This is a genomic window from Qipengyuania sphaerica (genome assembly GCF_019711595.1).
Classification (GTDB): domain Bacteria; phylum Pseudomonadota; class Alphaproteobacteria; order Sphingomonadales; family Sphingomonadaceae; genus Qipengyuania; species Qipengyuania sphaerica.
The window spans coordinates 169,725-279,259 of record NZ_JAIGNR010000004.1 but is presented as its reverse complement, the minus strand read 5'-3'; the positions used below and the strand labels follow the sequence as shown (position 1 = coordinate 279,259).

Sequence of the window (109,535 nt, the reverse complement as noted above, 5' to 3'; positions counted from 1 at the left end):
ACCAAATCCCGGGGCCGGCCGTGTCCCAGGTCGGCCCCACGTCCCGAAGGAAGGGCCGGAGTAACCCTCCGGTCCTTCCGCTTTTTTTTTGGGGAAAGGCCCGATTACCGTTTGTCGAGAATGGTGCCGGTTAGAGGATTCGAACCCCTGGCCTGATGATTACAAATCAACTGCTCTACCAACTGAGCTAAACCGGCGCGCATCTTCGGTCCTGCCGCTTCGCTGCTTGCGAGCGAAGCGGAAGCAGGGCGCGCCTCTGGCGGAAAATCGCGCGCGCGTCCAGCCCGATTGCAGTGCAATGCACCTGCGCCTATCGCCTTCCTCATGGACCTGGGCGCAATCGTTTCCGAAACTTGGGAAGAATTGGCCGACGGGCGCGGCAGCGGCAATCCCGCGCGCTATATCCCGGCGCTGGCGCTGGTCGATCCGAACAAGTTCGGCATCGCGCTCGCTACCAGCGATGGCGAGGTATTCTGCGCCGGCGATGCGGACGAGGCCTTCTCGATCCAGTCGATCTCCAAGGTCTTCGCGCTGGCCCTTGCGCTGGAGCGTGAAGGAGCGGCCCTATGGGATGCTGTCGGGCGTGAACCTTCTGGCGATGCCTTCAATTCGATCGTCCAGCTGGAGCGCGAGAAGGGCATACCGCGCAACCCGTTCATCAATTCGGGTGCGATCGTCACGACCGACCGCTTCATCGGAGATCGTACCCCCGATGCTGCGGTAGACGACCTGATGCTGCGCCTGCGCCGGATGGCGCGAGACGAGACCGTCAGCTTCGACGAGGAAGTCGCCCGAAGCGAAAGCGAGACCGGGTCGCGCAACCGCAGCCTGGCCTATTTCCTCGAAGACTTCGGCAGGCTGCGCAATCCGGTCGAGGACGTGCTGTCGGTCTATTTCCGCCAATGTGCCCTCACATTGAGCTGCCGCCAGCTGGCCGAGGCATCGCTGTTCCTGGCTTTCGATGGAACCGACCCGGTCACCGGCCAGCAGATGTGCAGCGCCAGCCGGGCACGGCGGATCAACGCGCTGATGCTGATGTGCGGGCATTACGACAATTCGGGCCAGTTCGCCTTCGAGGTAGGTTTCTGCGGCAAGTCGGGCGTGGGCGGCGGCATCCTCGCCAGCGTGCCGGGCAGGGCGGCGATTGCGGTGTGGTCTCCGGGACTGGGCCGGTCCGGCACAAGCCTCCTGGGAGCCAAGGCACTGGCGCGTATCGGCTTACGCACAGGCTGGTCGGTCTTTAGCGGACAGCTGCCCGAAATCTAGAGCGCGCCGAAGGTCCAGCCCTCGGTCTGCGCGATTTCGGGCGTCAGGTCTTTGGGCGACCATCGCGCCGGGTCATCGGCCACCTTTCGCAGCCATGCCGCGGTCAGCAGCGCATCGCTCGAATGGTCGTCGATCTCGCCGCTTCCGGTGACGGGCGGCGAGCCCAGCACAGCCAGCGCCGCGTTGAGGGCATCGTAATCGCGCATCTTGGCCTGTCCGATACGGCGTCCGGCCTCCAGCGCGGCGAGGCTGGTGTAAATTTCCACGATGACCGAGCCGTTATCGGGCCGCGGGTCGATCGGCCAGACGGGCAGATGACCGCGCAGGTGATGCAGCATGCGCATGCCTGTCAGGCTCGACTTGCCCACTTGCGCCGCGCCGACGAGGTTGAAGTTCGAATAGGGTTTGCACCCCATCGCCGCCTGCGCCTTCTCCGTTACGCGGAAGCGGCCCTTGCCGTGCTCGGCCCCGTCACATCCGAAGTGCTTTCCCGTCTCGACACCGTCGCGAAAATAGGGGCGCAATCGGTCATGCGCGACGAAGCTGTTCGCGCCGAGATTGGGTTCTCCTCGAGCAATATCATCGATCATCTCCCAGAGCCGGGGCGCATCGGCCGGGGAGGCCTGAAATCCGGGAAAATAGCCGCCGCAATCGGCAAAGGGCAGCGCAATTCCGAGGTCCATCCCGACCAACGAATCCGCCGGGAGTTCATCTCTCAGGACCGCCAGCACGTCTTCGCGAGACCAGCGATGTTCGACAAGGACGGGCGGGCCACCTGCGGCATCTGCCAGTGCGAGCGCGATGCCCTTCTGCTTCGGCCCCTTCGCGCCCGACCAATCTATGGCGACAAAGTGCCGAAACCTAGGCATCCTCGTCTTGCGCTACCGCTTCGCTGCTTGAGCGCGGCGCACGTTCACGCCGCAGCTTGTCCCAATAGTCGAGCCGCTTCTTCACCTCGCGCTCGAAGCCGCGCTCGACGGGGGTGTAATAGCTCTGCGGCTCCATTTCATCGGGCCAGTAATTGTCACCCGAAAAGCCGTCTTCGGCGTCGTGGTCGTAGCTGTAGCCCGCGCCATAGCCGATGTCCTTCATCAGCTTGGTCGGGGCGTTGAGGATATTCTGCGGCGGCATCAGGCTGCCGGTTTCCCTGGCCGATTTGAACGAGGATTTCTGCGCCTTGTAGACCGCATTCGACTTGGGTGCGGTGGCGAGATAGGTGCAGGCCTGTACCAGCGCGAGTTCGCCTTCGGGGCTGCCGAGGAATTCATAGGCGTCCTTCGCCGCCATGCATTGCACCAGCGCCTGCGGGTCGGCCATGCCGATGTCCTCGACCGCCATCCGCACGAGGCGGCGGGCAAGGAAGCGCGGCTCTTCGCCTGCGGTGAGCATGCGGGCGAGGTAATAGAGGCTGGCCTGCACATCGCTGCCGCGCACTGCCTTGTGGAGCGCGGAGATGAGGTTGTAATGCCCCTCACGGTCCTTGTCATAGACCGCCACGCGGCGCTGGAGGAACTTGCCGAGACCCGCAGGATCGAGCGGGTCAGCGATTCTGGCATTGTAGAGCGTCTCGGCTTGGTTGAGCAGGAAGCGCCCGTCGCCATCCGAGCTCGCCACCAGCGCATCGCGAGCTTCGGGAGTAAGGGAGAGGGGGCCTTTTAGGTCTTCGGCCCGGTCCAGCAACTGGCCAAGGGCCTCGCGGTCGAGGCGCTGAAGGATGAGGACCTGCGCCCTGCTCAGAAGTGCTGCGTTGAGCGCAAAGCTTGGGTTCTCGGTGGTCGCGCCCACCAGAGTGACGGTGCCGCGCTCGACGAAGGGCAGGAAGCCGTCCTGCTGCGCGCGGTTGAAGCGGTGGATTTCGTCCACGAACAGGAGCGTGCGCTGGCCCGCTTCTGCGGCCTTGTCGGCGGCGGCGAAGGCCTTCTTGAGGTCGGCCACCCCGCTGAAGACGGCCGACACGCTTTCGAAGCGCATTCCCACGCTGTCGGCGAGCAGGCGGGCAATGGTGGTCTTGCCCGTGCCCGGAGGCCCCCACAGGATCATGCTCGAAAGCCGTCCTGCTGCGACCATCCGCCCGATCGCGCCTTCGGGGCCGGTCAGGTGGTCCTGTCCGATAACCTCATCGAGGTTCGCGGGGCGCAGGCGATCGGCCAGCGGTGCGTCCTCGCGGACTTCGTCGCGTTTGCCTTCGGGCGGGAGTTGGTCGGGAAACAGATCGGCCATTGGTCGGCTGACATAGGGCCTTCGTCGGGAAATTGCAGTGCCCTCTTGAAACGTCACTGTTAAGATATATCTTCGAGCTATCTAGGAACTACGAAAGACAATAGCGATGTACAAGGCACACAAGCTGAGGAAACTCCGCAAGCTGCGCAAGATGGGCATGTGGCCGCATGTCCATATCGCTGGCGGCTGGAACGACGCTTTCGGTCCGGATGGCCCCTTTGGTCCGGGTGGACCGTTCGGGCCGGGCGGTCCCTTCGGAAAGCACGGCGGCGGCAGGCGGCGGCGCATGTTCGGTTCGGGCGAATTGCGCCTGGTGCTGCTCAAGCTGCTGGAGGACGAGCCGCGCCACGGCTACGAACTCATCAAGGCGATCGAGGAACTGACCGGCGGCAGCTATGCGCCCAGTCCGGGCACGCTTTATCCCACCCTGTCTCTGCTCGAGGACGAAGGCGCAATCTCGCCCGCCAAGGGCGACGAGACGCGCAAGGCGTACGAAGTTACGGCTGCGGGCCGCGAGGAACTGGAAGAGCGCGCGGACGAGGTCGAGGCCTTGATGGAGCGGCTTGCCGGTCACGGCGAGCACCGCCGCGCCTATGCCACGCCGGAGATGTTCCGTGCCGTGGGCAACCTCGCCACTGTCCTGAAGAACCGCGCCCGTTCGGGTAATCTCGACGAGGTCACGGTGCGCGAGATTGTCGACCTTGTCGACGAACTGGCGAAGAAGATCGAACGGCTCTGATTTCCGCCCGCTTGCGTCCCTCTTACCGCCCGCTAGGATAAGGTCAGGGGACGCAAGAGGGAGGGATTTCGAATGGAAGCGACTGGAAAGACGCCCTGGCACCTGTGGGTGGTGGGGCTCGTATCGCTGCTGTGGAATTTGGTGGGAGCTGCCGACTACATCTTCTCGAGCCTGCGTAGCGACGCTTGGTTCGAAGTGATGCAGTATCCGCCCGAGGGCATCGCCTATCTGGACCAGTTTCCTGCATGGGCACATGCCGGTTGGGCGCTCGGGACCCTAGGTGCATTCGTGGGATCGATCCTGCTGCTGGCCCGAAACCGGCTTGCGGTTATCGCATTCGCGGTATCCCTTCTCGGGATCGCACTGACCAGCCTTTACGAGGCTGGCGCCGAGATGCCGCCCGAGCTTGCTGAAATCCAGCCCGCCTGGTTCCCTATCATATTGTGGGGAATCGCCGTTTTCCTGCTGGTTTACAGCTGGATGATGAAAAAACGCGGCGTGCTGCGCTGAGCTAGGCTGCGGCTGCGCGCTGGTCGTGCAGCCGCAGATAGGTGTCGACCACTGCCTGGTTGATCGCGTCCCAGCTATAGGCGCGCGCTGCCATCTCGCCCGCCTTGCCGTGGGCGAGACGTAGCGCGTCATCGGTGCAATAGGGCGCGAGCGCCTTGGCACATGCGGGGGCGAATACCTCGGGCTTGCCTGGCGGGACGAGGATGCCCGTTTTGCCATCCTTGACGAGGCTGGCCGCGCCCGTGGCACCCGCCGCGACGACCGGCAGGCCGCAGGCCATGGCTTCCAGCGTCACATTGCCGAAGGTCTCGGTGATCGAAGGGTTGAAGAAGATGTCCCCGCTCGCCAGCGCCTTGCCGAGGTCTGCGCCTGTGTGGAACCCTACGAAATTGCCGCCGGGAAGCGCCTTTTCGAACCACTCGCGCGCAGGGCCGTCGCCTATCACGAGGACCTTGTGCGGGACCTGCTGCTTGCGCAGTTCGACGATGGTGTCGGCAAAGACGTCGAGACCCTTTTCCATGACCAGTCGCCCGAGAAATACGATCGCCACATCGTCGTCTGCCAGGCCATTGGCACGGCGCCATTCCATGTCGCGCTTGGACGGATCGAAGATGTCGCGGCTCACGCCGCGCGACCAGATCGAAATGTCCTCATGCATGTTCTGCGCCTTGAGCTCGTCGATCTGGCTTTGAGACGGCGCCACAAGTGCATCGCAACGATGGTAGAATCGACGCAACAGCGCCTCGACCGCCGGTTCGAGGAAGCCGAGGCCGTAATAGCGCGGATAGGTCTCGAATCTCGTGTGGACACTGGCGAGAACGGGAACGTCATGATCGCGCGCCCACTTGACCGCTGCGTGGCCGGTAGGATCGGGTGCGGAGACATGGACGAGGTTCGGCTTGAAAGCCTCGAGGTCCTTGCGGACATCGCTGCCGAGGCCGAGCGTGAGGCGATATTCGCCGCGGTTCTTCACCGGCATGCGCATGTTGGGCACGTCGACGAGGTCGCCCGTCGGCGGGAAATCGGGGTTTTCCACCACCGGGGCATAGACGCGCAGCGCAGCGCCCTGCCGCAGGACATAGTCGGCCAGCTTGTTCAGCGCCTGATTGCAGCCGTCGCGGGTGTAGTTGTAGTTCCCGCTGAACAGCGCGATGCGGAGGTCTTTTGCTTCCATCGCGCGGGGACATAGGAAAAGCGGAAGGCTTTGGCGAGGGGATTGCGCTTGTTGCAGTGCATCGGCCCGGCGCCTCGTCCTGTCGCACCTGCGGAACGCGACTGCCCTGCGCGACTTGATTGGCTGAGCCCAACCTTTTCCCCAGCATACCTATTTCGCATTGACTCCCACACAAGCAACTTTATTGCCGCCGGCGGGCCACGCGGTCCCAACGCCGCGCGTGCTCTCTGCAAGGAGAGAATACATGACTGAACCGACGCTCAAGCCTGAGCGCCCCTTCTTTTCGTCGGGGCCGACCGCCAAACACAAGGGCTGGTCTGCCGCCAATCTGAAAACCGAATCGCTTGGCCGCTCGCATCGCAGCAGCCTCGGCAAGTCGCGGCTGAAATACGCCATCGACCTGTCGAAGGAGATGCTTGGCGTCCCCGAGGACTATCTCGTCGGCATCATGCCGGCCTCGGACACGGGCGCGCTCGAATGCGCGATGTGGACAATGCTGCGCCCCGATCGCCCGGCGACCGTGGCGGCATGGGAAAGCTTCGGTAACGTCTGGATCCAGGATGCGGTCAAACAGCTCAAGCTGCCGAACCTGACCACGCTCGATGCCGATTACGGCGAAATCCCCGATCTCGAGAGCATTCCCCAGGAAAGCGACGTCGTCTTCACCTGGAACGGCACGACGAGCGGCGCGAAAATTCCCAACACGGACTGGCTCGCCCCCGGTCGCGAGGGCGTGACCATCAACGACGCCACCAGCGCCGTCTTCGCGATGGAGATGGACTGGGCCAAGCTCGATGCCACGACCTACAGCTGGCAGAAGGTGATGGGCAGCGAAGCCCAGCACGGGATGCTTATCCTCAGCCCCAAGGCGGTGCAGCGCATCGAGGAATACGACCCCGAATGGCCGCTGCCCAAGCTCTTCCGCCTCAAGAAGGGCGGCAAGATCAACACCGGCATTTTCGAAGGCGCGACGATCAACACGCCATCGATGCTGGCGACCGAGGACTACATCGAGGCGCTCGAATGGGCGCAGGCGATGGGTGGCCGCAAGGCGATGTTCGAACGCGCCGACGCCAATGCCAAGATCGTCAAGGACTGGATCGAGGCGACGCCCTGGCTGCGCAATATGGTCTCCGACCCTGCCAAGCAGACCAACACCGGCGTCTGCTTCGTCTTCCAGGGCGACTGGTACGAAAGCCTGTCCGACGAGGACAAGGCTGGCGTTCCCAAGAAGATCGTCAAGCTGCTTGAAGAACGCGACGTCGGCTACGACTTCAACGGCTATCGCGACGCTCCGCCGAGCCTTCGCATCTGGTGCGGTGGCACGGTCGAACAGGAAGACCTGAAGCGTCTCCTGCCGTGGATCGAGTGGGCCTACGAGCAGGTCAAGAACGGCTGATCCGGTTGGCGGCCCGCATTTCGGGCCGCCGCCTTCCCCCTATTACCGCCCGACGACATGTCGGGAAAACGACAGGAATTTTCCGTCATGAGCAAACCCAAAGTCCTCATCAGCGACAAGATGGACCCGAACGCCGCCCGTATCTTCGAAGAGCGCGGTTGCGACGTCGATGTCATCACCGGCGAAACGCCCGAAGAACTCAAGGCCCGCATCGGGGAATACGATGGTCTCGCCATCCGTTCGGCGACCAAGGTGACGAAGGAAATCCTCGACGCGGCGACCAATCTCAAGGTCATCGGCCGCGCCGGGATCGGGGTCGACAATGTCGATATTCCCTATGCCAGCGGCAAGGGCGTGGTTGTGATGAACACTCCATTCGGTAATTCGATCACGACTGCCGAACACGCGATTGCGATGATCATGGCGCTCGCCCGCCAGATCCCCGCTGCCGACCGCCGCACGCAGGCGGGCGAATGGCCCAAGAACGATTTCATGGGTGTCGAAGTTACCGGCAAGACGCTGGGCCTGATCGGGGCGGGCAATATCGGCTCGATCGTTGCCGCCCGTGCGCAGGGCCTCAAGATGAAGGTCATCGCTTTCGACCCCTTCCTGACCGAGGACCGCGCGGTTGAAATCGGCGTGGAAAAGGTGGATCTCGAGACGCTGCTCTCGCGTGCCGACTTCATCACGCTGCACACCCCGCTGACCGACGAGACGCGCAATATCCTCAGCCGCGAAAACCTCGCCAAGACCAAGAAGGGCGTGCGCATCGTCAATTGCGCACGCGGCGGGCTGATCGACGAAGAGGCGCTGGCCGATGCGCTCGACAGCGGGCAGGTCGCGGGCGCGGCGCTGGACGTGTTCCAGACCGAACCGGCGAAGGATTCGCCGCTGTTCGGGAAGCCCAATTTCATCTGCACTCCGCATCTGGGCGCAAGCACGACCGAAGCGCAGGTCAATGTTGCGCTGCAGGTGGCCGAGCAGCTGGCGGACTACCTCGTCAACGGCGGCGTCACCAATGCGCTCAACATGCCTTCGCTGAGTGCGGAGGAAGCGCCCAAGCTCAAGCCTTACATGAAGCTTGCCGAAAACCTCGGCAGCCTCGTCGGGCAGCTGGCGCATGGCAACCTCACCAAGATTTCGATCGAGCGCGAAGGCGCGGCAGCCGAGCTTTCGGGCAAGCCCATCGAGGGCGCTGTCCTTGCCGGCCTGATGCGACAGTATTCGGACACGGTGAACATGGTCAACGCGCCCTATCTCGCCAAGGAGCGCGGGCTCGATATCCGCTCGATCCGTCACGAGAAGGAAGGCGCTTATAACACGCTCATCCGCGTGACCGTGGGCACCGAGCAGGGCGACCGCTCGGTGGCAGGCACGCTGTTCGGGGCCGACGCTCCGCGCCTGGTCGAAATGTTCGGCGTGCGGATCGAAGCCGAGCTCGACGGGCACATGCTCTACATCGTCAACGAAGACGCGCCGGGCTTCATCGGCCGCATCGGTTCGTTGCTGGGTGAAAACGGCATCAACATCGGCACCTTCAACCTCGGCCGCCGCGAGGCGGGCGGGGAAGCGGTGTTGCTGCTTAGCGTCGACCAGCCGATCCCGCAGGAGGTCGTCAAGAAGGCCTGCGCGCTCGAAGGCGTGAAGACGGTAATGCCGCTGGCATTCTGACCTTCGATAGGGCAGGGGACGCGCCGCTATGACCAAGCCAGACGATCTCCTGCCCATCGGCCTCGAAGACGCGCTGCCTCAGCGCGCCGCCACCATCACCCGCGCCATGCGCGATGTGCTCGAGGCGATGGACGCGCATGGCTATGACCGCGTGCGGCCGCCGCTGATCGAGTTCGAACAGTCGCTTGCCGGGCGCATGGAAGGTGTGGCGACGCGGCGAATGGTGCGTTTCACCGATCCCGAAAGCCTGCGCACACTGGCCCTGCGCGCCGACATGACGGTGCAGGTCGGGCGGATTGCCGCCACCGGCCTCGCCAATGCACCGCGCCCCTTGCGGCTCTGCTATGCGGGCGATGTCGCCTTGCTCAAGGCCGACCAGCTCGACCCCGCCCGCCAGCGTCTGCAGCTGGGCGCGGAGCTGATCGGTAGCGACAATGTGGCTGCCGCCATCGAGGCGGTGACCGTCGCGCTCGATGCTTTGCAAGCTGCGGGCGTGACCGGTTTGTCGGTCGATTTCACCTTGCCGGACCTCGTCGATACGCTGGCCGAAGAGGCGCTTCCGCTCGATGTCGACAAGCGCGATGCCGTACGCCGCGAGCTCGACATGAAGGATGCGGGCGCGCTTAAGGCGGTTGGCGGCGAGGCCTATCTTCCGCTGCTCTATGCGACCGGCCCCTTCGATGAGGCGGTCGAGAAACTGGCCGCCATCGATGCGGGCGGAGCGCTTGCCACGCGGATCGCTGCCTTGCGCGAGGTGGCCGGGGCGCTGGGCGACCGCGCAAGGCTGACACTCGACCCCAGCGAACGCCACGGCTTCGAATACCAGAGCTGGTTCGGCTTCACGCTCCACGCCAAGGGTGCGCGCGGCGCGCTCGGGCGCGGCGGAACCTATGCGATCAAGGGTAGCGACGAGGCCGCGACCGGCTTCTCGCTTTACATGGAGCCGCTGCTGGAGACGCTCGGCACAAATGGCGGCGAGGCGCGTAAGACGGTGTTCCTCCCGCTCGGTCATGATCGCGAGGTGGCAAAGCGCCTGCGCTCAGACGGCTGGCGGACGATTGCGGCCAATTCGGAAAATGACGATGCCGCGTCGCTCGGCTGCACCCACGTGCTGGACGGCGGGGAACCGAAGCCGCTTTAATCCGCGCTCCAGGGCTCGTGCTTTGCCATGATGCCCTCGAAAAGGCCCGAGCCGGTCAGGCCCTCCAGCCACGCCTCGACATGGGTCAGGCCCTGCGCGGCGAACCACGCCTTGTCGGCATTCACGAACTGGCGGACGAAGGGGAAGACGGCGATATCGGCAAAGCCGCGCGTATCGCCGCACAGGTAGGGCGAGGAAGCGAGACGGTCGTCGAGCACGCGCAAATGTTCGACGGCCTTCGCGCCGTGCTCTTCCGGGTCCACGTCATCGTAGCGCGTCGAGTATTTGTAGCGGTCGAGATGGTGCTTGAACGGGCCATCATTGGCCGCGAGCAGTGCCTCGTCCTGCCGCTCCAGCCAGCCTTCGGGATCGTTCTGGCCCAATGCCCAGCGCATGATGTCGAGGCTTTCCTCGAGCACCTCTCCGTTCTCCCTGACGAACACGGGAACGGTACCCTTCGGCGAGGCTTCGAGCATGGCCTCCGGCTTGTCTCGCAGCACCACTTCGCGGTGCTCGTATCTCGCGCCGCTCACGCTCAGCGCCATGCGGGCGCGCATCGCATAGGGACAGCGCCGGAAGCTGTAGAGAACCGGCTCAGCCATCCTCTTCGCGGCGCCCGATATGCTCGCCCCCGCGCGCCTCGGCGAGTTTGGCCTGCTTGTGCCGCTCGCGATAGCGCTGGCGCTGTTCGTCCGAGCGTTCGCCGAAGCACTGGTGGCAGGAGACGCCTTCCTCGTAATGCGCGTGTTGCAGATCAGCCTCGCTAAGGGGACGGCGGCAGGCGCGGCACAGGCTGTGCGTGCCGACATCGAGGCCGTGCTTCACGCTCACGCGCTCGTCGAAGACGAAGCATTCGCCTTCCCAGCGGCTTTCCGCCTCGGGCACTTCTTCGAGGTATTTGAGAATGCCACCCTTCAAGTGATAAACCTCGTCCAGCCCTTCGCCGCGCACGAAGGCGGTCGATTTCTCGCAGCGGATGCCGCCGGTACAGAACATGGCGATCTTCGGCTTGCGCCCCTCCGCCTCGAATTCGGCGCGACGCGCGCGGAACCATTGAGGAAACTCGCGAAAGCTTTTCGTCTGGGGATCGATAGCGCCAGTGAAGGTGCCGATGGCTACCTCGTAATCGTTGCGCGTGTCGATCAGGATGGTGTCGGGATCGGCGATCAGCGCATTCCAGTCCTGCGGATCGACATAGGTGCCGACACCCTCCACCGGATCGAGATCGGGTTGGCCCATGGTCACGATCTCGCGCTTGAGGCGGACCTTGGTGCGGTGGAACGGCATCTCCTCGGCACGCGATTCCTTCCAGTCGAGCGATGCGCAGCCTGGCAGGGAGCGAATATGCTCCAGCACCGCCTCGATTCCTGCGTCGCTTCCTGCGATGGTGCCATTGATGCCCTCGTGCGCGAGCAGCAATGTTCCGCGAACGCCGTTTTCCTCGGCGCAGGCAAGCAGCGGACCGCGCAGCGCAGCGGGGTCTTCGAAGCGCGTAAAGTGGTAAAGCGCGGCAATGCGGATGGGCAGCTGTGACATCGTGGCGCGCCCCTAGCACCAGCTTGGCCGGAAAACACCCTTTCTATCTCGCTCGCGCCTTGCCCCGCATCGTATAAGCGCCTAGGGCCGCGCGCGTTTGCGCATCCCCGAAATAGCAGGACTGAAGAATGGCCAACGTCACCGTGATCGGCGCCCAGTGGGGCGATGAGGGCAAGGGCAAGATCGTCGACTGGCTCGCCAGCCGCGCCGATGCCGTGGTCCGCTTCCAAGGCGGTCACAATGCCGGCCATACGCTGGTCATCGACGGGACGACCTACAAGCTTTCGCTGCTGCCCTCGGGCATCGTGTCGGGCACGCTGTCGATCATCGGCAATGGCGTGGTGCTCGACCCTTGGGCGCTCAAGGCCGAGGTCGAAAAGCTCGAAGGGCAAGGCGTCACCATCAACGCCGACAATCTCGCAGTCGCCGACAATTGCCCGCTGATCCTGCCCATCCACCGCGATCTCGATGGCCTTCGCGAAGCTGCTGCGGGTTCTGGCAAGATCGGCACAACCGGACGCGGTATCGGCCCTGCCTACGAGGACAAGGTCGGCCGCCGCGCCATCCGCGTGTGCGACCTTGCGCATCTCGACCATCTCGAACCGCAACTCGACCGCCTCTGCGCGCATCATGACGCACTGCGTGCCGGGTTCGACCAGCCGCCCGTGGACCGAGAAGCGCTGCTAGAGGAATTGCGCGGCATTGCGGACTTCGTGCTGCAATACTCGCAGCCGGTCTGGAAACGCCTCAAGAAAGTGCGCAAGGCGGGTGCCAAGATCCTGTTCGAAGGCGCGCAGGGCGTGCTGCTCGATATCGACCACGGCACCTATCCCTTCGTCACCAGCTCGAACACGGTGAGCGGCACGGCCGCCTCGGGTAGCGGGCTCGGCCCCAATGCGACCGGATATGTGCTCGGCATCGTGAAAGCCTACACCACCCGCGTGGGCAGCGGCCCGTTCCCGACCGAATTGGAAGACGAGGTCGGCCAGCGCCTCGGCGAGCGTGGCCATGAATTCGGCACGGTCACCGGTCGCCAGCGCCGCGTCGGCTGGTTCGATGCGGTCATTGTGCGCCAGAGCTGCTCGATCAGCGGCGTCACCGGTATCGCACTGACCAAGATCGACGTTCTCGACGGGCTCGACGAGGTAAAGATCTGCACCGGCTACCGCCTGCGCAACAATGTTTACGATTACTTCCCCAGCCACGCCGCCGACCAGGCTGCAGTCGAGCCGATCTACGAGACGATGGAAGGCTGGAAGGAATCGACCGCCGGCGCGCGCAGCTTCGCCGATCTGCCCGCCAATGCTGTGAAATACGTCCAGCGCATCCAGGAACTGATCGAAACGCCCGTCGCGCTGGTTTCCACCAGCCCCGAGCGCGACGACACGATCCTTATGCGCGATCCCTTCATGGACTGATCTTGCGAGGCGCAGTGCGCAGGACTAGGCACGCCGCATGACAGATACGACACAGCTGACCGGCCGCCCGGTCATCTCCTCGACCGGCCTCTTCACGCCTTCCGAAAGCATTTCGAACGAGGAGCTGGTCGCCAGCTTCAACGAATATGTGCGCCGCCACAACGAGGCGAATGCAGACGCGATCGCGGCTGGCGAAATGGAAGCGCTGACCGAAAGCTCGGTCGAATTCATCGAGAAGGCGAGCGGCATCAAGGCGCGCCATGTCATGGCGAAACAGCCGGTGCTCGATCCCGATGTCATGGCGCCGCGCTGGCCGCAGCGGCCGAACGACGAAATCTCGATCCTTGCCGAAATCGGGGTGAAGGCCGCGCGCGATGCGCTCGAGCGGGCAGGGCGCAAGCCCGAGGATGTCGACGCTGTGCTGTGCGCGGCCTCGAACATGGAACGCCCCTATCCGGCGATGGCGATCGAGATCCAGCAGGCTCTGGGGATTGAAGGCTTCGGCTTCGATATGAATGTCGCGTGCTCATCCGCGACTTTCGGCATCCAGACCGCCGCCGACTATATCCGCGCCGGCAATGCGAAGAGCGTGCTCGTCGTCAGCCCGGAAATAACCAGCGGCCATCTCAACTGGCGCGACCGCGACAGCCATTTCATTTTCGGCGATGTCGCCACCGCCGTTCTGGTCGAGGATGCTGCCGTCGCCCCGGCAAAGCATTGGGACATCCTCGGCACCAAGCTCAAGACCGTCTTCTCTAACAATATCCGCAACAATTTCGGCTTCCTCAACCGCGCCTATCCCGAAAACGCCGGAGGGCCGGACAAGCTGTTCGTCCAAGAAGGGCGCAAGGTGTTCAAGGAAGTCGTGCCGATGGTCGCCCAGATGATCGTGGACGAGGCCGAGCGGCTGGACATCGATCCGCAGAGCCTGCGGCGCCTCTGGCTACACCAGGCCAACACCGGGATGAATCGCCTGATTGCGCACCGTGTGCTGGGTCACGAGGCCAGTGAGGACGAGAGCCCCACTGTGCTGGATACCTACGGTAACACCTCGAGCGCGGGCTCGATCATCGCCTTCAACCTGCACAGCGACGATCTTCAGCCGGGCGACACCGGCCTGATCTGCAGCTTCGGCGCGGGTTATTCGGCCGGGACGGTGTTCGTTCGCAAGGTGGGCTGAGCGAAGGGCACGGGCAGCCTGTCCCACGCCCGGAAGACATACGGGACAGCCTTCCAGATCGCCCACATCGCGGCGAGAGAAACGACGCCGTCCAGCGCGTAGTGATATGCGGTGTGGACCGATCCGATCCAGATAACCACCATGAACCAGAAGAATGCGCGGCCCCAGGCCTTCGAGCTATCCCGTGCTGCGAGCCAGAAAAGCGCGCATACCGCAAGGTGCATCGACGGCATGGCGCTGATCCCGCGGCCGAGCCCGTTCTCCCGCGCGAAATAGCCTTCGAGCAGCCCCTCCTGGACAGGAACCGTCATCACCGGAACCTGCTCATTGGCCCAGCGCAGATAGTCCATCTGCGCGGCGAAATCGGTGATGCCGAGAATGGGTTCGACGAAAACGGGCCCAACCGAGGCGAAGATGGTGGCCATCAATCCGCCCACGATCGACCATGAAAGCGCGTAGCTGAGGAAAAAACGACGGCGGATATCGTCCGAAACCCCCGGCGATAGCGCGATCACGGCGACGCCGATGTAAAGCAGCAGGATCCAGATGTGATAGACCACTGCAATAGCTGCTGTGACTATCGGATAGCCGAACAGGGGCTGGAGGATTTGCCAGGCATCGTAACCGAACAGGAGGGTGCGCTCCCACGCGATGAATGTCGCATCCCACTCGAACTCATTGAACAGCGGGATCATCGCCTTGAGGCTCGAGAATACGGGTATGAGGATGGCGCACATCGCCAGTACCGGGACTGCTGCAATGGCCCTGAGGACTCCCGATATCGTGAAATACCTGTCCCTCGCCCACCGCAATGGCCGGGCCGGCCGGTCGCGAAACAGCCGCCATATGATATCCACGAAGAACCACATTACGGCGCCTGTGAAAATTATCCCGAGGCTCTCGAACGAACCGACGTTGTCATAGGGAATGGAGAACCGTGACCAGAGGTAGAACACCACTGCGGAGCAAACGAGAGCATAGAGATATACGGGAAATTCGCCCCACCAGCGTCGGGCAATGTCGGACCAGTGCTTCATAACGCGGCATTTACCATGAATGAGTGAAGGAATCTCTAAGCCGGTGAACTTCGGCCGTTGCAAGCTTGTGACACCGGCTTTCCCCGCGTAGTGCCTCGGAAATGGCAGGAGACCTCCAAGACAATCACGGCCGCGGCGACGTTCCCTCGAGCATCCCGCGGATTCATCCCGAAGGCCGCAAGTTCGGTCTTGCCGTGCTCGGTGTCTCGCTGCTGGCCGCATGGTTCGCATGGGAGACGATCGCCTGGCCGCTCGCCTTCCTTTCGCTGCTTGTATTCGCTTTCTTCCGCGATCCCGAGCGGGTCGTGCCGCAGGACGATCGCTTCATCGTTGCCCCTGCCGATGGCAAGGTGGTGCAGATCGCGGAGGTCGAGCCGCCGCGCGAAATGGTGGTGGACGACGGCAGCGGGATTGCCGGCCTTGCGCCGGTGCCGGTGACCCGCATCTCGATCTATCTTTCGCTGATGGATGTGCACATTAACCGTACGCCCATCGGCGGCATGGTTCGCCGCGTGGTCTACATCCCCGGCAAGTTCCTCAATTCCGATCTCGACAAGGCGAGCGAGGACAACGAGCGGCAGCACATCCTGATCGAACGCTCCGATGGGGTGAAGGTCGGGGTCACGCAGATCGCCGGCATCATTGCGCGGCGGATCGTGGCTTTTGCGAAACCGGGCGATACACTGGGCGTTGGGCAGAGACTGGGCATGATCCGTTTCGGAAGCCGGGTGGATGTCTACCTACCGGCCGGGACCGGATCCTATGTCATGATCGGCCAGAAGGTCGTCGCAGGGGAAACCGTGCTTGCCGCCGTCGGTAGCCAGCCCCTGCTCGAAGGAGTGTCGCAATGAGCCTGCTGAACGACCAGAAGCCCTTGCCGGAGCCCGAGGAACGCGCGCGTCTCGGCCCCAAGGCTGCCGAAGACGAGAAGCCCGTACTCGGCCGCTCTCGTGGGCTGAGCCTGCGCGCCATGGCGCCCAATGCGATTACCGCCGCGGCGCTGTGCTCGGGCCTTACCGGCATTCGTTTCGCGATCGGGGAGCAATGGGCGGAGGCTGCAGTCGCGGTGATCGTCGCGGGTATCCTCGACGGCATGGACGGCCGTATTGCGCGCCTGCTGAAGGCCCAGTCGCGCTTCGGCGCCGAACTGGACAGCCTCGCCGATTCGCTGAGCTTCGGGACGGCGCCGGCTATCATCATTTACCTCTGGTCGCTGTCGGCAGAGCCGCGCTGGGGCTGGTTCGCTGCGCTTGCGCTTGCCATCTGCTGCGCGCTGCGCCTCGCGCGCTTCAATGCGCAGATCGATACCCAGGACCAGCCGCACAAGTCACTGGGCTTCCTCACGGGCGTTCCCGCGCCGATGGGGGCGGGCCTCGCTTTCATGCCGTTCTATCTCTGGATGGCGACGGATGTGGAGCTGTTCCGCGATCCGGTCTTCGTCGCGCCCTGGATCCTTGCGACCGCGCTGCTGATGATTTCGAGCATGGCGACGCCGAGCTGGACCTCGCTGCGCCCGCGTCGCGGTATCAGGCTGTGGGTGCTGGTCTTCGTGGGGCTGCTGTTCGGCGCACTGATGCTCGAACCCTGGTGGACTCTGAGCGTGATCGGGATCGGCTATCTGGTGCTGCTGCCATTCACGCTGTTCAAATATGCGCGGCTCAAGCGGCGCGCTGCGACACCTGCCGAATGACCGGATAGGCGCGGGACTGGCGACCGAAACCGTTCGCGCTTCCCGTGACGATCGATGGACGCTGGCCGACACCTGCCGTCGCATAACCCTGTTTCATCCGCTGCCGCAGCAGGCCGAAAGCGGACCACCAGCGAAGGCCGCTATCGGCGAGCACGAGCACCGTCGCGACAGTGGCGAGGGTGAATGCGGCGATGAGAACAGTTGCGAACATATCCGTCGTCTCCTTCCCCGCCTGCCTGTGCACAAGGCTGTTGACAGCCGGGGTAAATTTACGGGAAAACCCCTAAATCGACCGGCAAGTTCCGGCGATGAGAACAATGTTCTCGTTTTGTTCCGCCGTGTCAAGCGTTTTTCGCGCCCGGATTCCCTTTTTTCGCGGTGAATTGAGTCTGGATTTATCCGGCAAAGCCCCCTATGTGCGCGCCGTTCGCCACAGATTCGGCCAATTCCGGCCCGTTTCCGCGACGATCAAATCCACATGGAAGGCACACATACCGGTGCCCGGCGCGGGATACTCCGCACCACGGGTTCCAGTCTTCCAGAGGCACAACCGGAAAGGAAATGACCATGGCGGCTCCTACCGTCACCATGCAGCAACTGATCGAGGCCGGCGCACACTTCGGCCACCAGACCCACCGTTGGAACCCGCGCATGAAGCCGTATATCTTCGGCGCGCGTAACGGCATCCACATCATCGACCTGTCGCAGAGCGTTCCGCTCTTCGCCCGTGCGCTCGACTTCGTGCAGCAGACCGCTCGTTCGGGCGGCAAGGTGCTGTTCGTCGGCACCAAGCGCCAGGCGCAGGACCCGATCCGCGAAGCAGCGCTCGCTTCGGGCCAGCACTTCGTCAACCACCGCTGGCTGGGCGGCATGCTCACCAACTGGAAGACGATCTCGCAGTCGATCAAGCGTCTCAAGACACTCGACGAGCAGCTCTCGGGCGAAATGTCGGGCCTGACCAAGAAGGAAATCCTCCAGCTGACGCGCGAGCGTGACAAGCTGGAACTTTCGCTTGGCGGCATCCGCAACATGGGCGGCATCCCGGACGTGATGTTCGTGATCGACGCCAACAAGGAAGACCTCGCCATCAAGGAAGCCAATGTTCTTGGCATCCCCGTGGTCGCCGTGCTCGACACCAATGTCGATCCGAACGGCATCGCCTTCCCGATCCCGGGCAACGACGACGCTGCCCGCGCCATCAAGCTCTATTGCGATGCGATTGCCGAAGCGGCGCGCAGCGGCAAGGGCGAAGGCGTCCAGGATTCGGGTGCTGACGTCGGCGCGATGGAAAATCCGCCCGAAGAAGCAGTGGCCTGAGGCCCATTCCCGTTCGGCGGGAGCGCCATGCTCCCGTCACATAAGCGAGATACGCGCCGGGCCGCTGACACCAGCAGGCCCGGTGCCATCGCATCAAGAAACCCAAGAAGGAAATTACCATGGCTGCATTCACTGCCGCTGACGTAAAGGCCCTGCGCGAGAAGACCGGCGCGGGCATGATGGACGCCAAGAAGGCGCTCGAAGCCGCTAACGGCGATATCGAAGCCGCTGTCGACGCACTGCGCGCCAAGGGCCTCGCCACCGCCCAGAAGAAGTCGAGCCGTACCGCGGCCGAAGGTCTCGTCGGCATTGCCGTCGAAGGCACCCGCGGCGTTGCCGTCGAAGTGAACTCGGAAACCGACTTCGTTGCGAAGAACGACAAGTTTCAGGACTTCGTCCGCAAGACCACGCAGGTCGCGCTGGGCACCGACGGCGACGACGTGGACACGCTCAAGGCTGCCGGTTATCCCGATGGCGGTTCGGTCGCCGAAAAGCTGACCGACAATGTCGCTACGATCGGTGAAAACCAGCAGATCCGCCGCATCAAGACCGTCTCGGTTACCAATGGCGTGATCGTGCCTTACATGCACAATGCGGTTGCTCCCGACCTCGGCAAGATCGGCGTTCTCGTCGCTCTCGAAAGCGAAGGCGACAAGGCCAAGCTGGAAGAGCTGGGCAAGAAGCTCGGCATGCACATCGCCGCAGCATTCCCGCAGGCGCTGACCGCAGACGGCCTCGACGCCGAAGTGATCGAGCGTGAGCGCGCGATCGCCAAGGAAAAGGCAGCCGAGAGCGGCAAGCCCGAAAACGTCCAGGAAAAGATGGTCGAAGGCGCGGTTGGCAAGTACGCCAAGGAAAACGCGCTGCTCAGCCAGATCTACGTGATCGACAACAAGACCCCGATCGCGCAGGTCGTCGAGCAGGCCGGCAAGGATGTCGGTGCCAAGGTCGAACTGGTGGACTACGTCCGCTTCCAGCTCGGCGAAGGCATCGAGAAGGAAGAAAGCGACTTCGCCGCAGAAGTGGCAGCTGCTGTCGCCGGCTAAGCGAAAGCTCGCTTGCTGAACGAATTGGGCCGCCGGAGTTCGCTCCGGCGGCCTTTTTCGTGTCGCGGTCCTCTTGGCAGCGGCGCACTCGCGCTCTAAGGCCGCGCAAACCCTCCAGATCAGAGACCTACCCGCATGACCCTCCCCAAGATGAACCGCGTCCTCCTGAAACTTTCGGGCGAGGTGCTGATGGGGAACAACCAGTTCGGCATCGATCCGGCCTTCGTGCTGGAGCTCGCCAAGGAAGTGAAGGCGGCCAAGGACACCGGGCTCGAGATTTGCCTCGTCATCGGCGGCGGCAATATCTTCCGCGGCATGGCGGGCGCGGCGCAGGGGATGGACCGCGCGCAGGCCGATTACATGGGAATGCTCGCCACGGTGATGAACGCGCTGGCGATGCAGAGCGCGCTCGAACAGATCGGTGTCGAGACCCGCGTGCAGAGCGCGGTTCAGATGGACCAGGTGTGCGAGCCGGTCATCCGCCGCCGCGCCGAACGCCATCTCGAAAAGGGCCGCATCGTGATCTTCGCCGCCGGTGTGGGCGCGCCTTACTTCACGACCGACAGCGGCGCCGCGCTTCGCGCTGCCGAAATGAAGTGCGACGCGCTGCTCAAGGGCACGAGCGTCGACGGAGTGTACGATAGCGACCCCAAGAAGAACCCCGATGCAACGCGTTACGAAACCGTGAGTTATTCCAAGGTGCTGGCGGACGACCTCAAGGTCATGGACGCGAGCGCGGTGGCGCTGTGCCGCGACAATGACATTCCGATCGTTGTCTTCTCGATCCGCGAGAAGGGCAATGTGGCGAAGGTGCTGTCGGGCAACGGCACCCAGACCGTCGTTACCGACCACACCGCTTGACGAATTTTTGACAGAACGAAGAGACGAGGAAGCCTGACATGGCCAAATACGACAAAGCCGATATCGAGCGCCGCATGAAGGGTGCGGTGGAAAGCCTGAAGAGCGATCTTGGCGGCCTGCGCACCGGCCGCGCGAACACCAGCCTGCTCGATCCGGTCGTGGTCGAAGTCTACGGCTCGATGATGCCGCTGAACCAGGTCGCCACCGTCTCGGCGCCCGAACCGCGCATGCTCAGCGTGCAGGTGTGGGACAAGGCCAATGTAACGGCAGTCGAAAAGGGGATCGCCAAGGCGAACCTCGGCCTCAACCCGATGATCGACGGCCAGAACGTGCGCCTGCCGATGCCCGACCTCACCGAGGAGCGCCGCAAGGATCTCGCAAAGGTGGCGGGCGAATATGGCGAGAAGGCCAAGATCGCCATCCGCAACGTGCGCCGCGACGGGATGGAAGCGCTGAAGGAAGACGAGAAGAAGAAGGAAATTTCCGAAGACGAGCAGAAGCGCTGCGAGGGTGACGTCCAGAAGCTGACCGACACGCATGTCGCGGAGGCCGACGAGGCCGTGGCGAAGAAGCAGAAGGAAATCATGAGCCAGTAAGCGGCTCGCGATCGGCTGCACCTCAATGACCAAGGAAACCCAGGAAGCCCGCCATGTGGCCATTATCATGGATGGCAACGGGCGCTGGGCGAAACGCAAGCACCTGCCGCGCGTCATGGGCCACCGCAAGGGCGTGGAGGCCGTGCGCGAACTGGTACGCAGCCTCAAGGACACCTCGATCGACTGCCTGACGCTCTATGCGTTCAGCAGCGAGAACTGGAAGCGGCCCGAGGACGAGGTCGACGATCTGATGAATTTGATGCGCAAGTTCATCAAATCGGACCTGCCCGAATTCATCGCCAATGACGTGCGCCTGCATATCCTTGGCGACTGGCAGGGCCTTGCGCCCGACATCGTCGAAATGCTCGAGGACGCGCTGGCCAAGACCGCGCATGGCTCGCGCACGCTGGCAGTGGCGCTGAATTACGGTGCCCATGCCGAGATCGCGCAGGCCGCGGCCAAGGCGGCTGCCAATGGCGAGGTGACCGAGCGCAGCATCGCAGCCAATCTCTACACCGCCGATTTGCCGCCGCTCGACCTGCTGATCCGCACCAGCGGCGAAGTGCGCCTGTCCAATTTCCTCTTGTGGCAGGCGGCCTATGCGGAAATGATCTTCACCGACGTATTATGGCCCGATTTCACGCCGGAGCATCTGCGCGATGCGCTGGACCAGTTTGCGGGCAGGGAGAGACGCTTTGGCGGACGCTGACACGGCGACGAAAAGCAAGAATGCGGACTTGCCCATCAGGGTACTGTCCGCTGCGGTGATGCTTGCAGTGGCGATTGCCGCGCTGGTGGCGGGCGATCCGTGGCTCGACTGGTTCATTGCGGCAGTGGTGCTGGCAACGCTGGTCGAATTCGTGCTGTTGGTGGTGAAGGCGACGCGCAATGTGCCCTTCCGCCTTGCCGCCATCCTGGCGGGCGCGGTCTATATCGGGCTGGCAGGCTTCGTCCTGTCGCAGCTGCCTGTGCCGTTGATCATCGGCGTCGTGGGCGCGGTTATCTGCGTGGACACCTTCGCCTATGCTTTCGGGCGCACGCTCGGCGGCCCGAAGATCGCGCCGCGCATCAGTCCTTCGAAGACCTGGGCAGGCCTCCTTGGCGGCATCGTCGGTGCGAGCGCGTGGCTGGCTGCCTTCGTCTATGTCGCCGCGCGGCAGGTCAGCGGCGCCAATACACTCGGCTTCGAAGCGGGCGAGATCGGCACACTGGTGGCGATGGGCGCTGCGGTTGCCGTGGCTGCACAGGCGGGCGATTTCCTCGAAAGCTGGCTCAAGCGCAAAGCGGGCGTGAAGGACAGCTCGCACCTCATTCCCGGCCATGGCGGCTTTTTCGACCGCACCGACGGGATGATCCCCGTGGCGCTGCTGGCGGGCGTATTCCTCAACCTCGTGCGATGACGCGTTCGATCACCATACTCGGAGCGACCGGCTCGGTTGGCGCATCGACGCTCGACCTCGTGCGGCGCAACCGCGCAGAATGGCGCATCGAGGCGCTGACCGCGCATTCCAATGTTGCTGAACTGGCGAAACTGGCGCGTGAATTCGGCGCTGGCGTGGCCGTGATTGCGGACGAGGCGCGTCTAGGTGAATTGAAGGAAGCGCTTGCCGGTTCGGGTGTGGAGGCAGCTGCGGGCCGCGCGGCGCTCTGCGAAGCGGCTTCGCGCCCTGCGGATATCGTCATGGCCGCCATTGTCGGCTGCGCGGGTCTCGCGCCGGTCATGGCGGCAATCGAGCAGGGCAGCACTGTCGCACTCGCCAATAAGGAGGCGCTGGTTTCGGCCGGCGAGGTGATGACTGCCGCCGTCGAGAAACACGGGGCAACGCTTCTACCGGTCGACAGCGAGCACAATGCCATCTTCCAGTGCCTGCAGGGCGGCAGGCTGGACGAGGTGCGCACCATCACGCTTACCGCCAGCGGCGGACCGCTGCGGCTGGTCGATGACCTCGACGCCGTCACCCCCGAACAGGCGATCGCGCATCCCAACTGGGACATGGGCGCCAAGATCAGCGTCGATAGCGCCACCATGTTCAACAAGGGCCTCGAACTGATCGAGGCGCATCACCTCTTTCCTGTCGGACTCGATAAGATCCGCATCGTGGTGCACCCGCAGAGCGTGATCCACTCGATGGTCGAATATCGCGATGGCTCCACGCTGGCGCAGCTTGGCCCATCCGACATGCGCGTACCGATCGCTTCCTGCCTCGCATACCCCGCGCGGATGGATACGCCGATGGCGCCGCTCGACCTGCCCGCGATCGGTGAACTCAGCTTCTTCCATCCCGACGAAGACCGCTTTCCCGCTACCCGGCTGGCACGGCAGGCGGCAGAAGCGGGCGGGGCGGCCCCGGCGACGCTCAATGCCGCCAACGAGGTCGCTGTGGCGGCATTCCTCGCCGGTAAGATAAAGTTCAGCCGCATTGCGCTATTGGTGGAAGCCGTATTGAATGCCGGAAACATGTCCGCAGCGCCGCGTAGTCTCGATGAAGTCCTCGAGATAGACGCTGGTGCGCGCCGGGCTGCCGAGGCGCTTATGGAGACTGCCTGAGTTGGACGCATCGATCCCCTTCTGGATGTATATCGTCGGCTTCCCGCTGCTGCTGGGGCCGCTGGTGACGCTGCACGAACTCGGCCATTATCTCGTCGCGCGCTGGTTCGGGGTGAAGGCGCTCGCCTTTTCGGTCGGCTTCGGCAAGGAAATCGCCGGTTACACCGACAAGCACGGGACCCGCTGGAAACTCAGCGCCCTGCCGCTCGGCGGCTATGTCCAGTTCAAGGGCGACATGGACCCGGCCAGCATCCCGCATCCCGACGAGATCGCAAATGCCACGCCCGAAGAGCGTGACGGCAGCTTCCACCACGCCTCGCTGTGGCAGCGCGCGCTGATCGTATTCGCGGGCCCGGCGATGAACATCCTCATCACGCTGGCTATTTTCGCCAGCTTCTTTGCGGTATTCGGCAAGCCTGCCCCCATCGATCCGGCGGAGACCAACGTCATCAAGAGTTTCGCCGAGGAATCGGCTGCACGCGATGCGGGCCTCATGGAAGGCGACCGGATCGTGGCGATTGACGGCGACGTTGTGGCCGAGTTCGAGGATATCCAGCAGCATGTCCTGCTCTATCCGGGCAAGACGCTGCAGGTCGAGATCGAACGTGATGACCGCAATATGACCCTGCCGGTCAAGCTCGCCGACGTGACCGAGACCGACCGGTTCGGCAATTCTTCGCGGGTCGGCAGGCTGGGCATCTATTCGACGGGTATGGAATTCCAGTCCGTCGGGATCGGCGAATCCGTCAAGCTGGCTTTCGTCCAGACCGGCGACCTCGTCGGGATGATGGCCACCGGCATCAAGCAGGTCATCGTCGGCGACCGCTCGGTGAAGGAGCTTGGCGGGCCTGTCACCATCGGCAAATATGCGGGCGAACAACTGAGCATGGGGCCGCTCGCCTTCATCAACTTCCTGGCGCTCATCTCGCTTAACTTGGCATTCATCAACCTCCTGCCAATCCCGGCGCTCGACGGCGGACACCTGGCTTTTTACGCGGCAGAGGCAATCCGCCGCAAACCGCTGGGACCGCGCAGTACGGAGGTGGCCTACAGGGCCGGTGTAGCGCTGGTGCTCGCACTGATGGTTTTCGTCACCTTCATCGATATCGCCAAGCTCCCGTTCATCGGGAATTAGGCGGGGACAGGCCGGTTCGTTTCCTCCTTTCGGGGTGCGACACGGCTTGATTGGAGAGGCTGCATCGGGCAGGGGGCCATCTGGCTTTCGGGACCCGGGGGCCGATGGATTATTTGAGGACGGAAATTCCCTTGTCGATGACCGGATTTGCGACTGCCGCTGGCGATACCAAGAAGCGGGCCGCGCGGCTCACTGCTACCCTGCTTGCAGGCACGATCATGGGCGGCATGCCCGGCGTTGTGCTGGCGCAGGAGGCCGAGGAAACCCCGGCCGAAACCCAGCCGGCAGTAGCGCCCCAGCAGGACATCGTCCGCACCATCGCGGTTGCCGGCGCACAGCGCCTCGAGCCGCAGACGATCCTTTCCTATATCCGCCTGCGCCCGGGCGATACCTATACCGCCGCAGCAGGCGACCAGGTGCTGAAGGACCTTTCGGCCACCGAGCTGTTCTCCAACGTCAGCGTGACCAATAACGATGGCAATGTCGTCATCACCGTCGTCGAGAATCCGGTCATCAACCGCGTGATCCTGGAAGGCAACCAACGGATCAAAAACGACAAGATCGTTCCCGAAATCCGTCTCGCGCCGCGCCAGATTTTCACCCGTTCCAAGGTCCGCGCCGACGTTGCCCGCATCATCGAGCTCTACAAGCGCCAGGGCCGCTTTGCCGCTACGGTCGAGCCGCAGATGGTCGAGCTGAGCCAGAACCGCGTCGATATCGTCTTCGAAATCGACGAAGGGCCCAAGTCCAAGGTCCGCCAGATCAACATCATCGGCAACGAGCAGTTCTCCGACGGCAAGCTCAAGGGCGAGATGGTCACCAAGGAAACCGGTGGCATCCTTTCCTTCCTCAGCTCGAACACCAGCTACGACCCCGATCGCCTGGCATTCGACCAGCAGAACCTGCGCACCTTCTACCTCACCCAAGGCTATGCCGACTTCCGCGTCGTTTCCGCGGTTGCCGAGCTGACGCCGGACAAGGAAGACTTCATCATCACCTATGTGGTGGAAGAGGGCGAGCGGTATAAGTTCGGCGATGTCGAGGTGCGCAGCGAACTGCGCGATTTCGACAGCGAGGCGATGACCGATCGGCTGCCGATGAAGCCGGGTGACTGGTACGATGCCAAGGTTGTCGAGGATACGGTCGAACAGATGACCGACCTCGCGGGCACCTTCGGCTACGCTTTCGCGGACGTGCGCCCGGAATACGTGCGCAATCCCGAAGAGCTGACGATGGACCTGACGCTGGTCCTGCGCGAGGCGCCGCGTGTCTATGTCGAGCGGATCGACGTGAACGGCAACACTCTCACGCAGGACAAGGTCGTGCGCCGCGAATTCCGTGTGGCAGAAGGCGATGCCTTCAACAGCCTCGCGATCAAGCGCTCGGAATCGCGCATCAACTCGCTCGGCTACTTCCAGGAAAACTTCGAAATCACCCAGGCCGAGGGCAGCGCACCCGACCGCGTGGTTCTCGAAGCCAATATCGAGGAGCAGCCGACCGGCGAACTGCAGCTTTCGGCCGGCTTCTCGAGCCTCGAAAAGTTCGTCCTGGCCGGTTCGATCCGCCAGAAGAACTTCCGCGGGCGCGGCCAGACCATCGGATTGAGCGTGAACTATTCGCGCTTCTCGAAGTCGGCGCAGGTCAGCTTCACCGAGCCTTACGTGTTCGACCGCAACATCTCGATGGGCGCGGACATCTATCACCGCGAATACGACAACGATTACTACGCCAACGACCTCAACCGCTACAAGCAGGCGACCACCGGTCTTTCGCTGCGCGCAGGCGTGCCGCTGACCGAATACATGTCGGCCATCGGCAGCTACACGCTCAACCGTGAAAACGTGACCGTCGGCACGCTGTATTACGACGATTTTGACGGCGACGGGGTCAAGGAGTGTGTCCAGTCGCGCTTCATCTGCGAAGCGATCGGCAAGCGCACCAGTTCGATCCTGGGCCTGACGCTCAATTACGATACGCTCAACAGCCGCTATCGCCCGACACGCGGCGAATCGATTTCGACCTCGGCCGAAATTGCCGGCCTCGGCGGAGACGTGAAATACCTGCGCATGCGCTCGAAGATGGGCAAGTGGATGCCGCTCGGCTCCGGCTTCATCTTCTCGCTGCAGGCCGAAGGCGGCTGGATCGAGGCATTGGAAGATCGCGGGCTGGAAGGCTTCGACGACGTCCGCCTGACCGACCGTTTCTTCCTCGGAGAACCGCAGTTCCGGGGCTTCGATGTCCGCGGTGTGGGTCCGCGCGTCGTCAGGCTGCAGTATCTCGACGATGATAACGACAGCGCCACTCCTCCGGTGCTCGAAACGATCGAGCAGTTCCGTGAGGACAGGAACCGCGTCGGCGACGATTCGCTCGGCGGCCGCGCCTACTACCTCGGCCGCGCAGAGCTGGAGATCCCGCTGGGTGCCGGCGCGCAGGAAATGGGTCTGCGCCCCTCGATCTGGCTGGATGTCGGCTCGCTCTTCGCGGTCCAGCGCCCCCAGCTCGACGATTTCCCAGACGGCCAGCAGGCTCGTTCGGGCGCCAACCTGGTCTACACCGGCCCCCTTTACAATGACGACGGGACGCCCAGGCTCGATAGTTCGGGCAACCCGGTGATCGGGCAAACGATTGACGCCGTCGATGCCGATGGCAATCCCAATGCGCCCGTCATCCTGGCGAACAGTGCTTATCGCGAGGTATTCCTCGGCAATAGCGTGAGCCCGCGCATTACCGCCGGTTTCGGCGTGAACTGGAACTCGCCCTTTGGTCCGTTCAGGATCGATGTATCCCAGGTGATTAAAAAGCAGCCTGGTGATGACACCAAGATCATCTCATTCAATGTAGGAACGCAATTCTAATGAAACTCTTCACCAAAACCCTCGCCGCCGCGAGCCTTGCTGGCGCGGCAATCGCTGCGACGCCGGCCGCCGCGCAGGTCAGCGGCAATATCGGTGTGGTCGATGTATCGCGCACCGTGGTCGCTTCCTCGGCCTTGAGCACCGGTTTCCAGCAGATCGGCACGACCTATGCTTCGCAGATCACCCAGATCCAGCAGAAGCAGCAGCAGGCCCAGACGCTGATCCAGCAGCTCGACACCAACAATGACGGTAATCTCGACCAGGCCGAGCAGCAGGCGGCGCAGACCGCCCCGCAGGCCCAGCAGATCCAGACGCTCGAGCGCGAGATCGCACAGCTCCAGAACCAGCTCGATACTGCGCGCGTCTATGTGGTCGAGCAGATTCTGCTCCAGTACGGCGCGGCTCTCCAGACGGTCGTTGCTGCCGACAACATCCAGCTCGTCATTTCGCCCGATGCGGTTGCCTGGTCCAACCCGGCCGCGAACATCGGCCAGAAGGTCGTGAACGCACTGAACGCGCGGGTGCCTTCGGTTCAGATCACGCCGCCGCAGGGTTGGCAGCCGAGCCAGCAGTCGGTCGCTGTGTACCAGCAGGTCCAGCAGCTGATGGTCATGGCAGCCCGCCAGCAGGCAGCAGCGCAGCAGCAGCAGCAGCCGGCACAGACCAACGGACGCTAAGAAAACAGGAGAGCAGGGGATGAGCGAGACCGGTTTCGACGTTGTCGAGGTGCTGAAGCGCCTGCCGCACCGCTATCCCCTGCTGCTCGTGGACCGCGTGGCCGAACTCGTCCCCGACGAGCGGATCCATGCCATCAAGGCGGTCAGCTTCAACGAAGATTTCTTCCAGGGGCATTTCCCCGGCGCGCCGATCATGCCCGGCGTCCTACAGATCGAAGCGCTGGCGCAGGCTGCCGGCGTGCTCGCGGTGGAAAGCCTCGGCCTCGCAGGCTCCGGCAAGCTCGTCTATTTCATGGCGATCGAGAATGCGAAGTTCCGCGCGCCTGTCACGCCCGGCGTGCTGCTCGATCTCAAGGCCGAATTCGTCCAGAAGCGCGCCCGCGTGTGCAAGTTTGCGGGCGAGGCATCGGTCGACGGCAAGGTGACCTGCGAAGTCAGCTTCACCGCGATGATTGCAGACGCGCCCGAATAACCTTGCGAATCCCGGCGCACGCCGCTATGCGCGCGCCTTTCCCAACACAGCTGGACCGGTCGGAACCGTTCCGAAGCTAGAAGGACGTTTATCATGAAGACCGAAGGTCACCCCGATTACCACATGATCACGGTCAAGATGACCGATGGTACCGAGTTCCAGACGCGCTCCACCTGGGGCAGCGAAGGCGACACGATGACGCTGGAAATCGATCCGACCAGCCACCCGGCATGGACCGGCGGCAAGCAGCAGCTCCAAGAGGGCGGCCGCGTTGCTGCCTTCAACAAGCGCTTCGGCGGGCTTACGCTCAAGAAGTAAGCTGCTCGCAAGAGCGAGGAAATTACGAAGGGCGGCCTTGCGGGGCCGCCCTTTTTCGTTTCACCAGCCCCATTCCTTTTCGCGGTACCACTTGGTGATCACGTATTTGACACCTTTGCGTACCTTCATGCCGTGGTGGATCGTGTTGGGATTTTCGCGACCATCGGGGCGCATGTTGTTCCAGCACACGAGCTTGCCGGTTTCGGGCTGGAAAGTCTTCTTCACCGCCTTGAACCGCGTCGCTCCGCCGGCCTCGACCTCGTTCAGATAGACCATGAAAGTCCAGGTCCGCTGTCCTGCAACCGAACAGTATTTGTCCCAGTCCTGGCCGCCCCGGTTGAAATAGTCGCAGTGTGGCTTGAATTCCTGCCCGACAGCGTAGCGCTGACCCTGAAGCGGTTCGCCATAAACCGGATCGATTCCATTGAGTGCCGCAAGCAAGGCTTCGAGTTCACGTACTGCCGGCTCCTCGGCATCGAGATCGCAGGTTTCGCTGGTCCGGAAGTAGCGGTCGTCGCCGGCATCGGCGAGCGTGGAGGGGCGACGGTCCTTTTCTATCAGTTGAACCAATTGTGCGCAGAGTTGCGGGCTTGCAAAATTCCGCAGCTGAAACAGCTCGAGCTTGTCCGAGGGCACGCGTTGCATGCCGGGACGCGACAGCAGGAGGTCAGCCGAAGATTCGCCGGGCAATGTCATCGCGGCGACGATAATGCCGGTGGAGCGCTTCGCAAGCCGCGAAAGATAGTTGCGCCGATTGTTCCAAAATCGCTTTTTCGCTTCCCATTTGCCCCCGCCTGTGCAACAGGCGCTCGCCGTTGCGCAAGGCGGGTTGACGGCCCAATCCTCGCGTATATGTGCCGCCTTCCCGGCAGCGTTTCCGGGGGCGTGTGGCGATCGTAGCTCAGTTGGTTAGAGCGCCGGTTTGTGGTACCGGAGGTCGCGGGTTCGAACCCCGTCGATCGCCCCATTTTCTCCCTTCGCACCGGGTCTGAGAGATACCTTTTCCAAGGGGCGAGAGGCCGATGACAGCGTTCTGGACCGAAGCGGATTACGACGATCACGAACTGGTCGAGGTCGTGCGCGACTCGAAGAGCGGGCTCACCGCGATCATTGCGCTTCATTCCACCCATCTCGGCCCCGGCGCCGGCGGTACGCGCTTCTGGCACTATGCCGAGCCTGAAGCCGCCATGCGCGATGCGCTGCGCCTGTCGCGCGGCATGAGCTACAAGAATGCCATGGCCGGCCTTCCCATGGGCGGCGGCAAGGCCGTCATCCTCGCCGATGAGAACAAGACCAAGACGCCAGAAATGCTCGCCGCATTCGCCGATGCGGTCGAAGCGCTGGGTGGGCAATATGTCACTGCCGAGGACGTCGGCATTTCCGAGGCGGATATGGCCGCTGTGGCCGAGCGCACGCAGTATGTCTCCGGCTTGCCCGTAGAAGGCGAAGATGCGGCCGGCGGTGATCCTGGTCCTTTCACCGCGCTCGGCATCTTCCTCGGCATCAAGGCCGCCGTGAAGCACAAGCTGGGCAAGGACAGTATGGACGGTGTCCATGTCGCGATCCAGGGTACGGGCAGCGTCGGCGGCGGTGTAGCGCGCCTGCTCGCCAAGGAAGGCGCAAAACTCACGCTGTCGGACATCCACATGGACCGCTGCGAGGCGCTGGCAGCCGAACTCGACGCCGATTGCGTTGCACCCGATGCGATCATGTCGGTTTCCTGCGATGTGTTCAGCCCCAACGCGCTTGGCGCAATCCTCGACGATGAAGGCATCGCACGGCTCGACTGCCAGATCGTGGCGGGCGGGGCGAACAACCAGCTGAAGCGCGCGCAGCACGGCCCGATGCTGGCCGAGCGCGGCATTCTCTATGCGCCCGACTATGTGATCAACGCGGGCGGGATCATCTCGGTGACGCTGGAATATCTGTGCCGCCACGACGAGGCGCCTTGCGACATCAACGAAGTGCGCAAGCGCATCGCGCTGATCCCGGGACGGCTCGAGCAGATCTGGCAGGAAAGCGACAAGTCCGGCATCTCGCCGGACCAGGTTGCCGACCGAATGGCACAGGAACTCATCGGCCGCTGATCCGGCTTGCGGGCAGGGGCGAGGGCTGCAATAGGCTGACCCACGGCTTTCACCATGCACGGTTTCGCTAATCCCAAACGGTTCCTCGCGCTGGCAGGCTGGCTGACGCCGCTTCTGCTTGTGAGCGGACTTGTTCTCACCGCAGGCGCGTTGGTGTGGGGCTTCACGCAGGTCCCGCCCGACCGGTTGATGGGCGAGACGGTGCGCATCCTTTTCATCCACGTGCCCACCGCCTGGCTGGGCATGGGCGGCTGGACCGCGATCGCGGTATCGAGCCTCGTTTTCCTTGTCTGGCGCCACCCGTTGGCGGCAATCGCCGCGCGCGGAGCGGCTGTGCCCGGTCTCGTTTTCACATTGATCTGCCTTGCAACCGGCTCGATATGGGGCCGCCCGACATGGGGGACATGGTGGGTTTGGGACGGTCGGCTGACTTCGATGCTGGTCCTTGCGTTTCTCTATGTCGCCTATATCGCACTGGGCCAGGCCGCCGAGCGCGAGGGTGTCTCGGCCCGCATTCCCGCCATTTTCGGCCTTCTCGGCGCAATCAACATCCCCATTATCAACCGCAGCGTGGTGTGGTGGAACTCGCTCCACCAGCCCCCCAGCATTACCATGGGCAAGAGCGCAATCGACGGCATCTTCCTGATGCCACTGATGGTGGCAGTGATCGGTTTCTCGCTCATTTTCGGCGGTGTGGTGCTGGCCCGGATGCGCGCGCTCCTGGCCGATATTCAGGCGGAAGCACGCCTGCGCCGCCGTGCGATGGAAGCCGACTGATGAGAGAAGCGCTCGACCAGTGGACCTTCGTTTATGCGGCTTACGCCATCGGTGTGGGCGGCACGCTTGCCATGATTGCGTGGAGCTGGCTGGCCATGAAGCGCGCAGAAAAGCGCCGCGAAAAGGCACGCGCCAAATGAAGGCGAAACACCAGCGCCTCGTCCTCGTGCTGCTCGCGCTCGCCGCGCTGTTCGGCGCGGTGCTGCTGGCGATCTACGCCTTGCGCAACCAGGCGAGCTATTTTTACCTGCCCGAGCAGATGGAGGCCTCGCCGCCCGCAGTCGGGCAGGCGGTCCGTCTAGGCGGCATGGTCGCCCCCGGTTCGCTCGAGACCCTATCCGACGGGATCACGGTGACCTTCACCGTCACCGGTCGCGAGGATTCGGCCGTGCCGGTTCGCTACACAGGTATTCTTCCCGACCTGTTTGTCGAGGGTTCGGGCGTGGTAGCTGAAGGCAGGCTAGACGCGGGCGGCACCTTCATTGCCGACAACCTCTTGGCCAAGCATGACGAGAATTACGTTCCGCGCGAACTCGAAGGCATGAGCGAGCACCAGGCCGCAAAGATGGCCGAAGACACGACGGTCGGCCTCGAATGATTGCCGAACTCGGTCTTGCCGCGCTGTGGCTGGCCGCAGCGCTGGCGGCCCTGCAGCTCTTGGGCGGTATCCTCGCCCTGCGCGGAGGGACCGAAAGTGACATAGCCGGCCTCACGCGTCCTGCTGCCATCCTGCAGGGAGGACTGGTAGCGCTTTCTTTCGGCGCGTTGCTGTGGGTTTTCGCCATCACCGATCTGTCGGTGAAGCTGGTGGCAACGAATTCGCACACGATGAAGCCGCTGATTTTCAAGATCTCGGGCGCCTGGGGTAATCACGAAGGCTCTATGCTGCTGTGGGTGACGGTGATGGCACTTGCGGGCGCATTGATCGCGGGAATTGAACGCCGCCTGCCAGAGCGCACCATGCAGGCCACACTAGCTGCGCAGGGTTTCGTGGCGCTGGGATTTTATGCTTTCCTGCTGCTGAGTTCGAATCCCTTCGAGCGCCTCCCTCAACCGGCGACCGAGGGGATGGGCCTTAATCCGCTGCTGCAGGATATCGGCCTCGCGCTTCATCCGCCGACGCTCTATTTCGGCTATGTCGGCCTTTCGGTGGCTTTCAGCTTTGCGGTCGGCGCGCTGCTGACCCGGCAGGTCACTCCCGATTTCGCCCGCGCGATGCGGCCATGGATCCTCGGCGCGTGGGTGTTCCTCACATTGGGGATCACTGCAGGCAGCTACTGGGCCTATTATGAGCTCGGCTGGGGCGGATATTGGTTCTGGGACCCGGTCGAGAACGCTTCGCTGATGCCGTGGCTTGCGGCCACCGCGCTGCTGCACTCGGCCAGCGTACTTGCGAGCCGTGACGCGCTGCGCGTGTGGACGATCATGCTGGGCGTGGTCGCTTTCTCGATGTCGATGCTCGGCACCTTCCTCGTGCGCTCGGGTATCCTGACCAGCGTCCATGCCTTTGCCGTCGATCCGGAACGCGGCAGCTTCATCCTGTTCCTCCTCGCCATCTATATCGGCGGAGCTTTGCTACTGTTCGCCCTGCGCGCAGGCGCAATCAACGAGGGCGAGCGCTTTTCGGTGGCCAGCCGCGAGGGGGCGCTCGTGGTCAACAATGTCATGCTGAGCGCCATCCTCGCCGTGGTGCTGCTCGGAACCCTCTATCCGCTGCTGACCGAGGCATTCGACGTACGCGTTTCGGTGGGCCCGCCCTATTTCAACCCGGTCGGCGCCATTTTCGCCTTTCCGATGCTCGCGGTAATGGCGGTCGGACCTCTGCTGCGCTGGCGCAAGGACGGCTTCGGACGGATTTCCAAGGAGATCGCGCTGGTGGCGGCATTCCTGCTGGCGGGCATCGTCCTTTTGGGCCTGCTGTTCGGCCTCGCGATCCTGCCGCTGCTCGGCTTGTCGTTTGCAATTGCCCTCGCTGTCGCGAGTTTCCTCCCGCTGAGAGGCCGCAAATTGCGAAGGGTGCCTATCGAGACATGGGGCATGGTGGTTGCGCATTTCGGCCTCGCTATCTCACTTTTCGGCATGGCGAGCGAAAGCGCCTTTACCGAGGAGCACCTTGCAGCTCTCGAAGAAGGTGGCGCAACCAGCGTTGGTCCCTGGCAGGTCCGGCTTGAGGCGGTCGAACCGGTCGCCGGACCGAACTGGACCGCGATCGCGGGGCGCATGGCCGTTTCCTATGAGGGGGGCGAGCCGCAAACTATTGCGCCGCAATCGCGTAATTTCTGGGCACCTCCGCAGCAGACCACGGAAAGTGTTCTCGTCACGCGTTGGAACGGCCAGCTTTATGCCGTGATGGGCGCCGACAATCGCGGTGGACGTTACCAGTTGAGGCTGTGGTGGAAGCCGTTCGTGACCTTCATCTGGTACGGCGGCCTGATCATCGCGCTGGGCGGCATCCTGGCGATCATCGGGCGGGTGCGCGGTGACCTGAAGCGCCGGATCGTGCGGCGCAAGGTCGCCGAGCGTCGGGCGGAAGCGGAGGCCTTGGCATGAGCTGGCGCTTGTGGCTCCCCTTCATGGTGTTTTTCGGCTTCCTCGGCCTTGCGGCCTACCAGCTCAGCCAGCCGCGCGACGAGTTCGTGAAAAGCGCGATGGTAGGGCAAGAGCTGCCCTATTTCACCTTGCCCGCCGCAGTTCCTGACCTTCCGGGCGCCAACAGCGAGGATTTCGCCGACGGCAAGCCCAAACTCCTCAACATCTGGGCAAGCTGGTGCCTGCCTTGCATCGCCGAGGCGCCGCAACTCGAAGCCCTGAAGGACGAGGGGGTCGAAATCGTGGGCGTGGCGATCCGGGACAAGCCTGAAGATATTGCGCGCTTCCTGTCCGACCACGGCAATCCCTATACCCGTATCGGGCGCGACGACTTGTCCGAGGTCCAGCTTGGCATTGGCTCTTCGGGTGTACCGGAAACCTTCGTGATCGATGGCAAGGGGCGCATCGCCTACCAGCATATCGGCGACATCCGGGCAGAGCATGTGCCGATATTGCTCGAAGAGTTGCGAAAGGCCGGGCGATGAGGGCGCTTTTCGCTTTCCTGATGGCTCTTGTAGCCCTCCCGCTTGCGGCGCAAAACGACATTCCGCCTGCACCCTATGCTTATCGCCAGCTCGACGATCCGGCGCAGGAGGCCGCGGCGCAAGACCTTATGGAGACGCTGCGCTGCCTCAAGTGCCAGTCGCAGTCGATTGCCGATAGCGATGCCTCCATGGCGGGCGACATGCGCCACCAGGTCCGCATCCGGATCGCCGCGGGCGAGGAGCCCGAAGACATTCGCCGCTGGCTGATGGACCGGTACGGCGACTATGTGAGCTACGAACCGGTGATGAGCGCCACTACCTGGCCGCTTTTCGCCATTCCTGTGCTGCTGGCCCTTATCGCGGCCCTGCTGTTCTGGCGCCGCTTCCGGAGGCGCGCATGAGCTGGCTGCCCATCGTTGTACTGGCCGCCATCACTTTCGTTGTCGCAGCTTTCCTTCTGCGCGTCGGTCGTGGGGGCTGGACGATACTCGGCGCGACCTTGCTTTTCGGTCTTGCCGGCTATGCGCTGCAGGGTTCGCCCGGCCAGCCCGCTGCGCCGGGAGAAGCGATGCAGGAAGAGCCTATCGATGGCGAACTGCTGGTCGAAGCGCGGCGCGAATTCTTCGACACCTCGCAATTCCCCTCGCGCTGGATCGTAACGGGGGACAGCTACCTGCGTCGGGGCGATTTCGAGCGGGCTTCGGGTTTCTATCGCAACGCGGTCGAGGAGAACCCGCAGGACACCGAGGCGTGGCTCGGTCTTGGTATTGCGCTGGTCGAGCATGCCGATGGACAGCTTACCCCTGCCGCGCTCCACGCCTTCGAGAAAGCACAGGCGCTGGAAGAGGAAAACGGCGGTCCGCGCTATTTTCTCGGGTTTGCGTGGCTCCGCGCAGGAGAGGCCGAGCGGACATTCGAGTTGTGGCGCGAAGCTCTGCTGGCTGCGCCCGAGGATGCTCCATGGCGCGAGTCGCTGGCGCTGCGCCTCATGCGTCTCGAGTCGATGATGCGGCCGGCCGACGCTGCGGAATAGGTCGGATTGCACCCATATATTGCGGTGCTCCCTCCATGGTGCTAAGCGCCGCCACCTTGCACGGGGGTCGCGCTCCCGAGAGCCAAGGTTTTGACCCCATGCGTCAGGTAACACTCCACATATGACCGAGGCGACTACGCCTGAATCGACGCCCGCTCAGGGCGAAGCGAACTCCCATGGCCATGGCGCGTCCAAGGCTGCTCTCGCCGTAGGTGCGATCGGTATCGTCTTCGGCGATATCGGTACCAGCCCGCTTTACGCCTTTCGCGAGACCTTCGCAGGCGCGGCCAATATCGCCATCGATCGCATGCACGTGCTTGGCGTGGTCAGCCTGATCTTCTGGTCGATGGTGATCGTGGTGGCGCTACAATATGTCACCATCCTGATGCGTGCGGACAACAAGGGGCAGGGCGGAAGCCTCGCGCTCGTCGCGCTGCTGAGCCGCCACATGGGCCAGTCCAAATACGCCTGGCTGGTCGTGCTGCTGGGCGTCTTCGCCACTTCGCTATTCTATGGCGACAGCATGATTACGCCTGCGATTTCCGTCCTCTCGGCGGTCGAGGGCCTGACCGTGGTAAATCACACGCTAGATCCCATGGTTATACCCATCGCGCTAGTCCTGCTGGTGATCCTGTTCGTCCTCCAGAGTCGCGGAACGGCGAAGGTCGGTGCCTTGTTTGCGCCCGTGATGATCGTCTGGTTCCTGACGCTGGCGGGACTGGGGCTCAACCAGATCATCCACAACCCCGATATCCTCTGGGCGCTCAACCCTTATTACGCGGTAATGTTCTTCGTCACCGACGGTTTCGTCGCCTTCCTCGCGATGGGCGCGGTGGTGCTGGCGGTGACGGGTTCGGAAGCGCTCTATTCGGATATGGGGCATTTCGGCCGCGGGCCGATGCGGCTTTCGTGGTTCGGCTTCGTGATGCCGTGCCTGCTGCTGAACTATTTCGGCCAGGGCGCCATGATTGCGGGCCTCCCGCCGGAACAGGCGGCCGCAGTCGTGCAGAGCCCCTTCTTCCTGCTCGCCAGCGAAGAGTTCCGCCTGCCGCTCGTCATCCTCGCCACCGTGGCGACGTTTATCGCCAGCCAGGCAGTGATCTCGGGTGCCTTCAGCATCACCCACCAGGCGATGCAGCTTGGCTTCATGCCCCGCATGACGATCCGCCACACGAGCGAGACCGAAGCTGGCCAGATCTACATCCCGGTCATCAACTGGGCCCTGATGGTCGCGGTGATCATCCTTGTGCTGACCTTCCAGTCTTCCTCCAACCTCGCCGCCGCATATGGCATCGCGGTGACGGGCGCGGTCACTATCGACACGCTGCTGATGGGTGTGCTGTTCGTGGGCGTGTGGAAATGGAAGTGGTGGTATGCCGCGCCGGTGGTGATCTTCTTCCTGATCATCGACGGGGCCTATTTCGCGGCGAACCTGTTCAAGGTGCCGCAGGGCGGCTGGTTCCCGCTGGTCGTGGGTCTCATCGCCTTCACCCTGCTCACAACCTGGGCGCGCGGGCGCAAGCTCATGCGAGAGCGCATGCACGAGACTGCGCTGCCGATCGAGATCTTTGCCAAGAGCGCCAAGAATTCCGCCACGCGCGTGCCCGGAACCGCTATCTTCATGGCCAGCCAGACCGCCGGTGTACCAAGCGCACTCCTGCATAACATCAAGCACAACAAGGTGCTGCACGAGCGCGTGATAATCCTGACGGTGCTGATCGCGGACGCGCCCTATGTCGATGCCGACGAGCGGTGCGAGATCCACGACTTAGGCGACGGTTTCTACCGTGCGGTCCTCCATTACGGCTTCATGCAGGAGACGAACGTCCCGCAGGGTCTGAAGGAAATGGAGCGTTGTGGCGGCGAATTCGACATGATGCACACCAGCTTCTTCCTCAGCCGCCAGACCTTGCTACCGAGCAAGACGCCCGGCATGCCCATCTGGCGTGAGAAGATATTCGCGTGGATGCTACGCAATGCAGCGACGGCGATGGATTTCTTCCGTCTGCCCACCAACCGCGTGGTCGAATTGGGTAGCCAGGTCGAAATCTAGGCTGGTCGCTCAGACGGCCGACAGCTCTTTCATCAGGTAATGCGTAGAGTGTCCCTTGGGGCGCCCTTCGAGCGTGGCCATAAGCACATACCCGGCTTTCTCATAGAAGGGCCGGGCCTGCCAACTCGTGGTCTCGACAAAGGCTTTCTCGCATCCCTCGGACCGCGCAAAGCGTTCCGCTTCCTCTACGATCCGGCTCCCCAGACGCAGCGCTCGGGCATCTTCGGATAGCCAGAGCAGTTCGATATGCAGCGTGTTCCAGTAACACGTTCCCCGAAGGCCACCAGCCAGCTCTCCCGCATCGTCGGTCGCAAGGACATGAAAACGGATTTCGTCTTCGACCCTTTCGAGATCGGGAATGCTGGCAGCGTTGAATTCCATGATGCCGCGGCTGAGGCGCGCGGCATGTTCTGCGGGCGGATCGAGGCTGATCTGGACTTCCATTGCCGGGTCCTAGCGCCTATCCTCTCACTGGGTCTACATCCGATCAACGTCAGGTGAGCGGCTTCTCCATTTCCGCTCTTTCGAACGCTTGCTCGCCGATATGGACGACCTCGTGCTCGACGACGGTGAAGCCCATCTTCTCAAAGGCCGGCTGAGCCATCAGGCTGGCATGCACCCACAGGCGCGGCTCGCCCTTGTCGCGCGCCTTCCCTTCGATTGCCTCGAACATCTTGCGGAACAGGCCGCTGCCTTGGGCCCCGGGGCGGATGTAGGCGAAATCGATATAGCCTGCTTTATCGAGGCTCATGAAACCGAGCACCGCCTGGTCCTTCACGGCCATGACAATGTCCTGCCGCGCCAGGCGCTCGTCCCAGGCTTCGCCGCTACGGCGTTCGGGCACCCAAGCGGCGCGTTGGGCATCGTTATAGCGGCTCGGCCCGTTGCGGACAGCGTCGTACATTACATCGGCAAGCGTTTCGTGGTCGCCTTGCGAGGCCCACGCCAGAATCATCGTATCGGTCATGCGGACGCCGCATATCCAGCATTCGCGCCCGATCAAGACCCCGGTAGTCGGAACTACCCCGCTTATCAGACATACACAGGGGCATGTGGAAATTAATCAGCTGTTATCGTTGGTCGACCCTGTCCTTCCTGCTGGTCTGCGCGGTCGGATATGGAGCACGCGCTGCAATCGGATCGGTTTACGGGGCGGCGGAAGCGGTTGATCTGCTCAATGCCCTCTCGCGCGCGGGGCTCTATCTGGGCTCGGCCATCGCGACTGCTTCGGCGACGATTATCGCCCTAATGCTCACCCTGGTGGGGATGATCCGCCGGATGGACGAGGATTTCGACCATGCGGCATATCGGGACGTCGCCATGGTAGGGCGCCTCTCGGCGATAACCCTGATGGTATCCCTGATTCTTCTGATGGCTTTCGCTTTGCCTATCGGCGAGTTCGACGAACTGCCGCCCGCATGGTTCGCCAACGTCTACGACGGGTTGTTCGCTGGAACGGTCTTGATGGTCGGCCTGTCAGCTGCCACCGTCGTCCTGATCTACACGACCCTCATGCGTGTCATGATCAAGATCACGCCGGGGGAAAACGAGGTATGATCAAGCCGTCGGCGGCTCGTCTTCTAGAACTTCGTCGGTGTCCTCCAGCGATAGGCCGTGTTTCAGCAGCATCGGGATCTGCGTGAAGGTGAAAAGGAAGGTCAGGGGCAGGAACACCCACAACTTCGCCCAAAGCCAGCTTTCGAAGCTCATCGTGCGCACCAGCACTTCGTTCAGGCCGGCAAGCGCAACGAAGAAGAAGCCCCAATTGCGCGAAAGCTTGAGCCAGCCTTCATGCGTGACACCTTCGAATGCGGCTTCCAATAGCACCTGGAGCCATGCCCGGTCGCGCAGCCAACCTACGATGAGCACGAATCCGAACAGGAGGTAGATCGCGGTCGGCTTGAACTGGATGAAGCGCTCGTCGCGAAGCCAGATGGTTAGCGCTCCGAAGCCGACGATCAGCGTCGTGGAAAGGATCAGCATCGGGCTGACCTTGCCGAACTTCCACTTGCTGAACACCAGCGCCACCACGGCGGCGACCATGAAGGCGATGGTGCCGTAGATCACCGCAGCGATCTCGCCGAAGGTCGAGGTCTCGGGCGGCTGGTAGAACTTGTAGACGCCGAGGAATACCAGCAGCGGGCCGTAATCGACCAGCGTGTGCAGCCAGCCGGTGGGCTTTTTTTCAGGTTTGGTGTCGCTCATCAGGCAATCCCCGCAATCACGCGCGCAACCAGGTCGGGGTCGAAAGGGCGCAAATCGTCGATCTTTTCGCCCACGCCGATGGCATGGATGGGCAGGCCGTATTGCTCTGCCGCCTGTACCAGCACGCCGCCGCGCGCAGTGCCGTCGAGCTTGGTCATCACGAGGCCTGTCACACCTGCGACCTCCTTGAAAACGTCGATCTGGCTAAGTGCGTTCTGGCCGTTGGTGGCATCGAGCACCAGCACCACGTCGTGCGGTGCTTCGGGGTTGAGGCGGCCGAGAACTTTGCGGATCTTGGCCAGCTCGTCCATCAGCTCGCGCTTGTTCTGGAGGCGGCCGGCGGTGTCGACGATGAGCACGTCGGTGCCGATCTCGGTGCCTTTCTTGACCGCGTCGAACACGATGGAGGCCGGATCGCCGCCTTCGGGTCCGCGCACGATGGGCACTCCCACGCGGTCTGCCCAGGTCTGGAGCTGACCGATTGCTGCCGCTCGGAAGGTGTCGCCTGCTGCCAGCATGACGTTGTAATCGTCCTCGACGAAGAGATGCGCCAGCTTGGCGATGGTGGTGGTCTTGCCGCTGCCGTTGACGCCGATCACCAGCAGGACCTGCGGGCGCGGGAAGGCGGTGATCTCGAGCGGCTTGGCGACCGGGCGCAGGATGGCGGCGATCTCGTCTGCCACCGCCTGCTTCAGCTCGTCGGCGCTTATTTCGAGGCCGAAGCGTTTTTCTCTGAGCTTCTCGCGGATGCGCGCGGCGGCGCTTGGCCCGAGGTCGGACATGATCAGCGCATCCTCGACATCGTCGAGCGTCGCATCGTCGAGCTTGGCCTTGGTAACCGCCTCGGAGAGGTTTTCGGTCAGGCGCTCGGAGGTTTTCTTGAAGCCGCCGAACAGGCGCTCGGTCCAGCTGGGTTTGCTCATGACAGGAGATTGTCCTCGAGTGTCTTGGGCGTCACGGTGACGATGGAGCCGCGCTGCGTGCCCTCGGGCAACTTCACGCGGGCGAATTCTGGCGAATAGCCGGTCCCGTCGGCTTCGGCGAGGACTTGCGTTGGCTTATCGACGAGCGACGCCAGCCACTCTGCGCGCAGCTTCGAAACTTTGGTACGAAGTTCTGCTGCGCGGCGCTTTATCGTGGCGCGCTCGACCTGTGGCATCCGCGCTGCAGGAGTGCCGGGACGGGGCGAATAGGGGAAGATGTGGCCGTGGACGATCTGCAATTCGCGGATGATCGACAGATTGGCCTGGTGATGCTCTTCGGTCTCGGTCGGAAAGCCGGCGATGAGATCGGCACCGACGACAATATCTGGGCGACGCTGCTTGAGGCGCTGCACCAGATCTGCCGCGTCGGCGCGCAAATGCCTCCGCTTCATGCGCTTGAGGATGAGATCATGCCCGTGCTGGAGCGAAAGGTGGATGTGCGGCATGACGCGCGGCGCTGAAGCGAAGAGTTCGAACAGTTCCTCGTCCACCTCGATCCCGTCGATCGACGACATGCGGATGCGGGCGAGGGCAGGGAAGGCATCGAGGACCGCTCGCACCAGCGCACCAAGCTTGGGCTGTCCCGCAAGGTCATGGCCCCATGAGGTGACATCGACACCCGTCAGCACGACTTCCGACGCGCCAGCTTCCAGATGCGCTTCGACTTCGCGCAGAACTTCGGGAACACCGAGCGAGCGGCTTTTCCCGCGCCCCTGCGGGATGACGCAGAAAGTGCAGGCGTGGTCGCACCCGTTCTGGACAGCAACGAAGGCACGGGTGTGAAGGGCAGGGACCGGCGGCGCGGAGGCAGGAACATTCCAGGAGCGTGGATCGAGTTTCACCTCGTTTGCGATCAGCCCATCGACCTCGGGCATGGCCGCTAGCTGCTCGCGCTCGATATCGGCGGCGCAGCCGGTCACCAGCAGGCGGGCGTCGGGATTGGCTCTGCGCGCCTTGCGGATGGCCTGCCGCGTCTGCCGCACCGCCTCGCTCGTCACCGCGCAGCTGTTGACGACGACCAGATTGTCTTCGCCGGCCAGCATGGCGCGGATGCGCTCGCTCTCGGAAATATTCAGGCGGCAGCCCAGAGAGACCACTTCGGGCGATTTGACCGGGGCGTTCACGCGTAATCGTCCCATTCGAACGAGCCGCGATAGCTTTCGGTGGCAGGTCCGGTCATGCGGATGGAACCGCCAGGATGCCATGCGATATCGAGCTCGCCGCCGGGGAGGGCGACGGTCACCGGATTGTCGACCAGCTTGCGGCGGATCGCATGGATTGCCGTGGCACAGGCGCCCGTCCCGCAAGCGCGGGTCAGCCCCGCGCCGCGCTCCCACACCCGCAGGCGGATGCGGTTCCGGTTTTCGATGGTCGCGACGTTGACGTTCACGCGCTCGGGGAAGAGCGGATCGTTCTCGATCTCGGGCCCGATGCGATCGAGCGGCACGGCATCTGTATCCTCTACAAAGAAGATTACGTGCGGATTGCCGACATTCACCGCGCCCGGATCGTTCAGCGTTTCCCAGCCGACAGGCATCGAGAGCGTGTCCACGGGATAAGCCAGCGGGATCGCGTCCCAGTCGAAGCGCGGTTCGCCCATGTCCACGCTTGCTCCGTCACCGGTCGGTGACGCCGTCAGCATGCCGCCGCCCGTCTCGATCCGCGCCTCGCTTCCATGGAGCAAAGCCACGGCGCGCGTTGCATTGCCGCAGGCACCGACTTCGCCGCCGTCATGGTTGAAAATCCGCATGCGAAAGTCGGCGCCATCGCTCGGTTCGAGCAAAATCAGTTGGTCGCACCCGATGCCGGTGTTGCGATCCGCCAGCCGCGCGGCGACCTTTTCCGTGATCGTTGGTATTTCCTGCGCGCGCGCATCCAGCACGACGAAGTCGTTGCCGAGACCATGCATCTTGGTGAAGGAGACGCGCATAGGACCGCGCATCTAGGTGCTGCGATGTTTAACGTCCAGCCTTAGCCGGCGCGCTTCGCGGTATCGTCTTCGTCGGAGGTGTTTGCGAGACTGACGACATTGTCTTCGTTCGTCAGTGCCAGCTTGCCGGCCATCTCGAGCCGCTTAAGGACATCGTCGGCCGGTTCGGGGCGGCCATAGTGGTAGCCCTGGCCCTTCATGCTGCCCCAGCGGCTCAGGGCTTCGAGGACCTTTTCGTTCTCGATGCCCTCGGCAGTGATTGGCAGCTTAAGGCCGTCGCTCATCGAGACGATCGCATCGACGAGCTTGTCGCTCTGGTTCTCGTTGCTCAGTTCGGTGATGAAGCTGCGGTCGATCTTGAGCCGGTCAAACGGCAGGCTGCGCAGCTGCGAGAGGCTGGAGTATCCGGTCCCGAAGTCGTCGAGGCTGACCTTGACGCCCTGGTTGCGCAGCGAGGTGATCATCGAACGCACCATGCCGATGTTTTCGTGCAGGCAGGTTTCTGTGACTTCGATGTCGAGGCGATGCGCAGGGAAGCGGTGTTCCACCAGCATCTTGAGGATCTTCTGCGCAAACCACGGATCGCGCATCTGCACCGGCGAAATATTCACCGACAGCGTGATCTCCGGATCCCATTGCTTGGCATCCTCGAAAGCCTTCGAAATCAGGCGCTCCGAAAGATCGGCGATGACACCGATCTCTTCGGCGATGGGAATGAAGATGTCTGGGTTCACCAGCCCCATCTCGGGCGATTCCCAGCGTGCCAGCATCTCGAAGCCGACGATTTCGCCCGTATCGAGATCGATCTGCTGCTCGTAATAGGGAACGAACTCGTCGTTCTCGATGCCGCGGCGGATGCCGGCTTCGAGTTCGTTACGAAAGCGCAGTTCGTTCTCCATCGGCGCTTCGAACCAGTAGAAGCGGTTCTTGCCCTGCTTCTTGGCGTGATACATGGCGATATCCGCCTTGTGCATCAGGTCCTGCGCCGGGGTTTCGATGCTCTGTCCGTCGAGCTGGTTGGAGCCCGCGATACCGATCGACACGGTGATATCGATGGCATTGGCCTGGTGTACAACCGGGCGTGCCACGGTTTCGATCATCCGCGTGACGAGATGGTCGATGCGATCGGGCGAATGCGTGAGATAGGGTACGGCGCAGATGAACTCGTCGCCACCCAGGCGGGCCAGCTGCGCACCATCGGGCAGCAGTTTGGCAATCCGCTCGGCAGCTTCGCACAGCACCTTGTCGCCGGCGGCATGACCGTTGAGGTCGTTGACCTGCTTGAAGTTGTCGAGGTCGATCGCAATTGCGGCGATCGCGCGGTCGGGGTTCTTCTCCCCGCTGAGGAGACCCTCCAGCATCGCGGCAAAACTGCGGCGGTTGAGGCTGCCGGTAAGGTCGTCCTTGTCGGCCAGCTGGCGAGCTTCGCGCTCGGCACGTTTCTGGTGCTCGAGCTCGCCGTTCAAGGCCTTGTAGCGGTTCCAGCCGAGCAGGATGAGGGCGATGTTGAGGATCAGCGCATTCGTCAGAATTGCGTCTGGACCGTCCGCGCCGCCAAAACCATGGCGCAGCAGCGCAGGCAGGACCATGCTTGCAGTCGCCATGAACAGACCGATGGCGGCCAGAGCGATCGCCAGGGTGACAAAGTCATGGCGCTTGCGCACGGCGGGCCACACGCTCTTGCGTGCTGCTCGGTCGGTAACGGTTACTGGCTCTTGATCCTGCGCCAAGGGACCCCCCGGAGTTGTCGGCAAGCTCTAATTACGCGGCGCTGCCTAAAAACCCGTTAACTGGTTTTTCCGTTACTTGGCTCGGACTGGCCAAGCCCTCTGTCGCCCGCTACGCAGCGCCAAACCAAAGACCCTCAGGAGCGCAAAAATATGGCCCGTTACTGGCTGATGAAATCCGAACCTTTCAAATACAGCTGGGACGACCTCGTAGCCGAAAAGGAAGGCACCTGGGACGGTGTCCGCAACCACCGGGCGAAGAACAACCTTGCTGCCATGAAAGTTGGTGACCAGGCCTTCTTCTATCACTCGCGCGAGGGGCTCGAGATCGTCGGCATCTGCGAAGTAAGCGTTGCAGGGATCACCGATCCGACCGATCCCGAGGGCAAATGGGCGGCGGTAAAGGTGAAGCCGAAGACCAAGCTGCCGCATCCGGTCACGCTCAAGCAGATCAAGGCGGAGCCGCAGCTGGCCGAGTGCGAACTGGTGAAGCTGTCACGCCTTTCGGTGGCCGAAATCACGCCTGAGGAATGGTCGGTCATCTGTTCGATGGCGGGCATCTAGGCTTTACCGCTCGGGCCTAACGCTTCGCCGCAATCCACCGGAACGCCAGCTGCTTCCCGCCCGTTATCTCCCTGTAAGCGCACCACAATTGGTGCAACCAGACAGAAGGAGAGGCCCCATGGGCGAACTGACAGAAAAAATCAAAGGCAATGCCAACGAAATGAGCGGCAACACCAAGCAGGCCGTTGCAGAGATGACCGACGATGCCAGCCTCCACCAGGAAGGCGAGCGCCAGGAACGCAAGGGCGAAGCCCAGCAGTTCAAGGGTGAAATCGAAGGCGAACTCGGCAACGACATTTAACGTTAGCCGCTACGCTGAAATTCAGCGAGGAAGGGCCGTCTCCCGACATGGTAGGCGGCCCTTTCGCTTGCTGTCAACGGTTGCGGAGACCGCTGACTGTCGCGCCGCTGGCGGCGAGCTGTTCGATCTCGATCCTGGCGTGGATCAGGCGCAGGCCCGAGCGGCCTTCGGCAGCGACGAGCGCGTCCTTGAATTCCTGGGTGGTCGAGGCGCTGGCCGACCATCCACCATAGGCCGAAGCGAGGGCCGCGAAATCGGGATTGGCGAGGCGGGTGCCGCTGATGCGTTCGTCGCCCGGGAATTCGCGTTCCTGGTGCATGCGGATCGTGCCATAGGCCGAATTGTCGACCACGATCACGATCATGTTCGCATCGTGCTGGACGGCGGTCGCCAGTTCCTGCCCGTTCATCATGAAATCGCCATCGCCGGCCACGGCAACGACGGTGCGCTGCGGGAAGCGGAGAGCGGCTGCCACCGCTGCGGGAACGCCATAGCCCATCGCGCCGCAGGTCGGGGCGAGCTGGGTCGGGAAACCTTCGTAGCGCCAGTAGCGGTGCCACCATCCCGCAAAATTTCCGGCGCCGTTGCAGATGATCGTATCGGCAGGGAGCGTGTCGCGCATGAACTGGACGCACGACGCCATGTCGAGCGCATAGTCGGCGGGACGCGCGGTCGCCCAGGCTTCCCATTCGGCGTGCGCCTGCCGCCCCGCATCGAAATCGATCGCATCGCCATCGTCCCACAAGGCAGCGCTTTCGGCGAATTCGTCCATCTCGGCGCAGATCGCAAGGTCGGCGGGATAGACGCTGTTGAGCTCGTTGGGATCGGGATGGACGTGGATGAGCATGCGCTCGCCATCGACCAGCGGGGGGACGGTGTAACCGTCGGTGGTCGCCTCACCCAGCCGCGCGCCGACTGCCAGCACGAGGTCGGCATTCTTCACCCGCTCGACCAGCTTGGGGTTGGGGCCGTATCCGAGGTTGCCGGCATAGACGCGGCTCGAAGGCGAGATCGCATCCTGCCTCCGGAATGCCGTGGTGACGGGGATGCCGAGGCGCTCGGCGAAAAGCTGGAAGTATTCGCGCGCCTTGGCATTCCAGCCCGCGCCGCCGATCACCGCGATGGGCGAGGCGGCATCGGCGATGAGCGCCCTCATCGCCTGCATTGCATCGGGGCACGGCGCCTGTGCCGGGCGCTCGACCCGCTTTCGCGGTTTGGCATCGGTGTCGCGGCTCAGCATGTCTTCGGGCAGGGCGAGCACGACTGGCCCGGGGCGGCCCGAAATCGCCATGGCATAGGCGCGGGCGACGTATTCGGGGATCCTGTCCGCGCTGTCGATGCGCGCGGCCCATTTGGCGATGGGGCCGAAAAAGGCGGCGAAATCGACCTCCTGGAAGCCCTCGCGGTCGCGCATCTCGCTGTCGACGTCGCCCACGAAGAGGATCATCGGCTGCGAATCCTGCATCGCGACGTGCACGCCGATGCTGGCGTTGGTGGCACCGGGCCCGCGCGTGACGAAGGCCACGCCGGGTCGCTGGGTCATCGCCCCGTCGGCGCAGGCCATCATCGCCACCCCGCCTTCCTGGCGGCAGGTGACGAGGTCGATCGTGTCCTGCTGGCCAAGCGCGTCGAGCACCTGGAGGAAGCTTTCGCCGGGGACGGTGAAAATCCGCTCGCAGCCTTGCTCGATCAGGCAATCGACGAGCAGCTTGGCGGCGGCGGGGGTAGGGCGTGTGGTCATGGCTGGGGCGGTTAGCGCCGCGCGACCTCTCGCGCAATCGCTGCGAATTCGGTTCCCGATTATCCCCAGGATTGGAAAATGCTGTCCCGAATTGGAACGGCGCGGATTTGCGGGGAAACCAATAGTTAAAAATTCGTTAAGTAGGCATCATGAGACGCGCCCTAGTCCTCTCGAACGAAGCCGCCCGCCACTGGCTGCGGATGAGCCTGCCGCAACGCCGCCGGATGTTTGCCGACGTCCCGCAGGGCGAGGTTGTGGACTGGAAGCTGACCGCAAACGACGTGCGCGGTGTGGCAACGACCTATTTCGCGACCCTTGTCGCGGTTCTCGCCTACATTATCTGACTTAAGAACTGCGGTTCAGCCCGCTTCTGCCTCGTGCATGCCTGCTGCCCGTTCGGCGGCCAGCAACCTGCGCCCGAGCCATGCGGAAATCAGGCACATAGCCGCGCTGATCAGCACCTGCTCGACGATTGGCACTCCCGCGGCGCTCATCGCCATCGCCGCAAGCGAACCGCAAACCATTGCGCCCGAATTGACGATATTGTTCGCCGCGATCGTGCGCGAGGCCTTGTCGGGCGAGACACGCGTGGTGAGGAACGCGTAGAGCGGCACCACGAACATGCCGCCTGCCACCGCTATGCCCAGCAGGCAGAGCAGGATCACCGTTGCAAGCGGCCAGGCAAGGAAACCCGTTACATCGAGCAGCTCGGCCGGCTTGTCGGCCTCCCACAATTTGCAGACCGCGTAGAAGGCGACGACGAAGGCCCCCATCACGATCACCGATTGCGGGGCGTAGCGCGCCGAAACCTTGCCCTTGAGCAGCGCACCGACCGCCACCGAACCGATCGCCACGCCCACCGAGAACACCACGAGGAAGATGCTCGCCACCTCCTTGCTCGCCATGATCACGTTCTTGGCAAGCGGCGGGAACTGGATGAACAGCACCGCGCCGATGGTCCAGAAGAAGCTGATTGCCAGGATGGCGTAGAAGACTTCCTTGTTGTGCATCGTTTCGCGCACCAGCTTCACCGAGGCGCGCAGGATGTGCCAGTCGAGCTTTTCGACCTTGCCCTGCGGTGGGGCGGACGGAACCTGCCGTGCGACCAGATAGCCGACTATCGAGGTCAGGATGATGCCGACGGCGGCCGCCTCGACAGGAATCCAACCGGCAAGGATCGTGCCTGCAAGGATGGCGATATAGGTCCCGGCTTCCACCAGTCCCGTGCCCGCCAAAACCTCGTCCTTGCGCAAGTGCTGCGGCAGGATCGCATATTTGATCGGGCCGAGGAATGTCGACTGGATGCCGGTCATGAAGAGCGCCAGCAGCATCAGCAATACCGGCACGCTGGTTTCGATCCCGAACACGGTGACAGGCATCTCGTAGCCCTGCCAGGCCATCATCAGGCCCGCGGCACCGATGACCATCAGCAGTATCTCGAAAGCCTTTACCCTGCGGATGATGAGCGCCTTGTCGCGCATGTCGGCAAGCTGCCCGGCAAGGGCAGACAGGACGAAGAACGGCAGAATGAACAGGCCCGAGGCGACAGCTGAAAACAGCCCTTCGGCCTCTTCCGAATTATAGATCTGGTAGACGACGAACAGGACCATCGCGGTCTTGTAGAGATTGTCGTTGAAGGCGTTGAAAAGCTGCGTGACGAAGAGCGGAAGGAACCGCCTTGTGCGCAGAAGATGTGTGCTTGTGAACATGAACCCCCGGGAAGTAACCTTCCGTATGGGAACACTTGGTAGAGACATCGTAGCGGCGGACAACCCCGCTAACCGTCTTTTGCGGCGGATGGATTGTCGCTAGGGGAACCGACACAGATGCTCACACTGCCCAATACCCTCACGCTTTCGCGCATCGTGGCGATCCCGCTGCTGGCGTTCCTGCTGTGGTGGCCGGGATGGGAAGCGGGTTACCTGATGGCCTTCGCGCTTTATTGCGCGATGGGAATCACCGATTATTTCGACGGTTATCTCGCCCGCAGCAGCGGGGCGGTTTCAAAACTGGGCATTTTCCTCGATCCGATCGCCGACAAGATCATGGTCGCTTCCGTGATCCTCGTCCTGGCTGCCCAAGGCGTCCTGCGCGGGCCGTATGTCGGCGATGCGCATGTGATCGCCGGGTTGATCATTCTGGTGAGAGAGATCGCCGTTTCGGGCCTTCGCGAATTTCTCGGCGGCTTGCAGGTTTCGGTTCCGGTCAGCCGCTTGGCAAAATGGAAAACGACCTTCCAGCTTCTGGCATTGGGTTCACTCATCCTGGGGCAGGGCTTGCCCGGGTGGAATGTCATGCTGGGAGACATGAGCGCCAACGTGCCGCATACCGTTGGTCTCGTCACCTTGTGGGCCGCCGCGGTGATGACCGTTATCACCGGATGGGATTACCTGAGGGTCGGCCTGAAGCACATGGACTGAGATGCTGGCTCGCCCTTTCTGCGGTGAGCCGATGCAACGCTACGATGCAACGCTATTGCATTGGTGAACCTTTTCTTCACCATTTGCGTTCATAAAGCAGGTCATGAGTGCATCGCTTCATATGCTTCTCGCCGCACTGCTCAAGGTTGGCGGCATTGCCCTGGTCTTCAACGAAGTCCGCGGGCTGGTTCTCGCAGCGCCGGTTCTGTACGGCATGTGGACCTCGGGCGGCAGTATCATGGCAATCTGGCTGGGCATCTGTGCCTTGGGCGGTATTGCGCTGAGTGTCATCGTGCCGATCTTCGCCTACAAGAAGCTCGACAAGTTCGTGAAAGCCAAAGCTCCGGCCTAACCGGCGCGCAATTCCTCTGCCAACAACTCGAAATCGTCGCGGCGCGGGGAGTTCTTGCGCCAGATAAGCGCGATCTCGCGGCTGGCGTTCTTCGACTTTAGCGGGCGGGCGACCACTTCGGTGCCCTCCAGTATTCCCGCCTCGACCGCCATCTCCGGCAGCATCGTCAGGCCGAGACCATTGTCGACCATCTGCACCAGCGTGTGCAGGCTGGTGCCGATCATGGTGGTGGACCCGCGCAGTTCGGGCCGGTTGCAGGCCGCGAGCGCATGGTCTTTCAGGCAGTGCCCGTCCTCCAGCAGCAGAAGCCGTCCGTCATCGATCATGTCCGCCGTCACCATTGCCGGCGGGTCACGCGGATCGTCTTTCGGGAAGGCGACATAGATCGGATCGTCGGAGATATGCGCCTTGTCCACTTCGCCGGTCGAGAAGGGCAGGGCAAGCAGGACGCAATCGACCCGCCCGTGCTGGAGCGATTCGACCGCATCATGGCTGGTCTCCTCGCGCAGGAAGAGTTCGAGATCGGGGCGTTCCTTGCGCAGGCGCGGCAGAAAGCGCGGGAGCAGGAAGGGCGCGATCGTGGGGATGACGCTCATGCGAAGCTGGCCCGCGAGCGGTTTGCCCGCCGCCTGTACGAGGTCGGCCAGTTCCTCGGTCTCGCGCAGCACGCGGTGGGCTTTCTCGACCACCTGGTTGCCCAGTGCCGTAAATCGCACCACGCGGCGGCTTCGCTCGACCAGCGTCACACCGAGCAGCGATTCGAGTTCGCGAATGCCTGCCGAAAGCGTGGACTGCGAAACGAAGCTGGCCTCTGCTGCTCGCCCGAAGTGGCCGTGCTCGTGCAGCGCGACAAGATATTGCAACTGCTTGAGGGTGGGGAGGTAAGTGCTCACCCGGCTTCGGGCTCCGTGATCACCTCGTCCTGCGCAGCGGCCATCATGCCGGCGTGAACATCATCGACATGGGTCATGAGCAAGCGTCCGTCCTTGACCGCGAACGCGAGGCGCCCCTCGACCAGTTCGAGTGCGTCCTTGCCGAACACCTCGTAGCGCCAGCCCTGAAGGATCGGCAGCTTGCGGACACCGGCGGCCAGCGCTTCCATCTCGTCCGCGCGCGTCAGCAGGCGGGCGGCGACGTCGATCTCTCTCGCGCGAATCTTGAGCAGTAGCTTGAGCAGGTCCGCCACCAGCGCGCCTTCCTTGCCCAGCGGCGCGCCGCGCTTGGGCTTTTCGGGCATTTCCTCCTTGGACAGCGGCTCGGCCTTGTCGAGCACCTTCATCAGGCGCTTGCCGATGTCGTTGTCCTTCCACGCATTGGACAGGCCGCGCACCTTGGTGAGATCACCCTGCTTCTTGGGCGGATGGCTGGCGATATCGGCCAGCGTTTCGTCGCGCATGATGCGGCCGCGAGGGATGTTCTTGTGCTGCGCTTCGCTCTCGCGCCATGCGGCCAGCGCCTTCAACCGGCCGAGCACGGTCGGGTTGCGGCCGGGCGAGCGGATGCGCTTCCAGGCGCTGTCGGCATCGTTGGCGTAGTTTGCCGGGTCGGCAAGCTTGTCCATTTCCGCATCGAGCCACGCGCCGCGCCCCGTCTTGACCAGCTTGTTCAGGATCTTGGGAAATATCTTGGACAAATGCGTCACGTCGCCGATGGCATATTCGATCTGCCGGTCGGTCAGCGGACGGCGGCTCCAGTCGGTGAAGCGCGCGCCCTTGTCGATCGTGAAGCCGAGCCAGCTTTCGACGAGATTGGCATAACCGATCTGCTCGTTCTGGCTGATCGCCATCATCGCGATCTGCGTGTCGAAGATCGGGTGCGGGGTCTTGCCGGTAAAATTGTAGACGATCTCGACGTCCTGCCCGCCAGCGTGGAAGACCTTGAGGACTTCCTCGTTGTCGCACAGCAGCTCCCACAGTGGGGCAAGGTCGATTCCCTCGGCCAGCGGGTCGATTGCTGCGGCTTCTTCCTCATTGGCGATCTGCACGAGGCAGAGTTCGGGCCAATAGGTGTTCTCGCGCATGAACTCGGTGTCGACGGTGACGAAATCGCTATCCGCCAGGCGCTCGCAAAGGGCTGCCAGCGTATCGGTATCGGTAATCAGCTCGTGTATTTTCATCGTATCGTTTCTGTCATTCGGGCGGAGTACCGCCCCCGCACCTTCGCGAATCTTGACAAAAGCCCGCTGGTGCCCTGTTAGCGCGCGCGATTCCTGTTAAGGAGCAGCGCGACGCCGCGCCCTTAGCGCCATACATCCCAAAATGGAAAGAATTCCAGATGCACGCCTATCGTACCCACACCTGCGCACAGCTGACCAAGGAAAATGTCGGCGATACCGTCCGCCTATCGGGCTGGGTGCATAACAAGCGTGACCACGGCGGCGTGCTGTTCGTCGATTTGCGCGATCATTACGGCATCACCCAGATCGTTGCCGACAGTGACAGCCCCGCGCTGCCCGTACTCGAGAAGCTGCGGCTGGAATCGGTCGTCACTATCGATGGCAGCGTGAAGGCGCGCGACGAGGTGGCGGTGAACAAGAACCTGCCGACCGGCGAGATCGAGGTCTTCGCCCGCGACGTGACCGTGCAGAGCCGCGCAGACGATTTGCCGCTGATCGTCAACCAGGCGGAAGACTATCCCGAAGAAACGCGCCTCAAGTACCGTTTTGTCGACCTGCGCCGTGAGCGTGTCCATAAGAACATCATGCTGCGCAACCAGGTAATCACGAGCCTGCGCCGCCGCATGACCGACCAGGGCTTCAGCGAATTCCAGACGCCCATCCTCGGCGCATCGAGCCCCGAAGGCGCGCGCGACTATCTCGTGCCCAGCCGCCTCCACCCGGGCCGTTTCTACGCGCTTCCGCAGGCGCCGCAGATGTTCAAGCAGCTGCTGATGGTTGCCGGTTTCGACCGCTATTTCCAGATCGCGCCCTGCTTCCGCGACGAGGACCTGCGCGCCGACCGCAGTCCCGAGTTTTACCAGCTCGACTTCGAGATGAGCTTCGTGACGCAGGAAGACGTCTTTCAGGCGATCGAACCCGTCCTCGCCGGCGTGTTCGAGGAATTCGCGGACGGCAAGACCGTGACCCCCGCAGGTGAATTCCCGCGCATCCCCTATGCCGAGGCGATGCTGAAATACGGAACCGACAAGCCCGACCTGCGCAACCCGCTGCAGATCTCCGACGTCACCGACCACTTCACCACTTCGGGTTTCGGCCTGTTCGAGAAGATCGTCGGCACCGGAGGCAAGGTCCGCGTGGTCCCCGCCCCGAACACGCACGAAAAGAGCCGTAAGTTCTTCGACGAGATGAACGACTGGGCGCGCCGCGAAGGCTTCGCAGGGCTCGGTTATGTCACCCGCAAGGGCGGTGAATTCGGCGGCCCGATCGCCAAGAACCACGGCACCGAGGGCATGGAAAAGCTCTATGCCGAACTGGGCCTCGGCGAAAACGACGGCCTCTTCTTTGCTGCGGGCAAGGAAAAGGACGCTGCCAAACTGGCCGGTGCCGCGCGCACTCGCGTGGCCGAGGAACTGGGCCTGATCGAGGAAGGCTGCTTCAAGTTCTGCTGGATCGTCGATTTCCCGATGTTCGAATACGACGAGGACCTGAAGAAGGTCGATTTCAGCCACAACCCCTTCTCGATGCCGCAGGGCGAGATGGAAGCGCTGGAAACCAAGGACCCGCTCGATATTCTCGCATGGCAGTACGACATCGTCTGCAACGGCTACGAACTGTCGTCGGGCGCGATCCGGAACCACAAGCCGGAGATCATGTACAAGGCCTTCGAAATCGCCGGCTATACCCAGGAAGACGTCGACGCGAACTTCTCGGGCATGATCGAGGCATTCAAGCTCGGCGCCCCGCCGCATGGCGGCTCTGCACCGGGTATCGACCGCATCGTGATGCTGCTCGCCGACGAGCCGAACATCCGCGAAGTGATCGCTTTCCCGCTCAATCAGAAGGCGCAGGATTTGATGATGGGCGCGCCCTCGCTGGTCAGCCCGCGCCAGCTGCGCGATGTGCACATCCGCACTATCGACGCTCCGAAGCCAGAAGGCGCGGAAGCCACCCGCGTCGATCGCGCCGGAGACTGACACGAAAGAGGGCGCGGAGATGAAACTCCGCGCCCTTTTCATTTCCGCTAACCCTGTGGTTAGTCGTACTGTTTCTCGATCATATCCCCGAAGCGTTCGCCTTCGCAGATTTCGTTATAGGCCTGCTGGACTACCGCCAGTTCCGAAGCTTCGAGCTGGTTGCTCTCGATCGCTTCCTGGAACTTGTTCTTGATGTAGTCTTCGCCTTCTTCGACGCGTTCGGCAGCGGCTTCATCGTCGCTTTCGAAAGCGGAGGTGATCGACTGCCACATCTGGTGGGCTTCGCCCGTCAGCGTGCCCTTGGTCACGAGTTCGTCGCCCTGACGCTCGAGCTCTGCGTTCATCTGGCGCAGCGTGTCTTCACGCTGGCTGCAACGCTGCTGCAGGGCTTGCTTCAGCTGGGGGCTGTCCGCCTTGTCACATGCCTGGCGATAGCCCTCGACCGAATCGAACGTAGTGTCGGTGAGGCTTTTGAATACCGTAGTTGCCATGATTTTGCTTCCCTTTTTCAAAGTGTTGATACCCATATAACGGGTGGGGAAGCGGCTGGGTCCGGTGTTCTCCGCACCCAGCAACCGGTTCGGCGCACAATGGGTTTCGATCAGCTATCGGCCTCTGTGAAAACATATTCATGCTGGGCATCCATGAGGATCAGTACGCGTTTGCCTTCGCGCTCCCCGATGACCAGCGGGAGACCGAACATGCCCGGCGTGGTCATGATTAGCGAGTGTGTGCCATCGTCATTCGCCATGGTGCCGATCATCGAGCGTCCCGAGGTCACCACGCCCCAAGTCGCATCGCCATCGCGCTCGATAACGAGCGGGCCGAGATCTTCGTTCACATAGCGAGGGGCGAGGGCGGCCAGCACCTCTGCATCGCCGCGCTCGATTATATCTTCGCGGCCCTTTGCCCGCGCCTCGGCACCCAGCTTTATCGAAGCAGCGAGGTTTTCCTCCGCCTCTTCGGTTCCATCGTAGAGCACTTCGAGCAGCTTGCGCTGGAAGAGGCCGAGCAGGCCCTGACCGGTGTCGGAGTTGGTCAGCAGAACGGCAGCGACACCGTCTTCGGGAATGAACCAGAAGTTGCTCTTGTATCCGATGAGGCTGCCGCCATGGAAGTAGATGTTCTTGCCCATGCGTGCGCTTTCCATCAGCCCCATGCCGTACCAGCTCTCATCGCCGATCGGCACATAGCGCTGGCGCCGCTTGAGGAGATTTTCGGCCGAGACGAGGTCGGTCCCATCGGCCAGCGTCCCTTCGCGCAACTCATTGAGTGCATAGAGCGCCATGTCATGCGCGGTCGACCACACCCCGCCTGCCGGGCGGTAGGGGACGATCATGTTGTTCCAGTCCATCGGGGCGCGCTCGACCGGGCCGGCATAACCGCGCGCATGCGGGCGCGCCCAGTTTCCGGCCGTCGCTTCGGAGAAGTCGAAGGTCGTACGGTTCATTTCGAGCGGGTCGAAGATGCGCTCGTCCATCGCCCGGTCGAAAGCTGCGCCCACTTCCATGTCGGGATAGACGAGGTGGCCGCCGATATAGCCCGCCGCGCTCGCCATGAGGTTGTTGTACTGGAACACCTCGCCGAAGCCGCTGGTCGGCTCGGTGGCTGCAAGCTGGACGAAAGTGTCGCTGGCGGGCGTCTCGGCGCTTGTGTTGAAGACCCACTGCATGTCCTTGCGCGGCAGGCCGGTGCAGGCGCAGATCAAATGTTCGACCAGCACGCTGTCGGTGGTCTCGGCGCTGCCGAGGCGGAATTCGGGATAGAGCTCGGTGACCTTCTGGTCCCACTTGAGCTTGCCCTCGTCGGCGAGCGTCGAAAGCAGCAGCGTCGCCATACCCTTGGTGTTGGAGGCGACCATGAAGCTGGTATCCTCGTCCACCTTCTCGCTGCCGCCCAGTTCGGTGGTGCCGAGGCCGCCTTCCCAGACGATCCTGTCGCCCTGCACCAGGGCGAGGCCGACGCCCGGAATCTCAAGCCCCTCCATCGCGCGCGTCACATAATCGGTGATCTCGGCGATGCGGGCAGGAGTGAGTTCGCGTGCTTCGCGTCCGGCGAAGGTCTCGCGCTCGAAGTCTGCAGGCTTCAGAGAGCCGAAGGCCTGGCCCAGCTGCGCGCCGCGCTTGGCGATCGTGGCCATCGCGCCGCGGATGAGGACCACCGTATACTGGTCGCCCTTGCGCAATGCGATGCCCTGCAGGACCAGCTTTTCGGCGGGCGAGGTCTCGTAATTGCTGACTGTAATGTTGTCCCAACCGTCGCGCGCAGGCGGTTCCTGCGAAATCGAAACCTCGCGGTCGAATCCGGGCGCAAATTTCTCCCAAGCGGCGGCGACGGCATCCGCACCGTTGTCGATCCCGCTGATCCCCACGATTGCAGCGCTGGCATCGCCTTCCGGCGCGGTGAACACCAGCATCCCGTCGCGCGTTTCGCTCGCCCAGCCGGGCACCGGCACGATCGTCGCTCCGGTCCCGGTCGCGACAGCCTCGGGCGCGGCAGCTTCCTGCGCGAGGACCGGCAGGGGCGAGGCGGAAAGAAGCAGGGCCGATGCGACCAGAGCGAAGCGTTTCATGAAGGATACTCCCAAGTGTGTTATTGGGACAATACAATATCAGCGAATTAGGTCAATTTCGCGTAGTTCGCTGCCGGCTTTACGCTTGGCCCTTGCGCTTGGCTCTTGCCTTCATTAGGGCGAACCCCAATTTGATAACCCTGCAAAACGAGAGGGAATAGAATGAGCGATACTGCCGACCGCGTGCAGAAGATTGTCGTCGAGCATCTCGGCGTCGAGGCCGACAAGGTCACCCAGGAAGCCAGCTTCATCGACGATCTGGGCGCAGACAGCCTCGACATCGTCGAACTGGTCATGGCCTTCGAAGAAGAATTCGGCGTTGAAATCCCCGACGATGCGGCTGAGAAGATCACCACCGTCGGCGACGCGACCAAGTATATCGAAGAGCACAAGGGCTAAGCCCCAAAGCTTTTCATGACCCGCGCAGCTTGTGCGGGACCGGACAGGCCCGACCCTGATGATGGGCCGGGCCTGTTGTCTTTTGATCGGAGAATTGCATGCGGCGCGTCGTCGTTACCGGACTAGGCCTCGTCACCCCGCTGGGTGGAGATGTCGAAACCACCTGGGCCAATCTTATCGCCGGCAAGAGCGGGGCGGGGCAGATCACCCGCTTCGACACCACCGGCCAGAAGGCGACCATCGCCTGCGAAGTGAAGCCAAAGGAACACGAGTTCGGCTTCGATCCCGACAAGCGCGTCGACCACAAGGTCCAGCGCCAGGTCGACCCGTTCATCGTCTACGGTATCGACGCCGCCGGACAGGCGCTCGAAGACGCCGGGCTCACCGAGATGGACGATGCCACCAAGGAGCGCGCAGGCGTCTCCATCGGTTCGGGCATCGGCGGCCTGCCGGGCATCGAAAGCGAATCGCTTGTTCTCGCTGAGCGTGGCCCCGGCCGGGTCAGCCCGCACTTCGTCCATGGACGCCTGATCAATCTCATCAGCGGTCAGGTCTCGATCAAATACGGTCTCATGGGCCCGAACCATGCGGTGGTTACCGCCTGTTCGACCGGCGCGCATTCGATCGGCGATGCCGCGCGAATGATTGCACTGGACGATGCCGACATCATGCTGGCGGGCGGTGCGGAAAGCACCATCAACCCGCTCGGTGTCGCGGGCTTCGCGCAGGCACGCGCGCTCAACATGAGCATGAACGACCGGCCGGAAGAAGCCAGCCGCCCCTACGACAAGAACCGTGACGGCTTCGTCATGGGCGAAGGCGCAGGCGTGGTGGTGCTCGAGGAATACGAGCACGCCAAGGCGCGCGGCGCGAAGATCTATGCCGAGGTCGTGGGCTATGGCCTGTCGGGCGATGCCTATCACGTCACGGCCCCGCACCCCGAAGGCAAGGGCGCGGAACTGGCGATGAAGATGGCGCTGAAGAAGTCGGGCCTCGAGCCTTGCGACATCGACTACGTCAATGCGCATGGCACCTCGACCATGGCCGACACGATCGAGCTCGCTGCGGTCAAGCGCGTGCTAGGCGACGATCTGTGCGGCGCCTCGATGAGCAGCACCAAGTCCGCCATCGGCCACTTGCTGGGCGGTGCGGGCGCGGTGGAAGCGATCTTCTGCATCCTCGCGATTCGCGACCAGGTGGTGCCGCCGACGCTCAATCTGCACGATCCGGACGAGGGCACCGAGGGCGTTGACCTCGTCCCGCTGCAGGCGAAAAAGCGCGAAGTGAAGGCCGCACTCAACAACAGCTTCGGCTTCGGCGGCACCAACGCCTCGCTGATCGTCAAGCAGGTCGACTAAGATGAAGAAGCTCGCCCTGCTCGGGGCGGTGCTGGCCTTGCTGGCCGTCATCGGCGCAGGCTGGTTCGTCGCGCCCTACAGCGCGGCGACCAACCTCGAAGAAGACACGCCCTATGTCGTGAAGCAGGGCGCCACGCTGACGTCGATCGCGCGCGATCTCGAAGAGCAGGGCGTGATCGACAATGCCGATGCCATGCTGCTGCGCGCCAAGTTCCTCGGCGGCGACGCGCCGATCCAGGCTGGCGAGTTCATGCTGCCGGCGGGCGCGAGCTTCGCGACCATCGTCGACATGCTGCAGAACGGCGATGTCATCCGCCGGTTCGTGACCGTGCCCGAAGGGCTGCCGTCGATCCTTGTCTGGGAAAGGCTGATGGCAGAAGACCTGCTGACAGGCGAAATCGAGGTGCCGGAAGAAGGCTCCATCCTCCCCGACACCTATGATTTCGAGCGCGGGGAAAGCCGCGCCGCAGTGGTCGCGCGCATGCAGGGAGCGATGGACACCTATCTCGCGCAGGCGTGGGAAAAGCGGACCGACAAGGCGGTGGTCAAGTCGCCCGAAGAAGCGCTGATCCTCGCTTCGATCGTCGAGAAGGAAACGGCAGGTGCAGACGAGAGGCCGATGGTCGCCGGCGCGCTGTCGAACCGTATCCGCATCGGCATGATGCTCGGCGCGGACGCGACCACGATCTATCCCATCACCAAGGGCAAGCCGCTTGGCCGCCGTATCCGCGTTTCCGAACTGCGCAGCAAGAACCCCTACAATACGCGCGCCGTGGCGGGCCTGCCGCCGGGTCCCATCACCAACCCGGGGCGCGAGGCGATCGCCGCCGTGCTCGATCCGGCCGAAACCAAGGCGCTCTATTATGTTGCCGACGGCACGGGCGGCCACGCCTTCGCCGAAACGCTTGCCGAACATAACCGCAATGTCGCGAAATGGCGCCAGATCCGGCGCGAACGCGGGGAGATGTGAGCGAGAGCGATGCTCCGCTCATCCTGACGGCGGAACTGCCGCCCGACCTGCATCGCCGCTATACCGACCTCAGGACCGCACACTTCCCGCCCGAGCGCAATTACCTCGAGGCACATGTCACGCTGTTCCATGCCATCCCGGCGCAGTGCGAGGACGAACTTCGACGCTACCTCGCGCGGCTGGTGGGCGAGGTGCCGCCGATCTGGGGCAGGGTGGAAGGCCTGATGTCCTTGGGAGGCGGGACGGCCATCAAGCTCTCCAGCCCCGACCTGCTGGTGTTGCGCGACGAGATTGCCGAACATTTCCGCGGCCTCCTGACCCAGCAGGACCAGCATCGCCCGCGCCTCCATGTGACCATCCAGAACAAGGTCACCTCCAAGGAAGCAAAGGCTCTGCAGGCACAGCTTACAGGCGTCATTGAACCTGGCGATTTCGCTTTTCCCGGCCTCGCGCTCCATGCCTATCGCGGCGGTCCGTGGGAATTCCTGCGCCGCTTCGCATTTCGCGGCAAATGAGTGTTGACCAAGGGGGCGATGCCCCCTAAATGCGCCGCCTGCCGAGCGGGCCGGATGGCCCGCCGCACGGCCTTTCGGGGCGGAGTAGCTCAGGTGGTTAGAGCAGCGGAATCATAATCCGCGTGTCGGGGGTTCGAGTCCCTCCTCCGCTACCATTCTCGAATCCGCATGGGTTCGCATTCTTCCGTATAAATCCGAAAAAAATAATGAAATCAAAGCGGTGTTGCTGATTCGCGTCCGCTTGCGTTCGCTTGCATGCGCTTGAAGCCGGATTTGGAGTGGGGGTATTTTGGGGGTACTTTCGGGGGGTACCGAAAAGGAGCGATACCCCCAATGGCTTTGAGTGAGATTCAGATCAAGAATGCGAAGGCGGCAGAACGACCCTACAAGCTTGCCGACGGTGAAGGGCTATTCCTCCTCGTAAAAGGGAACGGTTCGAAGCTTTGGCGCTTGAAATACCGCTATCGCGGGAAGGAGAAGCTGCTTTCCTTTGGTGCTTACCCTGACGTCGGAATCGCGGCTGCGCGTGAGTTGAAGACGCTTGCAAAGGCTGCCTTGGCCGAAGGCAAAGATCCGATGGTCCACAAGCCGGGTCGAGATTTCGAGCCAGAGAGAACCTTCAAGGCTGTTGCTGAGATGTGGCACAAGAATCGAAGGAGCAGCCTCGATCCAGCTCATGCGAAGCGTGTCTGGTCTCGAATGGAACGGGACGTGATTCCGGTATTGGGCGAAAGGATGATGCACGAGATCACCCCGCCTGAAGTTTTAGGCGTGATCCGCAATATTGAAGAACGGGGCGCTCTGGATATCAGTCGGCGTGCGAAGCAGAGCATTGGCCAAGTTTTTCAGTTCGCCATCGCGAGTGGGCTTTGCGATGCGGACCCCACGGCTCATCTTCGCGGCGCTCTGAAGCCGCGCCCTCGAGTAAAGCATATGGCCAAACTGCCGCTCGCTCAGTTGCCAGAGCTCATAAACAAGCTGGATCAATACAATGAAGAAGGGGAGCGACGTTCCGAGATTACTCGCGCAGCGCTCACCTTCGCGCTTCTGACATGGGTCAGAACGAAAGAACTTCGTTTCGCCAAGAAGCACGAGTTTGAGGATCTAGACGGAAACTCTCCGCTTTGGCGCATCGGGCCTGATCGAATGAAGATGCACCGTGAGCATATCGTACCATTGTCAATGCAAGCCGCTTCGCTCGCCAAGGACATGATCGCATGTTCTCAAAGTGACTATGTGTTTCCCGGTCAGAAGCGTGGAGTGCCGCTATCCGAAAACACCATGATCTATGGTTTGTATCGTCTAGGCTATCACGGTCGGCAGACTGTTCATGGCTTCAGAGGTCTTGCGAGCACATGGGCCAATGAACAGCTTGTCGAAGTCGGCGAGCCGCCAATGTGGATTCGAAAGTACCATGAAGACTGGGTCGAGCTTCAACTGGCTCATAGCGAGGAGAACGAAGTTCGCGGAGCCTACAATGCCGCAGAGTATCTGGCGCCACGTCGCGCCATGCTTCAAGATTGGGCGGACTTCCTCGATGCGATGCGCGGAAAAACAGACAATGTCGCGATCTTGAGAGCTGCGTGATTTAATGCGCTACGCCGGCACTTGGCCCAGCCACTCCACTCGAAGGCGGTCAAAGCCCACAACGATGCCCTCGGCAGTGACCTCGAAACCGAAGTCATCGTTCGATGGCTCGTAGCCTTCCAGAACCCAGTGGTCGCCTGCATCTGTCACGATCGCTGCCCCGCGCGGGAGATGCTCGAGCCGTCCGCTGATCCTTTTCCGATTCGTGTTCATAGTGCTCCATATGCCATCCATCTTTGGACAACGCTCCTTACATATTCCGGCGTTTCCCGATTTCTTGGTATTCCGCCAGCTCGGGAGACCGCGCCGGGCCCCGCATTGTAGGCCGCCAGTGCGAGATGGATCGCACCAAACCGGTCAAGCATCTGCCTTAGATATCGCGCGCCACCGTCGATATTCTGGGCTGGATCGTGCAGATTGGTTACGCCGAGTTCTCGTGCGGTCGCAGGCATGAGTTGCGCAAGTCCGGCTGCACCAGCCGGACTGATCGCCATTGGATTGAACCGGGATTCTTGCCAGACCAATGCCTGGAGCAAGCGAGGCGGCAATCGATACCTTGCTTCAGCTTGGCGGATGAGGGGTTCGTAGAGCGTCTCTTTGAAACTTCGACTAGCGGGGGATGAGATTTCTTTTTCGGTCCCAATGACCGCCAATGAAGGGGCATACGTGACTTCTTTGTCCGCCCGCTTTTCGACTTTGCTCAGCCGGTGATCAAAGACCTGGAACTCCTGCGCCTGAGCGATGGTGGGGATCGCAATCGCAAGCCCGCAACACACAGCAGTTACCCATTCTCGTTTCATCGCGCTCTCTCCTAGCTTGCCTGAATGCGCAATAGAACATAAATAGAACATTGGAGTGTAGGAAAGCGCCAAACGCGTCCGGCAAGAGGAAAGGGGGCAGTCTGCAGGGGCAATTGTGCGGCGATGGAGCTAGTATGTCCGTTTCGAACTCAACCCTATCCCGTCCTCCGCTTGAGGAAACCGCTCGCAAGCTCTGCGAGAGCCGCGGCGGGAAGTGGTCCGGCACCAAGGGCATGGCCCGGTGTCCAGCGCACGATGACCGCACGCCTTCGCTCGGTGTCACGCTTGGCCGAAAGGCTATCCTCCTGCATTGTTTCGCAGGCTGTGATCAGGCCAGCGTGCTTGCTGCCCTCGCTCGCGAAGGGATCGAGACCTCAGCGCTGTTTTTCGGCTCATCCGACGAATTTCCGATCCAGCCGAGCTATTCCAACAAGCCACCAGCTGCAGCGCTCCGTATCTGGCGCGATGCCCGGCCGCTGCAACGAAGTCCTGCCAAGGCATATCTCGAAGAGCGCGCCATCCTCGCCACGTCCCATGCGCTGAGGTTTCATCCACGCACACCGCTTGGACCGAAGGGGCGCGCCCGCTTCCTGCCAGCGATGATCGCTGCAGTCAGCCTCGACGAAGGACCGATTGCCGTTCACCGGACCTTCTTGTCGCATTCCGGCCATACCCAAGCATCGTTTGCCGAGCCGAAACGCGCACTGGGGTCGCTCGGCGAGGCGGCAGTACGTCTGTTCGCACCCGCCGAGGGAAGGCTCGGTCTCGCCGAAGGCATTGAGAGCGCGATGTCGGCCTATGCGCTCACCGGTATCCCGACGTGGGCAACGCTCGGCAATGAACGCTTCGGCCTGGTTGCCGTCCCTGAGAGCGTGAGCGACCTCCATCTCTTCGTCGATCACGATGCTGGCGGCGACCTTGCAGCTGAGCGTGGGCAAGGCGCTTATCTCCGTGAAGGGCGACACATCCAGGTCCGACGGCCCAATTCGCGCGGGACCGACTGGAACGACGAACTCCAGTCATGGCTGCGCCACAAGGCGTGTCGATAAGAGGAGAGAGAGCTTCTCGAATTCCTGACCCGGCAGAGGGCGCATGTCCCGATGCCTCAATCAGGAGGACGACCAGCCATGTTTCAGTCAGACTTTTTCCCAGACCGCGAGACATCGAGCACAATTCCGCTCGCTTTCGCAATCGGTGAACAAGTTTCCCGGCAACTTGCGGATGGATGCCACCTTACGCGACCTGACATTGCCGAGTTCTTTGCTGCTCAGACCGGCGCGCAGGATTGGGGCAGTGCGTGGACCATCGACGATTACAACAACGCGGTCGAGATTGGAGCCTTGCTCTGGCTTCGCGAATTCTCACGCGTCGACCTCGATACCGGTTTCCACGAGGCCGCAGCGCGGTTCGATTGGCTCGATGCAGCCTTACCGCCTCGCCACGTGCGCAGCCAGAGCCAGGTCGAACTGCAGCAATTCTCCACCCCGCCGATCCTTGCTTGGCTCATGGCCAAGGCCGCGTCGCTTGGCACGCGCGATCACATTCTCGAACCGTCGGCCGGGAATGGCGCTCTTGCGCTCTGGGGCGACGTTCGAGAATGCTTGCTGACGCTGAATGAGATCGATCCCGCGCGCTGCGATGCGCTCGCGCATATCTTCCCTCATGCTCGACTATCCGCACATGATGGCGAGTTGATCGCCGAACTCGCCAAGGGCCTAAATTCCAGCCTCCGCCCCAGCGTCATCTTGATGAACCCTCCCTTCGCCCGAAGCCGCGAGCGAGGCGTCGATGGCCGGACGGCAATGCGCCATTTGCGCAGTGCGCTGCGGATTTGCGCTTCTGGAGGTCGCCTCGTCGCCATTCTCCCAGACAGCTTTGATGTCATGACTTTTGTCGAGGACCAGGAACAGGCTTCGCTGCTGCTCAACGTCCGGTTGTCGGGTGCATTCTCACGAAGCGGAACCGGGATCGCGGTCAGAATGGTCGTCATCGACAAGGAGCCTCTTCAGAACACTTCTACGATCACGGGGGAGTTCGCCGACATCACCGAACTCAATTCCTGTCTCGCGAATTTACCCGTTCGCGCGCCGATGCACGCTAATATCCATCGCCTCCCGGTACGCCCGATTGCGACATCGGTGAGCGGCGCCGCCGCGCGCAAGCCGGTCGCTCCTTTCGAGACCAAAGCCGCCCAAGAAAACGCGGCAGTCGCGCTTGACTATCAGGCCCTTGACGAGCCCGCGCCGGTTCCCGAGCAGGCGGGTATCTACCTGCCTTACCGGCCGAGCCGCGTCATCATGCAGGATGCACCTGTTCACCCGACACCGCTCGTAGAATCGGTTGCAATGGGTTCGGTCGCGGCACCGTTGCCGAAAGCGCACCCATTGCTTCCCGCGAACTGGCAAGAGGGCAAACTGCTCTCGGCCGCACAGTGCGAAACACTGGTCTACGCCAGCGAGGCATTCGCCCGCGACCTTCCCGGGCAGTTTCGACCGAGCCAACACGGTACGACGGTTGAACTCGCGGAGGACGGTCACTCCTACCGCCAAGGTTTTTTCCTCGGTGACGGCACTGGCGCGGGCAAGGGCCGCCAAATCGCGGGTGTCATGATGGACCGCTGGCTCTCGGGCGAACGCCGTCACATCTGGATCACCAAGAACGAGACATTGCTCGAAGATGCGCGCCGCGACTGGGAAGCGCTTGGCGGGCTCCCGCTCGACATCCAGCCGCTCTCCCGTTGGAAGCTCGGAACTCCAGTATCGATGCCCGAGGGTATTCTCTTCGTCACCTATCCGACGCTTCGTTCGGGACGCGCCGAGGACACGAGGCTCGATCAGATCCTCGCCTGGGCTGCCGAAGATTTCGAGGGTGTGATCGCCTTCGACGAAGCGCACGCCATGGCCAATGCCCTCGGCTCTTCTTCCAACCGCGGCAAGGTCAAGGGCTCGGAGCAGGGGATGGCTGGGCTCAGGCTTCAGAACCATCTGCCGCGCGCCCGCGTGCTCTACGCGTCGGCCACCGGCGCATCGGACATTGCCAATCTCGGTTACACGGCCCGCCTTGGACTGTGGGGTCCCGAGACCGCATTTCCGACGCATGAGGCATTCATGACCGAAATCCGCGCCGGCGGCGTGGCGGCAATGGAACTGGTTGCCCGCGATCTCAAGGCACAGGGGCTCTACCTTGCCCGTGCGTTGTCCTTTGCCGGGGTCGAATACGAGATCCTCGAACATCAGCTCACAGAAGCGCAGGTGCGGATCTACGATGCCTATGCCGAGGCCTGGGCGATCATCCATCGCAATCTCGACCAAGCGCTCGAAGCCACAAGGGTAGTCGACGTGGACAGCGGTGATACGCTCAATCGCAACGCCAAGGCTGCCGCGCTCTCGATGTTCGAAGGCACCAAGCAGCGCTTCTTCGCGCAGCTTCTGCTCTCGATGAAACTGCCGAGCCTGATCCCTGCTATGGAAGCATCGCTTGGCGAGGACAATTCGGTTGTTGTTCAGCTGGTCTCGACCGCCGAGGCCATGCTCGACCGGCGCCTAGCCGATCTCTCGGACGAGGAGCGAGAAGCGCTCGATATCGATCTCTCTCCCCGCGAGTATGTCATCGATTATTTGGCGAAGAGCTTTCCGGTGCGCCTGATGCAGGTCTTTACTGACGAAGAGGGCAACTTGCGTTCCGAAGCGATGAGCGACGAGCATGGCAATCCCGTTCTTTGCTCGCGTGCCATCGCCGCGCGCGACGCGCTGATCGAGCAGCTTTGCGCATTGCCCCCAAACGCGACTGCACTCGATGCCATCATTGAGCACTTCGGGACCGAAGCTGTGGCAGAGGTCACGGGCCGCACTCGCAGGTTGGTTTTGGGGCGCGACGGTCAGCAGCGGCTTGAACGCCGAAGCGCAAGCGCCAACGTCGCAGAGGCACAGTGCTTCATGGACGGAACGAAGCGTATTCTGGTCTTCTCGGACGCAGGGGGTACGGGACGATCCTATCACGCCGATCTCGATGCGCAGAACCAGCAGCGCCGGGTCCATTTTCTCCTCGAACCGGGCTGGCGCGCGGACAATGCAATCCAGGGTCTTGGCCGGACAAACCGTACCAACCAGGCTTCTGCGCCGCTGTTCCGCCCGGTCACGACCGATGTGAAGGGCGAACGCCGCTTCATCTCGACCATCGCGCGAAGGCTCGACGCATTGGGCGCTCTCACACGCGGCCAGCGTCAGACAGGGGGACAGAACCTGTTCAACCCTGCCGACAATCTCGAAAGCGATTATGCGAAGGACGCGCTCTCGCGCTGGTTCCACCTGCTTTACGATGGCAAACTAGAGGCAGTTGGTTTCGGGGACTTCGTCGAGCGAACAGGCCTAAAGCTCGAGAACCCCGATGGCGGCCTGAGCGATAACCTTCCCACGATCCAACGCTGGCTTAACCGCATCCTCGCGCTCCCGATCGCACTGCAGAATGGCATCTTCGAGGAATATCTCGGACTTGTCGAAGCGCGGATCGAGGCCGCACGCGAGGCTGGCACGCTCGATCTGGGGCTGGAAACGGTTCGCGTCGACAGCTTCGCGGTGCTGTCTGATGAAGTTCTCCGCACCGATCCTGTTTCGGGGGCCGAAACCCGCCTCGTTTCGCTCGAAGTGAAACGCCAATTGCGTCCGCTGCGCTTCAAACGTCTCGTGCGGATGCACGAGATCGGATCACTCCAGGCCATTCCCCTGCGCAATGCGCGTTCGGGCAAGGTGGCCCTGTCAGTTCCGGCGCGGCGCCTCATCGCCGATGATGGCGCGGTGATCGAACGCCGTCGCCTGTTGCGCCCGCTTCAATCGGTCAACTGGACGCTCGAGGCGCTTGGAGAAAGCTTGTGGGAAGAGGTCGGCGTGACCGAGTTCTCTCAGCTGTGGACACAAGAAGAGAGCGCCGCAGCGGCCTCGCCGGTCACTGAACGAGTGCATCTGGCCACGGGACTGCTGCTGCCGGTCTGGAAGCGGCTGCCTGGCGACCATGTCCGGGTAACCCGGCTTGCCGCCGAGGACGGCAGCTCGATCATCGGGCGCGAAGTCCTCGATATCGACCTCGCCAAGATCGCCGAGACGTTCGGCCTGAAGGGTGTGTCCGGTCCGGCTCCGGCTGAGCTCGGAAAACTGGTCCTGGCAAGCGGGCAGCCCCAGCCGCTTACCAGTTATGACACACTGATCATCAAGCGCTCTCTGGTCGGCGGCGAGCAGCGCCTCGAACTTACAGGTTACGCGCCTGAGCGCCTCGATTGGTACAAGGCCAAGGGCTGTTTCACGGAGATCATCCGTTACCGTACGCGCCTATTCGTCCCTGTGTCGAAGGCATCCTCCATTCTCCCGGCCATTGCGGCCTGAGGGGCAAATCCAAGACCAAGCGTGAGAGAGGGGAGGGAGCCGGTGGCTTGTCGGGCCATGCACCTTCGCGTGACCCTGCAATCCATCAGGAGACAATCCATGATCCAGTCTATTCCCTTGAAGAAGCTTGTCCCAAGCCCGCGCAATGTGCGCAAGTCGAGCGACGTCCTTGCCGACCTGCAACTGCGGGCGGACATTGCCGCGCGTGGCCTCTTGCAGAACCTAGTCGTGCGAAAAGCCAAGCGCGGCAAGTTCGAAGTCGAGGCCGGTGGTCGGCGTCTGGCTCAGCTTCAAGCGTTGGCCGAAGAGGGCACGCTTCCCAAGAACCACGAGGTCACTTGCCTTGTCATCGAAGGCGAGGAAAGCGAAGTGCGCGAAGCGAGCCTCGCCGAGAACTTCCAGCGCCTCGCGATGAACCCGGCCGACGAGGCGCAGGCTTTCGCTGCGATCATCGAGGCGGGAGCCAGCACTGAAGACGTGGCCCGCCGGTTTGGTCTCACGGTCCGCTTTGTCGAGGGTCGTCTGCGACTGGCGGGTCTCGCACCTTGTGTCTTTGAAGCGCTCGCCGAAGGCGCGATCACGCTCGACATGGCCAAGGCCTATGGGGCGATTTCAGACATCGACCGTCAGGCACACGTCTATGCCGAGCTGCAGGATGCCTGGTATCAGATCACGCCTGACACAATCCGGCGCATGGTGCTTGATGCCACTGTTCGTGGCTCCGATCCGCGCGCGGTTCTGGTCGGGCGCGATGCCTACCTTGCTGCAGGTGGCCGGATCGAACGCGAACTGTTCGACGACGAAGCCAGCGAGAGCTGGATCGATGTCGCGCTACTCGAAGACCTTGCCCAGAAAGCGATGGATGAAGCTGCGAAGAAGGTCGCGGAAGAACACGGACTTGCTTGGGTGCGACCTACGCTTGGCAACTATGTCAGCCACGATCTCATCGAGGGCCTCAATCGGCTCCCATGCGAACCGGCTCCGCTAACCGAAGACGAGGCTCGCGAGCTCAGCGACCTTGAAGCCGACTACGATCGGACGGCCGCCATCCTTGAGGATGAGGACAGCGACGATAGCGAGATCGCCAAGGCGGAAGAAGAACTGGTCTCGATCGACCGCGCGATGCGCGACCTCAACGATCGTCCGCCGGTGCTTGCCGACGAACTGAAATCACAGGCTGGAGCGTTCCTTGTGCTCTCTCGCAATGGCGAACCAGCAATGGTGCCGCAGTACTATACGGAGGCAGAAGTCGTCGAAGAGGATGACGGAGCAGTCGAACCGATTGATGCAGGCACCGATACCAAGCGCAAGAGCGGGGCCCTTTCCCAGCGTCTGCTCGACGAGCTCGCGATGCAGCGCCGCGATATCCTGGCGATCCACCTCGCCAACGATCCCGCGCTTGCGCTCGACTTCATGGTCTTCACGCTCGCGGATGCCAATGGGCATGACTGGCGCGCGAAGAAGGCATCGACGCTGGTCGGCTCTGTAGCATCGGGACCGGTGGCCGGATTTGAGGCCAAGGATGCGCCCGCAAGCGCTGCGCTTGCCGAATTTGCCGCTTCGCTCGACGAAAGCTGGCGCTCCGGTGAGACCGATGTCGAGCGGTTCGAACGCTTCCGCGCATTGAGCGATGAAGCGCGTTCGGCCTGGCTCGGCCATGTCGTATCCCGCACGCTGGTCGCGAGCCTTGCGTGTGAAGGCGATCGCTCGGCGCCGCTGCACGAGATCCTCGGGTCGCTGCTCGAGATCGAGACGGCGCATTGGTGGCGGCCTACGGCGGTGAACTATTTCGATCGCGTGGCGAAGGCACGCACGCTCGAAGCGCTCGATGCAGCAGGCGGCCCCGAACTCGTCAGCCGCTATGCAGGCTCGAAGAAGGCAGAACTGGCGAGCGCAGCCGAGCGTATCTTCTCCGGCAATTTCATCGGCGAGGCGGATGTGAAGACGCGAGCGGAAGCGTGGGTGCCCGAGATCATGCGCTTCGGTTCATCTGAGGCGCCGGTCGAGGATGAAGCCGCGGACCCGACCGAAGACGAGACCGCGAACGACATTGCCGAGCAGGCTGCCTGACCCCTCCTGACAGGTCCAGGTCACTCGGCGGGCGGTCCGTCCCTCTCGGGACGGGCCGCCTTTTCACCTTTCCTTCCGTAGGTCGCTTACGTTGGTGAGCCTCAGAGGGGAGGGCGCCTTGTTCATCCTGAACCCGGACACGTCCGTTCCGGTGATCAGGAGACGATCCATGACCAAGTCCCGCCGCACCGCTTCAGTTTCTCCAGCCGGGCGCATCACTGCCGCCATCATTGAGAAGCTGGAGCAGGGCACCAAACCCTGGGTCAAGCCGTGGCGTGGCTTGCCGCTTTCTCGCCCGCTGCGCTCCTGCGGGACACCGTATCGCGGCATGAATTCGTTCTGGCTCTGGATGGTAGCCGATGCCTGCGGATACGCCTCTCCCTACTGGATGACATACCGCCAGTGTCAGAAGCTCGGTGGTCAGGTCCGCAAAGGCGAGAAGTCGACCATCGCGATCTTCTACAAGAGCTACACCAAGGAGGTCGAAACCGCTGAAGGCGGTCAGGATACGGAGAGCCGGCGCGTGCTGAAGGCCTATTCGGTCTTCAATGCCGACCAATGTGATTGCCTTCCCGAGTTCTACCACCCCAAGCCGCTGGTTGCCGCGCTGGAGCCCGAAGGCCGCGAAGATCGGCTCGATGCCTTCTTCGCTGAGATCGACGCAGACCTGCGCCATCACGGTGCCCAAGCATACTACGAGCCGCTGCGCGACCGCATCACCATGCCGCCCGCCGAACTCTTCGAAGCCTATGATCACTACTATGCGACACTCGCGCACGAGCTGTCGCATTGGACCGGTCATTCTTCGCGGCTCGACCGCGATCTCAAGAACCGCTTCGGCAGCGACGCCTATGCTGCCGAAGAACTGATCGCAGAACTGTCCTCAGCCATTCTTGGCGCTGAACTGGGCCTTCCGGTCACCCACCTCGACCATCATGCCAGCTACATCGCGTCCTGGCTCAAGATCCTCAAATCGGACGAGCGCGCAATCCTGACCGCAGCCGCAAAGGCCGAGGAGGCAGCCACCTTGCTGCTCGACTTGGGCGGTCACCAATCGAGCGACAGCGGCACCAATGTCGATGTCGCCCCCGAGATGTCGAACGCGGCCTGAGCAGGAGAGAGAAGATGGGACGTTCCGTCAGCTATCCGACCGGCTCCGTGGTCGCCTTTCGCCTGCTCGAGGACGGCGAAGACGACGATGCGGACTGGGTCTATGAGTGCCTCGTCGACGAAATCATCGATACCACAAAGGTAGCCTTTCCTTCCTTCGAGACCTTCGATGGATGGCGCGCTCGCGAGGACCGTATCCTTCTGCGCAACGCCTTCGCCGATTGCGGGATATCGACCTATTGCGGGCTTGCCGCGATCTGGCTCGCCCCTCGCGATGACGCTCGCTTTTGGGAAGCCGACTTCTATCACCCGCGCGCGCCACTGGATCGCCCAGATAGCGCCGCGTTTCGAACGAATGTTCGGCGAGCTGACACTGGTCGGGCGCTTCTCGAATGGAGAGGCGATCTTGGAGCGGCAAAATTCTTGCATATGAAAGAAAAATATGTATATCTTGCAAATAAAAGGATAGGCTATGGCGACGAAGCCACTCGAATTGCAACCCGATGATGGCAAGGTCCTCACCTCTGCTATCGCGCGCATCGCCGAGTTCTGGGGCCTCACCAATCCCAAGCTTGGTGCAATCCTCGGTGTATCGGAATCGACTGCCTCACGCCTGCGCTCGGGCAAGGCGCAGCTCGACCCTGCATCGAAGTCTTTCGAAGCTGCTCAGTTCCTCCTGCGGCTATTCCGTTCGCTCGACGCTTTGCTCGGGAGCGATGACATGTCTGCGCGGGCATGGCTGACAACCGCCAATCTCGATCTCGATGCGCGCCCGATCGATCTCGTCGACAGCTTCAAGGGTCTTATCACCGTTTGCGACTATGTGGACGCCCACCGCGCTCGCGTCTGAGTTCCGCCGCTACCGCCGGACGGTATGGCGGGTAGTTGAAGCGCAGCATCGCATCTCGACCAATCGACTGACCTCCGATCTTGGCGAGCAACAGCGGCTTGAGGAACTGGCCGACGCTGCAAAGCCGGACCTGCCCAAGACAGCGCTTGGGTTGCATTACCTCCTCGCTTCACCGTTTCGCTACGGCCACACGGTAGCCAGCCGCTTTCGCCGGGCGAACGAACGGCCCGGAATATTCTACGCAAGCGAGGCCGAGAGCACTGCGATTACCGAGACCTCCTACTGGCGACTCAAGTTCTATAGCCGCTCGCCGGGGTTCGTTCCGGGCAATCGGACCAGCGAGCATCTGAGCTTTTCGGTGCCCATATCGGTCACGCGGTTGACCGATACGACCAGACCACCGCTTGAAACTGATGCCAACCGATGGCTTGACCCGGACGACTATTCGCATTGCCAGGACCTTGCTGCGTCGGTGCGCGAAGCGGGTGGTCAGGCCATCCGGGCGCGTTCCGCGCGTGACCCGGACGGTATCAACCTCGCACTGCTCGATCCGACCGGCTTTGCTAAATCGGAACCGGATCACGGTCGGGGGTGGCACTTGCGCCACGAGGGAGATCGATTAACCGCGATCGCGGCTTTCCCGCATGCGGAAGTGCTTGCGTTTACGCCGGGACAATTCGGTCTCCCGGAGCGCTCCTGAACCGATCCGGGATTCCTCCCAAACAACTCCAGCGCCACTCCGACACTATCCCGCGCGAGCCTGTTCGCTGGTCCTTGTGCCCTGGACCGGTCAGGTCCCGCCGCAACCCGCGCAAGGCTGCGGCCCGTGTGACCCGCGCCAGCCTTGCCTTGCGGAGTTTCCCGCTGCCGCGGTGCGGCGTTCCCTTGTCCCGGTCCATTTCGGGCACGGCGAACAGGCCCGCGCAGAAATTCCTCTGCCGGCATTCGCCGGTCTCAGGAGGAATACTCAGATGTATGACAGTTTCGCCAGCCATCTTGCCGGCCTCGATCTATCCGGCTTCTCGATCACGCCTGCGCCTTTCAACGAATCCGACTTCCCTTGCGAGGACGCCATGGCTCACACGCTCGGAGCGGTGTGGTCCGATCTTTTCGCGCTGTTTGCCGACACCGCGCTCGAAGCCGACGCCGAGGATCTCGCCTGGGGCTTCGTCAATCTCTTCCACCGCGCCGCCAGCCGCAAGTCGGCCCAGGTGGACCGGGCCTCGGATGAAATCCGCGCCCTGTTGGCATCCGCCGACGGCTCCGAGGTGCATTCGTCGAACCTCGAGGAGCAGACCCTGCGCGCGCAGTCGGCTGAAGCCAGCATGCAGGCCTTCGAGCAGATGCGCGAGGTTGCAGCAGGTCTCTACCGCGACGAAACCGGGTCTTCGTGGAAGCCCGTTTCGGGATCGCGTGCGATCCATTCGAAGACCATGACTTCGGCTGTGATCGATGCCCGCGATTTCTTGCGCGTGCGCAAGGAACGCCGTCAGGCTGCACGTTCACCCGAGGGTACTCCGGTGGTTTTCGCCGGTGGCCGCAACAGCTTCGAAAGCGAGGCCGAGGCGAAGACCTACGTGGCTAACATCTGGGCTACACTCGACAGGGTGCGTGAGGTCGTTCCTGACCTGTTTCTCGTACACGGAGGCGACGGCAAAGGAGCCGACAGACTGGCCGCATCCTGGGCCGAGCGTCATGAAGTTCAGCAATTGACGTTCGGGCTTGAGCGCCGTCTCGGTGCCCGCGCCGGATTTAAGCGCAACGAGCAAATGCTCGGCCTTAACCCTCGCTACGTGGTGGTATTTCCTGGCAATGGCGTGACCGAGCGCTTGGTGATCGAGGCCAAGAAGCAGCGCATCACCGTAGTCGATCGCCGCGGACCGCTTGGTACCAGCCCCAACTCCCCTGCGTAGGGTTCAATTCACTCCCGGCCGGATCAATCTCCGCCGCCGAAAAAAGGGCGGCCCCTCTCGAGGCCGCCCATAAGGAGAGAACTCATCGCATTGCTGCTCCGAGCCCTTCGGGTCGCATTGGCTACATAGCACCGAACCCGATCAAGTCGATTGTAGGGTTACGACAGGCCCGAATAGATACGCTTTTGAATGCGCCTCTTGTCTGCACTTGCTGCGCCTAATGAACTGACCGGCGTTTACTCAGCGACATACATTCTCGGGTTCTTTCGCCAGGTCATCACTGGGCGTTCTCGGATCATTCATTCCGCGCTACAGGGTATTTCATGCAACTCGATGATCTGCTGCAGCGCTACTTTGCCTCGACCGACCTTTCCTCGGTTGCTCCTGACACACTTGCAGCCGGTATCGAGCATTGCCGCGTCGATTTCGGCCTTGAGAAGGACCGGGGCAAGCGCTTTGCACTGTGGTCGTTCCTGCACATGTTCGGGTCTGCCCCCGACCTCGAAGTGGCGTTCGAGAACGACGAAGACCGGGAAGCAGCCCGCAACTTGATGGATCTCCTGGCGGCATCGGAAGGCGATGGAGCAGGCTGATTGCAGTAGGGTCTTGGCACCTTCAGACCCGCACCCGATACCCATCCGGCTTTCTTCGCGAACAGTCCTGAACCAGGTCAGCTGAGGAGCCGCAACCCGTTCCTTTCCGGCCGTGTTGGCAGCTTCGCTGCCTGCCCGCACCACCCGTCATGAACAGGTTTCCCTTCGGCCCTTCAGGCCTGCGGTGCAGTCCTCCCATGCCCTGCTTCTTCTGGATGTTCGCAAGCCGGAGATGGTCTCCGGTTTGAGGAACTGAAGGAATACAACCATGACCAATATCGCAATCCTCACCGGCCGCATCGCCCGCGATCCGGAATCCCGCGAGACGAAGGGCGGCACCAATGTCACCGGGATCACCGTCGTCACCGATCGCCCTGCGCGCGACAAGGACGGCAAGACCTACAAGGACGAGAACGGCTACACCGCCAAGGAAAGCGAGTTCCACCGCGTGACCTGCTTCAACGGCCTCGCCAAGACCGTCGGGCAGTACTGCACCAAGGGCCAGCTGGTTTCCGTCCAGGGCCGCATCCACTATACCCAGTGGGAAGACAAGGACGGGGTCACGCGATACGGTACCGAGATCCTCGCCGACAAGGTCGACTTCCTCTCCCGCGGCAACGGCTCCGGCGAGAACGAAGACAACAAGGATGCTCCCGAGATCGACTAAACTCTCCCTTCGATCTCTCTCCCGAAGGGGTCCTGTCCAAGCCGGACAGGACCCCTTTCCTCGTTCTACTTCACAGGCGTTTGTTGAGCGCGAGGAGAAGAGGCGGAAGCGCCCAGCCGCTTTAACGCCTCGTCCTCTCCCAGCTTTGCAAGCTCCACGGCCACTCTTGCCAAGCCCTTCTTCGAGAACGTTTCAAGGCCCGTTCCGAGGATTACGCTGCCCAGTTCAAGTGCAGCCTGTTTCTCGAGTTCTTTCTGACGCTGGTCGAGTGCCAGCCGGTCGGCCTCCAGCTTCTGGAGTGCAGCTACAGCGCTTCGTTTCGATGGCATTGGAGTTCGTCCTTACTCCCCTTTTGCGTTCCTCCCCGGGGCCCCAATGGAGCAGGCAAGACCCTGTAGGAAAGTCCTTTTGCAGATGACTGGCACGGGCGCTCTTCATCGGGCGGGGGAGGGGCCTGGCTCACGGACTTTCAAGGATGACGGGCCCGGCACCGACGCGTCAAGGACGGCGGGGCCCCACCATTTTGTCTCCCCTTCGCTTGCGCTTCGGTACGACAAAATCGTTGCCCCCACCGCCGCTTCGCGGTCGCCCATGCGGGCGATCCCTGACCCGCCGGCACCGCGCCCATCCGCCTTCCTCCTGTCGTCTCACCGACAGACATCAGGAGGAAATCATGACTACACTTGGCAATCTTGAATCGAACTCGAACAGCTACTTCGAAGCACTCGCCACTGCCGAACGGCGGGCCTTGCACAGCTTCTTCGACCAACATGTCGTCGAGGATGACCACCTTGGATACTTCGCCCTCGACGAAGGTGACTACAACGCCTTGCCAGCACACCTAGCGAGCCGTGTGGTGCACACGGTGCATGGCGCAATGCTCGACGAGTTCTGAGCGTCCAATAGGGCGGGAGCCGTTCACGGTTCCTGCCCTTTTTTCGTGTTCGCTGGTGGAGGAAAAGGGCGAGTTGAGGAGCGGGGCTGGGAGACGCGCTCGGTCCCGCACCACCTGCGGCGGTGCTCCTGCGGGCGCGGTGTCTTTGTTCCGGGCCCCGCACGCACTTGCGCACCGCGACCGGGTCGGACCAGCGCGCGCGGCAGGACCGACAGGTCCCGTTCCTGCCGCTTCACACATGGTCCTTTGCCGGTCCCTCTTGCGCAGGTGCTGCCTCTTGTTGAGGGTGTAGCTTCGACATGACCGCTCGCAGGTACCAGCCAGTGCGAAGGGTTGCTCACGCTCCTTTGGCAAGGATTGCCAAGCCCCACGATCAGAGAGCCGCAATCATTTCTGGGTCGGCCCGCGCAATTGTGGGGGGATAGCACACCGTACGCAGCGATGCTGCCTGAAATCTGGCGCAATTCCGGCGCAAACGGGAGGTGTCCGCTTCTGTGCCAGGCTCGGCCCAGCAGCAATCCGGACTGTGCCGAACTGGTCCAAACTTCTGTAAGTCACGGAATTTCAGAAGAAAGTTTTCGATTTCCTACACCTTGGCTACTGGCATAGAATGGCACTTGCCTTTCGAAGGGTGAGCCAGGTTCTTTGAGACACAAGGAGCTTGGGTTTATGCCTAGAGACAAACGATTTGTGGCCTATGTCACACCCTTGATCGCTGACTGGATTAGGGACCAAGCGAGCGAGCGCAATGTCAGTTCAAGCATAGTCATCGGAGATTGTATCTTCGATGCCTGGAACCGCGCCAACGAGGCGGATTTGCGGACACCCGCGACCGATCCGGTGCGCCAGAATATCTTCATCACGGTTGCACTCGACGCCCTGCTAACGCACCATCCAGAAACCGATCTTCGCGATCGAACGGTCGCCGCCTACCAGCGCAGGCTTGAACGTCTCGGGCTCGTTGCTCCCCGTCCGCTGGGAGGCAGCGATGAAGCATAATCTGGTCAATTTTACCCGCGGCAGCCAGCTTCTCGGGCACTTCGGCTTCATGTTTGCAGCGGGCCTGAAAGGACCGTTGAGCGTCACCTTGCTCGTCGTTCTGGGCCTCATCTATTGGGAAGTCACTGGAACGCTGAGTGACCATCAGACCTATCTTCTCTGGATGCACATCTACGCCTCGGGATACGGCTTTATGGAGTTCGATCCAGACAAGCTTGTGAACCTGAAGCTGGCCGATGGAAGCATGGTTGCCTTCCCCATTTCGGTGATCACCGACTACCCACCAATGCGCGAAGCGATGACTCTTTTTCAGGCATCGGTGAAGGACGCGCTTGTCACCTCAGGACTTGTTCTGGCGCCGCTGTTTGTTCTCTTCTGGTGGGTGGCCGAACATTTCGGAGAACGCTCCAAGCAAAGGAAGCATGTCCGCGGCGCATCGCTCGCGACGCTGCCCGAACTCCAACGGGAAATCGGGCAGAACAACCGGGTCGAACGCGCCCGTGAGTATGGGAATTCATTTGGCTGGAAATGGCGATTTGCTGGGACAACTGTCTTGCAATCGGCAGGCCTCTATTCGCCCGCTCATATTGCCGGTGTCAGTTGGCCCTGGCGCCGCGAACAAAGCCATACCATGCTCGTTGGCACGACAGGTACGGGCAAGACTGTTGCCCTCACCGAGCTCGTTTCGGAGATCAGGAAAAGGGGAGAGCGCGCGGTTATCTTCGACCTTACCGGTGCCTTTATCGAGACCTTCTACGAACCCGAACGCGACATCATCCTCAACCCGCTCGATCAGCGGTGTCCTGCGTGGAGCGTGTTTGACGATTGCACTTCGCGCGCTGAATTCCATGCGGCGGCAGAGTCGCTCGTGCCTCACGATGGCGGAGGCTCTGAACAGTTCTGGGTGCTCGCCGCGCGCACCTTGTTTGTCGAGACATGCATCAAGTTGAACGAGGCAGGACGCGGGTCCAATGCCGCGCTCGCTAACGAGTTGATGAATGCCGATCTCTCCGATCTGCATCGCCTGGTAGAAGACACGATGGCTGGTCCGATCAGCACGCCCAGCGCTGCCAGGATGGCAGAATCGGTGCGCGCAGTGTTCAACGTCAACGCCAAGGCGATGCAGATGCTCCCTGACAAAGGAGAGCCGTTCTCGGTCCGCCAATGGGTTGCAGGTGAGTGCGAGGAAGGATCGCTGCTGTTCCTGTCTGCGCGCTATGTCGACATGACAGTTCTCTCGCAGTTGCTCACGCTGTGGCTCGACACAGCAATAAACACGCTCATGACTGGACGGCGGACGCGTGAACTCAAGCTGTGGTTCCTGATCGACGAACTGGGCGCGCTCCATCGCCTGCCCTCGCTTGAAAAGGGTCTGCAAACCGCGCGCAACTTCGGGGGCGCGATCGTCACAGGCGTCCACACTTTTGCCAAGCTCAAGGAGGTCTACGGGGAAAACATGGCGATGACTCTGTCTTCGCTTGCAAGGACCAAGTTGATCCTGGCTACTGCCGATCGTGAGACAGCCACATGGTGCTCGGACATTATCGGCCACCGGGAAGTTCGCGAGATGGAGGAGGGCTACAGCTATGGCTACAACAACGCCCGCGATGCGGTCAGCCTGACACCCCGCCGGCAGGTTGTGCCGCTGCTTCTGCCCGATGAATTCATGGGCCTCAGGAGCCTCGAAGGGTTTATCAAATTTCCCGATGGCTTTCCGGCAGCGCCTGTCACCTTGTCCCCGCGCGATTGGCCTCGGCGCGCCGAAGGGTTCATTGCGCGCGCTGCCACCACAACACCGCCTGGTGCTCCGGCGAGTGCCACCGCCGAGACGAAAGAGGGGAGTGCGGATGACGGCACTACCGGCAATGGCGACGACGGCGATCCGCGCAAGATGAAGGACAGGAACAAGCCGCAACGACAGCCCTCGCGCTCAGCCAACGTCAACTCGAAGAGCGGACCGAAGGTTCGGGATGAGGCAGAGAAGCCTTCGACCAGGCAGGCAAAACAGGCTCACACGAAAGCGGTCGATGAGACCCAACCAAAGGTCGGACACCGCCCGCCGGAGGATCGACGCCAGGGCGAACTTCCGCTTCCGGAAAGGCCAGGCGGGGACGAGGCACCGCCGGATGTTGCGAAAGAGCGCGAAGGCTCTCCGCGCAGCGATGTACCCGATCCTGCTGCTCGGCAGCGCGACGATGATCAGCGTGGAATTGCCGACCGAAAGCTTCAGGAAGAACAGCAGCGTTCGCTTCTCGGCGGAGCGGCCCATAACAAATACGATCACGATCTGGGTGACGTAGACGCAGAGATCTGATCGCTGGCACCGGGGAGGGCGAGGGGCCCTAAACGAAGGCTGACCAATGCTTTCAGTTGCCAATGTCCGCTCCTCCTCAGCGGCTGCCAACTACTTCGCGTCCGACAATTACTACGCCAAGGCGGATGCCGACCGTTCGGGCCAATGGCTCGGTGAGGGCGCCAAGAGGCTTGGGCTGGAAGGTCGGGTCGATGCCAAGGTCTTCGACGCCTTGCTGCGCGGTGAGTTGCCCGATGGGACAAGCGTTGGCAATTCCGGACAAGCGCATCGACCGGGCACCGACCTTACCTTTTCCGTGCCCAAGAGCTGGTCGCTGCTCGCGCTTATCGGCAAGGACGAACGGATTATCGCCGCCTACCGCGAGGCTGTCGTCGAGGCGCTGCAATGGGCAGAGAAGAACGCCTCCGAAACCCGCATTGTGAAGGATGGCAAGGTTCTCACCCAACCGACCGGCAACCTTGCGATCGGTTTGTTCCAGCACGACACCAACCGCAACCAAGAACCCAACCTCCACTTCCATGCGGTCATCGCCAATGTGACGCAAGGCAAGGATGGCAAGTGGCGAACCCTCAAGAACGACCGGCTTTGGCAGCTCAACACTACGCTCAATTCGATCGCAATGGCGCGCTTTCGTGTGGCGGTCCAGAAGCTTGGCTACGAACCGGGCCCGACCCTCAAGCACGGTAATTTCGAGGCGCAAGGGGTCTCCCGCGACCAAGTCATGGTGTTCTCTTCGAGACGCAAGGAGGTGATCGAAGCGCGGCGCGGCCCGGGGCTTGAAGCAGGCCGGATCGCCGCGCTCGATACACGCGCTGCCAAGAAGGGAATCGAGGATCGGGACACGCTCGGCAAAGTGTGGGATGAGACCGCAAGGTCGATCGGACTTGATCTCGCTCCAATCATAGAGCGCGCGCGCGGACGTGCTGCGCAAGCCGGTATGCCGGGAAGCACCTCTACCTCACTGGTCGAACGTGGCCGCGCGCTTCTCAGGCAATTTGCGGCGCACGTGCGCAGTCCAGCGGCTGACCCGCTCGTTCCGGCTTCGGTGCTCAAGCAGGACAAACAGAGCATCGCCGCCGCGCAGGCGGTCGCGTCGGCAGTGCGCCATCTATCGCAGCGCGAAGCGGCGTTCGAACGCGATGCGCTCTACAAGACAGCGCTGGATTTCGGATTGCCGACCACCGTTGCAAATGTCGAAAAGCGCACTCGCGCGCTCGTGCGCACAGGCCACCTTGTTGCCGGGAAGGGCAATCACAAAGGTTGGCTTGCATCCCGCGATGCCATTGAGACCGAGCAACGCATTATCGCCGAGGTCGAGGCCGGAAAAGGCGAAGTGGAATCTGTCCTCTCACCGAAACAGGCTGAGGATCGGGTACAGGCATCGGCCGAGATCGGTCACGGATTTCGTCTCAATGACGGCCAGCTGTCGGCTGCCCGACTGATCCTGACTTCACACGACCGGACTGTTGCAATCCAGGGCATTGCCGGAGCGGGCAAGAGCAGCGTCTTGGCCCCAGTTGCACAAGTCCTGCGCGAGGAGGGCCGGCAGGTCGTCGGGCTCGCGATCCAGAACACCCTCGTTCAGATGCTCGAGCGCGACACCGGTATCAGCTCGCAAACGCTGGCGCGCTTTCTCGGAGGCTGGAATAAGCTACTCGCCGAGCCCGGAAACCTCGCTCTCCGCACCGAAGCGCAATCGGCTCTCAAGGACAGTGTTCTGGTTCTCGACGAGGCCTCGATGGTCTCGAACGAGGACAAGGAAAAGCTGGTCCGGCTAGCAAACTTGGCTGGTGTGCATAGGCTCGTCCTGATGGGTGATCGCAAGCAGTTGGGCGCGGTGGATGCCGGTAAACCTTTTGCCCTGCTCCAAAAGGCGGGGATTGCTCGGGCAGACATGAACACCAATCTTCGCGCCCGAGATCCTGTCGTCCGCGAAGCTCAGGCTGCCGCCCAAAAGGGCGATGTCTCAAAAGCACTGGCGCAGCTGAAAGATCACACGATCGAGGCAAATGGTGATGGCGCCATTGTAGCTGCCGAACAGTGGCTTTCTCTGCCTGAGTCCGAGCGTGATCGGACAGCGATCTATGCATCAGGACGGAAAATCCGCTCAGCCGTCAACGAGGCCGTCCAGACCGGCCTCCTCGCCAATCGCGAAATCGGACCAGGCAAGATAGCGCTACGCGTTCTCGACCGCGTGAACATCACGCGCGAAGAACTGCGATATCGGGCCTCCTATCAAGCAGGCCGCGTTCTGGAGGTCTCGCGGCGAGAAAAGACGCTCGGCCTAATGCCGGGAGAATATCGGATATTGGATGGTCGTAGCGGTTCCAAGAACGTGACCGCGGTGAACAAGCGCGGCAGGCGATTCAGCTTTGATCCTTCTCGGATCAAGGCGAGCCAAACGAATGACAGCCTCTCCCTATTCGAAGAGAGGATGATGGAGGTCCATGAGGGAGACAAAATCCGCTGGACACGCAACGATCACAAGCGTGGCCTTTTCAATGCTGACCGGGCCAAAGTGGTGGTGATCAGTCGTGGGAAGGTCACCGTCGAAACCTCGAGCGGCGAGCAACTGACGCTGGCCAAGGGCGATCCAATGCTGAAACGGATCGATCTTGCCTATGCTCTCAACGCCCATATGGCGCAGGGTCTAACATCCGACCGCGGGATCGCGGTGATGGATAGCCGCGAGCGCAATCTTTCGAACCAGAAAACGTTCCTCGTAACGGTGACCAGGCTTCGCGATCACCTCACCCTCGTAATCGACAATACGCGAAAGCTAGGCGCCGCGGTGGCTAGAAACAGGGGTGAGAAGGCCTCGGCCCTTGAAGTAACCGAGAGGCTTCGAGTTGCTGCGGCTAAAGGGACATCCATTGACCAACCCAAGCCCGGCCAGCCGAAGGTTGAGAAGGAAATTACTCGAACGAAAAGCAAGACCCTCGATATCGGGATTTAGCGTTATCTTTGCACTCCAATCTCGGTCATTCGTGCGGTTGCAGCTCAGATCCGAAAGCTGCCTTTCGCTTGTGCTACTGGTTGATCAGATCTTTATTTCGACAATTGGTCAAACCTGGTGCCCTGTCTTCAGTGTGGAAACGAACTTCTCCGGAAAGAGATACAGATTCCCGCGCGCACGGGAGCAAGCGACGTACAGCTTATGCCTAGTCTCATCAGGTAATTCCTGCATCTTTCCATCCAAGAAGTGTTTCAATGTCTTGGGGTTTAGTGCAACGCAGACATTCTCATAGGTGTTTACACCTTTGCAGCGGCCCCAATTGTTCGCATTGCACGCATACTTTGCATAGTCACTGCGAAACAGCGTCACGTTTGCTGGTTCATTTGCAAGAGCCAAAGCCTCTGCTTGGTCCTCAACCAACCGAACATTGCTTTCGTCTGTCCGGTGGCTCGCAATTGGGATACCGATCGTTTCGGTTATGAAATCGCAGACTGAAGGACTGCACCTGTAGGTCTTGTCCAAACTCGTTTGGTCGACGTCGATACCTTCATTGCGGAATTGGGCGACATAGGCATCCAAGCCACTCGTGTGCAGCGATGCCCGTGTGTTTCCATCTCGACTTGTATCAAATGTATGCTGAAAAAAGTCCCCGACCAGTGAAAAATCCAGTCCCGCTTTGGTTAGTGCCAAAAGTAGGTTGAAATCATTCGATGCGAAATCCTGCACTTCGTCGACGAGGAACTGATCGAAATGTCGCTCAAGTCGTGCAGTGATTTCTTTAGTCGCTCCGAACTCCAAGGGGAGCTTTGCGGCGCGGTTTGCGTAGAGGTAGCGACCTTCGGTCAGATAGTGCCTTGGGTGGCTCTTCTTCCAAAATGGTCGAAATGCTGGAAGCTTCCAGGTGAACGATCGATCTCTCAATTCGTAAGAAAAGAACGGGCGGATGCAGAAGCGGTACAGGAATGAAAAGTAAGTCAACACCGTAACATGCGGTGGCACTCGCCCGAATTTTTCTACGAGCCCGGCCTCGAGATTTCGGTGATTCTCGTGGGTGTACGTCACTACCAGTGACCGCTTTTGGTCGTCGATCGTCTCGAGAATGCGCGTGGTCTTTCCTGACCCTGCAACCGCCAAGATTAGTTGTTTAGCCATCTGATTGCATCTTTGACATATTCGGGAGCGACGAGCTCCTTCCCGACATTGCTCGCCAATTGGTAAGCAACCTCCGCCTTGTTCTCGAGCATGTATTCCTCGACGGTAAGTGTTTTGCGCTTCTCGCCGAACAGCTCTTCACACTTTTCGACATTGTCGCGATAGACACAGACCTCAAATGTCCAGCGACCATCATCTGCATCGTAGAAAATCCGAATGTTCTCGAATTCGGCGAATCCTGCGTAACGATCGACACATTTCCGTTGTTGGTCCTTGTCGTTGTCGGTCACCACAGCAGTCTTGATGCCAAGCAATTGTGCAATCTCAAGAAAGCGAGGGAAGCTCAAACCTCCGACAGAAATCACCGAAACCTCAGAGCCAAACAACTCTTGGCCCACAACAGTTTCATACATGCTCTCCATCAACATGTATTCAGCGTTGCCTTCGACCAAGAGGCATTTCCTGGTCAACGCAAACTCTAAGACGAGGCTGTTCGGTGCCTTCATGAAGAAATTTGCTGTCTCTTCGGATAAGCCTTCGAGCTTGATGGGATCACTGGCGGGGTCACCGAAGAAGACGGCCTTACGCAGATCGAGCCGCGAGCAAATGAGTGAGCTATGTGTCGCAACGAAGACCTGGGAGTCACTGGCGCCTTCGATGACTCTCACGAGTTCCTTCATCCGCGTATGGCTGAGATGGTTTTCTGGCTCTTCTAGTAGCACGACATCAATATGGGTCTGTTTTGAAAGCGCAAACTCGGTACGAATGAAGCACTGTTGGCCCATCCCCATGTTCTCTATATCGACGCCCCGAGCTTCGATTGTCAGGTCGGTCTCAAGGTTGGCTTTTGGGCCGCTCTTCACCGAAAACGCATAATCGCCATCAACGCGCTTGTTCAACTCATCAAAGTTTTCCCGAACAAATCCATCTTTAGTCTGTCGATATTGGTATTTGAGGCGTTGCTTTTCGTCATCCTTCGCGTGTGCGCCGTACATCTTTTGCACATAGGAGCGAGAAGCATGCTCGTTGCTGATCTTCGTATTGTCGATCAACAAGTGCCTGAGCGGCTTATTGTAAGCGTGGATGGACCTTCCGCTGAATCCCTTAATCTCCACCATGTAGTATTCGAATGGAAACGTTGGATCGTCGCCTGAGACCAAGTCTGCGATGACTTCGTACAGATCATCCCTTGGCCGGCAGCGCAGGAACACTCCAAAGCCTTGCGTCTGCTCCATGTTGGATTGCCCATCGAATTCCTCTTTGTCGCAACCTCCCAGATAGAGATCGACCTCCATCTCCGGCAGGTCTGCAAATTCTCTTTCCTCTTTGGCCAAGAATTCTTCGACGGCTTGGCGATTGAGCAGCCGGTCAAGGCCAAGCGCATCGACGCGATTGGGATTGCCGCTAAGCACCAACTCAATCGCAAGTAAGATCGAGCTTTTCCCAGTCTCATTATCTCCGATAAAGATATTAAGCCCACTATTGAGATCTTCGATCTTTCGTTCCCTGAATCCTCGAAAATTCTTGCAGTGGATCTTCTCTATGTATTGGTCAGCCATTGCTCTCGATTACCAAAACACCCGGTCGCAGAACAGGCCGACCATGAGCGAATGCACTTATTTGGATATAGGCGGCAATCAGATTGCATTGCGCGAACACGTAGAGGCAGGGCATTCGATGGGAAACGCCATAAAGCAGCCGCTTGTGCAGCCTCTGAAGTATTCCGGGTCGATTCCGAGGTCACGAGGAATCCAAATGCTGACGCAATTGATGGCGAATTGCACCTAAAACGCCGAGTTCGATCTGCCACACCGACGGCAAACCGGCCTCGGCCAGCTGGGCAGGCCGACGCGCGAAAAGCCTCTTCTCAAACGCGATCTCCGATCCATCTGGTATGCTGATTGTCACACTGACCTGGCATCGTGCATTCTGCTCGTTTTCTTGAGCGTTTCCGAAAATTTCCCATTCGGATGTGCGCTCAATCCTGACCTTTTCGACCTCTAGTTCCTGCCATTCTCCGATCTTCTCGGACAGCAAGGTCAGAACGGGGTGATAGTCGATTAGGGCAACAACATCGGTAAACCGGCGCGTATCCAATGCCGCCTGAAACAGTGTGAGCGCCTTTTCCGGAGAATCCGGATCGAGCCGGGCCAGATTGGCGGCAAGAAACTTGGCGTTCCAAGCACGGTTCGATGCCTCATCCTTCGGCTCGGGCGCGATGTCGCGCGCCCATTCCACCACCGCCGCCAGCAGGTTCAGCGACTTGGCAGACACGGCCGGATAGGCATAGTTGAGGCGCGTCCCGTGCAGTATGCCATTGCGCAGCGGCATCGTCAGAGGCGCTTCGGAATAGCCCCGCTGTCCCTTACGCAGCTTTTCCAACAGAGATCGTAGCGCGGTCGGATGACCGGCAACGCTTTCCAGCGACTGGAACAAATGATCGAGATCCTCGATATCGGCGAACATGCTCTTGGTACCGGTTTCCGACACGCCGAACCCGTCCACCAGCATCAGAATGAGAGGCACGACAATCATGTGGTCGCCGGTGTCATAAGCCTGGAAAACGCGTTCCACGAACTCTGCCCGGACCGGATAGCGGGGTTCCGCCATCCCGCCGCCGAGAAGCTTGAGCGCTTGCCACTTGATCGGTTCGACAGCGAGCAAATGCGCGGTCAGATACTCGTCAATCAATCGCTGTTCCGCGCCTTCGAGCTTCATCGTGAGCGCGCGTGCTGCAGCTTCATAGCCGCACGCAAATTCCACATAGATCCAGCCATGTTCGAGGAAAGCGGCATTGAACCGGTCCGGTAAATCGGGCAGCCCTTCAAGCGTCTGCGCCAGCTTGAATACCTGTGAATCGGCCGGCATGCCGGCTGCTTGGCGCAAGAGCTCCTCAAGCTTCTGGAGATCGGGGTTGTCGCCCTTGATCCTGCTCGTGCCCTTGTTGCTCACGCTGCTCGCCCCGATACTGTCCGCCTGTCTCCGTCCTAGTGCAAGAGAACTTTGGAAACTCTAGCAATATCAAAAGAGAAGCGACAATAATATCTCAATGACAATGGATGCTACAGAATTGCGCGAACCAACAATTGCGGCCTTCGGCCTGACCAATGCCGATGCACGCTATACCTTCTACTATGATGAAACGAACAATGTCCGCCGTCTTCGTCTGACGCCGGATGGCTTCAACGTGCAAAGGCCGGAGTGCTTCGTTCTGGGCGGGATCGTCCATCGCGGCGAGCCTAGTCCGATCGATCTTACTGGCTTGCGCAACCGGCTCAGACTGCAGGCGAGCGTCACGGAGTTGAAGTTGAAACATCTCGGCAAGGGAGGGTTTCTCGATTTGCTTGCGTCATCGCGCACCGGGCCGTTTCTGGAGTGGCTGCAGGAAAGCGATTTTTGTGTCCACTACCAAGCCACCGACCTACTTTACTGGTCGATCGTCGATATCGTGGACGCCATTATCGCTGGCTCCGAGAAGTCGGAACTGATCCAGTATAACTGGATGCTGAAGGACAGCCTCTATCGCCTGCTCCGCGATGACCCCGACCAAACCGCTGAACTGCTGGGCCGGTACGACTTTCCAAATGTGGGTGAAGAACATCGGCGTGCCTTCATGACTGAACTGATCGAACTGACCGAACATCGAGGCGACGGGCTCGATCACTTCGCCTACCACATGCTCAAGGGCCTATTGGAGATGGGCATGAACATGCAGGCGCTGCCCTATCTGGAAGACGAGACGCCCAATCTGCTTATCGACGGATTTGGCCCGTTTTTCCTCAACCGGCTATGCCTGTTTACCCGATCGTCCCATATTCTGGATAACGAGTTCGAGATCGAACAATATCTGACGGGGTTGCAACTTACCGAAGCGGGACAGCCCTTGCGGCACTACCGATTCGCGGACTCGCTTATGGAGACGGGCGTCCAGATTTCGGACCTTGTTGCCGGACTTCTGGGAAAGCTGTTCTCATACATCATCAAGACACCGGTGGACTTGATCGCAGACGATATCCAAAACCTCTCGTCCCTACAGTCACGTAATCTTGAACTGTTGAGTAAGCTCCTCGACCGGTCGACCGATGAATCGCCTGCTTTCGCGCAATACGTCCTTGCAACCGAGGATCGACAGCGAGCCGGGTTCTTGCTTTCTCGATGAATCAGAAGATCGCTGTCCGCTTGGCCGACCCGGCGATCCTATAAATCGGCCAGATAACTTGTAAATTCGGGCGACAGCCTTTGCCCGACCGCGCTTTGAGCGGCCAGTGCAATTGCGGCGACACGCTTCAGGCCGGTAGGCTGCGCAATCGCCTCCTCCAGCGGAGGGATCGACACCGCAGGAGAGACAAGCGCGAAGCGCTGTGTCGCAACGGTTTGTGTCCATTCGCTACATGCCCACTCATCCACCAGCTGTTCGATCACCTCTCTGAAATCGGACCGGGCGGTCATTTCGGTGAACCGCAATGTCGCCAGGAACAGTTTGGACGGAGAAAGCCTTTCGCCCGAGCTGACGCGGCCCAATAGACTGCCATACTGAAGCCTGTCCGTGTCAGCTTTGCTCTCGGGAGTGCAGAGCGCATGGATGAGTGCATGCCCCGGATAGTCGACAGCCATCATTGAATTCCAACGCTCTTGGAGCGGTGCGAGACCGTCGTGAGCATTGTCGGCCAACCGAGCAAAGCAAAAAGCAAAGATAGCCGCTTCGGCGGCATCTCTGACAGTATCGTCGGCAAGCTGCTGCGGAGTAGCCGATGGAATAGATCGCCTCACAGGGTCTTCCAAATCTGACGCGAAAAACTCGTCTCGGTTGTCCATGCAATACGCCCGAAAATCCACCCAGTCCTGCAAAGCGCGCAGGAATGCTTGATCATTCTGGCTTTCGATCGCGGCAACGACACGACCGCGGCGCAAACTGAGCTCCATCGTCGGAATGCGCTGTTGGCCTAAGCGTTGGTCAAGCCGATCGTTGATTCCCAAGTTCAGATGAAAACGGGTTTCCGCATCCGCCAGCATGTACCAAGCGGTGTCCAGAGGCGCCATCGGCAGGTCTTTCAACCCCTGATGCGGTTCAGGATTGCTGCACATGCCAGGAGGCAGGTCGTAGATTGCATCTTTGATGCGGTTATAATCCCCGGTAGCCTCGTTGCTCAGCCACAGGATCAGCTGGCCTATCGTTTTGTAGCAATGGATTGCGCGGAGTGAGCTGCGCGGTGCCAGCTGGTCCAGATTCTCCAGACATACTGCCAGTTCACCAACAGCTTGAGCTGTGTCGCCTGCCTGATAGCTTGCAAATGCGGCGTCCGCGCGCAAACCGATAGCCATCGGCAGAAGGCCGTCGAGCGGCACCTTGGCAGCAGCCTTGTTACCTTCGAGAAACCACTTCTTCGCATCTGCCCAATCACCGGTCTGTCCGGCGCAGATGCCGGCTTCACGGCACAGGAAGGCTCTTTCGATATGATCGTTCTTGGAAAACTCCGGATCTAGACTCTCGAATTTCGCCAGTGCTCCCGCATAGTCATCCTGCCGGTACAGCACCTTCGCATGAGCGCGGGCGAACTGGTCGTCGCGACCGAACTGCTCGTTGCCTGCTTGCAGGGTTTGCACGGCCAGATCGGGATCTTTCAGATATTCGTCTTGCATGACGGCGACGGCAATCTCGCATTTGGCTGCCAAGGCTGGGTAATCCCACGAACTCGCGAGGCCAGACATCTTGCGGAACGCCGCGATCGCCGCTTCCGGATCGAGTGTCCCAGCCTCATGACCGGTGATCCAGGCCGAATTGACGAGCAACCCGAACTCGCTGGGAACCCGGTCATACTCGCCCAAAAATTCGTGTCGCAATTTCGGACCAACACTGTCGAGGCGTTCAAACAGGTCCGCAAGCGCAGCAGGTTCGCCGATTCGCATCGCTTGCGACATGAACAGCATTCCGAACATTTTTGGTGCCGACTTCAAGGTGCCTGGAGCATCCATCTCCCGAACAAGGCTCTTCATCGCTTCATCTGTTCGCGCCAGCTCCTCCAGGCGCAGCAGCAAATCGAACCAATCCGGTATGGCCTTGCTCGCCCGGTCGGAAAGCAGGAGCTTGGAAATGATCATTGCCTCGAACTTTAGATCGGCAGAGCCGGGTTCCGTTCCACCTTTCTCACGCCACAATGCGTCCCACACATTTTTGACTTCTTCGTCCGGCCCGAAGTCGAGGCAAACCAGGAGCTGAGCCAAACGCAGCATTTTCGAGACTGCGCCGTTGTCTGGAAATATCGGCCGTCTTGTTTGGGTCAGCCGCAATGAGATTAGATATCTTGAGACGTGCCGCCGGTTATCGGCGTCGGCTGCAATGATTCCGTGGGCAAGCTTCATCAGCGCTGTTTCTGCCTTGCCCGACAAGCCATGCAGATATGCGCTGCCACCCTGGGCTACCGATATTTCCTCTGATTCCATGATCGCATCGGCGAATGCACGGTGAATTGCTCGGGTATCCTCCTCGTCGAAAACCTCGTTCCCGGCCCCGTAGAGCAACGGTGAAATCCTGAACTGGCTAGCGCTGATCTCGTCGATCCACGGGCCTACCAGCTGATCGAACATCTCGCCTGCGTTGGGCAATGACGGGCTCAGTTTACCGAGTCTGAAAACCGTTTTCCGATCGAAACCGCCGAGGCCGAGACTAAGGCGATAGAGCAGCGTTCTGGAAGCTTCTGGAACCGAGTTGACCAGTCGGGTTCGCGTTGTCGCTTTCTCCCGCAAAACATCCTTGGATGACAGTCCATGTTTCATGAGTGCGGACAGTTCCGATTCCGGCCAATCTCTCGATTGGAGGCCAGCAATACTGGCTTGAACCAGCTGTGGGTGACCGTTGTCGGACGTGGCGTAGATCGCCGTACCCCATTTTTCGCTGTCGCCGCCCGCTTGCGTGATCAATTGATCAACATCAGCCCCCGTCAATGCGGGCGTCTCGATAACGGCTTCCGGCGAAATATTGCTTTCGCTAAGCGCGCGGGTTGAAGGTCGGCGATATGATGTCGCGATGCACAGCTGATCGCGCCGTTTCATCGCATGCAAGAATACCGCCATTGCTCTTATCACTGCGGGGTCATCGATCTGGTTGACGTCATCGATCAGGACTCCGCCAAGTTCCTGTTTCGAAAGTTCCGGGATAGATTCCATCAGCTTGTTTGCTGCGATCGATGGCTCAAGGTCTCGCAAGTCGAGAATCGACCACAATTTTCCGGTCGCTCGGGCTGCCAAACGCGCTGCTACTGTCTTTCCCATGCCGGTGCCACCGGTAAGCACCAAGACCCCCTTCGATTGGAGATCGGCGATCAGCTGGGCGTTGAATTCTGGTCGCTCAGCCAAGAGGCTTGGCAGCATGATCTCGGATTCAGGCAGCAAGCGCCGCTCGCTGACAAATTGCGCCTTTTTGTCATCGCCCTTGATAAGCTTTTCTGCGTCCGAGCGGCTGACTGACAGCCGCGTTTGCGCTTCGATAAGTAGCAGCAGGTCAGCGCGGGAAAGCTGCCTGCAGCCAGCCTCAGAGCACGTCATAAGGACATGTTCGAGAATAGGCGCCGTCAGGTTTCTGGCTTCGCTTGGCGGTATCTGTCCATGATCCCAAGCGAAACCGACAAGCATCTGTTCCAACTCGGCCTGCACCGCAGCAAGCGGCGGCTGGCCGCAGTCCCAATGCACGCACTGCAATATCCCCTGTCTCAGCTGTTTGTCATCTAATGCAGCGATGTATCTGATCGTCTCAGGGTTTAGCGGTGCGTTTTCGAGCGAGGCGCGCAGCGGCGCGGCGTCGGCGCCAGCTGCCGCCTTGCGCCAGTATTCGAGTGCTGGACCGCCCCCCACTTGCAGGTTTTTTCGTTTCTCAAGTCCGATTCTAGACGTCGACAGGAGCCGCACCGACACTCGCCGATCTGGATTGCGCTGTTTCAACAGAACCAGCGAATCCAGAAGTGCTGCGGCTTGAGACGAACCCAGCGTGACCGGTCCCGACGCAGCCGTGTCCTTGACCTGAACCGCATTGAGCGCGCCATTTGCCGCAACGGCGTAGTCCTCGGCAACTTCGAGATACAGCTCTTGGTTTTCTCCTAATTGCAGCCAGGCAATGGCACTCACATAAATTTGATAGGCATAGCCGCGCAGTGCGCTAACTGCTTGCCTTGTCTGATCGCCCGATACTCCGCTCTTGCGAGGATAGTTGGGATCTAAAGTTGCCATAATACTCTACTGATCATAGCACTGATACTAAGGCGGAAAATGCGAGAAAGCCACGAGCATTAAGATTAGAGATCGAGCGCGAACGGCAAGCCGATGCGACCATCCCAAAGCAGTGGGTCTTGGCTGCTTGTCACGAGCCCGCCTATGACAAGCAGCATCTCATCTACTGCGCAAGAGCTTCGTTTCAATGCGACTGCAAGGTAATGCCCGCAGTAATGGAGAACCAACAGCTAGATTACTTGATATGGTCGTCGAATGTCTTTTACGCCGTGCTTCTGCCCAAGAGAGGACATTCAGCAAACGGCCCAGACCATGCCGTCAGAGAGCTCTACCAAACCAGATGACTCGCCCAACAACATGGACATCTGCCCGATCCATGTCGTGCCATGTGGGGTAGGCGGGGTTGTCGCTGGCGATCGTGACCTGTTTGCCGCCAGGTTTGATGGCAATACGCTTTACCACCAGAGCTTCGTCTGCACGCAGCACGTAAATTCCATCACGGAGCTTTGAACCGTGGTCGGATGCATCCACGAGAACCTCGTCGCCATCGCTGAGCGTTGGTTCCATCGAGTCACCCATAACTCCGACGATCGACAGGCTCGCGCTTTTCGCGGCAGTCAATCTTCGTAGCCAACGCTCGTCGAAACCAAACCGCGTCTGAGCGCTTTCGCTTTCGGCAATGGCGCCAAATCCGGCGGATGCTTCAACCTCAAGAACGGGGATTTCAACCATCCCGTCTGAAACCGGGTTCGCCGGTCCTCCCAAGGTCTGCTCATCAACCCCGAAGAAGCATGCCAATGTCTTCCGATCCTCATCGTCGAGTATCTTCGGCGAGCCACGCTTAATGAATTGCTGGATGTAACTCGGGTTGCGGCCGAGGAGCCTTGAAATCGAGGCGTAGCCGTATCCACCCTGAATAATGAGGCGGTCGAGCTCTTCTCTGACATTTACCATCAGCTTGGTCCTTTGGATGCAGCCATAGGATTTTTTCCTAGACTCGCGGAAATCATCCTAGTAGGAACAGAACAAGAACACAAGCGAAATACGAGTCGGAGCAGTAAGGAAATGAGTTTGCTTGAACGGATCGAGAAGCATCTGAAAGAAAACCACATTTCTGCAACTCGCTTCGGTAGGCGCGCTGTTGGTGACCCCAGATTCGTCCTCGACCTACGAATGGGACGAAGGCCACGCCGCAGAACGATCGAACGGCTGGATGCTTATCTCGCGTCGTGCGAAAAGGCAGCTGCAAAACCATGCGACCGCGACCGCAAAGGTGTCCACCGCTCCGGGATACGGCAGCCGTAGTCACACGGCGCATCGCCCTGCTATTGTGATGATCGGCCCGTTGATGCATTCTGAGCCCAATAGAGGAGAGGGGGCTTCGGTTTCCGCGAAAGGACACTGACCTATGAGCAATTCCGATAGAACCCCGCCAGAGAACAAAGGCGATTGGGAAGGCTTTCGCGAAATCGATCGCGCCATCGCTGAGGATCGCCTGGCATCGTACACGTGGAAGAAGACCTGGGCTGATCCATGGGGACGTTTGAAGCTGATCCTAATCTTCGTTGGCTTGTCGGCATTTGTTGCATTCGTGGTAGTGCACGACGCCATCCTTTAATCGCGACTACCATTCCTTCACATCATCGGCCGCCTCAGCGGATGCTCCTCGTGCGTCCCGTGTCGTCCGATCAAGACTTCCTCTTCTTTGTTCGATGCTTCGAGCGCCTTGGTTTTGCCTTCGACCAACATCGTCTGCGATCTCTTCCCTGCCATCTGATGGATCTCCGAGAGAGCCTGGCGTCCCACCAAGGCGAACTGAGCCGCGCACGCCGCTCGCGCTTCTTACACTAGGCCGAGCCACAGGCGTTTTATCAGGCAACACCAGTTCGCTCGCGATCTCATCGTTGAGGCCCTCAGCGTAGCTTTCCACAAAACGCGCCTGCAGCTGCTGCCCTTGCGCGCTCATCTGGAAGTCGATGTCGTCAAAGCGGGCTTGACCGTAGTAGTCGCGGTTGGCTTCGATCTCCGCCATGCCCCATTCGCGGTAGGCTTGGCTCAGGTTAAGAGTTCCCGCAGCATTGGCGCTTTCATACCAGCTGGCCTGGCTCTCGAGCCGATTGGCGATCTCTTCCGCGCGGCGTGCCTCAATTGTGTAGCTATTCGCTTCCGTCAGCGATGTTGTGATACCCGCTGCGCTACTCGAGACGAGCGCTTCTGAGCTTGAGCTGGTTTCTCGGAAAAAACCTTCTCTCGAACTTGACCAATTCTGGCTTTCGGAAATCTGGCTTAGGGCACTTTCGATGCGCGAGCGATCTTCTGAGGCGATCCCGATATCGCTGTCGGTCCAGCTCTGATTGCGCCCGCCTTTCACGCCTAAGCTGGCGGATCCCGCACCTCTTTCTCCTTTCAGACCAAGAGCTCCGTCGCCATTCAAAAACCACGATACCGTGATGTCGTCCGATGCCCGGCGCGACAGGCCAAACTGCTGCTGCAAGGTGTTGGACGCGTTGTCGAGCTCACTAAATGTTCTTCCAATGCTGTCGTTGGCCGACGTTCCGCTGACTGTCTCGTTCGAGCGAGATCGGGTGTAGGCATCGCGCAGCTCGCTGAACCGCGTGACTGCCGAACTGGTCGATTGTTGGGCAAGGTTGGAAAAGGTCTCGCTCTGGCTGCGGCTCTCGCTCGCCATGGTCGACAGCCTGCTCGAGAAATCCTGCCCAAGTGTGGGGGTGAAGGGATAGCTTGAGGTCGGCACAGTCGCGAATTCTGCTTGCGGAAAGCCGGTTGTCTGTGTTCCGCTCTCGCCGATTCCTCTCGTCTGTGCCGCGCCATAAGCGATGTTCGGCGCGAGACTGCCTTGGGCGAATTGCCGCGAAAACACGCTCGAATTCTCGAGATTGGTGTTGCCGAGCGAGACATTGCCCGTGCTTGCCTCGCGCGCCGCTTCTTCGGCCGCATTCTGGCTCGGATTGAGGTAGCTCGTGGCCTGGCCCGAGATCGCCATCGCGCCGCGCGCAACGCCTCCTGCAAGAAACGGGATCGAGGCAACGAGATAACCGGCAAGAATTCCGATATCGTTGTTGACGTCGGTCATGCCGGAAAAGGTCGCAAGCGTGAGCCCGCTCGCGCCACCCGCTGCCGCAACATCGCCGGCGCCTTTGAGCATCAGGATCATGTGGAGGATGACGAAGAGCGGTCCCCAAGCGGCGAGGTAGAAGAATCCGGTGACATAGCCTCTCAGCGCGATCGGTCCGGTCCTTGGCATCAGGAACAGCGGGAAAAGCACCGGGAAGAGCGCATAGAAGACGACCGTCAGCACGACGTTGAGGATCGGCACCCACTTCATCGCATTGTGCGCGATCGAGGAATAGGTTCGCTCGGTCTGGATATCGGCACGGGTCTGCGCAAACACATCGACGCTCGATGCGCCGCTCGCTCCGGCAAAGCCGTGCATCGCCTGGTTCATCGCGTTGATGGTCAGAACCTGGCGGAAGATGCTGCTCGCGTCCTTCGAGATGCCGGTGAGATATTGGTAGGCCACCGGCAGGTCGGCGATCAGCTTGGCCTTGGCGAGCGCTTCGGTCTGCTTGGGATAGAGCTGACGTCCGGCAACGAGCGTCATCTCGTCGATCATGCCCGCCCACTGGTTCGAGAGCGCTGTGTAGGCCTCGCGGCAGGTGACGATCGACGCGGTAACGCTGTCATCGGCCTCGCGGGTCAGAAACTTCTGCGCACGCGCCGCGCTCCCGGGCGCGACGGTCGCCCAGATGTCATTGCTCTCGGACAATTCCTTCATCGAATAGCGACCGAGCAGCAGGTCGTAGAACACGCATTGGCGGACATGTTCGTCGAAATTGGCGGCGAACTCGGGATCGGCAATGCGCAGGGACCGCGTCGCTTCGAGCAGGCGCGCGCCGTAGATCATGCCGTTCTTCGAATAATTGAGATCATCGGGAAGCCCGAACACCGTCTCGGCCGAACGCGTCAAATAGTCCCCCGCCTGGCTGGTGAAGCTTGCCATCAGCGCGAGCCCGAGCGGGACATTGGCAACGGTCGCCGGAGCGAGGCTCGGATTGACCCGGTCGGTGACTTGGACGTCCAGCCTCGGCACCATCAGGCACATGTAGATCAGCGTCGCGCCTAGGAACCAATTGAGCCATGCGCGCCAGTCCTGATTGAACGCCACCACGATCACCGCGAGCGCGAACCCCATAACCAAGGCGACCTGAACCAGGCTCTTGTAGCCGCCGGCACCGGTCCATGCGGCGACGGCGTTGAGGACATTGACGATGTATTCGCCGCCGCCGGTGGTGAAGATCTCGACCATGTTCGCGGCTCAGGGGATGATCGAGCGCGACTGGAGCCCGCGCGACCAATCGAGTGCGGCGGACATCGAGGGCGACATCGAGGCGGCAAGCGCGTTCTCGATCATCGCGGTCTTCTCGATGATCTGCATGATCGCCGATACCTTGGCCTGTCCCGTCGCCTGACGCTGGACGAGGCCCGAACGTACCTCGGCAATCTGGCCGCGCCAGATTGCGAGCTTGGCTTCATCGGCGGCGATGAAGCTTGCCATCGAACGCCCGGCTTCCGACACAATGCGGTCGAGAATTGCATAGAGGAGGTCGATACTGGCGATCTCGGCGAGCGTGTCGCGATCGTCGGTGGGCATGCCGCGACCATAAGCGGCCTGTACCGTGAGGATCTTGTACAAGGGGACCGAGGCAACCTGCAGCAGTTCCTTCTCGGCATTGCCGATTGCGGTGTCGGTGCGGATCGCGTCGACCATATTGCCGATGAGGAGCGCGACGCGCGGGCGGATCGCCTTGGCGTTGGAAAGGCTCATCTGCTCGAAGGTCGGATTGAGGCAGAGATCGGTCTCGTCGCAACGAAACACGCGCACGGTCTGGCCCTGTGTCCCGTCGAGCAGCGCACTCACCAGGGTGGATGAAGCATCGCCGGCGAAAGGCACGAACTTGCCTGCCTCATCGTCCTTGGGCGGCACGTAGATCACCGTGCCGATCAGCGTCATGGCGTATTCGGCAAGCTCGCGGTCGAAAGTGCCGCCGGGGTTGAAGAAGGCGCTCTTTTTCAGGACGTGCCAGGTGTAGTTGCGCGCTACTCCCGGATTGATGTCGGCGTAGTCGGTACCGGCGCCCTCGTTGGTCGAAGCGCGCTGGCCGCGTGTACCGCAGCCGTGCTTGGCCGCGGCATAGTCGGTGAAGATGCCTTCGGAATTGCCGATCGCTTCGCAGATCGCCTTGTCGGCGAGATCGCCTTTGGGCCAGAGGCCTCCGACCAGCCCCTGCGCCATTTCGCAGGAGTTGATCGACAGGTTGTTCATGAGCTGAGCCTTCTGGCTGAACTCCTGCATGATCTTGTTGCACTCGGGACAGACGGTATCGATCGCGAGGCTGAAGGCGAACCCGACCGCGTTATTGGCCACGGCCTTCAGGAGCGCGACCATCTCGCTTGCATTGATGAAGGAAAAAGAGCCGGCGAAGATATCGATCCCGCCGCAGCCGGCGCGGGCTCGAGGGAGTTGAAGATTGGCGATATTGGTCGTCTTCTGCGGGAAGCGCGTCCAGACGTTGCCGAGGCTGTAATAGCCCGCCGACTGGCCTTCAAAGGCGGTCGGGCCGGTTACATTGGCCGCAGCGCCCATGTCGTCCATGAATCGGTCCATGCTATCGCCAACGTTGGCCGCGACAGGTGAGACGATCATGCTGGCAGCGGCGAGGGTCAGCGCTGCATTGCGGATGCTAGTAATCATGTCCGGCTTCCTTCGAGGTGAGAAGGTAGATGCGATCCTGGAGTTCGTCGGCAGAGAGCACGCCGTAACCGATCGGGATCGGTCGCTTGGTCGCGCTGTCCCACAGCACGAGCGCCGGGGTGGCCTTGCCTTCAAGACCGAGCCTGGCGCGCTGGTTGGTTTCCACGCGATAGTCGGGAAAGTGTCTTGAGGGTCCACCATCGGTCGAGATGGCACGCACCGTGATCCGCCAGCGGTCGGCAACGCCTTTGATGATCGGGCTCATCACTTCGCACGGCCCGCAGGTGGAACTGAAGAAATAGAACAGGCCGTAGCGCTGCGACAGCCGTGCCATGACGTGATCGCGCTCGGCGCTGCGGGCATCCTGCCACTGCTTCTTGGCGACCGCTCCGACCGGGCGTTCGAGCGTGTAGTCGAGTTCCGGGTCCTGCCAGATCGCGCGTTGCCAGACGTCGGAGAACAGCGAGGCGCGGTCGAGCTGCGCGCGCTGGAAACGGATATAGGCCGCGACATTGGCTTCGGTCGGATAGAGGATCGCGCGTGCTTTCAACTCGCGCAGTTCGGAGGTGATCGCGTCGAGTTCCTGCGTTGCCGGGACCGGTTCGGCTTTCTCCTGTTGCGGCTCTTCCTGGGGAACGGGCTTCGCGCAGTAGAACCAGTAGCCGAGCCTGCGCTGCTCGCAGTAGATCGCGTCGGCCGCAGTGGTCGATGGAGTGTCTTGCCGCTCCTGGCTATAGGCCGAGGTCACGGGAAGGGCAGTCAGGCCCAGGGCCAGCGCCGCCATGCGATAGAGATGGGTCATTGGCCGCCCCTTGCGTAATAGTCGTCAATCTTCTGCTGAATGAGGATGCTGGTCTCGAGTTCGTCGGGCAGCCGCGCGGCTTCGGTGAACTCGGCATAGACTTCGCTGAAATCCATCCGGGAAAGATCGAGCTGCGCGAACTCGTCGAGAGTGAACCCCTCGCATTGTTCTTCCTTGGGCTTGTCCCAGGGCTTGGGGAGTTGCTTGCGACCCTGTTCCTGTAGGATGCGCGAGAGCTTGCTCTCAAAGCAGCAATAAGCCTTCTTCTTGGTCAGGCAGACGCCAAGGAACTTCTTCGAACAATAGGTCCCGACATAGGCGCACAGCCCCTGCGCATCGCGCTGATGGAGCAGCACTTCCTCGCGGTCGCAGCCGAGCGCGACCAGCAGGCTGATCCCCGGAATGAGAGGGAAACCCTTGCCTTTGCAGCAATTGAGCACGCCGAAGACCTTGGACGAGCAGGTGTTTCTGGTTCCGCGGAATAGCGTCAGCGTGCTTGGATCGAATTGCCCGCGCGCTTCGTCCATCGCATGAAGCGCGGTGACCGCATCCTTGAACTCATCATTTGCGGTGCGCTCGATCGTCTCGCAGCTGCCGTCGATGCAATAGACATCGCCATCGCAAACATACTGCGTGGTGCTCTCGGTATCGGGCAGTGGGCATTCGTAAATGCGCTCCCAGGTCTCGCACGGGAGCTCGTCCGTGAGGCATTCCTCGCGGACAAACCGGCAGGTGCCCTGGCTCTCGATATCCGAGCAATCGGTTGCCGCTTCGCGCGACGTGCAGGTGTAGTTGCGCTGCCATTCCCAGCACGGCCGGGTGACCGAGACGCCATCGATCATGCGGGTCCGCGGGTCGGCGTCGGTGCAGATCTCATTGTCGAGCGTGCAATCGCCATTGTCGGCAAAGCCCGTGCACTGGCTCTCATCGGGAACGGTATCGACCGTGCTGTCGGTGGTCACCGCATAGGGCGTGTAACGAGGATCGGGCGCATCGCAGGCAATCTCAGCGATCGGATCACCTGGCTCGGTACAGTAGCGGGTAAACTGGTCCTGCCGCCACTGGAGGCACGGGCCGGGGCGATAGCCGCCGATGCGGCACGAGCCGCCATCGAATGCCGAGCACCATGGGAGGCCTTGGTAGACGCCGGTGTCGTTGCAGAGATAATGCCATTGCTGGCGCTGGGTCACATTGGCGACAAGCGGCACCGCGCACTGTCCCACCGACTGGTCGATGCGTGTGCCGGTGTTGCAGGTGGCGGTGTAGGTTCCCGCCGAACCCGAGCCGGGCGGCAACGGAACGCAATTGCCCTGGCCGCCTGAGATATCCATGCCGCTGGTGTAATCGAGCGGCGTCTCGTTGATCGCGAGGCTTCGCGCGATCACGTCTCCGATGTCTTGGCTGTCGAAACGCGCACGGTTGGCGATGCTGTCGCGCATGGCGCGATAACCCTGGTGTCCGGTGGCCGCCGCTGCGGCATTGCTCTCGATCCGGTCGGGATCGTCGGCGAGCGTTTCGAGGTCGCGCACGGCATTGCGATCATAGTTGGGGAGAGTGGATGCGTCGGGTTGCGATCTGGCAGCTGCCTGCGCTTCGCCGCGCAGGCTTTCGCCAAAGGCTTTTCCGTCGGCCCGCGCGTTCTGCTGCTGCGCAGAAAGGGGCGCGGCGATTGCGAGAAGGGCGAACAGTCCCAGGCTTAGCGATTGTGTGAACTTCATGGCCGCTCTCCTTCGAGGCGGCGGAGATGCATGCGTGCAAGCTGCGCGCCCGGGCCGCCTCCCGAAGCAAAGGTGTCGAGCACTTCGGCCACGCTGATATTGCCTGCAATGCGGTCGTGCGGCGGGAGGATTTCGCTGCAGTCGAACCCGTCGCAGGGGGCGAAGTCGCTCGCGATCATCACGAAGCTCGGAGCGACCTCGATATCGAAAGCGCGGAACAGCCGCGGGTCGATCCCGAGCGCACCGGCATCGCTGCCATCGCTCCAGATCGCAGCGATGCGCTTCTTGAAGCCGGCGCTGTCGCCTTGCGGGAACCCGCGCAGCAAGGTCACGCCGCCGGCCCTCGAGACATCGCGAACAAGCGCCTTCAATGAGGGCTCGGGCATTCCAAGCGAGGCAAAGGCAATGAACCGGGGCGTCTCGCCCATCGCCGCCACTTCCGCATCGGCCTGGGCGCGGATCATGCCATCGAGATCGAGCGGGCCTGTATCGGCAGTCGCCTTTGCAGTTGCTGCATACGCGGCGCGGTTCTCGAATGCAGTCTGCTGTGCTGCGCGCGCGTCTTCTGCCAACGCATCGGCCTTGGTCCTCACCGATGTGGCGAGCGCTTCGGCATCGGCAGTATGCTCACTGGCGCGTGCGCGGATCTCGGCAAGATCGAGCTCGGGCGAACTTTCCTGCGCAGACGCGGCGGCAAAGGCGGCGGCGGTCGCCAGGCTGGTAACGACAAGCAGGGGGAAGGCGTTTCTCATAATGCGCAGCAATTCCTCTTGCGCCAAACGAGGTATCCCATGTCTTCGCCGATGGCGGGGATGACCTGTCCGGGGGACTGGAAGGTGGTGGAGGCACCGATGGGCGGGCAGGCGAAGCGGCCCTTGGTCGCCGGATTGGGGTTGGTGGCTTGGAAGCGGTATTGCTGCTTTCGCATCACCGGCATCAGATATTTTCCGCACAGACCTTTGGAGCCCATCGTGCCCCAGGAGACGAGTTCACGGTGGAGCTTGTAGGCGAAGCGCGAGAGCACGAGACGCGAGGCCTGGACGTGGCCTATGCTCGCCGAGACATTGCCGTTCATCGGGTACATCGAACCCTGGCAGCCCGCGCACCAGAACATCTCGTCGAGCGGCAGGTTCGCGGTCGATGCGGCGCAATCCGCCGCGCAGGCGGCCAGTGCCAGCGGGTTGGCGAAGAGCACCGCTTCGGGGTTGATGATCGCGGTAAGTTCGCTGTCCTGCCAAAGAGGATCGACCTCGGAGATGTAGAGGATGTCGATCGAGCCGGGCTCGAGGCACAGGAAATCGGCGACGATCTCCATCCAGTAGATCAGCGGATAGGCATACCAATGGACGTGCCAGCTCGAATAGTACTGGCTTGCGCCGCCCACCGCCGAAGGGCCCGAGATCGAGCGGAACCCGATATCGAAGCCGGGATCGAGCTTCATCCCGCCCAGATTAACGAAGCACCACGGCTTCATGCTGACATCGGCGAGCCGCACCGGCTCCCAGAACCCCATGGCGATGCCGGGCCGAAGCCCGCACAGGCATAGGGGCAGGTCGGGATTGTCGGGATCGGGGCGATTGCTCGGCCAGATGTCGAGCCCGCCGACCGAGATCGGGAACAGGCACGACCAGCAGATGTCGGTGATCGGGTTGACGAACTGCCCGGTGCATTTGCCCGGCCCGGCATCGGCCGAGGCGGGCGAGGAAAGGGCGAGCGACAATGTCGCCGTGACGAGGATGAGGAAGGCGCGGATGCTGCTCATGGCTGGGCCTTTCGAGGCGGCAGCGCGATCTCGCTCACTTCGAGGACACGCCCTTTCTGGCGCACGCGCGCGGGCACGGCCCTGATGCCGAACTTCTCGGTGAACTTTCCGCCCTGGTCGAAATAGAACCGCCGCTGGCGGGCCTTCATCAGCTCGAGCGGGGCGCCTCTGACGAGGATCAGCTTGGCATTGGCAGTCTGCCTGAGCGCCCATTGGATCTGCGAGGGATCATCGCCGTCGAGAAACAGCAGGTCTGCGCGCAGTTTGACGCTGTCGAGCGGATTGACCCGCGTTCCGGCAGCATGGATCAGCTCGCCCTTGGCACCGCGGATATCGGCGGCGAGCGTGATCGTCGGATCGAACGGCCAGCTACGGCTTTCGATGGCACGGATCAGGCCGTCAACCGGATCGGGCCGGTTCACCCGCGCTATGGTACGTCGCTTCAATTCCTGGTTGAGCCGCGCGGTCTCGCCCGACTTTTCCATTGCCGTGAGGCGCGAATGGATTTGCTCGAGCAGGTCGCGCTCGATCACCGGGAAGACCGCGCCGCGTTGACCATAATCGCGTGCCTGCAAGCTGGCCGGGAGCGCGGCCAAAAGAAGTGCGCCGAGCGGAAGGAGCGAGCGCTTCACAGGATCGCCCTCCCGCTGCCGAGTATTTGCCCGCGACACACGAACCCGATCTCTGCGTAGCGGCTGTCGAGCCCGCGCGGATGGTCCGTTCCAGTGTAGTAGCAATCTTCTGGTATCGCGCCTTCGGGACCGCGCGTGAGCGGAATGCCCAAGCGGGTGGCTTCGAGCCGCGTCGCGACCTTCTTGCCATTGATGAAGACCGCATCGTCCTTGTGGCTCACCACATCGCCCGGCACGCCGAGCACGCGCTTGCCGAACATCTGCGGTCCTTGTCCGAAGTGTGTCTCGACGAGTTCGCTTTGCGGCGGCTCGAAGAAGATCAGGCTGCCGCGCGTAATGGGAGCGTGTTTGTCGAGCCAGAACGCCCAGTTGGGCAGGCTCGGACTGGCGTTGATGAGGAAGGCGTGATCCTTGCTGAAGGCGTCGAGCGGTGCCCACGCCAATGGCAGCAGGACGAGGCCCGAGAGGAGCAAGGGGCGGCGCAAGCGGAGCGGCAGTCTCATGGCTGCTCTCCATTTTCGAATGCATTGGGTTCGAGCTTCTGCGCGATGCGTCGTTCAAGTTCGGGGGTCGCGTCCTCGGCGGCTCCTGCAAGAACCGCTTCAGCCATCAGCACCACGCGGCCATCGTTTCCCATCTCGGCAACCGCGCTTTCCGCCGCCTGGAGGTAGGCGAGGCCTGCTGCCTGGACCGCTGCCGGATCGGCATCGACGCGCGCGGCTTCCTCGACGAAGCTTCCGATCGTTTCGGCAAGCCGGACGGTGACGATGCGTTGCGTAGGGGAGCTTGCGACCTCGCGCGTGATCCATGCGCCCCAGAGAAGCGCCGTAACCAGGGCTGCGGTGGCGAGCAGTTTGAGCGCGAGCGAATGCGAAGAGTTTAACTGATCAGACATGCGCAGGGTCTCCTTTCTTGAGGCGGCGATCGAGACGACGCAGGAAGGAAGGCATCCTCAGAAGGGCGAGGCCGCCTGAAGCGATGAGAAACGCGATCTGGAGGTCCTGCGCAAAGAAGCGGCGCGCCAGCGGTTCGGCTGTGCGGTAATGATCGGCGAGATTGCCGAGCTGGGCGAAGAGCGATCCCAGATCCCAGCCTGCGAGCAGGAGAAACACGAACAGCGGCAGTCCGAGTACGAACAGTAGCGTGCTGGTCACGAAACCTGCCGCTTCAATCAGAACGAGACAGCTGCCCTGGAACAGCGCCAGCCAGTTGATGGGTTGACGATCTGGCCTTGCCGGCTTTGGAGTCGGGAGTGGGACGCGGTCGACGAGGGTGGTGGTTTCGAGCGCCATTATGCAGCTCCTTCCACACCTGCGACCAGCGCGACCGCGCGCTCCAGCGGCATGCCGCTTTCGACATAGCGATGAATGTCGGCATAGGTGTCGGGATCGGAGGAGAAGATGGTCGCCGAAAGCGGATCGAGCACGAGCCGTCCGACGGCCTCCATCTCGGGACCTTTCAGATAGATTTCGCTGTATTCGGTGCCCGAGCGTTTGAGGCTGCGGATCAGCGTCTCGGTCCGGTCGTCCATGTCGAGCCGCGCTTCCTTGCGGAAATCGGCGATGGTCTCGGGCTTTTGCTGGAGCACCAGCATCCAGTCGCTGTTCTCGAGCGCGGCCCGCGCGCCATCGGACTTGTAATAGTCGTTGAGGGACTGGGTGGCGGTCGCCAGCGCGCCGCCATATTTGCGCGCGGTGCGAGCATATGTCTCGACGAACTCGCCCATCGAGCCGCCCTTGAGCATGGCCCAGGCTTCATCGATCAGCAGCAGTTTCTTGGTCGCGCGCGAGCTCCGTGTCATCGCCTGACCGGTCATGAACATGATCGCCGAGAGGACGACGCTTCTGAGTTCCTCGCGAGACGCAAGGTCGCTCATCTCGAACACGGTGAAATCGTCTTCGAGCGCGAAACTCGCTTTGCCGGAGAAGAACCCGGCATAGCTGCCACCGCGGCAGAAGGGCGCGATCGCGGTCGCCAAATCCTTGCCCGCCTCGTTCTCGCTTGAGTGCAGTGCGTGCGCGACATCGTCGATCGCCCCGCCGCTGCCGAGCGCTTCCCAGACCTGCGTCACCGCGCGGTCAATTAGGCCGCGTTCGGTGTCGGAGGGTGCCGCGCTCGGCCGGGCCATCTGGCCCACGATCGCCTTGATCATCGCAAAGCAATCGAGCCGGTAGTCCTCGTCTTCATGCGCGCGGGCATCGTCGACCATTGAGAATGGATTCAACGAGAAGCCCGAGGCGAGTGTGAACTCGACAAAGCGGCCGCCCTGCAATTTGACCGAGTGCTCGAAGCTGCGCCCGTCATCGATCACGACGACCTTGGCGCCGGCACCGCGCAAGGCAGTGCACAGCTCCTGCAGCAGCACCGATTTGCCCGAGCCCGACTTCCCGCAGATCGCGATGTTGTGGTTGCCTGCTGTGTTCTCGAAGGGAGACCAGAAGAAGGGCTGGCCGCGCCGTCCAAGCAGCAGCAGGTGCGGTATCTCGCCCCCGAGATACTCGCCCTGCATCGGTGCGATGTTCGCTGCCGTTGTCGAAAGCATCGTCCGGAAGCGCTTGAGACGCGCCATGTCGTGGACGAGCCCGTCGGCAAGGCTCAGGGGGAAGGCGGCGACGAGACCCTGCAATTGCAGAAAACGCTCGTCGGCAAGATCCCATCCGGCCGCCTTGTAGATCGCCTTGACCGTGCGCTCATGCGCATCGCCATCGCCGAGCGGCGAAATGGTGGTGAGGCCGTAGAAGAGCTTGACCAGCTTCTTGCCTGCCTGGAGTTCGGCCTGGACGTGTTTCCACTCCGCCGACTGCTCGGAGAGCCTGGGCAGGAAACGCGCGCTCTTGGTCTCGGAAAGACTGGTGGTGCGCATGAACTTGTAGCCCGCGCGCGCAGATGCCGTTTCCTGGTCGGGATAGTGCAGGCACAGCATGGTGGCGGCAGGGCAAGGGAAGCGCAGCTTGTCGGTGAACATGTCGCCGATGAGCCGCGCGCACTCCCACGGCGCCCAGCGTTCGGGGGTCGATCGCACGCCGTAATGGCGCACATCGAAGCGGTCGGGATAGCATTCTCCCATCTTCGGAATGCCATCGCGGGTGCGCCCCGTCTCGCGGAAGCGTTCGGTGCGCAGGATCAGCCGGTCGTCCTCGACCTCGAGTTCGATGTCGCGCCGGATGGCCTGAACGTCGAGCGTGTCCTCGCGATTCCAGTGCGTGCGTTCCGGTTCTCGCGCCGTTGTTGGCGAGGTCAGTTCATCGACGAGTTCGAGGAGGCCCGCCGGCTCGAGCGCGTTCGACGCGAGCCCTAGAGAATTGAGCATTCCCATGAGCCCGTTGCTGCATTCGGTTAGCTCTGCGTCGGTGACATGGCCCGGAACCGGGACACCTAGCGAGACAATCAGGCGTACATGGCGCGCGTGGAACGGTGCATGCGCCGAGCCCGATTGCCACACAAGATCGTAGAGCCGGTTTGTACGCGCTTTTGCGATGGCTTCGTAGATGCCGCCCTGCTCGTAGCGCGGCGCGAACCAGGGTCCGACGATGGCGCCGATCCGGGGCGACGCAAAATTGAGCACTTGCAGGCAGGCGCCTTGCGGCAGGCTTTCGGAGAAGAACTGGCCAAGGATCTCGCCGGTGCGCTCGTCCGCCCCGATCAGCGGGGTGACTTCGAGCACGAAGCCCTTCGAATGCGCGTTGCGATAGAGGCCGGATCCTTCGTCGAACACGCGGTAGGGCAGCCAGTCTGACAACATGTCGAGCGAGAAATGGGCCTGCGGATGGTCGGCGCGCTTGGCGTCGCCAAATACTCCGGAAAGCAGCGCATCACGCGCAGTGGCGAGCGAAATGTTCATCGCGTCTCTCCTTCAGGCGAAACAGGGTGGGGCACCCGGCCGGGGGAGGGGGGACGGCCAGGTGCCCCTTGGTCCGGCGCCGAGGCGCCGGGCAGCTCCGGCGCGCCCTGGGAGGGGATAACCAGGACGTCCGGAAGCTGCTGGGGAAGGGAAGAAGGAACGGTGGCGGCGCCTGTTGCGTCGCCGCTGTCGGTAGTGCCGTTCTGGCTCTGGCTCGCACGACCGAGCGCGCGCAGGACATCGGAGGTCGAAAGCGGGGCTCGCCAGTCCGATATAGGCTTCTCTGCAAGGGGCAAGTGCACGACGCGCGCTTCGTGCTCGCGGCCATCCGCGTCACGCCAGGCAGCAAGAACGACACGCAAAGTGCGACCATTCGTTGGTGACGAGGCAAGTGCGTTCGCGCCCTGCGGTTGCATTGCGGCCGTCGCCTGCTCGTCGATCGCGGAGGTCGGCGCACAGCTGCCTTCGGGCGCGCGGCAGGCGAAATCGCCTTTGACATTGCCGCCGAGCGTCGCGCAGCCACCGATTATCAAAGCAAGGCTTGCCAATGCGCCCAGTTTGATGGGGCGCGGGCTCATTGATCAATTCCCGGCTTGGCGCCTGCGAACTTCCGCAGCGTTGCGGAATCGCGGTAGCCGTGGAGGACTGCGCCGTCGCTTGCGCGAACGATGACCGGTGTACCGGCAAAGCCGTTGGCACGCGCGAAGGCTTCATTAGCATCGAGTTCTTCGCCGACGTCGCAATTTGGCGCTACCGCAGGCGCGCGCCCGGCATAAGCAGCGTGAAGCGCTTTTGCCTTGTCCTTGGCGCAGAGCACGCCTTCAGACATGCGGCGGCTCGAAGCGCCAAAGATCGAGATCGGGCGCTCCTCGACCAGCACGCCGGCCTTCTCGAGTTCGCCCGTCAGCCGCTGGCAGTAGCCGCACTGGAAATCGGAGAAGACAACGAGCCGCGGACCCTTGCGGTTGCCCCAGACGACCGCGCCATCCTTGGGCAGGCCTGAGAGGTCCACCATGGTCTTGGCGGGCGCGGTTCGGGCTTCGGGAGAATGCGCATCCGCGCGGCCTGCCGACCGCGCAGCTCCGGCAGCGAGCAGATCGGGATTGAGCTCGAGCAGCCGCGCTGCCGTCACATCGCGGCGTTCCTCGAGGTCGTAAAGACGCCCGACGAAGAGGTAGCGGGCCGCTTCGTCGATATAGAACAGGCTCTCGCCCGAGACGACTTCGCACCACGGCGCGAACGTCGTGCAGTCGAGCGCGTCGATCGGCGTCTTGGGGAGGCGCAGCTTCAATGCCTGTGCGACATCGCGTGCAATGGCGGCCTGCGCCGGCATGGCAGTGACCACCGCAACGCCGCTGGTGAGGAGGGCCGCTGCGCTGGCTGCGGCAAGCGAGACGTGGGCGACGCGGGCCTTCAGGCCCGGCCGGAATTCATGGAAATTCATTGAGAAGTGCTCCTGACATGGACGCCGTCGAGGAAGACGATCTCGACTGCGATGCCGGTCGGCATCTCGACGACGGGTTGATACTGTTCTGCGCGTTCGATGAGGTATTTGCTGACCGTGTCGGCCGCTTCGCCCGCGCCTTGGCCGAAGCCGCCTGCAAGGATGTCGGTCGGCGAGAGTGCTTCGCGCGTCCCGTCTTCGCCGACACGGCCTGCAAAGACGCCGTTGGCGTTGGCCGAGAAGCCGCGGCCGAAGCCGCCGACGATCCCGGCGAGCAGCGCCTGGCTGACAAGGCTGCCTTCGCGGCTGACGACGCGGCCACGCACGCCGGACTTTCCGGCAAAGGCGATGAACCCCTTGACCTCGCTGACCGCGTAGCGTCCGCCCGGCTGCGCGCAGGTCATGCGCACAAGCTTGACGTAGACCTTCTCGGCCGAGAGATCGCCGCGCGCTGCGCCGTTGACGAGGCAGCCGGTGAGATCGGTGGTAAGCAGGCGATTGCCCTTGAGCACCGAGCGGGCTGGTCCGGTGATGCGCAGCACCACGGGAAGCGGATCGCTCTGGCTGGTGACACCGGTCGATGCGTCGACGCCGACGATCACGGTCGCGGGCGCATAGCTGTTGGGCGGCAGGTAATCGCGGCTTGCTTCGAGCAGCAGCGGCGGCGAGCCATCGCTCGATCTCGCAGGTGAAACCTTTGCTTTCTCGCCCTCGAAGCTCAGCAAGCTCGCTTTTGGCTCGCCCAGCGTTGTCGGTTCGAGCGGTGAAGGTGAAGTGCCGTCCTGACGCGGATTGACAGGAGCAACCGGTGCGGTGGGCGGATTGGCCCGGACATTTTCGAGCTCGCTGCGCAGCACCGCATTCTCCGCCGAGATCGCATCGATCGCGGCCTGGCCATCGCTCAGCATCCGCGCGTTTTCGCCGCGCAGCGTTTCAAGCTCCTGCTCGATTGCGCTCTTGGAAATCTGGCCGTCCTGGAGGTCCTTGATCGCCTTGCCCTGCGCGTCGAGGCGGTTGCCGTAGGTGGCAACGAACTCGCGCTGCGACAGGTTGCGATTGACGAGGCCGCCTGTGTCGATGGTGGTTGCGCCACCTTCTTCGCCGTCCTGCGCATCATCGCCGCCGAAGATGAACATCGAACCGGCGATCAGTGCGAGGGCACCAATACCGCCGAGTAGCAGCTTCTGGCGCTGCGCGATTGCGGAATTAAGCTTCGCGCGCTTGGCGCTGCCTTGGTCTTTGGCGTGTGGGTTCCCTGATGTCGGGAAAGTATTGTCGGCCATCACTCGAGCCCTCCCTTGGCGAAGACGAGGAAGGCTTGCGTCGTCTCGCCGGGAGCAAGCGCATCGCGGCCATAGGCAAAGGCAAGTGCACCCGCAGGCGCTTCGCGTTCGCTGGAAAGATCGATGGGTTCGGAACCAAGGTTGCGCAGGGTGAAGGCCTGGCCGGTCAGCTCGGCACCTTCGTATTCGGCGACTTGCTGGACCTCGAGGCTGCCCGTCCGGCGCGGTCGCGAAAGCGCGGCCCGTGCGCGAAACCCGGGCAGCACCGCATCATGTGCCATGGTCTCGATCAGGCGGAGGGCAGCGCCGTCGCGGCTCGGTGCGCCTTCCTCCCACTCGGCGGCATCGGACTTGGCGAGCGCCGGGTTGGTGACGAAGAGCTGGCTCGCTTCCTCACCCTCGACGCGGCAGGCAAACTTGTAGACATGGCCCGCGCTGCTGGTCGCGAAGAAGCTGACTCTGGCGCTGGCATATTGAAGCGGCACCGAGACATAGATGTCGCCGCGCACCGGCTCGTGGGTCACTTCGAAATCGTTGTAGGGAAAGCCGCTCGCCATTTTCGAGACATTGGCGAAGCCGTCTTCGATAAGCGCAATGCGGGTGAGCGCACCGCGGGCGAGCACGCAGTCAATGGACGCGCCATCGGCCGCTTCGACGAACTGGTCGGCTCGGGCTGGCGTAGCGAAAGCGCAGGTCAGGGCGGCGAGCGCGATACTTGTCGCTGCTGCCGGGAAGGGACGGACAAGGAGATTCATAGGTCTTCCTCCTCGTTGGGGTTTGGAAGCTGACGGAAACCTGCAAGGCCGAGGCTGAGACCGCG

At 61.8% G+C, this 109,535-nt stretch carries 103 protein-coding genes, 3 tRNA genes and 1 pseudogene (1 of these 107 only partly in view); 61 read left to right on the top strand and 46 right to left on the bottom strand.

The genetic code is table 11. From position 1 onward, the window contains the following. Positions 1-121: 121 nt before the first annotated feature. Positions 122-197: transfer RNA gene (locus K3178_RS13340), tRNA-Thr, on the bottom strand. Positions 198-324: 127 nt separating this feature from the next. Between K3178_RS13340 and K3178_RS13335 the strand changes: the two genes are divergently transcribed. Next, complete coding sequence (locus K3178_RS13335; RefSeq protein WP_221571898.1) at positions 325-1,266, top strand: glutaminase; 942 nt, start codon at positions 325-327, stop codon at positions 1,264-1,266. Here K3178_RS13335 and K3178_RS13330 read toward each other — a convergent pair. Both K3178_RS13330 and K3178_RS13325 read right to left on the bottom strand, forming a co-directional pair. Continuing rightward, positions 1,263-2,135, bottom strand: a complete 873-nt coding sequence (locus tag K3178_RS13330) for a hypothetical protein (protein WP_221571897.1) — start codon at positions 2,133-2,135, stop codon at positions 1,263-1,265. The two genes, K3178_RS13335 and K3178_RS13330, sit on opposite strands and share 4 nt — an antisense overlap. Beyond that, complete coding sequence (locus K3178_RS13325) at positions 2,128-3,486, bottom strand: replication-associated recombination protein A (protein ID WP_221571896.1); 1,359 nt, start codon at positions 3,484-3,486, stop codon at positions 2,128-2,130. Before K3178_RS13325 ends, K3178_RS13330 begins: the two co-directional genes overlap by 8 nt. A 106-nt stretch (positions 3,487-3,592) precedes the next feature. On the opposite strand from K3178_RS13325, the gene K3178_RS13320 reads away from it, so the two are divergent. Further along, positions 3,593-4,225, top strand: a complete 633-nt coding sequence (locus K3178_RS13320; protein ID WP_247713787.1) for a PadR family transcriptional regulator — start codon at positions 3,593-3,595, stop codon at positions 4,223-4,225. A gap of 72 nt (positions 4,226-4,297) precedes the next feature. Continuing rightward, the gene (locus tag K3178_RS13315; protein ID WP_221571895.1) at positions 4,298-4,735 is read left to right on the top strand and encodes a hypothetical protein; all 438 of its coding nucleotides are present in this window, start codon (positions 4,298-4,300) and stop codon (positions 4,733-4,735) included. Between the two features lies 1 nt (position 4,736). Here the strand turns inward: K3178_RS13315 and K3178_RS13310 are convergent, their stop codons facing one another. Continuing rightward, positions 4,737-5,909, bottom strand: a complete 1,173-nt coding sequence (locus K3178_RS13310) for a glycosyltransferase family 4 protein (RefSeq protein WP_221571894.1) — start codon at positions 5,907-5,909, stop codon at positions 4,737-4,739. Positions 5,910-6,153: 244 nt separating this feature from the next. On the opposite strand from K3178_RS13310, the gene K3178_RS13305 reads away from it, so the two are divergent. From K3178_RS13305 to K3178_RS13295, 3 genes are all read left to right on the top strand, one after another. Then, on the top strand, positions 6,154-7,308 hold the full coding sequence (locus K3178_RS13305) for a phosphoserine transaminase (protein ID WP_221571893.1): 1,155 nt from the start codon (positions 6,154-6,156) through the stop codon (positions 7,306-7,308). An 87-nt stretch (positions 7,309-7,395) separates the two neighbouring features. Further along, complete coding sequence (gene serA / locus K3178_RS13300) at positions 7,396-8,979, top strand: phosphoglycerate dehydrogenase (protein WP_221571892.1); 1,584 nt, start codon at positions 7,396-7,398, stop codon at positions 8,977-8,979. A gap of 28 nt (positions 8,980-9,007) precedes the next feature. Next, positions 9,008-10,120 carry an ATP phosphoribosyltransferase regulatory subunit gene (locus K3178_RS13295; RefSeq protein ID WP_221571891.1) on the top strand — a complete coding sequence of 371 codons (1,113 nt, stop codon included), beginning with the start codon at positions 9,008-9,010 and terminating at the stop codon, positions 10,118-10,120. Here the strand turns inward: K3178_RS13295 and K3178_RS13290 are convergent. Together K3178_RS13290 and trhO are read right to left on the bottom strand one after the other, a co-directional pair. Next, the gene (locus K3178_RS13290) at positions 10,117-10,722 is read right to left on the bottom strand and encodes a glutathione S-transferase (protein ID WP_221571890.1); all 606 of its coding nucleotides are present in this window, start codon (positions 10,720-10,722) and stop codon (positions 10,117-10,119) included. The two genes, K3178_RS13295 and K3178_RS13290, sit on opposite strands and share 4 nt — an antisense overlap. Then, entirely contained in the window at positions 10,715-11,656 is a 942-nt protein-coding gene (gene trhO / locus K3178_RS13285; RefSeq protein WP_221571889.1) for an oxygen-dependent tRNA uridine(34) hydroxylase TrhO, read from the bottom strand. Before trhO ends, K3178_RS13290 begins: the two co-directional genes overlap by 8 nt. A gap of 128 nt (positions 11,657-11,784) precedes the next feature. On the opposite strand from trhO, the gene K3178_RS13280 reads away from it, so the two are divergent. Continuing rightward, the gene (locus K3178_RS13280) at positions 11,785-13,074 is read left to right on the top strand and encodes an adenylosuccinate synthase (RefSeq protein ID WP_221571888.1); all 1,290 of its coding nucleotides are present in this window, start codon (positions 11,785-11,787) and stop codon (positions 13,072-13,074) included. 37 nt (positions 13,075-13,111) lie between these two features. Beyond that, positions 13,112-14,254 carry a beta-ketoacyl-ACP synthase III gene (locus K3178_RS13275; protein WP_221571887.1) on the top strand — a complete coding sequence of 381 codons (1,143 nt, stop codon included), beginning with the start codon at positions 13,112-13,114 and terminating at the stop codon, positions 14,252-14,254. On the opposite strand, the gene K3178_RS13270 is transcribed toward K3178_RS13275, so the two are convergent. Beyond that, on the bottom strand, positions 14,215-15,291 hold the full coding sequence (locus K3178_RS13270; RefSeq protein ID WP_221571886.1) for a phosphatase PAP2 family protein: 1,077 nt from the start codon (positions 15,289-15,291) through the stop codon (positions 14,215-14,217). The two genes, K3178_RS13275 and K3178_RS13270, sit on opposite strands and share 40 nt — an antisense overlap. A gap of 101 nt (positions 15,292-15,392) precedes the next feature. Between K3178_RS13270 and K3178_RS13265 the strand changes: the two genes are divergently transcribed. Together K3178_RS13265 and K3178_RS13260 are read left to right on the top strand one after the other, a co-directional pair. Further along, a complete protein-coding gene (locus K3178_RS13265; RefSeq protein ID WP_221571885.1) occupies positions 15,393-16,142 on the top strand; it encodes a phosphatidylserine decarboxylase in 750 nt (249 codons plus the stop codon). Next, positions 16,139-16,981 carry a CDP-alcohol phosphatidyltransferase family protein gene (locus K3178_RS13260; RefSeq protein WP_221571884.1) on the top strand — a complete coding sequence of 281 codons (843 nt, stop codon included), beginning with the start codon at positions 16,139-16,141 and terminating at the stop codon, positions 16,979-16,981. The genes K3178_RS13265 and K3178_RS13260 overlap by 4 nt, the downstream gene beginning before the upstream one ends. Here the strand turns inward: K3178_RS13260 and K3178_RS13255 are convergent. Then, positions 16,950-17,192, bottom strand: coding sequence for a hypothetical protein (locus K3178_RS13255; protein ID WP_221571883.1), 243 nt, complete (start codon positions 17,190-17,192; stop codon positions 16,950-16,952). The genes K3178_RS13260 and K3178_RS13255 overlap by 32 nt on opposite strands. Before the next feature lie 356 nt (positions 17,193-17,548). Here K3178_RS13255 and rpsB point away from each other — a divergent pair, with 356 nt between their 5' ends. The 12 genes from rpsB (at position 17,549) to rpmE (ending at position 28,806) form a co-directional block, all read left to right on the top strand. Continuing rightward, positions 17,549-18,298, top strand: a complete 750-nt coding sequence (gene rpsB, locus K3178_RS13250; protein ID WP_221571882.1) for a 30S ribosomal protein S2 — start codon at positions 17,549-17,551, stop codon at positions 18,296-18,298. Positions 18,299-18,417: 119 nt separating this feature from the next. Next, the gene (gene tsf / locus K3178_RS13245; protein ID WP_221571881.1) at positions 18,418-19,344 is read left to right on the top strand and encodes a translation elongation factor Ts; all 927 of its coding nucleotides are present in this window, start codon (positions 18,418-18,420) and stop codon (positions 19,342-19,344) included. 135 nt (positions 19,345-19,479) lie between these two features. After that, entirely contained in the window at positions 19,480-20,205 is a 726-nt protein-coding gene (gene pyrH, locus K3178_RS13240; protein WP_221571880.1) for a UMP kinase, read from the top strand. Between the two features lie 38 nt (positions 20,206-20,243). Then, the gene (frr, locus tag K3178_RS13235; RefSeq protein ID WP_221571879.1) at positions 20,244-20,801 is read left to right on the top strand and encodes a ribosome recycling factor; all 558 of its coding nucleotides are present in this window, start codon (positions 20,244-20,246) and stop codon (positions 20,799-20,801) included. Between the two features lie 25 nt (positions 20,802-20,826). After that, the gene (gene uppS / locus K3178_RS13230) at positions 20,827-21,510 is read left to right on the top strand and encodes a polyprenyl diphosphate synthase (RefSeq protein ID WP_221571878.1); all 684 of its coding nucleotides are present in this window, start codon (positions 20,827-20,829) and stop codon (positions 21,508-21,510) included. Beyond that, positions 21,497-22,201 carry a phosphatidate cytidylyltransferase gene (locus K3178_RS13225; protein ID WP_247713786.1) on the top strand — a complete coding sequence of 235 codons (705 nt, stop codon included), beginning with the start codon at positions 21,497-21,499 and terminating at the stop codon, positions 22,199-22,201. Before uppS ends, K3178_RS13225 begins: the two co-directional genes overlap by 14 nt. Then, positions 22,198-23,349: a 1-deoxy-D-xylulose-5-phosphate reductoisomerase gene (dxr, locus tag K3178_RS13220; RefSeq protein ID WP_221571876.1), complete on the top strand. Its 1,152-nt coding sequence runs from the start codon at positions 22,198-22,200 to the stop codon at positions 23,347-23,349. Before K3178_RS13225 ends, dxr begins: the two co-directional genes overlap by 4 nt. 25 nt (positions 23,350-23,374) lie before the next feature. Beyond that, positions 23,375-24,484: an RIP metalloprotease RseP gene (gene rseP / locus K3178_RS13215; protein WP_221571910.1), complete on the top strand. Its 1,110-nt coding sequence runs from the start codon at positions 23,375-23,377 to the stop codon at positions 24,482-24,484. Between the two features lie 137 nt (positions 24,485-24,621). Further along, positions 24,622-27,339 carry an outer membrane protein assembly factor BamA gene (bamA, locus tag K3178_RS13210; RefSeq protein WP_221571909.1) on the top strand — a complete coding sequence of 906 codons (2,718 nt, stop codon included), beginning with the start codon at positions 24,622-24,624 and terminating at the stop codon, positions 27,337-27,339. Beyond that, a complete protein-coding gene (locus tag K3178_RS13205) occupies positions 27,339-28,016 on the top strand; it encodes an OmpH family outer membrane protein (RefSeq protein ID WP_221571875.1) in 678 nt (225 codons plus the stop codon). Before bamA ends, K3178_RS13205 begins: the two co-directional genes overlap by 1 nt. Positions 28,017-28,035: 19 nt before the next feature. Then, positions 28,036-28,488: a 3-hydroxyacyl-ACP dehydratase FabZ gene (gene fabZ, locus K3178_RS13200; RefSeq protein WP_221571874.1), complete on the top strand. Its 453-nt coding sequence runs from the start codon at positions 28,036-28,038 to the stop codon at positions 28,486-28,488. Between the two features lie 93 nt (positions 28,489-28,581). Continuing rightward, positions 28,582-28,806, top strand: a complete 225-nt coding sequence (gene rpmE / locus K3178_RS13195; RefSeq protein ID WP_221571873.1) for a 50S ribosomal protein L31 — start codon at positions 28,582-28,584, stop codon at positions 28,804-28,806. A gap of 60 nt (positions 28,807-28,866) precedes the next feature. Here rpmE and K3178_RS13190 read toward each other — a convergent pair whose 3' ends face one another. Beyond that, positions 28,867-29,502, bottom strand: coding sequence for a prolyl hydroxylase family protein (locus K3178_RS13190; RefSeq protein ID WP_221571872.1), 636 nt, complete (start codon positions 29,500-29,502; stop codon positions 28,867-28,869). A gap of 194 nt (positions 29,503-29,696) precedes the next feature. On the opposite strand from K3178_RS13190, the gene K3178_RS13185 reads away from it, so the two are divergent. The 10 genes from K3178_RS13185 (at position 29,697) to K3178_RS13140 (ending at position 37,830) form a co-directional block, all read left to right on the top strand. Next, a tRNA-His gene (locus K3178_RS13185) sits at positions 29,697-29,773 on the top strand. Between the two features lie 55 nt (positions 29,774-29,828). Beyond that, entirely contained in the window at positions 29,829-30,893 is a 1,065-nt protein-coding gene (locus K3178_RS13180) for a Leu/Phe/Val dehydrogenase (RefSeq protein WP_221571871.1), read from the top strand. 54 nt (positions 30,894-30,947) lie between these two features. Beyond that, positions 30,948-31,670 carry a heme ABC transporter permease CcmC gene (gene ccmC / locus K3178_RS13175; protein ID WP_221571870.1) on the top strand — a complete coding sequence of 241 codons (723 nt, stop codon included), beginning with the start codon at positions 30,948-30,950 and terminating at the stop codon, positions 31,668-31,670. Further along, positions 31,670-31,810 carry a hypothetical protein gene (locus K3178_RS13170; RefSeq protein ID WP_221571869.1) on the top strand — a complete coding sequence of 47 codons (141 nt, stop codon included), beginning with the start codon at positions 31,670-31,672 and terminating at the stop codon, positions 31,808-31,810. The genes ccmC and K3178_RS13170 overlap by 1 nt, the downstream gene beginning before the upstream one ends. Then, positions 31,807-32,268, top strand: coding sequence for a cytochrome c maturation protein CcmE (gene ccmE / locus K3178_RS13165; RefSeq protein WP_221571868.1), 462 nt, complete (start codon positions 31,807-31,809; stop codon positions 32,266-32,268). The genes K3178_RS13170 and ccmE overlap by 4 nt, the downstream gene beginning before the upstream one ends. Further along, complete coding sequence (locus tag K3178_RS13160; RefSeq protein ID WP_221571867.1) at positions 32,265-34,220, top strand: heme lyase CcmF/NrfE family subunit; 1,956 nt, start codon at positions 32,265-32,267, stop codon at positions 34,218-34,220. The genes ccmE and K3178_RS13160 overlap by 4 nt, the downstream gene beginning before the upstream one ends. Beyond that, positions 34,217-34,744, top strand: coding sequence for a DsbE family thiol:disulfide interchange protein (locus tag K3178_RS13155; RefSeq protein ID WP_221571866.1), 528 nt, complete (start codon positions 34,217-34,219; stop codon positions 34,742-34,744). Before K3178_RS13160 ends, K3178_RS13155 begins: the two co-directional genes overlap by 4 nt. After that, the gene (locus K3178_RS13150) at positions 34,741-35,145 is read left to right on the top strand and encodes a cytochrome c-type biogenesis protein (protein ID WP_221571865.1); all 405 of its coding nucleotides are present in this window, start codon (positions 34,741-34,743) and stop codon (positions 35,143-35,145) included. The genes K3178_RS13155 and K3178_RS13150 overlap by 4 nt, the downstream gene beginning before the upstream one ends. Beyond that, a complete protein-coding gene (locus tag K3178_RS13145; protein ID WP_221571864.1) occupies positions 35,142-35,777 on the top strand; it encodes a tetratricopeptide repeat protein in 636 nt (211 codons plus the stop codon). The genes K3178_RS13150 and K3178_RS13145 overlap by 4 nt, the downstream gene beginning before the upstream one ends. Before the next feature lie 121 nt (positions 35,778-35,898). Continuing rightward, a complete protein-coding gene (locus tag K3178_RS13140; RefSeq protein WP_221571863.1) occupies positions 35,899-37,830 on the top strand; it encodes a potassium transporter Kup in 1,932 nt (643 codons plus the stop codon). Positions 37,831-37,839: 9 nt separating this feature from the next. Here the strand turns inward: K3178_RS13140 and K3178_RS13135 are convergent, their stop codons facing one another. Together K3178_RS13135 and K3178_RS13130 are read right to left on the bottom strand one after the other, a co-directional pair. Next, the gene (locus K3178_RS13135) at positions 37,840-38,274 is read right to left on the bottom strand and encodes a GNAT family N-acetyltransferase (protein WP_221571862.1); all 435 of its coding nucleotides are present in this window, start codon (positions 38,272-38,274) and stop codon (positions 37,840-37,842) included. 49 nt (positions 38,275-38,323) lie between these two features. Then, on the bottom strand, positions 38,324-38,797 hold the full coding sequence (locus K3178_RS13130) for a GNAT family N-acetyltransferase (protein WP_221571861.1): 474 nt from the start codon (positions 38,795-38,797) through the stop codon (positions 38,324-38,326). Positions 38,798-38,880: 83 nt separating this feature from the next. Here K3178_RS13130 and K3178_RS13125 point away from each other — a divergent pair, with 83 nt between their 5' ends. Further along, the gene (locus K3178_RS13125; RefSeq protein ID WP_221571860.1) at positions 38,881-39,387 is read left to right on the top strand and encodes a hypothetical protein; all 507 of its coding nucleotides are present in this window, start codon (positions 38,881-38,883) and stop codon (positions 39,385-39,387) included. Here the strand turns inward: K3178_RS13125 and K3178_RS13120 are convergent, their stop codons facing one another. Genes K3178_RS13120 through K3178_RS13100 form a run of 5 tightly spaced genes read right to left on the bottom strand, consistent with a single transcriptional unit; the run spans position 39,388 to position 44,678 of the window. After that, positions 39,388-40,035 carry an inner membrane-spanning protein YciB gene (locus K3178_RS13120; RefSeq protein ID WP_221571859.1) on the bottom strand — a complete coding sequence of 216 codons (648 nt, stop codon included), beginning with the start codon at positions 40,033-40,035 and terminating at the stop codon, positions 39,388-39,390. Beyond that, complete coding sequence (gene ftsY / locus K3178_RS13115; RefSeq protein WP_221571858.1) at positions 40,035-40,958, bottom strand: signal recognition particle-docking protein FtsY; 924 nt, start codon at positions 40,956-40,958, stop codon at positions 40,035-40,037. Before ftsY ends, K3178_RS13120 begins: the two co-directional genes overlap by 1 nt. Further along, a complete protein-coding gene (gene mtaB / locus K3178_RS13110) occupies positions 40,955-42,157 on the bottom strand; it encodes a tRNA (N(6)-L-threonylcarbamoyladenosine(37)-C(2))-methylthiotransferase MtaB (protein ID WP_247713785.1) in 1,203 nt (400 codons plus the stop codon). The genes ftsY and mtaB overlap by 4 nt, the downstream gene beginning before the upstream one ends. Further along, positions 42,139-42,948, bottom strand: a complete 810-nt coding sequence (gene dapF / locus K3178_RS13105; RefSeq protein WP_221571856.1) for a diaminopimelate epimerase — start codon at positions 42,946-42,948, stop codon at positions 42,139-42,141. Before dapF ends, mtaB begins: the two co-directional genes overlap by 19 nt. 41 nt (positions 42,949-42,989) lie before the next feature. Beyond that, positions 42,990-44,678 carry a putative bifunctional diguanylate cyclase/phosphodiesterase gene (locus tag K3178_RS13100; RefSeq protein WP_247713784.1) on the bottom strand — a complete coding sequence of 563 codons (1,689 nt, stop codon included), beginning with the start codon at positions 44,676-44,678 and terminating at the stop codon, positions 42,990-42,992. Between the two features lie 150 nt (positions 44,679-44,828). On the opposite strand from K3178_RS13100, the gene K3178_RS13095 reads away from it, so the two are divergent. Together K3178_RS13095 and K3178_RS13090 are read left to right on the top strand one after the other, a co-directional pair. Continuing rightward, positions 44,829-45,239: an EVE domain-containing protein gene (locus K3178_RS13095; protein WP_221571855.1), complete on the top strand. Its 411-nt coding sequence runs from the start codon at positions 44,829-44,831 to the stop codon at positions 45,237-45,239. Positions 45,240-45,357: 118 nt separating this feature from the next. Then, positions 45,358-45,540: a CsbD family protein gene (locus tag K3178_RS13090; RefSeq protein WP_221571854.1), complete on the top strand. Its 183-nt coding sequence runs from the start codon at positions 45,358-45,360 to the stop codon at positions 45,538-45,540. 73 nt (positions 45,541-45,613) lie between these two features. Here the strand turns inward: K3178_RS13090 and K3178_RS13085 are convergent, their stop codons facing one another. Continuing rightward, complete coding sequence (locus K3178_RS13085) at positions 45,614-47,281, bottom strand: thiamine pyrophosphate-binding protein (RefSeq protein WP_221571853.1); 1,668 nt, start codon at positions 47,279-47,281, stop codon at positions 45,614-45,616. Positions 47,282-47,430: 149 nt separating this feature from the next. Between K3178_RS13085 and K3178_RS13080 the strand changes: the two genes are divergently transcribed. Continuing rightward, on the top strand, positions 47,431-47,625 hold the full coding sequence (locus K3178_RS13080; RefSeq protein ID WP_221571852.1) for a hypothetical protein: 195 nt from the start codon (positions 47,431-47,433) through the stop codon (positions 47,623-47,625). A gap of 15 nt (positions 47,626-47,640) precedes the next feature. Here K3178_RS13080 and K3178_RS13075 read toward each other — a convergent pair whose 3' ends face one another. After that, the gene (locus tag K3178_RS13075; protein WP_221571851.1) at positions 47,641-48,990 is read right to left on the bottom strand and encodes an MFS transporter; all 1,350 of its coding nucleotides are present in this window, start codon (positions 48,988-48,990) and stop codon (positions 47,641-47,643) included. 117 nt (positions 48,991-49,107) lie between these two features. On the opposite strand from K3178_RS13075, the gene pgsA reads away from it, so the two are divergent. Next, the gene (gene pgsA, locus K3178_RS13070; protein ID WP_221571850.1) at positions 49,108-49,701 is read left to right on the top strand and encodes a CDP-diacylglycerol--glycerol-3-phosphate 3-phosphatidyltransferase; all 594 of its coding nucleotides are present in this window, start codon (positions 49,108-49,110) and stop codon (positions 49,699-49,701) included. Between the two features lie 103 nt (positions 49,702-49,804). Continuing rightward, positions 49,805-50,053, top strand: a complete 249-nt coding sequence (locus tag K3178_RS13065) for a hypothetical protein (RefSeq protein ID WP_221571849.1) — start codon at positions 49,805-49,807, stop codon at positions 50,051-50,053. Here the strand turns inward: K3178_RS13065 and K3178_RS13060 are convergent. Continuing rightward, the gene (locus K3178_RS13060) at positions 50,050-50,946 is read right to left on the bottom strand and encodes a hydrogen peroxide-inducible genes activator (protein ID WP_221571848.1); all 897 of its coding nucleotides are present in this window, start codon (positions 50,944-50,946) and stop codon (positions 50,050-50,052) included. The genes K3178_RS13065 and K3178_RS13060 overlap by 4 nt on opposite strands. Next, on the bottom strand, positions 50,943-52,169 hold the full coding sequence (gene rnd, locus K3178_RS13055; protein ID WP_221571847.1) for a ribonuclease D: 1,227 nt from the start codon (positions 52,167-52,169) through the stop codon (positions 50,943-50,945). The genes K3178_RS13060 and rnd overlap by 4 nt, the downstream gene beginning before the upstream one ends. A gap of 158 nt (positions 52,170-52,327) precedes the next feature. Between rnd and aspS the strand changes: the two genes are divergently transcribed. Continuing rightward, entirely contained in the window at positions 52,328-54,145 is a 1,818-nt protein-coding gene (gene aspS, locus K3178_RS13050) for an aspartate--tRNA ligase (protein ID WP_221571846.1), read from the top strand. A 59-nt stretch (positions 54,146-54,204) separates the two neighbouring features. On the opposite strand, the gene K3178_RS13045 is transcribed toward aspS, so the two are convergent. Together K3178_RS13045 and K3178_RS13040 are read right to left on the bottom strand one after the other, a co-directional pair. Further along, positions 54,205-54,636 carry a ferritin-like domain-containing protein gene (locus K3178_RS13045; protein WP_221571845.1) on the bottom strand — a complete coding sequence of 144 codons (432 nt, stop codon included), beginning with the start codon at positions 54,634-54,636 and terminating at the stop codon, positions 54,205-54,207. Positions 54,637-54,746: 110 nt separating this feature from the next. Further along, a complete protein-coding gene (locus K3178_RS13040) occupies positions 54,747-56,717 on the bottom strand; it encodes a serine hydrolase domain-containing protein (RefSeq protein ID WP_221571844.1) in 1,971 nt (656 codons plus the stop codon). 162 nt (positions 56,718-56,879) lie between these two features. On the opposite strand from K3178_RS13040, the gene K3178_RS13035 reads away from it, so the two are divergent. The 6 genes from K3178_RS13035 (at position 56,880) to K3178_RS13010 (ending at position 61,546) form a co-directional block, all read left to right on the top strand. Further along, positions 56,880-57,116 carry an acyl carrier protein gene (locus K3178_RS13035; RefSeq protein WP_006834437.1) on the top strand — a complete coding sequence of 79 codons (237 nt, stop codon included), beginning with the start codon at positions 56,880-56,882 and terminating at the stop codon, positions 57,114-57,116. A gap of 98 nt (positions 57,117-57,214) precedes the next feature. After that, positions 57,215-58,474, top strand: a complete 1,260-nt coding sequence (gene fabF, locus K3178_RS13030) for a beta-ketoacyl-ACP synthase II (protein WP_221571843.1) — start codon at positions 57,215-57,217, stop codon at positions 58,472-58,474. Between the two features lies 1 nt (position 58,475). After that, positions 58,476-59,444 carry an endolytic transglycosylase MltG gene (mltG, locus tag K3178_RS13025; RefSeq protein ID WP_221571842.1) on the top strand — a complete coding sequence of 323 codons (969 nt, stop codon included), beginning with the start codon at positions 58,476-58,478 and terminating at the stop codon, positions 59,442-59,444. Continuing rightward, positions 59,441-59,959, top strand: coding sequence for a 2'-5' RNA ligase family protein (locus K3178_RS13020; protein ID WP_345719903.1), 519 nt, complete (start codon positions 59,441-59,443; stop codon positions 59,957-59,959). Before mltG ends, K3178_RS13020 begins: the two co-directional genes overlap by 4 nt. A gap of 78 nt (positions 59,960-60,037) precedes the next feature. Continuing rightward, a tRNA-Met gene (locus K3178_RS13015) sits at positions 60,038-60,114 on the top strand. A gap of 178 nt (positions 60,115-60,292) precedes the next feature. Next, positions 60,293-61,546 carry a tyrosine-type recombinase/integrase gene (locus K3178_RS13010; protein ID WP_221571840.1) on the top strand — a complete coding sequence of 418 codons (1,254 nt, stop codon included), beginning with the start codon at positions 60,293-60,295 and terminating at the stop codon, positions 61,544-61,546. A 9-nt stretch (positions 61,547-61,555) separates the two neighbouring features. Here K3178_RS13010 and K3178_RS13005 read toward each other — a convergent pair whose 3' ends face one another. After that, positions 61,556-61,759 (bottom strand): DUF5818 domain-containing protein, encoded by a 204-nt coding sequence (locus K3178_RS13005; protein ID WP_100259232.1) that lies wholly within the window; start codon positions 61,757-61,759, stop codon positions 61,556-61,558. Beyond that, positions 61,756-62,346, bottom strand: coding sequence for a lytic transglycosylase domain-containing protein (locus K3178_RS13000; RefSeq protein ID WP_221571839.1), 591 nt, complete (start codon positions 62,344-62,346; stop codon positions 61,756-61,758). Before K3178_RS13000 ends, K3178_RS13005 begins: the two co-directional genes overlap by 4 nt. Before the next feature lie 134 nt (positions 62,347-62,480). On the opposite strand from K3178_RS13000, the gene K3178_RS12995 reads away from it, so the two are divergent. The 10 genes and pseudogenes from K3178_RS12995 (at position 62,481) to K3178_RS12950 (ending at position 74,924) form a co-directional block, all read left to right on the top strand. After that, positions 62,481-63,395: a DUF7146 domain-containing protein gene (locus tag K3178_RS12995; RefSeq protein ID WP_221571838.1), complete on the top strand. Its 915-nt coding sequence runs from the start codon at positions 62,481-62,483 to the stop codon at positions 63,393-63,395. Positions 63,396-63,473: 78 nt separating this feature from the next. Then, on the top strand, positions 63,474-67,721 hold the full coding sequence (locus K3178_RS12990) for a strawberry notch family protein (RefSeq protein WP_221571837.1): 4,248 nt from the start codon (positions 63,474-63,476) through the stop codon (positions 67,719-67,721). Between the two features lie 99 nt (positions 67,722-67,820). Beyond that, entirely contained in the window at positions 67,821-69,791 is a 1,971-nt protein-coding gene (locus K3178_RS12985) for a ParB/RepB/Spo0J family partition protein (protein WP_221571836.1), read from the top strand. Positions 69,792-69,960: 169 nt separating this feature from the next. Then, positions 69,961-70,902, top strand: a complete 942-nt coding sequence (locus tag K3178_RS12980) for an ArdC family protein (RefSeq protein WP_221571835.1) — start codon at positions 69,961-69,963, stop codon at positions 70,900-70,902. A gap of 14 nt (positions 70,903-70,916) precedes the next feature. Next, positions 70,917-71,334 (top strand): annotated as a pseudogene (locus tag K3178_RS12975) (hypothetical protein). A gap of 39 nt (positions 71,335-71,373) precedes the next feature. After that, entirely contained in the window at positions 71,374-71,751 is a 378-nt protein-coding gene (locus K3178_RS12970; RefSeq protein ID WP_007163751.1) for an MbcA/ParS/Xre antitoxin family protein, read from the top strand. After that, positions 71,723-72,451 (top strand): RES family NAD+ phosphorylase, encoded by a 729-nt coding sequence (locus K3178_RS12965; protein ID WP_221571834.1) that lies wholly within the window; start codon positions 71,723-71,725, stop codon positions 72,449-72,451. Before K3178_RS12970 ends, K3178_RS12965 begins: the two co-directional genes overlap by 29 nt. Positions 72,452-72,722: 271 nt before the next feature. Then, positions 72,723-73,664, top strand: a complete 942-nt coding sequence (locus K3178_RS12960) for a DUF2493 domain-containing protein (RefSeq protein ID WP_221571833.1) — start codon at positions 72,723-72,725, stop codon at positions 73,662-73,664. A gap of 323 nt (positions 73,665-73,987) precedes the next feature. Continuing rightward, the gene (locus K3178_RS12955; protein WP_221571832.1) at positions 73,988-74,257 is read left to right on the top strand and encodes a hypothetical protein; all 270 of its coding nucleotides are present in this window, start codon (positions 73,988-73,990) and stop codon (positions 74,255-74,257) included. 268 nt (positions 74,258-74,525) lie between these two features. Continuing rightward, entirely contained in the window at positions 74,526-74,924 is a 399-nt protein-coding gene (locus tag K3178_RS12950; protein ID WP_221571831.1) for a single-stranded DNA-binding protein, read from the top strand. A gap of 65 nt (positions 74,925-74,989) precedes the next feature. On the opposite strand, the gene K3178_RS12945 is transcribed toward K3178_RS12950, so the two are convergent. Continuing rightward, the gene (locus K3178_RS12945; RefSeq protein ID WP_221571830.1) at positions 74,990-75,253 is read right to left on the bottom strand and encodes a DUF6437 family protein; all 264 of its coding nucleotides are present in this window, start codon (positions 75,251-75,253) and stop codon (positions 74,990-74,992) included. Between the two features lie 344 nt (positions 75,254-75,597). Here K3178_RS12945 and K3178_RS12940 point away from each other — a divergent pair, with 344 nt between their 5' ends. From K3178_RS12940 to mobF, 4 genes are all read left to right on the top strand, one after another. Next, positions 75,598-75,819: a hypothetical protein gene (locus K3178_RS12940; RefSeq protein ID WP_221571829.1), complete on the top strand. Its 222-nt coding sequence runs from the start codon at positions 75,598-75,600 to the stop codon at positions 75,817-75,819. A 669-nt stretch (positions 75,820-76,488) separates the two neighbouring features. Beyond that, entirely contained in the window at positions 76,489-76,818 is a 330-nt protein-coding gene (locus K3178_RS12935) for a hypothetical protein (protein ID WP_221571828.1), read from the top strand. Further along, a complete protein-coding gene (locus tag K3178_RS12930) occupies positions 76,808-79,132 on the top strand; it encodes a type IV secretion system DNA-binding domain-containing protein (RefSeq protein ID WP_221571827.1) in 2,325 nt (774 codons plus the stop codon). The genes K3178_RS12935 and K3178_RS12930 overlap by 11 nt, the downstream gene beginning before the upstream one ends. A 46-nt stretch (positions 79,133-79,178) precedes the next feature. Continuing rightward, the gene (mobF, locus tag K3178_RS12925) at positions 79,179-82,088 is read left to right on the top strand and encodes a MobF family relaxase (protein WP_221571826.1); all 2,910 of its coding nucleotides are present in this window, start codon (positions 79,179-79,181) and stop codon (positions 82,086-82,088) included. A 108-nt stretch (positions 82,089-82,196) separates the two neighbouring features. Here mobF and K3178_RS12920 read toward each other — a convergent pair whose 3' ends face one another. The 3 genes from K3178_RS12920 to K3178_RS12910 all read right to left on the bottom strand — a co-directional run bounded on the left by K3178_RS12920 (position 82,197) and on the right by K3178_RS12910 (position 86,192). Continuing rightward, the gene (locus K3178_RS12920) at positions 82,197-83,240 is read right to left on the bottom strand and encodes an AAA family ATPase (protein WP_221571825.1); all 1,044 of its coding nucleotides are present in this window, start codon (positions 83,238-83,240) and stop codon (positions 82,197-82,199) included. Beyond that, the gene (locus tag K3178_RS12915) at positions 83,225-84,799 is read right to left on the bottom strand and encodes an ATP-dependent nuclease (RefSeq protein WP_221571824.1); all 1,575 of its coding nucleotides are present in this window, start codon (positions 84,797-84,799) and stop codon (positions 83,225-83,227) included. Before K3178_RS12915 ends, K3178_RS12920 begins: the two co-directional genes overlap by 16 nt. A 181-nt stretch (positions 84,800-84,980) precedes the next feature. Next, positions 84,981-86,192 carry a hypothetical protein gene (locus K3178_RS12910; protein ID WP_221571823.1) on the bottom strand — a complete coding sequence of 404 codons (1,212 nt, stop codon included), beginning with the start codon at positions 86,190-86,192 and terminating at the stop codon, positions 84,981-84,983. A 97-nt stretch (positions 86,193-86,289) separates the two neighbouring features. Between K3178_RS12910 and K3178_RS12905 the strand changes: the two genes are divergently transcribed. Beyond that, positions 86,290-87,399: a DUF3800 domain-containing protein gene (locus tag K3178_RS12905; RefSeq protein ID WP_221571822.1), complete on the top strand. Its 1,110-nt coding sequence runs from the start codon at positions 86,290-86,292 to the stop codon at positions 87,397-87,399. Positions 87,400-87,437: 38 nt separating this feature from the next. Here K3178_RS12905 and K3178_RS12900 read toward each other — a convergent pair whose 3' ends face one another. Beyond that, entirely contained in the window at positions 87,438-91,460 is a 4,023-nt protein-coding gene (locus K3178_RS12900; RefSeq protein ID WP_221571821.1) for a tetratricopeptide repeat protein, read from the bottom strand. Between the two features lie 318 nt (positions 91,461-91,778). Then, on the bottom strand, positions 91,779-92,414 hold the full coding sequence (locus K3178_RS12895; protein WP_221571820.1) for a S24 family peptidase: 636 nt from the start codon (positions 92,412-92,414) through the stop codon (positions 91,779-91,781). 454 nt (positions 92,415-92,868) lie between these two features. On the opposite strand from K3178_RS12895, the gene K3178_RS12890 reads away from it, so the two are divergent. Beyond that, positions 92,869-93,078 carry a hypothetical protein gene (locus K3178_RS12890; RefSeq protein ID WP_221571819.1) on the top strand — a complete coding sequence of 70 codons (210 nt, stop codon included), beginning with the start codon at positions 92,869-92,871 and terminating at the stop codon, positions 93,076-93,078. Positions 93,079-93,084: 6 nt separating this feature from the next. On the opposite strand, the gene K3178_RS12885 is transcribed toward K3178_RS12890, so the two are convergent. The 16 genes in view from K3178_RS12885 to K3178_RS12810 are tightly spaced (at most 9 nt apart) and all read right to left on the bottom strand, a layout consistent with a single transcriptional unit that may run on beyond the window. Beyond that, positions 93,085-95,787, bottom strand: coding sequence for a conjugal transfer protein TraG N-terminal domain-containing protein (locus tag K3178_RS12885; protein WP_221571818.1), 2,703 nt, complete (start codon positions 95,785-95,787; stop codon positions 93,085-93,087). 9 nt (positions 95,788-95,796) lie between these two features. Further along, complete coding sequence (locus K3178_RS12880; RefSeq protein WP_221571817.1) at positions 95,797-97,233, bottom strand: conjugal transfer protein TraH; 1,437 nt, start codon at positions 97,231-97,233, stop codon at positions 95,797-95,799. Next, on the bottom strand, positions 97,223-98,035 hold the full coding sequence (locus tag K3178_RS12875; RefSeq protein ID WP_221571816.1) for a conjugal transfer protein TraF: 813 nt from the start codon (positions 98,033-98,035) through the stop codon (positions 97,223-97,225). The genes K3178_RS12880 and K3178_RS12875 overlap by 11 nt, the downstream gene beginning before the upstream one ends. Further along, positions 98,032-99,753: a conjugal transfer protein TraN gene (locus K3178_RS12870; RefSeq protein ID WP_221571815.1), complete on the bottom strand. Its 1,722-nt coding sequence runs from the start codon at positions 99,751-99,753 to the stop codon at positions 98,032-98,034. The genes K3178_RS12875 and K3178_RS12870 overlap by 4 nt, the downstream gene beginning before the upstream one ends. Next, on the bottom strand, positions 99,750-100,505 hold the full coding sequence (locus K3178_RS12865) for a type-F conjugative transfer system pilin assembly protein TrbC (RefSeq protein WP_221571814.1): 756 nt from the start codon (positions 100,503-100,505) through the stop codon (positions 99,750-99,752). The genes K3178_RS12870 and K3178_RS12865 overlap by 4 nt, the downstream gene beginning before the upstream one ends. After that, positions 100,502-101,515, bottom strand: a complete 1,014-nt coding sequence (gene traU, locus K3178_RS12860; RefSeq protein ID WP_221571813.1) for a conjugal transfer pilus assembly protein TraU — start codon at positions 101,513-101,515, stop codon at positions 100,502-100,504. The genes K3178_RS12865 and traU overlap by 4 nt, the downstream gene beginning before the upstream one ends. Further along, complete coding sequence (gene traW, locus K3178_RS12855) at positions 101,512-102,147, bottom strand: type-F conjugative transfer system protein TraW (protein WP_221571812.1); 636 nt, start codon at positions 102,145-102,147, stop codon at positions 101,512-101,514. Before traW ends, traU begins: the two co-directional genes overlap by 4 nt. After that, entirely contained in the window at positions 102,144-102,650 is a 507-nt protein-coding gene (locus tag K3178_RS12850; RefSeq protein WP_221571811.1) for a S26 family signal peptidase, read from the bottom strand. Before K3178_RS12850 ends, traW begins: the two co-directional genes overlap by 4 nt. Further along, positions 102,647-103,042: a TrbI F-type domain-containing protein gene (locus K3178_RS12845; RefSeq protein ID WP_221571810.1), complete on the bottom strand. Its 396-nt coding sequence runs from the start codon at positions 103,040-103,042 to the stop codon at positions 102,647-102,649. Before K3178_RS12845 ends, K3178_RS12850 begins: the two co-directional genes overlap by 4 nt. Continuing rightward, entirely contained in the window at positions 103,035-103,439 is a 405-nt protein-coding gene (locus K3178_RS12840) for a hypothetical protein (RefSeq protein WP_221571809.1), read from the bottom strand. Before K3178_RS12840 ends, K3178_RS12845 begins: the two co-directional genes overlap by 8 nt. After that, entirely contained in the window at positions 103,439-105,988 is a 2,550-nt protein-coding gene (gene traC / locus K3178_RS12835; protein WP_221571808.1) for a type IV secretion system protein TraC, read from the bottom strand. Before traC ends, K3178_RS12840 begins: the two co-directional genes overlap by 1 nt. Beyond that, the gene (locus tag K3178_RS12830) at positions 105,985-106,566 is read right to left on the bottom strand and encodes a hypothetical protein (protein WP_221571807.1); all 582 of its coding nucleotides are present in this window, start codon (positions 106,564-106,566) and stop codon (positions 105,985-105,987) included. The genes traC and K3178_RS12830 overlap by 4 nt, the downstream gene beginning before the upstream one ends. After that, complete coding sequence (locus tag K3178_RS12825; RefSeq protein ID WP_221571806.1) at positions 106,563-107,432, bottom strand: DsbC family protein; 870 nt, start codon at positions 107,430-107,432, stop codon at positions 106,563-106,565. Before K3178_RS12825 ends, K3178_RS12830 begins: the two co-directional genes overlap by 4 nt. After that, positions 107,429-108,715 (bottom strand): TraB/VirB10 family protein, encoded by a 1,287-nt coding sequence (locus K3178_RS12820; RefSeq protein ID WP_221571805.1) that lies wholly within the window; start codon positions 108,713-108,715, stop codon positions 107,429-107,431. The genes K3178_RS12825 and K3178_RS12820 overlap by 4 nt, the downstream gene beginning before the upstream one ends. Continuing rightward, a complete protein-coding gene (locus tag K3178_RS12815) occupies positions 108,715-109,470 on the bottom strand; it encodes a type-F conjugative transfer system secretin TraK (protein ID WP_221571804.1) in 756 nt (251 codons plus the stop codon). The genes K3178_RS12820 and K3178_RS12815 overlap by 1 nt, the downstream gene beginning before the upstream one ends. Continuing rightward, positions 109,467-109,535 carry the end of a type IV conjugative transfer system protein TraE gene (locus tag K3178_RS12810; RefSeq protein ID WP_221571803.1) on the bottom strand. 501 nt of this gene lie beyond the right edge of the window, so only the last 69 of its 570 coding nucleotides appear in the window; the start codon falls outside the window, past its right edge; its stop codon occupies positions 109,467-109,469. The genes K3178_RS12815 and K3178_RS12810 overlap by 4 nt, the downstream gene beginning before the upstream one ends.

What these genes read in the sequence shown, in the direction of transcription:
- K3178_RS13335 (WP_221571898.1), top strand. Translation starts at nt 325, where the DNA reads ATGGACCTGGGCGCAATCGTTTCCGAAACTTGGGAAGAATTGGCCGAC.
- K3178_RS13330 (WP_221571897.1), bottom strand. Translation starts at nt 2,135, where the DNA reads ATGCCTAGGTTTCGGCACTTTGTCGCCATAGATTGGTCGGGCGCGAAG.
- K3178_RS13325 (WP_221571896.1), bottom strand. Translation starts at nt 3,486, where the DNA reads ATGGCCGATCTGTTTCCCGACCAACTCCCGCCCGAAGGCAAACGCGAC.
- K3178_RS13320 (WP_247713787.1), top strand. Translation starts at nt 3,593, where the DNA reads ATGTACAAGGCACACAAGCTGAGGAAACTCCGCAAGCTGCGCAAGATG.
- K3178_RS13315 (WP_221571895.1), top strand. Translation starts at nt 4,298, where the DNA reads ATGGAAGCGACTGGAAAGACGCCCTGGCACCTGTGGGTGGTGGGGCTC.
- K3178_RS13310 (WP_221571894.1), bottom strand. Translation starts at nt 5,909, where the DNA reads ATGGAAGCAAAAGACCTCCGCATCGCGCTGTTCAGCGGGAACTACAAC.
- K3178_RS13305 (WP_221571893.1), top strand. Translation starts at nt 6,154, where the DNA reads ATGACTGAACCGACGCTCAAGCCTGAGCGCCCCTTCTTTTCGTCGGGG.
- serA (WP_221571892.1), top strand. Translation starts at nt 7,396, where the DNA reads ATGAGCAAACCCAAAGTCCTCATCAGCGACAAGATGGACCCGAACGCC.
- K3178_RS13295 (WP_221571891.1), top strand. Translation starts at nt 9,008, where the DNA reads ATGACCAAGCCAGACGATCTCCTGCCCATCGGCCTCGAAGACGCGCTG.
- K3178_RS13290 (WP_221571890.1), bottom strand. Translation starts at nt 10,722, where the DNA reads ATGGCTGAGCCGGTTCTCTACAGCTTCCGGCGCTGTCCCTATGCGATG.
- trhO (WP_221571889.1), bottom strand. Translation starts at nt 11,656, where the DNA reads ATGTCACAGCTGCCCATCCGCATTGCCGCGCTTTACCACTTTACGCGC.
- K3178_RS13280 (WP_221571888.1), top strand. Translation starts at nt 11,785, where the DNA reads ATGGCCAACGTCACCGTGATCGGCGCCCAGTGGGGCGATGAGGGCAAG.
- K3178_RS13275 (WP_221571887.1), top strand. Translation starts at nt 13,112, where the DNA reads ATGACAGATACGACACAGCTGACCGGCCGCCCGGTCATCTCCTCGACC.
- K3178_RS13270 (WP_221571886.1), bottom strand. Translation starts at nt 15,291, where the DNA reads ATGAAGCACTGGTCCGACATTGCCCGACGCTGGTGGGGCGAATTTCCC.
- K3178_RS13265 (WP_221571885.1), top strand. Translation starts at nt 15,393, where the DNA reads ATGGCAGGAGACCTCCAAGACAATCACGGCCGCGGCGACGTTCCCTCG.
- K3178_RS13260 (WP_221571884.1), top strand. Translation starts at nt 16,139, where the DNA reads ATGAGCCTGCTGAACGACCAGAAGCCCTTGCCGGAGCCCGAGGAACGC.
- K3178_RS13255 (WP_221571883.1), bottom strand. Translation starts at nt 17,192, where the DNA reads ATGTTCGCAACTGTTCTCATCGCCGCATTCACCCTCGCCACTGTCGCG.
- rpsB (WP_221571882.1), top strand. Translation starts at nt 17,549, where the DNA reads ATGGCGGCTCCTACCGTCACCATGCAGCAACTGATCGAGGCCGGCGCA.
- tsf (WP_221571881.1), top strand. Translation starts at nt 18,418, where the DNA reads ATGGCTGCATTCACTGCCGCTGACGTAAAGGCCCTGCGCGAGAAGACC.
- pyrH (WP_221571880.1), top strand. Translation starts at nt 19,480, where the DNA reads ATGACCCTCCCCAAGATGAACCGCGTCCTCCTGAAACTTTCGGGCGAG.
- frr (WP_221571879.1), top strand. Translation starts at nt 20,244, where the DNA reads ATGGCCAAATACGACAAAGCCGATATCGAGCGCCGCATGAAGGGTGCG.
- uppS (WP_221571878.1), top strand. Translation starts at nt 20,827, where the DNA reads ATGACCAAGGAAACCCAGGAAGCCCGCCATGTGGCCATTATCATGGAT.
- dxr (WP_221571876.1), top strand. Translation starts at nt 22,198, where the DNA reads ATGACGCGTTCGATCACCATACTCGGAGCGACCGGCTCGGTTGGCGCA.
- rseP (WP_221571910.1), top strand. Translation starts at nt 23,375, where the DNA reads ATGTATATCGTCGGCTTCCCGCTGCTGCTGGGGCCGCTGGTGACGCTG.
- bamA (WP_221571909.1), top strand. Translation starts at nt 24,622, where the DNA reads ATGACCGGATTTGCGACTGCCGCTGGCGATACCAAGAAGCGGGCCGCG.
- K3178_RS13205 (WP_221571875.1), top strand. Translation starts at nt 27,339, where the DNA reads ATGAAACTCTTCACCAAAACCCTCGCCGCCGCGAGCCTTGCTGGCGCG.
- fabZ (WP_221571874.1), top strand. Translation starts at nt 28,036, where the DNA reads ATGAGCGAGACCGGTTTCGACGTTGTCGAGGTGCTGAAGCGCCTGCCG.
- rpmE (WP_221571873.1), top strand. Translation starts at nt 28,582, where the DNA reads ATGAAGACCGAAGGTCACCCCGATTACCACATGATCACGGTCAAGATG.
- K3178_RS13190 (WP_221571872.1), bottom strand. Translation starts at nt 29,502, where the DNA reads ATGACATTGCCCGGCGAATCTTCGGCTGACCTCCTGCTGTCGCGTCCC.
- K3178_RS13180 (WP_221571871.1), top strand. Translation starts at nt 29,829, where the DNA reads ATGACAGCGTTCTGGACCGAAGCGGATTACGACGATCACGAACTGGTC.
- ccmC (WP_221571870.1), top strand. Translation starts at nt 30,948, where the DNA reads ATGCACGGTTTCGCTAATCCCAAACGGTTCCTCGCGCTGGCAGGCTGG.
- K3178_RS13170 (WP_221571869.1), top strand. Translation starts at nt 31,670, where the DNA reads ATGAGAGAAGCGCTCGACCAGTGGACCTTCGTTTATGCGGCTTACGCC.
- ccmE (WP_221571868.1), top strand. Translation starts at nt 31,807, where the DNA reads ATGAAGGCGAAACACCAGCGCCTCGTCCTCGTGCTGCTCGCGCTCGCC.
- K3178_RS13160 (WP_221571867.1), top strand. Translation starts at nt 32,265, where the DNA reads ATGATTGCCGAACTCGGTCTTGCCGCGCTGTGGCTGGCCGCAGCGCTG.
- K3178_RS13155 (WP_221571866.1), top strand. Translation starts at nt 34,217, where the DNA reads ATGAGCTGGCGCTTGTGGCTCCCCTTCATGGTGTTTTTCGGCTTCCTC.
- K3178_RS13150 (WP_221571865.1), top strand. Translation starts at nt 34,741, where the DNA reads ATGAGGGCGCTTTTCGCTTTCCTGATGGCTCTTGTAGCCCTCCCGCTT.
- K3178_RS13145 (WP_221571864.1), top strand. Translation starts at nt 35,142, where the DNA reads ATGAGCTGGCTGCCCATCGTTGTACTGGCCGCCATCACTTTCGTTGTC.
- K3178_RS13140 (WP_221571863.1), top strand. Translation starts at nt 35,899, where the DNA reads ATGACCGAGGCGACTACGCCTGAATCGACGCCCGCTCAGGGCGAAGCG.
- K3178_RS13135 (WP_221571862.1), bottom strand. Translation starts at nt 38,274, where the DNA reads ATGGAAGTCCAGATCAGCCTCGATCCGCCCGCAGAACATGCCGCGCGC.
- K3178_RS13130 (WP_221571861.1), bottom strand. Translation starts at nt 38,797, where the DNA reads ATGACCGATACGATGATTCTGGCGTGGGCCTCGCAAGGCGACCACGAA.
- K3178_RS13125 (WP_221571860.1), top strand. Translation starts at nt 38,881, where the DNA reads ATGTGGAAATTAATCAGCTGTTATCGTTGGTCGACCCTGTCCTTCCTG.
- K3178_RS13120 (WP_221571859.1), bottom strand. Translation starts at nt 40,035, where the DNA reads ATGAGCGACACCAAACCTGAAAAAAAGCCCACCGGCTGGCTGCACACG.
- ftsY (WP_221571858.1), bottom strand. Translation starts at nt 40,958, where the DNA reads ATGAGCAAACCCAGCTGGACCGAGCGCCTGTTCGGCGGCTTCAAGAAA.
- mtaB (WP_247713785.1), bottom strand. Translation starts at nt 42,157, where the DNA reads ATGGGACGATTACGCGTGAACGCCCCGGTCAAATCGCCCGAAGTGGTC.
- dapF (WP_221571856.1), bottom strand. Translation starts at nt 42,948, where the DNA reads ATGCGCGTCTCCTTCACCAAGATGCATGGTCTCGGCAACGACTTCGTC.
- K3178_RS13095 (WP_221571855.1), top strand. Translation starts at nt 44,829, where the DNA reads ATGGCCCGTTACTGGCTGATGAAATCCGAACCTTTCAAATACAGCTGG.
- K3178_RS13090 (WP_221571854.1), top strand. Translation starts at nt 45,358, where the DNA reads ATGGGCGAACTGACAGAAAAAATCAAAGGCAATGCCAACGAAATGAGC.
- K3178_RS13085 (WP_221571853.1), bottom strand. Translation starts at nt 47,281, where the DNA reads ATGACCACACGCCCTACCCCCGCCGCCGCCAAGCTGCTCGTCGATTGC.
- K3178_RS13080 (WP_221571852.1), top strand. Translation starts at nt 47,431, where the DNA reads ATGAGACGCGCCCTAGTCCTCTCGAACGAAGCCGCCCGCCACTGGCTG.
- K3178_RS13075 (WP_221571851.1), bottom strand. Translation starts at nt 48,990, where the DNA reads ATGTTCACAAGCACACATCTTCTGCGCACAAGGCGGTTCCTTCCGCTC.
- pgsA (WP_221571850.1), top strand. Translation starts at nt 49,108, where the DNA reads ATGCTCACACTGCCCAATACCCTCACGCTTTCGCGCATCGTGGCGATC.
- K3178_RS13065 (WP_221571849.1), top strand. Translation starts at nt 49,805, where the DNA reads ATGAGTGCATCGCTTCATATGCTTCTCGCCGCACTGCTCAAGGTTGGC.
- rnd (WP_221571847.1), bottom strand. Translation starts at nt 52,169, where the DNA reads ATGAAAATACACGAGCTGATTACCGATACCGATACGCTGGCAGCCCTT.
- aspS (WP_221571846.1), top strand. Translation starts at nt 52,328, where the DNA reads ATGCACGCCTATCGTACCCACACCTGCGCACAGCTGACCAAGGAAAAT.
- K3178_RS13045 (WP_221571845.1), bottom strand. Translation starts at nt 54,636, where the DNA reads ATGGCAACTACGGTATTCAAAAGCCTCACCGACACTACGTTCGATTCG.
- K3178_RS13040 (WP_221571844.1), bottom strand. Translation starts at nt 56,717, where the DNA reads ATGAAACGCTTCGCTCTGGTCGCATCGGCCCTGCTTCTTTCCGCCTCG.
- K3178_RS13035 (WP_006834437.1), top strand. Translation starts at nt 56,880, where the DNA reads ATGAGCGATACTGCCGACCGCGTGCAGAAGATTGTCGTCGAGCATCTC.
- fabF (WP_221571843.1), top strand. Translation starts at nt 57,215, where the DNA reads ATGCGGCGCGTCGTCGTTACCGGACTAGGCCTCGTCACCCCGCTGGGT.
- mltG (WP_221571842.1), top strand. Translation starts at nt 58,476, where the DNA reads ATGAAGAAGCTCGCCCTGCTCGGGGCGGTGCTGGCCTTGCTGGCCGTC.
- K3178_RS13010 (WP_221571840.1), top strand. Translation starts at nt 60,293, where the DNA reads ATGGCTTTGAGTGAGATTCAGATCAAGAATGCGAAGGCGGCAGAACGA.
- K3178_RS13005 (WP_100259232.1), bottom strand. Translation starts at nt 61,759, where the DNA reads ATGAACACGAATCGGAAAAGGATCAGCGGACGGCTCGAGCATCTCCCG.
- K3178_RS13000 (WP_221571839.1), bottom strand. Translation starts at nt 62,346, where the DNA reads ATGAAACGAGAATGGGTAACTGCTGTGTGTTGCGGGCTTGCGATTGCG.
- K3178_RS12995 (WP_221571838.1), top strand. Translation starts at nt 62,481, where the DNA reads ATGTCCGTTTCGAACTCAACCCTATCCCGTCCTCCGCTTGAGGAAACC.
- K3178_RS12990 (WP_221571837.1), top strand. Translation starts at nt 63,474, where the DNA reads ATGTTTCAGTCAGACTTTTTCCCAGACCGCGAGACATCGAGCACAATT.
- K3178_RS12985 (WP_221571836.1), top strand. Translation starts at nt 67,821, where the DNA reads ATGATCCAGTCTATTCCCTTGAAGAAGCTTGTCCCAAGCCCGCGCAAT.
- K3178_RS12980 (WP_221571835.1), top strand. Translation starts at nt 69,961, where the DNA reads ATGACCAAGTCCCGCCGCACCGCTTCAGTTTCTCCAGCCGGGCGCATC.
- K3178_RS12970 (WP_007163751.1), top strand. Translation starts at nt 71,374, where the DNA reads ATGGCGACGAAGCCACTCGAATTGCAACCCGATGATGGCAAGGTCCTC.
- K3178_RS12965 (WP_221571834.1), top strand. Translation starts at nt 71,723, where the DNA reads ATGTGGACGCCCACCGCGCTCGCGTCTGAGTTCCGCCGCTACCGCCGG.
- K3178_RS12960 (WP_221571833.1), top strand. Translation starts at nt 72,723, where the DNA reads ATGTATGACAGTTTCGCCAGCCATCTTGCCGGCCTCGATCTATCCGGC.
- K3178_RS12955 (WP_221571832.1), top strand. Translation starts at nt 73,988, where the DNA reads ATGCAACTCGATGATCTGCTGCAGCGCTACTTTGCCTCGACCGACCTT.
- K3178_RS12950 (WP_221571831.1), top strand. Translation starts at nt 74,526, where the DNA reads ATGACCAATATCGCAATCCTCACCGGCCGCATCGCCCGCGATCCGGAA.
- K3178_RS12945 (WP_221571830.1), bottom strand. Translation starts at nt 75,253, where the DNA reads ATGCCATCGAAACGAAGCGCTGTAGCTGCACTCCAGAAGCTGGAGGCC.
- K3178_RS12940 (WP_221571829.1), top strand. Translation starts at nt 75,598, where the DNA reads ATGACTACACTTGGCAATCTTGAATCGAACTCGAACAGCTACTTCGAA.
- K3178_RS12935 (WP_221571828.1), top strand. Translation starts at nt 76,489, where the DNA reads ATGCCTAGAGACAAACGATTTGTGGCCTATGTCACACCCTTGATCGCT.
- K3178_RS12930 (WP_221571827.1), top strand. Translation starts at nt 76,808, where the DNA reads ATGAAGCATAATCTGGTCAATTTTACCCGCGGCAGCCAGCTTCTCGGG.
- mobF (WP_221571826.1), top strand. Translation starts at nt 79,179, where the DNA reads ATGCTTTCAGTTGCCAATGTCCGCTCCTCCTCAGCGGCTGCCAACTAC.
- K3178_RS12920 (WP_221571825.1), bottom strand. Translation starts at nt 83,240, where the DNA reads ATGGCTAAACAACTAATCTTGGCGGTTGCAGGGTCAGGAAAGACCACG.
- K3178_RS12915 (WP_221571824.1), bottom strand. Translation starts at nt 84,799, where the DNA reads ATGGCTGACCAATACATAGAGAAGATCCACTGCAAGAATTTTCGAGGA.
- K3178_RS12905 (WP_221571822.1), top strand. Translation starts at nt 86,290, where the DNA reads ATGACAATGGATGCTACAGAATTGCGCGAACCAACAATTGCGGCCTTC.
- K3178_RS12900 (WP_221571821.1), bottom strand. Translation starts at nt 91,460, where the DNA reads ATGGCAACTTTAGATCCCAACTATCCTCGCAAGAGCGGAGTATCGGGC.
- K3178_RS12895 (WP_221571820.1), bottom strand. Translation starts at nt 92,414, where the DNA reads ATGGTAAATGTCAGAGAAGAGCTCGACCGCCTCATTATTCAGGGTGGA.
- K3178_RS12890 (WP_221571819.1), top strand. Translation starts at nt 92,869, where the DNA reads ATGAGCAATTCCGATAGAACCCCGCCAGAGAACAAAGGCGATTGGGAA.
- K3178_RS12885 (WP_221571818.1), bottom strand. Translation starts at nt 95,787, where the DNA reads ATGGTCGAGATCTTCACCACCGGCGGCGGCGAATACATCGTCAATGTC.
- K3178_RS12880 (WP_221571817.1), bottom strand. Translation starts at nt 97,233, where the DNA reads ATGATTACTAGCATCCGCAATGCAGCGCTGACCCTCGCCGCTGCCAGC.
- K3178_RS12875 (WP_221571816.1), bottom strand. Translation starts at nt 98,035, where the DNA reads ATGACCCATCTCTATCGCATGGCGGCGCTGGCCCTGGGCCTGACTGCC.
- K3178_RS12870 (WP_221571815.1), bottom strand. Translation starts at nt 99,753, where the DNA reads ATGAAGTTCACACAATCGCTAAGCCTGGGACTGTTCGCCCTTCTCGCA.
- K3178_RS12865 (WP_221571814.1), bottom strand. Translation starts at nt 100,505, where the DNA reads ATGAGAAACGCCTTCCCCCTGCTTGTCGTTACCAGCCTGGCGACCGCC.
- traU (WP_221571813.1), bottom strand. Translation starts at nt 101,515, where the DNA reads ATGAGCAGCATCCGCGCCTTCCTCATCCTCGTCACGGCGACATTGTCG.
- K3178_RS12850 (WP_221571811.1), bottom strand. Translation starts at nt 102,650, where the DNA reads ATGAGACTGCCGCTCCGCTTGCGCCGCCCCTTGCTCCTCTCGGGCCTC.
- K3178_RS12845 (WP_221571810.1), bottom strand. Translation starts at nt 103,042, where the DNA reads ATGTCTGATCAGTTAAACTCTTCGCATTCGCTCGCGCTCAAACTGCTC.
- K3178_RS12840 (WP_221571809.1), bottom strand. Translation starts at nt 103,439, where the DNA reads ATGGCGCTCGAAACCACCACCCTCGTCGACCGCGTCCCACTCCCGACT.
- traC (WP_221571808.1), bottom strand. Translation starts at nt 105,988, where the DNA reads ATGAACATTTCGCTCGCCACTGCGCGTGATGCGCTGCTTTCCGGAGTA.
- K3178_RS12830 (WP_221571807.1), bottom strand. Translation starts at nt 106,566, where the DNA reads ATGAGCCCGCGCCCCATCAAACTGGGCGCATTGGCAAGCCTTGCTTTG.
- K3178_RS12825 (WP_221571806.1), bottom strand. Translation starts at nt 107,432, where the DNA reads ATGAATTTCCATGAATTCCGGCCGGGCCTGAAGGCCCGCGTCGCCCAC.
- K3178_RS12820 (WP_221571805.1), bottom strand. Translation starts at nt 108,715, where the DNA reads ATGGCCGACAATACTTTCCCGACATCAGGGAACCCACACGCCAAAGAC.
- K3178_RS12815 (WP_221571804.1), bottom strand. Translation starts at nt 109,470, where the DNA reads ATGAATCTCCTTGTCCGTCCCTTCCCGGCAGCAGCGACAAGTATCGCG.